At 58.2% G+C, this 115,343-nt stretch carries 99 protein-coding genes and 1 other RNA gene (2 of these 100 cut by a window edge); 47 read left to right on the top strand and 53 right to left on the bottom strand.

The window, feature by feature from the left end; all coding sequences use genetic code 11:
• Both AKL27_RS04170 and rnpB read right to left on the bottom strand, forming a co-directional pair.
• Nucleotides 1–683 carry the 5' portion of an enoyl-CoA hydratase/isomerase family protein gene (locus AKL27_RS04170; protein ID WP_050461535.1) on the bottom strand. 469 nt of this gene lie to the left of the window's left edge, so only the first 683 of its 1,152 coding nucleotides appear in the window; the start codon lies at nucleotides 681–683; its stop codon lies off the left edge, out of view.
• A gap of 63 nt (nucleotides 684–746) precedes the next feature.
• An RNA gene (gene rnpB / locus AKL27_RS05195) (RNase P RNA component class A) lies at nucleotides 747–1,095 on the bottom strand.
• Between the two features lie 220 nt (nucleotides 1,096–1,315).
• Here rnpB and AKL27_RS04175 point away from each other — a divergent pair.
• From AKL27_RS04175 to AKL27_RS04200, 6 genes are all read left to right on the top strand, one after another.
• Nucleotides 1,316–2,470: a branched-chain amino acid ABC transporter substrate-binding protein gene (locus tag AKL27_RS04175; protein WP_050461536.1), complete on the top strand. Its 1,155-nt coding sequence runs from the start codon at nucleotides 1,316–1,318 to the stop codon at nucleotides 2,468–2,470.
• A gap of 160 nt (nucleotides 2,471–2,630) precedes the next feature.
• Nucleotides 2,631–3,812, top strand: a complete 1,182-nt coding sequence (locus AKL27_RS04180; protein ID WP_050461537.1) for a branched-chain amino acid ABC transporter substrate-binding protein — start codon at nucleotides 2,631–2,633, stop codon at nucleotides 3,810–3,812.
• A 210-nt stretch (nucleotides 3,813–4,022) separates the two neighbouring features.
• On the top strand, nucleotides 4,023–5,291 hold the full coding sequence (locus tag AKL27_RS04185; RefSeq protein ID WP_050461538.1) for a D-amino acid dehydrogenase: 1,269 nt from the start codon (nucleotides 4,023–4,025) through the stop codon (nucleotides 5,289–5,291).
• A 60-nt stretch (nucleotides 5,292–5,351) separates the two neighbouring features.
• Entirely contained in the window at nucleotides 5,352–6,209 is an 858-nt protein-coding gene (locus tag AKL27_RS04190; protein ID WP_050461539.1) for a cysteine hydrolase family protein, read from the top strand.
• 120 nt (nucleotides 6,210–6,329) lie between these two features.
• Nucleotides 6,330–7,085 carry an HpcH/HpaI aldolase family protein gene (locus tag AKL27_RS04195; protein WP_050461540.1) on the top strand — a complete coding sequence of 252 codons (756 nt, stop codon included), beginning with the start codon at nucleotides 6,330–6,332 and terminating at the stop codon, nucleotides 7,083–7,085.
• Between the two features lie 217 nt (nucleotides 7,086–7,302).
• Entirely contained in the window at nucleotides 7,303–7,830 is a 528-nt protein-coding gene (locus AKL27_RS04200; RefSeq protein ID WP_050461541.1) for a hypothetical protein, read from the top strand.
• On the opposite strand, the gene AKL27_RS04205 is transcribed toward AKL27_RS04200, so the two are convergent.
• The 4 genes from AKL27_RS04205 to AKL27_RS27545 form a co-directional block, all read right to left on the bottom strand.
• Nucleotides 7,823–8,830, bottom strand: a complete 1,008-nt coding sequence (locus AKL27_RS04205) for an aldo/keto reductase (protein WP_050461542.1) — start codon at nucleotides 8,828–8,830, stop codon at nucleotides 7,823–7,825. The two genes, AKL27_RS04200 and AKL27_RS04205, sit on opposite strands and share 8 nt — an antisense overlap.
• A 77-nt stretch (nucleotides 8,831–8,907) precedes the next feature.
• Nucleotides 8,908–9,903, bottom strand: a complete 996-nt coding sequence (locus tag AKL27_RS04210; RefSeq protein ID WP_083438862.1) for an AraC family transcriptional regulator — start codon at nucleotides 9,901–9,903, stop codon at nucleotides 8,908–8,910.
• Nucleotides 9,904–10,655: 752 nt separating this feature from the next.
• Nucleotides 10,656–11,675 carry a LysR family transcriptional regulator gene (locus tag AKL27_RS04215; RefSeq protein ID WP_050461713.1) on the bottom strand — a complete coding sequence of 340 codons (1,020 nt, stop codon included), beginning with the start codon at nucleotides 11,673–11,675 and terminating at the stop codon, nucleotides 10,656–10,658.
• A gap of 28 nt (nucleotides 11,676–11,703) precedes the next feature.
• Entirely contained in the window at nucleotides 11,704–11,868 is a 165-nt protein-coding gene (locus AKL27_RS27545; protein WP_157056790.1) for a hypothetical protein, read from the bottom strand.
• 176 nt (nucleotides 11,869–12,044) lie between these two features.
• On the opposite strand from AKL27_RS27545, the gene AKL27_RS04220 reads away from it, so the two are divergent.
• The 4 genes from AKL27_RS04220 to AKL27_RS04235 are packed head-to-tail and all read left to right on the top strand — an operon-like array spanning nucleotide 12,045 to nucleotide 18,905.
• Complete coding sequence (locus AKL27_RS04220; protein WP_408609753.1) at nucleotides 12,045–12,878, top strand: alpha/beta hydrolase fold domain-containing protein; 834 nt, start codon at nucleotides 12,045–12,047, stop codon at nucleotides 12,876–12,878.
• Between the two features lie 11 nt (nucleotides 12,879–12,889).
• Nucleotides 12,890–14,083: an efflux RND transporter periplasmic adaptor subunit gene (locus AKL27_RS04225; RefSeq protein WP_050461544.1), complete on the top strand. Its 1,194-nt coding sequence runs from the start codon at nucleotides 12,890–12,892 to the stop codon at nucleotides 14,081–14,083.
• A gap of 43 nt (nucleotides 14,084–14,126) precedes the next feature.
• Complete coding sequence (locus tag AKL27_RS04230) at nucleotides 14,127–17,339, top strand: efflux RND transporter permease subunit (protein WP_050461545.1); 3,213 nt, start codon at nucleotides 14,127–14,129, stop codon at nucleotides 17,337–17,339.
• A gap of 18 nt (nucleotides 17,340–17,357) precedes the next feature.
• Complete coding sequence (locus tag AKL27_RS04235) at nucleotides 17,358–18,905, top strand: efflux transporter outer membrane subunit (protein WP_408609754.1); 1,548 nt, start codon at nucleotides 17,358–17,360, stop codon at nucleotides 18,903–18,905.
• Nucleotides 18,906–18,919: 14 nt separating this feature from the next.
• Here AKL27_RS04235 and AKL27_RS27550 read toward each other — a convergent pair whose 3' ends face one another.
• The 6 genes from AKL27_RS27550 to AKL27_RS04265 all read right to left on the bottom strand — a co-directional run bounded on the left by AKL27_RS27550 (nucleotide 18,920) and on the right by AKL27_RS04265 (nucleotide 23,336).
• Nucleotides 18,920–19,366, bottom strand: coding sequence for a hypothetical protein (locus tag AKL27_RS27550; RefSeq protein ID WP_157056791.1), 447 nt, complete (start codon nucleotides 19,364–19,366; stop codon nucleotides 18,920–18,922).
• Between the two features lie 104 nt (nucleotides 19,367–19,470).
• Complete coding sequence (locus AKL27_RS04245) at nucleotides 19,471–20,520, bottom strand: FliM/FliN family flagellar motor switch protein (protein ID WP_050461547.1); 1,050 nt, start codon at nucleotides 20,518–20,520, stop codon at nucleotides 19,471–19,473.
• Nucleotides 20,517–21,152 carry a FliH/SctL family protein gene (locus AKL27_RS04250; protein WP_050461548.1) on the bottom strand — a complete coding sequence of 212 codons (636 nt, stop codon included), beginning with the start codon at nucleotides 21,150–21,152 and terminating at the stop codon, nucleotides 20,517–20,519. The genes AKL27_RS04245 and AKL27_RS04250 overlap by 4 nt, the downstream gene beginning before the upstream one ends.
• The gene (locus AKL27_RS04255) at nucleotides 21,130–21,822 is read right to left on the bottom strand and encodes a hypothetical protein (RefSeq protein ID WP_050461549.1); all 693 of its coding nucleotides are present in this window, start codon (nucleotides 21,820–21,822) and stop codon (nucleotides 21,130–21,132) included. The genes AKL27_RS04250 and AKL27_RS04255 overlap by 23 nt, the downstream gene beginning before the upstream one ends.
• Nucleotides 21,806–22,624, bottom strand: a complete 819-nt coding sequence (locus tag AKL27_RS04260; protein ID WP_050461550.1) for a tetratricopeptide repeat protein — start codon at nucleotides 22,622–22,624, stop codon at nucleotides 21,806–21,808. The genes AKL27_RS04255 and AKL27_RS04260 overlap by 17 nt, the downstream gene beginning before the upstream one ends.
• A 10-nt stretch (nucleotides 22,625–22,634) precedes the next feature.
• Nucleotides 22,635–23,336: an FHA domain-containing protein gene (locus AKL27_RS04265; protein ID WP_157056792.1), complete on the bottom strand. Its 702-nt coding sequence runs from the start codon at nucleotides 23,334–23,336 to the stop codon at nucleotides 22,635–22,637.
• 573 nt (nucleotides 23,337–23,909) lie between these two features.
• Here AKL27_RS04265 and AKL27_RS04270 point away from each other — a divergent pair.
• Together AKL27_RS04270 and AKL27_RS04275 are read left to right on the top strand one after the other, a co-directional pair.
• Entirely contained in the window at nucleotides 23,910–24,257 is a 348-nt protein-coding gene (locus tag AKL27_RS04270; RefSeq protein ID WP_157056793.1) for a hypothetical protein, read from the top strand.
• Between the two features lie 522 nt (nucleotides 24,258–24,779).
• Nucleotides 24,780–25,751 carry a LysR family transcriptional regulator gene (locus AKL27_RS04275; protein ID WP_050461553.1) on the top strand — a complete coding sequence of 324 codons (972 nt, stop codon included), beginning with the start codon at nucleotides 24,780–24,782 and terminating at the stop codon, nucleotides 25,749–25,751.
• Nucleotides 25,752–25,763: 12 nt separating this feature from the next.
• Here AKL27_RS04275 and AKL27_RS04280 read toward each other — a convergent pair whose 3' ends face one another.
• The 6 genes from AKL27_RS04280 to AKL27_RS04305 all read right to left on the bottom strand — a co-directional run bounded on the left by AKL27_RS04280 (nucleotide 25,764) and on the right by AKL27_RS04305 (nucleotide 32,884).
• Entirely contained in the window at nucleotides 25,764–27,239 is a 1,476-nt protein-coding gene (locus tag AKL27_RS04280; protein ID WP_050461554.1) for a PepSY-associated TM helix domain-containing protein, read from the bottom strand.
• A 27-nt stretch (nucleotides 27,240–27,266) separates the two neighbouring features.
• Nucleotides 27,267–29,615: a TonB-dependent receptor gene (locus AKL27_RS04285; protein ID WP_083438863.1), complete on the bottom strand. Its 2,349-nt coding sequence runs from the start codon at nucleotides 29,613–29,615 to the stop codon at nucleotides 27,267–27,269.
• Between the two features lie 73 nt (nucleotides 29,616–29,688).
• Complete coding sequence (locus AKL27_RS04290; RefSeq protein ID WP_083438864.1) at nucleotides 29,689–30,075, bottom strand: DUF2946 domain-containing protein; 387 nt, start codon at nucleotides 30,073–30,075, stop codon at nucleotides 29,689–29,691.
• Nucleotides 30,076–30,199: 124 nt separating this feature from the next.
• A complete protein-coding gene (locus AKL27_RS04295) occupies nucleotides 30,200–31,450 on the bottom strand; it encodes an Hsp70 family protein (RefSeq protein ID WP_050461556.1) in 1,251 nt (416 codons plus the stop codon).
• Nucleotides 31,451–31,625: 175 nt separating this feature from the next.
• Nucleotides 31,626–32,381, bottom strand: coding sequence for a CDP-diacylglycerol diphosphatase (locus AKL27_RS04300; protein ID WP_232310895.1), 756 nt, complete (start codon nucleotides 32,379–32,381; stop codon nucleotides 31,626–31,628).
• A 140-nt stretch (nucleotides 32,382–32,521) separates the two neighbouring features.
• Nucleotides 32,522–32,884: a hypothetical protein gene (locus tag AKL27_RS04305; protein WP_050461557.1), complete on the bottom strand. Its 363-nt coding sequence runs from the start codon at nucleotides 32,882–32,884 to the stop codon at nucleotides 32,522–32,524.
• Here AKL27_RS04305 and AKL27_RS04310 point away from each other — a divergent pair.
• From AKL27_RS04310 to AKL27_RS04340, 7 genes are all read left to right on the top strand, one after another.
• Complete coding sequence (locus AKL27_RS04310; protein ID WP_232310896.1) at nucleotides 32,883–33,647, top strand: hypothetical protein; 765 nt, start codon at nucleotides 32,883–32,885, stop codon at nucleotides 33,645–33,647. The two genes, AKL27_RS04305 and AKL27_RS04310, sit on opposite strands and share 2 nt — an antisense overlap.
• Nucleotides 33,648–33,760: 113 nt before the next feature.
• Nucleotides 33,761–34,168, top strand: coding sequence for an ExbD/TolR family protein (locus AKL27_RS04315; protein ID WP_050461718.1), 408 nt, complete (start codon nucleotides 33,761–33,763; stop codon nucleotides 34,166–34,168).
• Nucleotides 34,169–34,170: 2 nt separating this feature from the next.
• Complete coding sequence (locus tag AKL27_RS04320; protein WP_232310897.1) at nucleotides 34,171–34,968, top strand: energy transducer TonB; 798 nt, start codon at nucleotides 34,171–34,173, stop codon at nucleotides 34,966–34,968.
• Between the two features lie 53 nt (nucleotides 34,969–35,021).
• Nucleotides 35,022–37,412: a TonB-dependent receptor gene (locus tag AKL27_RS04325; protein WP_050461558.1), complete on the top strand. Its 2,391-nt coding sequence runs from the start codon at nucleotides 35,022–35,024 to the stop codon at nucleotides 37,410–37,412.
• Between the two features lie 84 nt (nucleotides 37,413–37,496).
• Complete coding sequence (locus tag AKL27_RS04330) at nucleotides 37,497–38,147, top strand: MotA/TolQ/ExbB proton channel family protein (protein WP_050461559.1); 651 nt, start codon at nucleotides 37,497–37,499, stop codon at nucleotides 38,145–38,147.
• Nucleotides 38,148–38,181: 34 nt separating this feature from the next.
• Nucleotides 38,182–39,399 carry a phospholipase D-like domain-containing protein gene (locus AKL27_RS04335; protein WP_050461560.1) on the top strand — a complete coding sequence of 406 codons (1,218 nt, stop codon included), beginning with the start codon at nucleotides 38,182–38,184 and terminating at the stop codon, nucleotides 39,397–39,399.
• Nucleotides 39,400–39,468: 69 nt separating this feature from the next.
• A complete protein-coding gene (locus tag AKL27_RS04340) occupies nucleotides 39,469–40,311 on the top strand; it encodes an aldo/keto reductase (protein ID WP_050461561.1) in 843 nt (280 codons plus the stop codon).
• A 4-nt stretch (nucleotides 40,312–40,315) separates the two neighbouring features.
• Here the strand turns inward: AKL27_RS04340 and AKL27_RS04345 are convergent, their stop codons facing one another.
• The 10 genes from AKL27_RS04345 to AKL27_RS04390 all read right to left on the bottom strand — a co-directional run bounded on the left by AKL27_RS04345 (nucleotide 40,316) and on the right by AKL27_RS04390 (nucleotide 51,161).
• Nucleotides 40,316–41,896, bottom strand: coding sequence for a PepSY-associated TM helix domain-containing protein (locus AKL27_RS04345; protein WP_050461562.1), 1,581 nt, complete (start codon nucleotides 41,894–41,896; stop codon nucleotides 40,316–40,318).
• A gap of 13 nt (nucleotides 41,897–41,909) precedes the next feature.
• On the bottom strand, nucleotides 41,910–42,203 hold the full coding sequence (locus AKL27_RS04350) for a hypothetical protein (RefSeq protein WP_157056794.1): 294 nt from the start codon (nucleotides 42,201–42,203) through the stop codon (nucleotides 41,910–41,912).
• Nucleotides 42,204–42,207: 4 nt separating this feature from the next.
• Nucleotides 42,208–42,501, bottom strand: coding sequence for a hypothetical protein (locus tag AKL27_RS04355; RefSeq protein WP_050461564.1), 294 nt, complete (start codon nucleotides 42,499–42,501; stop codon nucleotides 42,208–42,210).
• Nucleotides 42,501–45,035 (bottom strand): TonB-dependent siderophore receptor, encoded by a 2,535-nt coding sequence (locus AKL27_RS04360; RefSeq protein WP_050461565.1) that lies wholly within the window; start codon nucleotides 45,033–45,035, stop codon nucleotides 42,501–42,503. The genes AKL27_RS04355 and AKL27_RS04360 overlap by 1 nt, the downstream gene beginning before the upstream one ends.
• A 93-nt stretch (nucleotides 45,036–45,128) precedes the next feature.
• Entirely contained in the window at nucleotides 45,129–46,130 is a 1,002-nt protein-coding gene (locus AKL27_RS04365) for a FecR domain-containing protein (protein WP_050461566.1), read from the bottom strand.
• A 1-nt stretch (nucleotide 46,131) separates the two neighbouring features.
• Nucleotides 46,132–46,647: a sigma-70 family RNA polymerase sigma factor gene (locus AKL27_RS04370; protein WP_050461567.1), complete on the bottom strand. Its 516-nt coding sequence runs from the start codon at nucleotides 46,645–46,647 to the stop codon at nucleotides 46,132–46,134.
• 190 nt (nucleotides 46,648–46,837) lie between these two features.
• Nucleotides 46,838–47,242, bottom strand: a complete 405-nt coding sequence (locus tag AKL27_RS04375; protein WP_050461568.1) for a hypothetical protein — start codon at nucleotides 47,240–47,242, stop codon at nucleotides 46,838–46,840.
• 141 nt (nucleotides 47,243–47,383) lie between these two features.
• Entirely contained in the window at nucleotides 47,384–48,322 is a 939-nt protein-coding gene (locus tag AKL27_RS04380; protein ID WP_050461569.1) for a LysR family transcriptional regulator, read from the bottom strand.
• A 240-nt stretch (nucleotides 48,323–48,562) separates the two neighbouring features.
• Nucleotides 48,563–50,683: a xanthine dehydrogenase family protein molybdopterin-binding subunit gene (locus AKL27_RS04385; protein ID WP_050461570.1), complete on the bottom strand. Its 2,121-nt coding sequence runs from the start codon at nucleotides 50,681–50,683 to the stop codon at nucleotides 48,563–48,565.
• Nucleotides 50,684–50,693: 10 nt separating this feature from the next.
• Complete coding sequence (locus AKL27_RS04390; RefSeq protein ID WP_050461571.1) at nucleotides 50,694–51,161, bottom strand: (2Fe-2S)-binding protein; 468 nt, start codon at nucleotides 51,159–51,161, stop codon at nucleotides 50,694–50,696.
• Between the two features lie 255 nt (nucleotides 51,162–51,416).
• On the opposite strand from AKL27_RS04390, the gene AKL27_RS04395 reads away from it, so the two are divergent.
• The gene (locus tag AKL27_RS04395; protein WP_050461572.1) at nucleotides 51,417–52,082 is read left to right on the top strand and encodes a thiopurine S-methyltransferase; all 666 of its coding nucleotides are present in this window, start codon (nucleotides 51,417–51,419) and stop codon (nucleotides 52,080–52,082) included.
• Between the two features lie 149 nt (nucleotides 52,083–52,231).
• On the opposite strand, the gene AKL27_RS04400 is transcribed toward AKL27_RS04395, so the two are convergent.
• The gene (locus tag AKL27_RS04400; RefSeq protein WP_050461573.1) at nucleotides 52,232–52,624 is read right to left on the bottom strand and encodes a c-type cytochrome; all 393 of its coding nucleotides are present in this window, start codon (nucleotides 52,622–52,624) and stop codon (nucleotides 52,232–52,234) included.
• A 540-nt stretch (nucleotides 52,625–53,164) separates the two neighbouring features.
• Here AKL27_RS04400 and AKL27_RS04405 point away from each other — a divergent pair.
• Nucleotides 53,165–54,850 carry a methyl-accepting chemotaxis protein gene (locus tag AKL27_RS04405; RefSeq protein ID WP_232310898.1) on the top strand — a complete coding sequence of 562 codons (1,686 nt, stop codon included), beginning with the start codon at nucleotides 53,165–53,167 and terminating at the stop codon, nucleotides 54,848–54,850.
• Nucleotides 54,851–54,883: 33 nt separating this feature from the next.
• Here the strand turns inward: AKL27_RS04405 and AKL27_RS04410 are convergent, their stop codons facing one another.
• The 4 genes from AKL27_RS04410 to AKL27_RS04430 all read right to left on the bottom strand — a co-directional run bounded on the left by AKL27_RS04410 (nucleotide 54,884) and on the right by AKL27_RS04430 (nucleotide 60,428).
• Nucleotides 54,884–55,942, bottom strand: coding sequence for a GGDEF domain-containing protein (locus AKL27_RS04410; RefSeq protein ID WP_198155883.1), 1,059 nt, complete (start codon nucleotides 55,940–55,942; stop codon nucleotides 54,884–54,886).
• Nucleotides 55,943–56,004: 62 nt separating this feature from the next.
• Nucleotides 56,005–57,045 carry a GGDEF domain-containing protein gene (locus AKL27_RS04415; RefSeq protein WP_050461575.1) on the bottom strand — a complete coding sequence of 347 codons (1,041 nt, stop codon included), beginning with the start codon at nucleotides 57,043–57,045 and terminating at the stop codon, nucleotides 56,005–56,007.
• Between the two features lie 88 nt (nucleotides 57,046–57,133).
• Entirely contained in the window at nucleotides 57,134–58,849 is a 1,716-nt protein-coding gene (locus AKL27_RS04420) for a diguanylate cyclase domain-containing protein (protein WP_198155884.1), read from the bottom strand.
• A 370-nt stretch (nucleotides 58,850–59,219) separates the two neighbouring features.
• Nucleotides 59,220–60,428 (bottom strand): serine hydrolase domain-containing protein, encoded by a 1,209-nt coding sequence (locus tag AKL27_RS04430; protein WP_408609756.1) that lies wholly within the window; start codon nucleotides 60,426–60,428, stop codon nucleotides 59,220–59,222.
• A gap of 462 nt (nucleotides 60,429–60,890) precedes the next feature.
• Between AKL27_RS04430 and AKL27_RS04435 the strand changes: the two genes are divergently transcribed.
• The 6 genes from AKL27_RS04435 to AKL27_RS04460 all read left to right on the top strand — a co-directional run bounded on the left by AKL27_RS04435 (nucleotide 60,891) and on the right by AKL27_RS04460 (nucleotide 66,197).
• A complete protein-coding gene (locus AKL27_RS04435) occupies nucleotides 60,891–61,394 on the top strand; it encodes a hypothetical protein (protein ID WP_050461578.1) in 504 nt (167 codons plus the stop codon).
• 106 nt (nucleotides 61,395–61,500) lie between these two features.
• Complete coding sequence (locus tag AKL27_RS04440; protein WP_050461579.1) at nucleotides 61,501–62,706, top strand: cytochrome c oxidase subunit II; 1,206 nt, start codon at nucleotides 61,501–61,503, stop codon at nucleotides 62,704–62,706.
• A 21-nt stretch (nucleotides 62,707–62,727) separates the two neighbouring features.
• A complete protein-coding gene (locus AKL27_RS04445) occupies nucleotides 62,728–64,512 on the top strand; it encodes a cytochrome c oxidase subunit I (RefSeq protein WP_050461580.1) in 1,785 nt (594 codons plus the stop codon).
• Nucleotides 64,509–65,168, top strand: coding sequence for a cytochrome c oxidase subunit 3 (locus AKL27_RS04450; RefSeq protein WP_083438870.1), 660 nt, complete (start codon nucleotides 64,509–64,511; stop codon nucleotides 65,166–65,168). The genes AKL27_RS04445 and AKL27_RS04450 overlap by 4 nt, the downstream gene beginning before the upstream one ends.
• 5 nt (nucleotides 65,169–65,173) lie before the next feature.
• Nucleotides 65,174–65,878, top strand: coding sequence for a heme-copper oxidase subunit III family protein (locus AKL27_RS04455; protein WP_050461581.1), 705 nt, complete (start codon nucleotides 65,174–65,176; stop codon nucleotides 65,876–65,878).
• Nucleotides 65,879–65,882: 4 nt separating this feature from the next.
• Nucleotides 65,883–66,197: a cytochrome C oxidase subunit IV family protein gene (locus tag AKL27_RS04460; RefSeq protein WP_050461582.1), complete on the top strand. Its 315-nt coding sequence runs from the start codon at nucleotides 65,883–65,885 to the stop codon at nucleotides 66,195–66,197.
• Nucleotides 66,198–66,218: 21 nt separating this feature from the next.
• On the opposite strand, the gene AKL27_RS04465 is transcribed toward AKL27_RS04460, so the two are convergent.
• Nucleotides 66,219–68,603 (bottom strand): DNA polymerase II, encoded by a 2,385-nt coding sequence (locus tag AKL27_RS04465; RefSeq protein ID WP_050461583.1) that lies wholly within the window; start codon nucleotides 68,601–68,603, stop codon nucleotides 66,219–66,221.
• Nucleotides 68,604–68,742: 139 nt separating this feature from the next.
• Between AKL27_RS04465 and AKL27_RS04470 the strand changes: the two genes are divergently transcribed.
• Together AKL27_RS04470 and blaOXA are read left to right on the top strand one after the other, a co-directional pair.
• Entirely contained in the window at nucleotides 68,743–69,564 is an 822-nt protein-coding gene (locus AKL27_RS04470) for an isocitrate lyase/PEP mutase family protein (protein WP_050461584.1), read from the top strand.
• A gap of 16 nt (nucleotides 69,565–69,580) precedes the next feature.
• Nucleotides 69,581–70,402: a class D beta-lactamase gene (blaOXA, locus tag AKL27_RS04475; RefSeq protein WP_050461585.1), complete on the top strand. Its 822-nt coding sequence runs from the start codon at nucleotides 69,581–69,583 to the stop codon at nucleotides 70,400–70,402.
• A 15-nt stretch (nucleotides 70,403–70,417) separates the two neighbouring features.
• On the opposite strand, the gene AKL27_RS04480 is transcribed toward blaOXA, so the two are convergent.
• Together AKL27_RS04480 and AKL27_RS04485 are read right to left on the bottom strand one after the other, a co-directional pair.
• Complete coding sequence (locus AKL27_RS04480; protein WP_050461586.1) at nucleotides 70,418–72,961, bottom strand: hypothetical protein; 2,544 nt, start codon at nucleotides 72,959–72,961, stop codon at nucleotides 70,418–70,420.
• Nucleotides 72,948–74,072, bottom strand: coding sequence for a DUF3142 domain-containing protein (locus AKL27_RS04485; RefSeq protein WP_232310899.1), 1,125 nt, complete (start codon nucleotides 74,070–74,072; stop codon nucleotides 72,948–72,950). The genes AKL27_RS04480 and AKL27_RS04485 overlap by 14 nt, the downstream gene beginning before the upstream one ends.
• Nucleotides 74,073–74,211: 139 nt before the next feature.
• Here AKL27_RS04485 and AKL27_RS04490 point away from each other — a divergent pair, with 139 nt between their 5' ends.
• Nucleotides 74,212–74,517, top strand: coding sequence for a DUF1120 domain-containing protein (locus AKL27_RS04490; protein WP_050461587.1), 306 nt, complete (start codon nucleotides 74,212–74,214; stop codon nucleotides 74,515–74,517).
• A 221-nt stretch (nucleotides 74,518–74,738) separates the two neighbouring features.
• Here AKL27_RS04490 and AKL27_RS04495 read toward each other — a convergent pair whose 3' ends face one another.
• From AKL27_RS04495 to AKL27_RS04520, 6 genes are all read right to left on the bottom strand, one after another.
• Entirely contained in the window at nucleotides 74,739–76,379 is a 1,641-nt protein-coding gene (locus AKL27_RS04495) for a ShlB/FhaC/HecB family hemolysin secretion/activation protein (RefSeq protein WP_050461588.1), read from the bottom strand.
• A 113-nt stretch (nucleotides 76,380–76,492) separates the two neighbouring features.
• Nucleotides 76,493–80,284 carry a two-partner secretion domain-containing protein gene (locus AKL27_RS04500; protein WP_050461589.1) on the bottom strand — a complete coding sequence of 1,264 codons (3,792 nt, stop codon included), beginning with the start codon at nucleotides 80,282–80,284 and terminating at the stop codon, nucleotides 76,493–76,495.
• A gap of 192 nt (nucleotides 80,285–80,476) precedes the next feature.
• Nucleotides 80,477–80,707, bottom strand: coding sequence for a hypothetical protein (locus AKL27_RS04505; RefSeq protein ID WP_050461590.1), 231 nt, complete (start codon nucleotides 80,705–80,707; stop codon nucleotides 80,477–80,479).
• Entirely contained in the window at nucleotides 80,694–81,344 is a 651-nt protein-coding gene (locus tag AKL27_RS04510; RefSeq protein ID WP_198155886.1) for an HAD family hydrolase, read from the bottom strand. The genes AKL27_RS04505 and AKL27_RS04510 overlap by 14 nt, the downstream gene beginning before the upstream one ends.
• A 4-nt stretch (nucleotides 81,345–81,348) precedes the next feature.
• Nucleotides 81,349–81,594, bottom strand: coding sequence for a hypothetical protein (locus AKL27_RS04515; RefSeq protein WP_050461591.1), 246 nt, complete (start codon nucleotides 81,592–81,594; stop codon nucleotides 81,349–81,351).
• Between the two features lie 459 nt (nucleotides 81,595–82,053).
• Nucleotides 82,054–82,938 carry a LysR family transcriptional regulator gene (locus tag AKL27_RS04520; RefSeq protein ID WP_050461592.1) on the bottom strand — a complete coding sequence of 295 codons (885 nt, stop codon included), beginning with the start codon at nucleotides 82,936–82,938 and terminating at the stop codon, nucleotides 82,054–82,056.
• A gap of 156 nt (nucleotides 82,939–83,094) precedes the next feature.
• On the opposite strand from AKL27_RS04520, the gene AKL27_RS04525 reads away from it, so the two are divergent.
• Entirely contained in the window at nucleotides 83,095–84,651 is a 1,557-nt protein-coding gene (locus tag AKL27_RS04525; RefSeq protein WP_050461593.1) for an MFS transporter, read from the top strand.
• 84 nt (nucleotides 84,652–84,735) lie between these two features.
• Here AKL27_RS04525 and fabV read toward each other — a convergent pair whose 3' ends face one another.
• Nucleotides 84,736–85,926, bottom strand: a complete 1,191-nt coding sequence (fabV, locus tag AKL27_RS04530) for an enoyl-ACP reductase FabV (RefSeq protein WP_050461724.1) — start codon at nucleotides 85,924–85,926, stop codon at nucleotides 84,736–84,738.
• A gap of 278 nt (nucleotides 85,927–86,204) precedes the next feature.
• Between fabV and AKL27_RS04535 the strand changes: the two genes are divergently transcribed.
• From AKL27_RS04535 to AKL27_RS04575, 8 genes are all read left to right on the top strand, one after another.
• Nucleotides 86,205–86,714 (top strand): sigma-70 family RNA polymerase sigma factor, encoded by a 510-nt coding sequence (locus AKL27_RS04535; protein WP_050461594.1) that lies wholly within the window; start codon nucleotides 86,205–86,207, stop codon nucleotides 86,712–86,714.
• A complete protein-coding gene (locus AKL27_RS04540) occupies nucleotides 86,711–87,706 on the top strand; it encodes a FecR domain-containing protein (protein ID WP_050461595.1) in 996 nt (331 codons plus the stop codon). Before AKL27_RS04535 ends, AKL27_RS04540 begins: the two co-directional genes overlap by 4 nt.
• A 119-nt stretch (nucleotides 87,707–87,825) precedes the next feature.
• Nucleotides 87,826–90,324: a TonB-dependent siderophore receptor gene (locus tag AKL27_RS04545; RefSeq protein ID WP_232310900.1), complete on the top strand. Its 2,499-nt coding sequence runs from the start codon at nucleotides 87,826–87,828 to the stop codon at nucleotides 90,322–90,324.
• An 836-nt stretch (nucleotides 90,325–91,160) separates the two neighbouring features.
• Nucleotides 91,161–91,514, top strand: a complete 354-nt coding sequence (locus AKL27_RS04555) for a hypothetical protein (RefSeq protein WP_157056796.1) — start codon at nucleotides 91,161–91,163, stop codon at nucleotides 91,512–91,514.
• A 121-nt stretch (nucleotides 91,515–91,635) separates the two neighbouring features.
• Nucleotides 91,636–92,769: an efflux RND transporter periplasmic adaptor subunit gene (locus AKL27_RS04560; protein ID WP_050461598.1), complete on the top strand. Its 1,134-nt coding sequence runs from the start codon at nucleotides 91,636–91,638 to the stop codon at nucleotides 92,767–92,769.
• Nucleotides 92,762–95,890, top strand: coding sequence for an efflux RND transporter permease subunit (locus tag AKL27_RS04565; RefSeq protein WP_050461599.1), 3,129 nt, complete (start codon nucleotides 92,762–92,764; stop codon nucleotides 95,888–95,890). The genes AKL27_RS04560 and AKL27_RS04565 overlap by 8 nt, the downstream gene beginning before the upstream one ends.
• Entirely contained in the window at nucleotides 95,887–97,185 is a 1,299-nt protein-coding gene (locus AKL27_RS04570; RefSeq protein WP_050461600.1) for a TolC family protein, read from the top strand. The genes AKL27_RS04565 and AKL27_RS04570 overlap by 4 nt, the downstream gene beginning before the upstream one ends.
• A gap of 26 nt (nucleotides 97,186–97,211) precedes the next feature.
• Nucleotides 97,212–97,595, top strand: coding sequence for a hypothetical protein (locus tag AKL27_RS04575; RefSeq protein ID WP_157056797.1), 384 nt, complete (start codon nucleotides 97,212–97,214; stop codon nucleotides 97,593–97,595).
• A gap of 114 nt (nucleotides 97,596–97,709) precedes the next feature.
• On the opposite strand, the gene AKL27_RS04580 is transcribed toward AKL27_RS04575, so the two are convergent.
• The 3 genes from AKL27_RS04580 to AKL27_RS04590 form a co-directional block, all read right to left on the bottom strand.
• Complete coding sequence (locus tag AKL27_RS04580) at nucleotides 97,710–97,922, bottom strand: hypothetical protein (protein ID WP_050461602.1); 213 nt, start codon at nucleotides 97,920–97,922, stop codon at nucleotides 97,710–97,712.
• A 57-nt stretch (nucleotides 97,923–97,979) separates the two neighbouring features.
• The gene (gene cfa, locus AKL27_RS04585) at nucleotides 97,980–99,149 is read right to left on the bottom strand and encodes a cyclopropane fatty acyl phospholipid synthase (protein WP_050461603.1); all 1,170 of its coding nucleotides are present in this window, start codon (nucleotides 99,147–99,149) and stop codon (nucleotides 97,980–97,982) included.
• Nucleotides 99,150–99,388: 239 nt separating this feature from the next.
• Entirely contained in the window at nucleotides 99,389–100,294 is a 906-nt protein-coding gene (locus tag AKL27_RS04590) for a LysR family transcriptional regulator (RefSeq protein WP_050461726.1), read from the bottom strand.
• A 386-nt stretch (nucleotides 100,295–100,680) separates the two neighbouring features.
• On the opposite strand from AKL27_RS04590, the gene AKL27_RS28595 reads away from it, so the two are divergent.
• The 8 genes from AKL27_RS28595 to AKL27_RS27025 all read left to right on the top strand — a co-directional run bounded on the left by AKL27_RS28595 (nucleotide 100,681) and on the right by AKL27_RS27025 (nucleotide 107,000).
• Complete coding sequence (locus AKL27_RS28595; RefSeq protein WP_269749187.1) at nucleotides 100,681–100,812, top strand: hypothetical protein; 132 nt, start codon at nucleotides 100,681–100,683, stop codon at nucleotides 100,810–100,812.
• Nucleotides 100,813–100,903: 91 nt separating this feature from the next.
• Nucleotides 100,904–102,193, top strand: coding sequence for an MFS transporter (locus AKL27_RS04595; RefSeq protein ID WP_050461604.1), 1,290 nt, complete (start codon nucleotides 100,904–100,906; stop codon nucleotides 102,191–102,193).
• Complete coding sequence (locus tag AKL27_RS04600; protein ID WP_050461605.1) at nucleotides 102,186–103,439, top strand: YcaO-like family protein; 1,254 nt, start codon at nucleotides 102,186–102,188, stop codon at nucleotides 103,437–103,439. The genes AKL27_RS04595 and AKL27_RS04600 overlap by 8 nt, the downstream gene beginning before the upstream one ends.
• Before the next feature lie 58 nt (nucleotides 103,440–103,497).
• The gene (locus tag AKL27_RS04605) at nucleotides 103,498–104,109 is read left to right on the top strand and encodes a TfuA-like protein (protein WP_198155887.1); all 612 of its coding nucleotides are present in this window, start codon (nucleotides 103,498–103,500) and stop codon (nucleotides 104,107–104,109) included.
• Complete coding sequence (locus AKL27_RS04610; protein ID WP_050461607.1) at nucleotides 104,106–104,846, top strand: hypothetical protein; 741 nt, start codon at nucleotides 104,106–104,108, stop codon at nucleotides 104,844–104,846. Before AKL27_RS04605 ends, AKL27_RS04610 begins: the two co-directional genes overlap by 4 nt.
• An 11-nt stretch (nucleotides 104,847–104,857) precedes the next feature.
• Nucleotides 104,858–105,130, top strand: a complete 273-nt coding sequence (locus tag AKL27_RS27555) for a MoaD/ThiS family protein (RefSeq protein WP_157056798.1) — start codon at nucleotides 104,858–104,860, stop codon at nucleotides 105,128–105,130.
• 5 nt (nucleotides 105,131–105,135) lie between these two features.
• Complete coding sequence (locus tag AKL27_RS04615) at nucleotides 105,136–106,212, top strand: HesA/MoeB/ThiF family protein (RefSeq protein ID WP_050461608.1); 1,077 nt, start codon at nucleotides 105,136–105,138, stop codon at nucleotides 106,210–106,212.
• The gene (locus tag AKL27_RS27025) at nucleotides 106,200–107,000 is read left to right on the top strand and encodes a class I SAM-dependent methyltransferase (RefSeq protein ID WP_083438874.1); all 801 of its coding nucleotides are present in this window, start codon (nucleotides 106,200–106,202) and stop codon (nucleotides 106,998–107,000) included. Before AKL27_RS04615 ends, AKL27_RS27025 begins: the two co-directional genes overlap by 13 nt.
• 98 nt (nucleotides 107,001–107,098) lie before the next feature.
• Here AKL27_RS27025 and AKL27_RS04620 read toward each other — a convergent pair whose 3' ends face one another.
• The 7 genes from AKL27_RS04620 to AKL27_RS04650 form a co-directional block, all read right to left on the bottom strand.
• Complete coding sequence (locus tag AKL27_RS04620) at nucleotides 107,099–107,863, bottom strand: enoyl-CoA hydratase (RefSeq protein ID WP_050461609.1); 765 nt, start codon at nucleotides 107,861–107,863, stop codon at nucleotides 107,099–107,101.
• Nucleotides 107,864–107,948: 85 nt separating this feature from the next.
• The gene (locus tag AKL27_RS04625) at nucleotides 107,949–109,145 is read right to left on the bottom strand and encodes an acetyl-CoA C-acyltransferase (protein ID WP_050461610.1); all 1,197 of its coding nucleotides are present in this window, start codon (nucleotides 109,143–109,145) and stop codon (nucleotides 107,949–107,951) included.
• Between the two features lie 102 nt (nucleotides 109,146–109,247).
• On the bottom strand, nucleotides 109,248–111,635 hold the full coding sequence (locus AKL27_RS04630) for a 3-hydroxyacyl-CoA dehydrogenase/enoyl-CoA hydratase family protein (protein WP_050461611.1): 2,388 nt from the start codon (nucleotides 111,633–111,635) through the stop codon (nucleotides 109,248–109,250).
• A 145-nt stretch (nucleotides 111,636–111,780) separates the two neighbouring features.
• Nucleotides 111,781–113,571 carry an acyl-CoA dehydrogenase C-terminal domain-containing protein gene (locus tag AKL27_RS04635; protein WP_050461612.1) on the bottom strand — a complete coding sequence of 597 codons (1,791 nt, stop codon included), beginning with the start codon at nucleotides 113,569–113,571 and terminating at the stop codon, nucleotides 111,781–111,783.
• A 25-nt stretch (nucleotides 113,572–113,596) separates the two neighbouring features.
• On the bottom strand, nucleotides 113,597–114,295 hold the full coding sequence (locus AKL27_RS04640; RefSeq protein ID WP_050461613.1) for a TetR/AcrR family transcriptional regulator: 699 nt from the start codon (nucleotides 114,293–114,295) through the stop codon (nucleotides 113,597–113,599).
• Between the two features lie 245 nt (nucleotides 114,296–114,540).
• Complete coding sequence (locus tag AKL27_RS04645; RefSeq protein WP_050461614.1) at nucleotides 114,541–114,927, bottom strand: RNA-binding S4 domain-containing protein; 387 nt, start codon at nucleotides 114,925–114,927, stop codon at nucleotides 114,541–114,543.
• 149 nt (nucleotides 114,928–115,076) lie between these two features.
• On the bottom strand, nucleotides 115,077–115,343 hold the final stretch of the coding sequence (locus AKL27_RS04650) for an acetyl-CoA C-acetyltransferase (protein ID WP_050461615.1). It continues 909 nt past the right edge of the window; only the last 267 of its 1,176 coding nucleotides appear in the window; the start codon falls outside the window, past its right edge; its stop codon occupies nucleotides 115,077–115,079.

A 115,343-nucleotide genomic window follows, 5' to 3' on the forward strand; every position in this document is an offset into this window, starting at 1 on the left:
AGCAATACTGCGTCGGCGTCATGCTGACCATCCCAGGCCTGCTGCAGCAGCGATTCGATCACGCTTTGCTTGGCAGCATGCGCGATGGCGTAGTCGGCCAGACCGGTAAATCTGGCGTCGGCGGCATTCATCGAGGCCCCGGTCAATGCCAGAAACAGGCCGACCTTGCCCGGCATGCGGCTGAGGAACCAGCTGCCGCCGACATCGGGATACAGGCCAATCGTGATTTCAGGCATCGCCAGACGTGAACGCTCGGTCACCACCCGGTGACTGCAACCGGCCATCAGACCGATGCCGCCGCCCATCACGATGCCATGCCCCCAGCACAAGACCGGCTTGGGGCAGGTATGGATCATGTAGTCGAGGCGGTATTCATGTTCGAAGAAATCGCAGGCATACCGGTTGCCGCGAATATCATCGCGGTCGTCAGCGGCATGATGCGCGCGCATGGCCTGATACAGATTCTGCAAATCGCCGCCGGCGCAAAAGGCTTTTTCGCCTTGCGCCTGCAACACCACCAGCACGATCGCCGGATCGCTGGCCCACTGCCGCAGTTGCCGGGTCAGCAAATGCGTCATTTCCAGTGAAATTGCATTGAGGGTTTTCTCTGCCGCCAGCGTGGCGACACCAATACGGTGGCCGCTGCGCGTGGCCAACTCTTCAAACAGCACCGGAAGGCTCATGAACTGATCCTGATCGTCTCTGGTTTTTTTGAATACCCCGCCGGGCGGCGGGGTGTCTGAATAAATTGAAGCAAGCCGATAGGCCGGATTCTGTTACGACGGTTACCCGTTATGACAGCCATTCCTCTAGGCGCTGAATTACTCCAGCGCTCAAGCTTCCTACCCGCACGCTCCGCGAGCAGCATCAATGCGTGCCTATTTGGAATTGCTCCGAGTGGAGGTTACCGCGTTTCACCGTAACTTAATACGCTCGTCTCTGTGGCCCTGTTCCTCGCCTTATACACAATCACACCAACTGCTTGTGATTGCGAGTTTCGGCGGACGGCCGTTAACCGTCACCCTGCTCTATGGAGTCCGGACCTTCCTCCCGCCGCCGCATTACACGGCAGCCAGCGGCTGTCTGGCTTGCTTCGGGGGCTATTGTAGCGTAGACCACACAAGTGCCATGAAAAATTACCGCAGATTTTATGCAAATCTGTTGTGCATTAATTCAAATGTCAGGTAAATTTTGCCCTTACCCGGAGCCAGCTTTATCGCTTGAGAGCCGCCACCAGCTTGCTGCATGGCAACTTCCGAGAAACGCTGACGATGCGCACGATCCGGCCGGATATTCTCACTAAAAAATCAATAATATGAACCTGCGCCACCGTCTCCGACATCTCTTGTTCGCCTTCGGCCTCGCCGCCTGCGGTATATTGGCATCGGCACAAGAAGCGCCCAGAACGGTACTGATCGGCTTCGCCGGCCCGCTGTCAGGCAGCGCCGCAGCCATGGGCAAAAGCATGGAGGTAGCGGCCCAGATCGCCATCAGCGACGCCAACGCCCAAAAACCGAAAATCGCCGGCCAACCGGTGTTGTTCAAGCTGCTGTCGCAAGATGATCGCGGCGATAACCGGACCGCGGCGCTGGTCGCCGATTACCTGGTGAAATCCAACGTCGTCGGCGTGGTCGGTCACTGGAATACCGGCGCCAGCATACCGGCATCCAAGATTTATCATGCCGCCGGCATCCCCGAAATCGCACCGGGGTCTACCGGCCACCAATATACCCAGTCCGGGTACACCAACACATTCCGGATCGTCGGTCACGATGACGATGGCGGCACCTACGCCGGGAACTACACGGCGGATCAACTGAAATTGAGCCGCGTCGCCGTCATCGACGACGGTACCGGCTTCGGCGTCAGCCTCGCGGACCGCTTCACCAAAACCGCGATTGAAGCCGGTGCGGCAGTCGTCGGCAGAGAGAGCGTCAACAACAAGACCGCCGATTTCAACGCGGCACTGGGAAGTCTGCAAACGAAGAAACCCGAGCTGATTTTCTTTGGCGGATTGGGGCCGCAGGCCGCGATACTGGCGCGCAGCATCAAACGTCTCAATTTGTCCGCAAAACTGTTGGCTGCTGATGGCACCGTCGGCCCGATGTTTTTGCAACTGGCCGGACCCGACGGCAATGGCACCCTGGGCATGGCCCCGGGTCAACCCCGAGAAAAAATGAACGGCTGGAAGATATTCGAAAAGAAATACCACGCCATTGACAGCAATGAAATTGAATTCTATGCCCCGTTTGCCTATGACGCGACGTTGACACTGGTAGCTGCCATCAGGCAAGCTAACTCACTGGAACCAGGAAAAGTGGTCAACGCCTTGCACAACATCCGCTACAACGGCCTGACCGGCAACATTGCTTTCGATCACGAAGGTAATCTGAGCAATGCTGCGTACACGATTTACGAAGTTCAACAACAGAAATGGGTCGCCATCAAGACCTTCAGCAATACCAGATAGGCAGGTTGCTGTCAGCGCCAATACTACTCAATCATTGCTGACAGACAGACCATAGAAAACATACGGAACGGCAATCTCTGACGGGGGCGAACAGGGATTGCGCATACGCTCCATCAACTCGTCCCTCACGTTGAGCACGTATATTCAGGGGGAAACCGAAATGCGTCTGCGCCACCACCACACGACCATCCGATTCTTTACCGCGCGTACCGTGGCGACCTTGTTCGCCTGGTTAACGTTGTTGCCGCTGCTGCCTGCAGCGTGGGCGCAAGAACAGGAGGTCCTGATCGGCTTTGCCGGTCCGATCAAAGAAGCCAACGCCCGCAGCGGACGCAATGCCGCGCAACTGGCGATTACCGAAGCCAACCGTCGTGATGTGCGCATTGGCGGCAAAAAAATCACATTCCGGCTGATCGATCAGGATGACAAGGCCGATCCGCAAACCGCCGTATTTGTCGCGAATTTCTTTGCCAAAGCAGTGCCACGGGTGACCGCTGTCATTGGTCATTCCAACAGCGGTGCCAGCATTGCCACCGCAAAAATCTACAACGATGCCGGGATCGCGCAGATATCGCCGACTGCGTGGAGCAATAAATTTACCGATCCCGGCCATGACACGGTATTTCAAATGCTGGGAGACGATGAAAACGGCATTTCCAACACTATCGACCATGCCATGAACATCATGCAGTTGCGTCGCTTTGCCGTGATTGACGACGGCGCCATCCTGGGCAACAGCATGGCCGACATTTTTGTCCGGCTCGCCACCGCCAAAGGCGCTGCCATTGTTTATCGCGACAGCATCAGCAACAAAACCTTTGATTTCAACGCCACATTGAATCGTGCAAAGAACAGCGGCGTCGACATGATTTTCTTCACTGGTCGCGATACCCAAAGTGATCAGTTGGTACGCAACATGGTGCGCCTCAAAGTACCCGCCAAATTACTGGTGACCGACAGCGTCATCACGCAAAAATTTCTGCAAAGCGCCGGCACCTTGCCGGATGACTATGTGTTTGCCATCATTCCCAGCGAGCCGCTGGGCAACGTCAGCGGCGCCCGCAACTTTGCAAAAGCCTACCAGGCAGCCTACGGCGAACCTTTCTCGCTGGACGCCATGCAAAGCTACGACAGCACCAATTTCCTGATCGCCGCCATCAGAAAAGCCAATTCACTGGAACCGCGCGCCATCATCGATGCCTTGCATGCACTGGAAATTCCGGGCGTGAGCGGCACGCTGGCCTTCGATGCCCGCGGCCGCCGGCGCAATCCTGTCTACACGCTGTACACGGTCCGGCAACAGCAATGGGAAGCCATCAAGTTTTTCAAAAATCCGCGCTGAACGGCCGCGCATGCAACTTGCCGGCCGGCGCTGTGCGTTCAGATAACGGCAATCAATGCAAAAAATGCATATGACAGGCAAGCTGCACCTGCGTATAGTTGAAAACTCAGCCGCAATTGCGCTGGATGCGCGGCTTTGCCATGCGAGTCCGGCACATGACGGCATTATCTTTATCGCCCTATTTTTCTTCGCATATCTCAGGATCGTGTAATGCATATCTGTGTACTTGGCGCCGGCATCATCGGTGTGACTTCTGCCTATCGTTTACTGGAAGAAGGTCACGAAGTCACACTCATCGATGCCCGTCCGGTGGCCGGCAACGGCACCAGTCTCGGCAACGGCGCTCAGTTAAGTTACTCCTACGTCGCGCCGTTGGCCGATCCATCGGTCTGGACGCATTGGCCGCATTACCTGTTCAGCGCCGATTCGCCGCTGACGCTGCGGCCCACCATGGATCCGGCGCAATGGCGCTGGCTGCTGAGTTTTCTCGGCGCCTGCAATGCCGCCAGCGTGCAACGCACTACCGTTGAATTGCTGCGCCTGGCATTCCTCAGCCGTGATCAGCTCAATCAGATTCGCACTGCGCTGCCGTTCGATTTTTCTTACAGTACTGCCGGCAAACTGGTGATGTACACCGACCCGTCCGGTCTCGACGGTGCCCGCAAGCAAGTCGCCTTCCAGTCGCAGTACGGCTGTCAGCAAGAAGTCATCAGCGCCGAGCGCTGTCTGCAGATTGAGCCGGCGCTGGCGGCGGCCAATCGTCAGTGGGCCGGCGGCGTCTACACCCCGAGTGAAGAAGCCGGCGATTGCGCCCAGTTCTGTCAGGGCCTGGTCAACGTCATGCATGCGAAATCCGGTTTCCGCTTTTTGCACTCCGCCAGCATTGGTGCGCCGACGCTGGAACGCGGTGCGCTGCGTTCGGTGCAGGCCGGCAATCAGACCGTCAGTGCCGACGCCTTTGTCCTGGCGTTGGGCGCCGACAGCGCCGCCTTTGCCCGGCAGGCCGGATTCCGTTTGCCGGTTTATCCGCTCAAGGGCTACAGCATCACGGTGCCGCTCGACGACGCCGTTGCGCAAACTGCGGCACCACAAGTGTCGATCACCGATCTGTCGAAGAAAATCGTCTATGCCCGTCTCGGCAATCGTTTGCGGGTCGCCGGCCGGGTCGAGATCGTCGGCATGGACACCAGCATTCCCGCGCGCGCCGTCAACGAACTCAAGCAAGGCGTACGCGAACTGTTCCCCGACAGCGCCCGCAACACCGACGATGCGCGTCTGTCGCCGTGGGCCGGGTTCCGTCCCGCCACCCCGAGCGGTATTCCGATCATCGGTGCGTCACCGGTCGCCAATCTGTTTCTGAATGTCGGCCAGGGCAGCCTCGGCTGGACGCTCGCCTGCGGCAGTGCGGAACTGCTGGCGGCGCAAATCGCCGGTCGTAAAACCGCGATCGATGACACCGCATTCCGGTTCGCGGCATAATCAGCGTTAACCGGGTCAGTCCCCGACTCACCATTTCGCTTAGCTTTGGCAGACGCCGACATGACGCTTCAATACCATCTGTTGCTGATCGATCCGCAAAATGATTTTTGCGATTTGCCGGCCGCTTATCTGCCGCCGGCAGCCGACGGCAACACCATGCAGCCGGCGTTGCCGGTACCCGGCGCCCATGCCGATATGTTGCGACTGGCAAACCTGATCCGCAGTGGCGCCGCCGGCATCGATGGCATCAGCATCACGCTCGATTCACACCACCGCCTCGATATCGCCCATCCGACCTTCTGGCGCCAGGGCGATGGTGCTGCCGTCGCGCCCTTTACCGAAATCAGCGCCGCTCAGGTGCGCGCCGGCCAGTATCTGCCGCGTCGCATTGAAGCGCTGCCGCGGGCGCTGGCGTATCTGGATCAACTGGAAAGTGCCGGCCGTTACCGCCTGATGGTGTGGCCGGTACATTGCGAGATCGGTTCCTGGGGCCACAATGTGCACCGCGATCTGCATGATGCCTGCAATTACTGGGAAGACAGCGGTGTACGCAGCGTCGAAAAAATCAGCAAAGGCAGCAATCCGTGGACCGAACATTATTCCGCCTTCATGGCCGAAGTCCCCGATCCCACCGACCCGGCGACGCAACTCAATCGCGCGCTGATCGCGCAACTGGCGCTTAATGACCGCGTTTACATCGCGGGCGAAGCGGGCAGCCATTGTGTGCGCGCCAGTACCGAACATATCGTCGACAACCTGCCACCCGATCAGGCTGGCAAACTAATACTGATCAGCGATTGCATCAGTCCGGTGAGCGGCTTCGAATCCCGCTATCAGGATTTCCTGAATGCCATGCAGGCACGTGGCGTGCGCCTTGCCGACAGCGCCGAAGTCTTGTCAGAACTGTTGACACGTTGAGCGCGCCACGGTGATACGCACAAGGTATTGCCGCCAAGCGTCAAAGCTATTGGACATCACCATGCACCTCACGTATGGTCAACCGCATACCAATAACATTACCAACCCGGAGCACACCCCATGCGAGAAAATCATCTGCGCACCCTGTTTGCGAAAAAAAAGCCGGCCCTCAACGGCTGGGCATCGATAGGTAACTCATTCGTGGCTGAATTGCTGGCCGACAGCGGCTTCGACTCGGTAACGGTCGATCTCCAGCATGGCCTGTTTTCAATTGAATCTGCAGTGCCGATGCTGCAAGCCATTTCCACGACCAACGCGGTGCCGCTGGTACGCTGCTCGGAAAACAGCCTTGGCGAAATCAACAAATTGCTCGACGCCGGTGCCTATGGCGTGATTTGCCCGCTGATCAACAGCCGCGAGGATGCCGAAAAGTTCGTCCGCGCCTGTCATTACTCGCCCCGTGGCGGTCGCAGCTACGGCCCGGCGCGCGGTGTCCTGTATGGCGGCAAGGATTATTTTGAGCATGCCAACCGCACGCTGCTGACGCTGGCCATGATTGAAACCCGTCAGGGTCTGGAAGCCGCACTAGAGATTCTGTCCGTGCCCGACCTGGACGGTATCTTCATCGGCCCCAGCGATCTGGCAATCGAACTCGGCCTGCGGCCGGATGCCTGGAACGATCCGCTGCTGACCAATGCCATCAGCACCCTGACTGCCCAGGCCCATGCGCTTGGCAAGTATGTCGGGATTTTCTGTGGCTCTATGGAAATGGCGACGCAAATGAAAGCACTCGGTATCGACATGATCACGCCCGGTACCGATGTCCAATTGTTGCGGGCCGAAACATCGCGACGTGTGGAAGCATTACGCGGCTGAAGCTTCCGGTAGCATCGCGCGCTTGGCGGAGATGGCGCAGAGAAGGATTTCTGCGCCTTTCAAGAAATATTTCATGCGGCACACCACAAAAATGCATTTTGAGAATAATCCTATTTAATCCTCAAGATGCAAATCCCATAATCGGTACCAGATAAAAAAATGCGCGGCCTGAGAGACAGGTGCGGCGTCGTCAGACTCTGGTAACGAAGGGGATTCCATGCAACGTCCGGCATTACGGTATCGCACTGCAGCCACACTCGCGCTCATGACCATCACGCTGCATGTGCTGGCCGGCGACGTCAGCACTGCCGCCAGCCATCCCGGCGCAACGGCCGCAATGCCGCGTCAGCAGACGGCACAGGACCATCCGCTTCACTGCCTCTCGCCCGCAGCGCGCACTTATCGGCATCTGACTTTTCAACCCATGCAACAAGATGGCCGCGCACTCGGTCATTTGCTTTACAACAATGCTGCCGGCAACGACGACCGGCAAGATGATGCGTCACAGAAACCGCGTTGCGACGGTGGCCTGCAGACCGTGGCCGATCCGGTGCCGCCACCGGCAATCTCGAAGCCGTGCACCATCCAGCGCGACGTCGCGCTGCAAAGTCATTTCATGATGTTGCGTTTGTGTGAAACCGAACCCGTCAGTGTGGTCCCGGAAACCAACAGCCAACAGGCCCGTCAGGCACCGCTGCGCAAAACCGAGAAAGTCACCCGGGTCCGGGTGATGCCGACTACCTGAACGCGACCCGGCCGAAAAACGGATAACCGGGATCGTTGTAGCCATGCGTCGACGCATGGCCGGGCGGCACCAGCGCATCGACCATGGCTTCTTCCTCGGCCGACACCGACAATTCCACGGCAGCGTAATAATCCTTCATCTGTTCCAGCGTGCGCGGTCCGGCGATGACACTGCTGATGACCGAGTTGGCCAATACCCAGGCAGTGGCAAACTGCCCCAACTGAATGCCGCGTGCCGTGCTGTGCTGCTTGAGCTGATCGGCAATCAGCAACGATTCTTCACGGAATTCGGTTTCCAGGATGCGCTTGTCGCCGCGTCCGGCGCGGGTATCTTCCGCCGGCTTTTGCCCCGGCGGATATTTGCCGGTCAGTACACCGCGTGCAATTGGACTGTAGGGCACCACGCCAATGCCATAGGCATGACAGGCTGGCAGGATTTCCACTTCCGGCATGCGATTGAGCAAGTTGTAATAAGGCTGGCAAACCAGCGGCAACGGCACCAGATTTTTCTCACACAAGCGCACAACTTCAGCGATGCGCCAGCCACGGAAGTTGGACAAGCCAAACCCGCGAATCTTGCCGCTGCGAATCAGATCACCCAATGCCTGTACTGCCTCTTCGAGATTTTCATCGTGAAAGTCGCGGTGCAGATACAGAATATCAAGATAGTCGGTACGCAAACGCTTCAGGCTATGCTCGACTTCCGCCATGATCCAGTGCCGCGAATAGTGCGAATGGTTCGGCGCCGGGCTCATGGCATTGCCCAATTTGGTCGCCAATATCCAATCGTGGCGCTGCCCTTGCAACAATTCACCGACGATTTCTTCCGAGCGGCCCTTGGTATAGACATCGGCGGTATCAATGAAATTGACCCCATGTTCACGCGCCGAAGCGACGATGCGGGACGCCTCGGCGGTATCGGTCTGATCACCGAACATCATGGTGCCCAGGCACAAGGCCGAGACGTTGAGATTGCTTTTGCCGAGGCGTCGGTATTGCATGGTGTATCTCCGTTGTAATGAATGAAGGCTGACCGCAGATTCTAGCGCCTTGTGTCACATCGCGCTGCCGGCGGCAATTACAGCAACGGTGCTTCTTCCTCTTGCCAGCGGCGCTTGTCACGCAGCGGCGGTGCGCCGAACATGCGGCTGTATTCGCGGCTGAACTGCGACGAACTTTCATAACCCACCGTCTGCGCCGCAATCGCGACACTGATGTCATCGGCCAGAATCAAACGACGTGCTTCCTGCAACCGCAGGTTCTTTTGATATTGCAGCGGGCTCATCGCCGTCACCACCTTGAAATGATGATGCAGCGACGACACGCTCATGTGCACATCGCGGGCAATCGCATCGACCCGCAACGGCTGCACGAAATTTTCCTTCATCAGCCGGATGGCCTTGGCAATGCGATTCATCTGACTGTCTTGCAGTGCGGTCTGGCGCAGCAGGGCGCCCTGCCCGTTCATCAGCAGGCGATACAAGATCTCGCGCTTGATCATCGGCGCCATGATCGGAATATCGCGCGGCGTTTCCAGCAAGCGCAACAACCGCAGCACGGCATCGAGCAGAGTGGCATTGAGACGGTTGACGAACAGGCCGCGCGAGGCATCCGAAGAAATGCCCTGCGGCAGACTTTCATCACCAATCAGTGCGCCGATCTCCTTGGTATCGAGATCCATGCGCAGGCCGAGATAAGGTTGCTCGGCGCAACTGGTCATCACCTTGCCGACCATCGGCAAATCCACTGACGACACCAGATAGTGCATGGGATCGTAATCATAGATGTCGTCGCCGACAAACAAGCGCTTGGAACCTTGCGCGATGACTGCAAAGGCCGGTTTCTGCACCGCATGCTTGGGACCGGAAGGATTGGCGATGCGATGCACCGCCACGCCTTCGATGCCGGTCTCCAGTGACCCTTCGATGCCTTCCGTCAGACGCGCTATCAAGGTCACCAGCTCGCGCTGCGCCATGACCAGGCGCGCATCGGCATCGTCCTGAGCGGGTGTGGCAGGCAAAGATGGCGGCGGCGTGTCGGCCGCAGCGTAGCGGGGAGTGTCATTCAGATCCATAATGATTCCGGATGGCGGGTGGAAGCCTGCAGCTTACTCCTGATTTGCTGCTTGCCTGAATCTCCAGCGCTCACTCGCGGAGAATCAGGCAATAAATCAAGAGAATCAGGTATCCCGACCGGGTCCAGCGGCGTGATTGCCGCTGATCCGGCATGCAACCAGAGCATCCGCACTCGCAGCCATTGCCGTTCGCAACGGTGCATGCACACCCTCTGCAAAGGCCCGATACTATTGCCGCACAACCGCTATCAGGATTCGGCTCGCGTTCCCGACAACCAATACCGGCAGAAAAAATTACCGTCGCGATCAAGTGCGACCGTACAGGTTCGATTCGTCACCCGCGGGAAGAAAAATGCCTGATTACCCGATGAATCGGAGAATCAGGCAAAAAATTGACAGCTTTCAGCAAGTGGAAATTGCTGCACTGCGCGCATAATCTCATCCAACCCATGACACACGAACTGCAGACTGTCCGTCGATCCCCGTAGCGATCCACAGCCAAAGACAGGGCATCACGACACCGCCGGCAACTGCTGCGACATTCGCATCGCGTAGCCACTGACTTTTCCAGATTTGATGACCGCCGGCCTCGCCGGCAGCCGCGTTCGTTGCGCTTATCCCGCAGCGGCGTGGCCGCCCCGACTTTGCACCGAACCCGAACAGGAAGCGCGCCCATGCAACCACACGCACAAATGAAAACAGCGACCCGCCCGCAACCGGGCGCGCCGCTGCATGTCGCAACGAACACGTATTCAGAATACGTTTTCGGCGATGTTGTGCTGTTCGATGACAGCGCGAATGGTATTGCTTTCGGCGGTAGTGGCGAAGCGGCATTCCTGGAGGTCGTCGCCGATATCCATCTGACAGCCTTTTTGCAACGGACAAGTAGCGAACAGTTCGGCCACCCAGTCGACAAACGCGCGCACCTTGGGCGACAAGTGGCGATTGTGCAGATACACCACCGAAATCGGCATCGGCACCGGTTTCCATTCCGACAGCACTTCGACCAGTTGGCCATCTTCCAGGTACGGCAGGATCATGTACATCGGCGCCTGCACCAGACCAAAACCTTGCAGCGCGCAGGCGACGTAGGCATCGCCATCGTTGACCGACAACTTGCCGGCCATCTTCACTTCGGTACTGACGCCATCCACCAGGAAATCCCAGTCGATGGTGCGGCCGGTACGGCTGGAAAAATAATGCACCGATTTGTGATCTTGCAGATCGGCGATGGTGTGCGGCATGCCGTGACGCTCGAAATACGTCGGCGAACCGCAGGTGACCGACTGAAAAGTGCCGATGCGGCGCGCCACCATGCTGGAATCCTGCAGATCGCCGACGCGGATCACGCAGTCGACCGCCTCTTGCACCATATCGACCGGGCGGTCGCTCATGCCCATGACCAGTTCGATGTCGGGGTACTTGGTATAGAAATCGCACAGGTGCGGCAGCAGCAACAGGCGTCCGATCGAAGCCGGCACGTCAATCCGCAGGCGTCCTTGCGGACCGCGCGTGACATTGCGAAACGAGGCTTCGGTTTCGTCCACTTCGGCCAGGATGCGCACGCAGCGCTCGTAATACGCGGCGCCGTCGGGCGTCAGACTGATGCGACGCGTGGTGCGGTTGAGCAGGCGTACCTGCAACAGACTTTCCAGCCCCTGCACGATCGTCGTCACCGTAGTGCGTGGCAAGTTGAGATTGTCGGCGGCGCGCGTAAAGCTGTTGGCGTCGACCACTGCGGTGAAAACCTGCATTGCCTGAAAACGATCCATTTGATTCTCCCTGTCCACGACCATCTGGTCATCGGATTGACGCAAATCGCCAGCGGCGATTGTTTTGCAACAGTGGCAAAAACGCATTTTTTTCTGCCAATTTGCCATCTTTTAGTGCCATCGGCAGGCTTTTCCCGGCTTCGGTCCGGCTATTTGAAAACCCGGGAAAGGCGCGATGGCCTTGCTCAGGCATCGATTTCACCCAAACTAATTCGGCTATTTTACGCCGATTGTTCGAGCAGGACGACTAGTGTTGTTGGTTTTGATGTCTTTATCCGGTCCCATGCTGTGCCGCACAATCCGCTTCAACTTAGCGAATCCGGCGTTGATCGCCGCCAGCACATCATGCAAGCCCATCAAGAAAAACCTGTGAACGAAGCCAGCAACGTCAGCAATTTTGCCGTTCCCGGCCCGCTCGGCGACATTCCCGTACGCCTCTATCAACCGGCCGGCACCAGCAAAGCCGGCGCCCTGCTGCCGCTGGTGCTGTACTTTCACGGCGGCGGTTTCGTGGCCGGCAATCTCGACGACGCCGAACTGCAAGCGCAATACATTTCGCGCCACAGCCACGCCGCAGTATTGTCGGTGGCCTACGCGCTGGCGCCCGCCAAGCCGTTTCCGGCAGCGCCGGAAGATGCTTATGCCGCCGCATGCTGGGCCGTGAAACATGCCGGCCACCTGCATATCGACCCGACCCGCATCGCGGTCGCGGGCGACGATGCCGGTGGCAATCTGGCCGCCAGCCTGACCATGATCACGCGTGACCGCTGCGCCATGCCGTTTGCGGCGCAAGTACTGATCAGCCCCATGCTGGACCCGAGCATGACGCTGCTGGGCGACGCCAAGCGCCTGAACTCGGACATGACCGCGCGCGAATGTGCCGACAGTTATCGCCAGTATTTGCCGCAAACCATGCAACGCCTGCATCCCTATGCGGCGCCAATGGAAGCCAGCCGGCTGGCGGGATTGCCATCGGCCTTCATCGCCACTGCCGGCTGCGATGTACTACATAACGAAGCCGAAAAATATGCCGCCTCGCTGATTCTGGCCGGCGTCCACACCCAGGTTGCGCGCTTTGCCGGCATTACCCACGGCGCCCTGCGTACCCATATTCCGCTGCTCAAAGAAATCGTCGAATTCCTGCGCCGCCGCTTCAGCGTCGCCAGTGCAGGCCCATCAAACCTTGTCTTCCAACCTTCTTAATGAGGTCCGTCATGTCCAATAAATTCACTTTCCGTAACCGCTATACCATCACCGCGGCAGTGTTCGCCGTTATCGCCATCGCGGTCGCCGGCACCTTGTCGGCCATCGGCGTCGACTCCACCGCCAATGCCCAGCAAGCACCGCAAGCCGCCAGCGTTGACGTGGCCGAAGTGGTCAGCAAGCAAATCATCGACTGGCAGCAATATTCCGGTCGCCTGGAAGCGGTGGACCGCGTCGAAATCCGGCCGCTGGTGTCCGGCACCATGACCGCCGTGCACTTCAAGGATGGCGCACTGGTCAAGAAAGGCGATGTGCTGTTTACCATCGATCCGCGTCCCTATGCGGCCGAAGTAGCGCGCACGCAGGCGCAACTGGCCGGCGCCGAAGCGCGGGCCGCCTATACCGCTTCGGATGTCGCCCGTGGTCAGCGTTTGCTGGCCGACAATGCCATCGCGCGGCGCGATTTTGAAGAAAAGCAAAACGCTTCGCGCGAAGCCGCCGCCAATGTACAGGCAGCACAAGCGGCGCTGCGCTCGGCCAAACTGAACCTGGAATACACGCAAATCACCGCGCCGGTATCCGGTCGTATTTCGCGCGCGGAAGTCACCGTCGGCAACATCGTCTCGGTCGGTTCCAGCACGCCGCCGCTGAGCACACTGGTATCGGTATCGAAGATTTACGCTTCGTTCGACGTCGATGAGCAAAGCTTCCTCAAGTTCGTCAATCCGGCCCGCGCCAAGGGTTCACAAGTGCCGGTCTACCTCGGCCTGGCCAACGAAGATGCTTACTCGCGTGAAGGCAAGGTCGGTTCGGTCGACAATCGTCTCGATTCCTCGTCCGGCACCATCCGCGTGCGCGCCGTGTTCGACAATGCCGATGGTCAACTGATCCCCGGTTTGTATGCGCGCATCCGTCTCGGTGGCGGCGCCCCGCGCGATGCCTTGCTGATCGATGAAAAAGCCATCGGCACCGATCAGGACAAGCGTTTCGTCCTGGTGCTCGACAAGACCAACCACGCTACCTATCGCGAAGTGCGCGTCGGTGCCAATCAGGATGGCTTGCGCGTCATTGAAAGCGGTCTCAAGAGCGGTGAACGCATCGTCGTCAACGGCCTGCAACGGATCCGTCCGGGTGACAGCGTCGCCCCGAACGTGGTGCCGATGACCAAGGTTGCCACTGCCAACCCGGCAGCAAAGAAGGCTTGATCAACTACCTCAAGCCATAAAAGATCATTAACGGGAAACTCCCATGAATATTTCAAAATTCTTTATCGACCGCCCGATTTTTGCCGGCGTGTTATCGATATTGCTGTTACTGGCCGGGGTGTTGGCCATGTTTCAGTTACCCATTTCCGAATATCCGGAAGTGGTGCCGCCATCGGTGGTAGTGCGCGCGCAGTATCCCGGCGCCAATCCCAAGGTCATCGCCGAAACCGTGGCCTCGCCACTGGAAGAGCAGATCAACGGCGTGGAAAACATGCTATACATGCAGTCGCAAGCCAACAGCGACGGCAATCTGACCATCACGGTCAACTTCCGTCTCGGCGTTGATCCGGACAAGGCCCAGCAACTGGTGCAAAACCGCGTCTCGCAAGCGTTGCCGCGTTTGCCGGAAGATGTGCAACGTCTCGGCGTGACCACCATCAAGAGTTCACCGACGCTGACCATGGTGGTGCATCTGATCTCGCCCGACGACCGCTACGACATGACGTACCTGCGCAACTACGCAGTGCTCAACATCAAGGACCGGCTGGCACGGATTCAGGGTGTGGGTGAAGTCGGCCTGTTCGGTTCGGGCAATTACGCCATGCGCGTCTGGCTCGATCCGCAAAAAGTGGCGCAGCGCGGCCTGACCGCCAGCGATGTCGTCAAAGCCATCCGTGAACAAAACGTGCAAGTCGCCGCCGGTGTGATCGGTGCATCGCCCAATTCGCCTGAAGTGCCGATGCAATTGTCGGTCAATGCTCAGGGCCGTCTGAAGACCGAAGGTGAATTCCGCGACATCATTCTGAAAAGTTCGCCGGATGGTGGCATCACCAAACTCGGTGACGTCGCCCGGGTAGAACTGGCGGCTTCCGAATATGGCTTGCGTTCACTGCTGGACAACAAGCAGGCAGTAGCGATTCCGATCTTCCAGGCGCCCGGCGCCAATGCGCTGGAAATTTCCGATCAGGTACGCGCGGCGATGAAGGACTTGTCGAAAGACTTCCCATCCTCGATTGAATACCGCATCGAATATGACCCGACCCAGTTCGTGCGCGCCAGTATCGAGGCCGTGATTCACACCTTGCTGGAAGCGATTGCGCTGGTGGTGATCGTGGTCATCATCTTCCTGCAAACCTGGCGTGCTTCCATCATTCCCTTGCTGGCAGTGCCAGTGTCGATTGTCGGTACCTTCTCGCTGTTGCTCGGCTTCGGCTATTCCATCAATGCCCTGTCGCTGTTCGGCATGGTGCTCGCTATCGGGATTGTGGTCGACGATGCCATTGTGGTGGTGGAGAACGTCGAACGCAATATTTCCGCCGGATTGACGCCGCGCGAGGCGACCTATCGCGCCATGCAAGAAGTCAGCGGGCCGATCATTGCGATCGCGCTGACGCTGGTGGCGGTGTTCGTTCCGCTGGCCTTCATGACGGGCCTGACCGGTCAGTTCTACAAACAGTTTGCGATGACGATTGCGATTTCCACCGTGATTTCGGCATTCAATTCGCTGACCTTGTCGCCGGCACTGGCTGCCTTGCTGCTCAAAGGCCATGATGCCAAACCGGATTGGCTGACACGCATGATGGACCGCTTCCTCGGTGGTTTCTTCGTCCGCTTCAACCGTTTCTTCAACCGCGCCTCGACTGCCTATGGCAAGGGTGTCACCGGCGTGATTTCGCGCAAGGCTTCGGTGATGGGCGTGTATGCCGTGCTGCTGGCGGCGACTGTCGGGATCGGCTATCTGGTGCCGGGCGGCTTCGTGCCAGGTCAGGACAAGCAATATCTGGTCAGCTTCACGCAATTGCCGAACGGTGCCTCGATTGACCGTACCGAAGACGTGATCCGCAAAATGACCGACATCGCCCTCAAGCAGCCTGGCGTACAAAGTGCGATTGCCTTCCCGGGTCTGTCGATCAATGGCTTCACCAACAGCTCCAGCGCCGGCATCGTCTTCGTCACGCTCAAACCGTTCGAAGAACGCCGCACCAAGGAATTGTCGGGTAATGCCATCGCCGGTGAACTCAACAAGAAATTCGCATCGATCAAGGAAGGCTTCATCGCCGTGTTCCCGCCGCCACCGGTGATGGGTCTCGGTACGCTCGGCGGTTTCAAGATGCAGATTGAAGATCACGGCGCCGTCGGCTATGCCGAACTGGATGCGGCCGCGCAAGCCTTCATGAAAGCGGCACAGAAAGAACCGGCGCTGGGCCCGATGTTCTCCAGCTATCAGATCAACGTGCCGCAACTGGATGTCGCCCTCGACCGTGTGAAAGCCAAGCAACTCGGCATTCCCGTGACCGACGTATTCAACACCATGCAAATCTATCTGGGTTCGCTGTACGTCAACGACTTCAACCGTTTCGGCCGTGTGTATCAGGTACGGGCTCAGGCTGATGCGCCATTCCGCGCCAAGGCCGATGACATCCTCCAACTGAAAACCCGCAATGCCGCCGGCGACATGGTGCCGTTGTCATCCGTGGTCAAGGTCAGCCAGACCTTCGGTCCGGAAATGGTGGTGCGCTATAACGGCTTCACCGCTGCCGACATCAACGGCGGCCCGGCTCCGGGTTACTCGTCGGATCAGGCAGAAAAAGCAGCGGAACGCGTCGCTGCAGCAACCTTGCCGCGCGGTGTGCGTTTCGAATGGACCGATCTGACCTATCAAAAGATTCTGGCGGGTAACGCCGGGGTCTGGGTATTCCCGATCAGCGTGTTGCTGGTGTTCCTGGTGCTGGCAGCGTTGTATGAAAGCCTGACCTTGCCGCTGGCGGTGATCCTGATCGTACCGATGAGCATCCTGGCGGCCCTGACCGGCGTCTGGCTGACCAAGGGCGATAACAACATCTTCACCCAGATTGGTCTGATGGTACTGGTGGGTCTGTCAGCGAAGAACGCGATCCTGATCGTCGAATTCGCCCGTGAACTGGAACTGCAAGGCAGCAGCATCGTCCGTGCCGCGATCGACGCCAGCCGTCTGCGTCTGCGCCCGATCTTGATGACCTCGATTGCTTTCATCATGGGCGTGGTGCCACTGGTGGTATCGAGCGGGGCCGGTTCCGAAATGCGGCAGGCAATGGGTATCGCCGTGTTCTTCGGCATGCTCGGCGTGACGCTGTTCGGCCTGTTCCTGACACCGGTGTTCTATGTGCTGCTGCGTAGCATCGGCGGCGGCAAGAAACTGCACACCGCGCACAAGCATGAAGCGCCGCTGACTGCAGGTACGCATGTCGCAGCCGCTGATGCGCATGACGGCCGCTAATGATCAAAGGAAAATGAAATGAACGCATTGACATTCAACAATCTCGGAGGGCTGCGCGGCAAGTTGCGCCGGCCCGCCCACACCGCCATGCTGGGCTCGGCCCTGCTGGTAGCCATGCTGGTGCTGGCCGGTTGCTCGGTCGCGCCGACCTACGAACGGCCGGCTGTCAGCACCCCGGCCACCTACAAGGAAGCGGCCGATGAAAAAGCCGCTTCCGACTGGAAGACGGCGCAACCGGCAGAAGACATGGCACGCGGCGAATGGTGGAAGATCTTCAACGATGAAGGCTTGAATGCGCTGGAAGTACAGGCGCTGGAAGCCAATCAGAACCTGAAGGCCGCCGCCGCACGTCTGAGCCAGTCGCGCGCCCTGCGCCAGGATGCCCGCTCCGGTCTGTTCCCGCAGATCGACGCCGGCTTCGGCGCCACCCGCCAGCGTCCGTCACCGGCCTCGCAAGGTTTGCCGGCCGATGCCAATACGTCACCCACCACCCTGTGGCGGGCGCAACTCGGCGTGTCCTATGAAGCCGATTTGTTCGGTCGCGTCGCTTCTACGGTTGATGCCGCCAGCGCCGACGCCGAACGCAGCGAAGCCCTGTTCCATTCAGTGCAACTGGCGCTGCAAGCCGACGTCGCGCAACAATATTTCCTGTTGCGCAAACTGGATGCCGAGCAAGAACTGTACAGCGGCACGGTCGAACTGCGTGCGCAATCACTGAAGCTGGTGCAGCGCCGCTTCGACGAAGGCGACATCAGCGAAGTCGATGTCGCCCGCGCCAAATCGGAACTGGCATCGGCGCAATCGGAATCGTTCGGCATCGCCCGTCAGCGCGCCAATGCAGAACATGCGCTGGCCATCCTGCTGGGCAAGACCCCGGCTGAACTGTCGTTCGCGCCGCAACCGCTGACGCGATTGTCGATCAGCATTCCCGCCGGCTTGCCGTCGGCCTTGCTGGAGCGGCGTCCCGACATCGCTGCTGCCGAACGCGCCATGGCGGCGGCCAATGCCCGCGTCGGCGTCGCCCGCGCCGCGTGGTTTCCACGTCTGGACCTGACCGGCGGCCTCGGTTATGAATCGGCCAAGCTCGGCGATCTGTTCAACTGGTCCAGCCGCACCTTCTTGCTCGGACCATTGGTCGGCACTGCATTGTCGCTGCCGATCTTCGACGGCGGCCGCCGCGAGGCCGGTGTCAATCGGGCCCGTGCAGTCTACGACGAAGATGTCGCCAACTATCGCCAGACCGTGCTGACGGCATTCCGCGAAGTCGAAGACAATCTCGCCAGCCTGCGCATTCTGGGCGACCAGACCAAAGCCCAGGACGACGCCGTGCAAGCATCCGGCCGTGCCGCCAAACTGTCGCATGTGCAATATCGGGAAGGATCGGTCAGCTTTCTCAACGTCATCGACGCCGACCGCACCGTGCTGCAACAGCAGCGCGCAGCGGTTCAACTCGATGGTGAACGGGCACGCTCCACGGTAGATCTGATTCGGGCGCTTGGCGGCGGCTGGCATCTGCCGGCCGGCAACATTGCCGCTACGCCGGTCGCCATGGCGCAGTCACGATGACTTGACAGCCTGCGCTACCGGTCGAGAACCTTAGCGTCTTCTGCATATCCCTCTCCAAGCCGTTTCAATTGATTCTCCACATCATCCAGCTGAGTCCGGATGGTGTGGAGTTTTTTTTGTGCATTCTCGAAGGTAATCCGGTGCAAGATCAAGGCTTCACGTTGTTGCTGCAGCAGTCGCAACAAGTTGCGGCGATGACGATGCTGTACGATGATGGCGTTGCGATGCTGTGCCATGGAGGCTGGTCGCAGCAGGTCGGAATCGCGCATGCACTGTTGCTCGCAACTGATGGCGCGGGCGCTCTTCTCAAGTTCTTCCTGCATGGCGGCAACCCGTTGTTCGGTCTGGCGCAACTGCGCTGCGGCCGTGGTCAGCACCAGATGCTGACGACGGTAACTCAACTCATACACCAGCCGTGATTGCTGCCATGGGGTTAAGCGTTTTCTCAGCCTCGCACTCATTTTTGTTCCTGCCCAATATTGCCGGTGTCAGCCAACGCTCGCATCAGAAGCACGCCGGCCGTCTTCCGTATCGGCCGCTGCAAGGCAGCCCGGGTGCCGCTTGATCAGTCGTCACGCCGGCGTCGTGGCGGCACTTCCGCGATCGCGCGCGGCGCTTCCGATGCCACGCCGAAATTGACTTTTTCCAACAGCAAAATGCCCAGACGCTGTCCTACCACTACAATCTCGCCGCGCGCAAAAGGCAGACTGCGACAATACAACGTCACGTTGCGACCGGTACTCAGTTGCGTCAGCGGCAGCACCGATCCACTGGCCAGCGTCGCCACCTGGGACAAGGGCATGACGACCCGCTCCAGCACGATATCAATTTCGGCGCTGAGATTTTCCAGCGCCACCAGTCCTTCGTCATCACTCTCCTGACAGGATTGCATGTCGATGATCTCCGTGGTGTGAACCGTGAACAGTTGGCCCTGCAAATGCCCCAGCAAATGCAGCGCGCCGGTCAGGGTGGTAAAAGAACAAACCAGCTTGCGGCTGTCCGGAAACACTACCGCGTGCGGTTGCAATGTCACCAGATCGGCCAGCCGCAAACCGGTAGCACCGATTTTCCATGTCGCGCTCAGCGGCAAGGTACTCAGGATCGTCAGGATCTGCCGGCGATTGGCGCTTTCATGACGTGCCAGTGCCGCGAACGGTGCGCCGCTGAACGCCACGCTCCCGGTGCGTCCGGCCGGGTCGCGCAACTGAATGGCAACGCTGTGCACCGGCGCGGGAGCGTCGAACAGCACCTGATTGATATGCATCGATACGCCCAGCGCGGCCTCCAGTGCATCCAGCCAGGGCGCAAACAGCCAATCCGCAATGCCGTCGATATCACCGCCATCCTTGACGGCGACAGCGCGCAATACCTGCGCCGACAGTTCCGGCGCCAGCATGCCTGCATCCAACGCCATCAGACAAGGGCCGGCAGCCGTATCGATAAACAATGTCAGAGGATAGGATGCCAGCGGCGCCGCCTCCGAAATGGCATAGGGCACGCCATCCAGCACCGGGGTTACCTGACGCAGGCCGGCAAATGCCAGGCTGTTGCGCATGCGTGCAATTTGTACCGGCATGACCGGCAATGCCGGCCACGCCAATGGCAGCGCATTCATGAAATGCTCCCCTGGAGATTAACGACGCAGTGTTTTTCACAGGCCGCGACAATCCCGAGACGAATCGCCTGCAACTGCACCGACAAACTGCCGTCAATGATGCCGCAGCTACTTTCGACCAGGCAGTCTTGCGCTCGCAGCGCGGCATTGGCTTGTACCTCGCAAATACTGCCCGGCAACTGCTGCGCGATTTCTGCCAGTAACGATTCGGCGTGGGGCAGTTGCCCGGGAGCGACATGAATACGCAACAGTCCCTCCTGACCCGCCGCTTGCAGGCTGCTGCGAATCTGCGCCTGCAACAAATCCGCAGAGGGGATCGCGTCCAGTACCTGCTGCAAACCGCGCATCACCGCTTCCAGCACATCTTGTTCAAAACGTTGCCAGATCAACATGCGGAAGGCAGCCAGTTGCGCCAGCTCCTGAGTCGCACCGGCTTTGCCGTCTTCATAGCCGCGCGCCACCGCAGCGACACGCTCGGCCTGCAATGTGGCTTCCAGTTCATGCCGTTTGTGGCGATACTCCCGCTCCAGTTGTTCTTGCAACCCCGCCAGCTCGCGCACGCCCTCCAGCACTTGCGCCGCCATGACGGGACCGTTGTGCAAACGCCAGTTACCGAATTGCAAAATGGTCATCTTGTCTCCCCTGCATGTCTGATCTGATCATGGCGATATCGGCGGCCACCTGGCACCACGGGCTATCGTTCAACTGCGCCTGAAGCACGCGGTATTGCGCACTTTGCCAGTCGCGCGGCAAGCGCAGCAGAAAGCGGCTGACCAGACCCGGATCCATCGCGCTCAGCGTGGCTGCCATCAAGGCCATGCCGGGCCAGGCTGCGGACTGGCGCTGACACCAGTCCGGCGGCGGCAAACCGATTTGCAGCAGCGTCCGGGATTGATCTGCACTGCCTGCATGCGACGCCACCGTTTGCATGCCATCCCAGCCGATGCGCTGTACCAGTGCATCGTGCTGCGGCCCGGCCACGTTCAGCAACACTTTCTCGCGCAGCAACAGTGCACTCAGCAGACAAAGACTGCGCTCGATTGCAGATTGCGGTTGCATCAGCCAGCGGATGACACTGGTATCCACCGGCAGCCATGGCAGACAAACTTTGTTTTCGCAAAACAAGGCCGCACTCGCCTGTCGCAGCATGCGCCTGCCGGCAGGCGGTTCGCCGTTCCGCAACCACGACGCATCGGCGTCGATTGCCGGCAAAAACAACCAGCGCCGGAGCGCGACGTCACCGGCTGCCCCCGGCGCCCAGAACCGCCGGCCATCGGCACTGAGATCAGGTGCAGAATTCATGGCGTCCTCGCGCTGATCGTCCGCCTGTGGTCGTGATACTGCCGCCAGCAGCGAGCCGGTGCGCCCGGCGCTGTCGCGAAAAGGGTGCCAGCACAGGTAAATCCAGCAAACTTTTTGCTACCAGCACTTCAGGTGTCAGGTGTTGCGCCTGTAACGCCCGACTGATCACTTCCGCTGCCTGCTGCGGCCGTTCCCGCATCAGCAGCACCAGACCCAGCCAGATATGCGCCATACCTTCATCCGGTGCCAGCCAGCAAGCTGTCTCAAACGATACCTGCGCCGCCGGATAAAGCCCCTGATCCAGACGCAACATGCCTGATCCCATGTGCGCCGGCACTGATTCCGGAAACATGCTGATCAGCATCTCAAAAATCTGTTCCGATGCAGGCAAAAAATTGCGTACCCGCGCCAGGTGCCCCAACTCGATCAATTCTTCCGGGCAAACCATGGCCCCGGCCGACAACGACTCTGCGACCTCGGTATCGGCTGCGCTATTGATCGCGCTATCGGTCACCTTGTCGGCCACGAAACGGGTTGCCGGCGTCTCAAGATGCGGATAAGCCTGTCGCATGACTTGCGCAGCGAGCTGGTAACACGCTTGCATCGCATGATGAAAACGCAGCGCCACGGCATCTTCTCCCGCGCCGTCGCACAAGCGGGCATGCGACAGATATCCGGTCCGCAGTTGTTGCGTCAGCCGCAGGCCGAACGCATGACCGCCGGCTCCCGCCAGCCGCCGCTCCAGCAACTGCCGGCCCAATATTTGTGCCAGGGCACTTCGGTTCATCCATGCAGTGGTCATTGGCTGTTCCCTATGTGGTGATCTGAAAAATACCGCTACCGACCTCGGGCCGGGAATCCGCGTTGCATCTGCCGGGACGTAACATGATGCCCGCCGCAAGCACCGCACCGGGTCCCGGCCGATGGCCGTCGTTGTGGTCCGGATAACGACTGGATGCCGGCATCTCCCACGGTGCTCCCGAACGAGGCAGGGCCAGCGTCAGCGCCGCAATCAGCAGCAACAGCGCCGTCGCCATGAGCGCAATCCACTTGCGCGGCGCAGATAAGCGATTCCATTCCAGCCGCAGCAGGCGCAGCGGTGCCCGGCGTAACAGATGAATCCGCTGCGCACGCAAGCTTTGCCGCTGTCGCACCGGTAATGTGCCGATGAAACACTCCACTCCCGCCAGCAACAACAACGTACCGTCCGGCAATCGGTAGCGTCGTCCTGTGCCGGCCACCACATCAAATATGTGTACTGCTCCGCTGAGCGCTGTCATGAGCACCACATCGGCCTGCCTCTTGAGCAAGACATGTTGGCTGCGGATACCATCGTCGAGTAAGGCGATATCAGCGTTGGCGCCATTGCCCAACACCAGCCACTGTGTTTCCGGTATCAGTACCCGGGCCCCGGCATGCAGTCCGTTGCGCACCACCAGATACATGTTGGCATCAGGCGTCTGCAGCGGCGCTGCGACTGAAAGACGATCACTGGCCGTCGTCTGCTTTCTCACGATCCGCGCTCCCCTGACATGATGAAAATCAGGCAGATGAAAAGCTACCGGTCACGCTGACCAGTTCCCTTCCCGCCCCCCGGCATCGCCACGTGCAATTCAGTTGACGCCAACAGCGCCGTCTCTGAATGTCGTATTTATTCGGTCCTCTCCTGCGATGAATAAATTCTACGGACTATGATTTTTTTCCTCCATATCAATTTTTAGAACAACACCTTGCCTGTTTTATCACTGGAAATTTTTTCCCTGCCGTGCGTTCCGCCCACACAAATTGACGAGATGATTTTCGTCTCCGGCAGCTTGAATTTCATGCGTCATCCCGCGATTTTTTTCAGCCCCGGCAGCAGAAAAAGATGTTGCGAATTACGGACGATGAAATATTTTCACAATATTTCATTTCACAACACCGCGTTGGTTCCATAAATGGATATGCTCATTACCGTGATTGCGCAGAAACGAAACACGGACATCACCCGTCCGCTGTTCGCTTTCATGGAAGCAAACAACACATCCTCAGATCGAAGGATGTTTGATGGTCATGTGATTCTGCCGGCATGATTTTTCTGACCAACCGTGGTGAAGGAGCAGGCCGTGAGGAGCAAGCCCGATGACGCATCACAGGTAACGACCGTCGGCAATGACCCGATACCGTCATTGACATCGCAAGCGGTGAACCGCAACACGCCCGCCGCGGTTGCCATGCTTTTTCTGAAATTGCGGCCGTTGCTTGAGCAAGCCGGTAAAAGTCTGGCATCCGAAATGAAAACCGTGCGCCGCAGTGGCACAGCCGGGAACGACAATATCGGAAAGAGGAAGAGTCAAGTTCCGGCGAGAAATTTCTTTGCCCCGAAAAATCTGATTTACAACATATTGAAGAGCCCGGGACAAACCAATATATCCGTGACGCGCAAGAAAAATTAATGCAATGCCGGCGTCCCTTGGATGTGCACAAGGCACCAGGCAGGTACGACGTACCGCGCGCCAAAAACAAAACGAGCCGCATCTCAAAACAAATTGAGACATCGCTTTTTTTTCTGAAATACTGACCAAAAGCAGCAATGCTAATAAATAATTGGCACCAGAACGGAGACATGTTTCGGACTACTACATCAGCGCAGCAATCCGATGGCAACACGAACTACGCAAGGCAGCCGACCGCTATGCAAACCACAGCTCATCAGCAAGCGCCCGCGGATTTCCCGCACGACGTCCGCGTCACTCTTTTCACGGCCGGCAGCAGCGTCTGCAGATAACAGCGCAGGCCGGATATTTCTGACACTGCATCTGCTCATCCAGGCCGCATCATTTCCATTTTCTGTATCGACAAAAATACGTTAACGCCGGCCGCGGCATCACGGCATGACAAGAAATCTGTTGTTGCCGGCGTTATCACTTCAGACAGAGACACCCCGATCATGATCGGGACAAGAATAACGGATCGATATGCAAAAGAAAATTTCCTCCTCCATACTGCGTTATTTCTTTGAAGTGGCGCGCACCGGCAGTCTGCGCGCGGCAGCATCGAGCCTGCATATCGCTACTTCGGCCATCAGCCGGCAGATATCCAATCTGGAAGAAATGCTCGGCGCCTCATTGTTCAATCGCGGACCGCAAGGCATGACCCTCAGCGAGCCCGGCAAGATACTGGCAGATTTCACTATCGATCTGTTTCAACGCGAGAGTGCCTTGATCGACCAGATCAACGCTGCCGTCGGTGCCGGCTCCGGCCTGATCAAAATTGCCAGCACCGAAGAATTTGCCTCGCATTTTCTGCCGCAGGCGATACGCACGTTCATGAACGCCAATCCGGACTCCAGATTTGATATCTGCATCGGCAAGGCAGTCCATGTTTCGCAAATGGTGGAAGACGGCAATGCCGACCTTGGCCTGAGCATTTCCTTGCCGGGCCCTGCCAGCAATCATATGGAATATAGTGAGCCGTCGACAGTCAGCGTAGTGATACCGGCCGGTCATGCCCTGACGGGACGACCTACGCTGAGCATCGCCGACTTGTACCTGCACCCGTTTGCCGTCGTCAACGGCGATGCCATGTTATCCGAACTGCTGCAACGCAGTTTCGCGCGCGAACGCATGATGTTCAACCCGCTGCTGGTCAGTGACTCGGTGCTGCCGGTCAAAGCCTTCATTCAGCATTGCGGCGCGATTGCCGTGCTGGATCATTTTTCGGCATACGATATGTTGTCGTCGATGGATGCCGTTGCCATCGAATTGCAAGCGCCCGAATTGCATGGATTCAGCATCGCGGTGCAATCCATGCATGCGCGAAAACTGCCGCAAACGGTGTGCCATTTCCGCGACCAGATGATCAGCGCCATCGCCACCCGACGCATTCGCGCCATCAGCCCGGTCGCCGCCGTCGACAATGAAACGGCGGTGCCCTGCACAGGAACCTGAAGCGGATGTCGCTCAGGTCCGCTTGCCGAAGAACAGGCGATCGCCGCCCCATACCAGCAGCATGGTCGCGCCCATCAACGGGAACAGGATTCCCAGCGCAGCCAGATACGCCTGCCAGCGACGCAACGACGGTGGCGCCTGAAGTACGCGTTGCGGCGCGCCGAGTGCGCCGCGCGGACGGCGCCACCACCACATGACGAAACCGGTCATGCACAGGCCCAGCAAGGACAGTGAAATCGCGGCACAAATCAACTGGTTGACCAGACCAAAATACTCGCCCATGTGCAAGGCGACGCCGAGCGTCACCATCTTGGAGACCGGATTGAAATCGGCGTAACGCAGATCCTTGCGAATGACGCCGCTGTAACGATCTATATGCAACGTGCGCTGCTGATCCAGATCGGAGCGCAAGAATTCAGACGTGCCGGGTGCATAGGATGCGGTATAGACATCTTTATCCTGACGCGGCACTACCAGTTGATAAGTGTGCATGCCCTGCGCCGCCGCAATCGCCACTGCCTGATCAATATTGAGCGACAACGGCGGTGCCGGCGTCGCCATATGCATCGCATGCATTTCGTGCATGGAATGCGGCACACTGGTCGCCGCCACGCCCCACGGAACTTCTGCCAGCGGCAAATCGCGTACCTTGCGGCCGGCTTCGGGCTTGTTCCCGGCGGCGGCTGCATGGCCGGCATGTTCATCGCTTTTGGCGGCCTGCTCCTTTTTGCCGGCGCCGAAGTTGGCGGTGATCAGGTTCTGAAAATTCTTGCCCCAGAAATTCGACCACGGCAATCCGCTCAGAATGAAAAACACGGCGCCAATTGCTACCCAGATCCCGATCACCAGATGCAATTCGCGCCACCAGGCGCGGCCGCGCAAGTGCCAGCGCGGCAGCAGGCTGCCCCATACGGAAAATGCCTTGCGCGGCCACCACAGGGCGATACCGGTGCCAATCATGACCAGCGTCCAGCAGGCCGCGAGTTCCATCAGCAATCCGCCGCCGGTACCCAGCATCAGATCGCGATGCAGTTGCCGCACTTGCTGCATGAAGCGGTGCTGCACACTCAGGCTGCCCAGCAAGGCCCCGTTATACGGATTGATATAGACGCTGACGCTGTCCGCCGTCGGCAGACGAAACACCGCTTCCGTACTGCGGCGCGGATCAGCCGATACCGACATCGAGGTCAGCACCGCCTGGTCACTGACCGCATCAGTGGCAATCCGCACTTGTTGCGCATAACTGAGTGGCGCGGTGCCAGTCGGTGTGACGAACAACAGGTCGCCATACATGACGCGGTCAAACTGCGGCTTGAATACATAGATGGTGCCGGTGACAGCCAGCGCCAGCAAAAACGGCATGACAAACAAGGCGGCATAAAAATGCCAGCGCCATAAGATGCGGTAGTTGCGCGCGCTCAGCGACGATGACGCCATGGCGTCATCGCTGGTTCCGGCAGCGGTAAATGCGACAGGAGAAGCAGACATGTCAGGTAGTCCTCACGAGCAAAATGTTCATAGACTGAATTTGGCTTCCAGATAGAAGGTGCGGCCCGGGTACGGGTAATAGACGTAATAGCGGCGATCCGTCAGGTTATCGATGCCGACGCCGATTTCGGTTTGTTTGGTCGGCTTGAAGGTGAACTTGGTGTCGAATACCAGAAACGCACTGGTGCCACCGAAGGTGTCGGGATTGATGTCGGTATTGGTCAGCGTGTTGTATTGGCGTCCGGAATAGCGTCCGCCCACCATCGCGGTCAACTGATCGCTGACGTGATAGGTCCCGACCAGATTGGCGCGCCACAAGGGAATACGGTAGAAATTCTTGCCGACCGTCGCCGGGTTCTTGCTGTTTTCCAGAATGATGGAACGGGTATAGGCAATGCTGGCATTCAGATCCAGTCCTTCCAGTCCGATATTCTCGCCGCTGTACACCACTTCGATGCCGCGCGATCTGACGCGGTCGATATTCTGGATATTCGTGACGTTGGGGAACACGGTGGTATTGGTCTGGCTGAACAAGGTGTTCTTGACATCGTCCTCGAACAGCGACGCGCGCACGATACCCTTTTGCAGTGCCCATTCGGCGCTGAGTTCCTTGGCCAGATCATTTTCCGGTTTCAGATTGGGATCGTTATTGACCAATGTGGAGCCGGTCAGACTGCCCTGAAACAATTCGCTGACGGTCGGGAAGCGATAGGCGCGGCCAATCGAAAAACGCAGATTCACATCCTGCGTGGCCTTGAACTGCAACGCCGCCTTCGGCGACCAGTACGACAGATTGCGATCCGCGTAGGACTGGCTTGAGCCGACAATCGCGCGCGCGCCATCGAATGCGCGCCAGTCTTCGTAGCGCAGGCCGGTCGTCAGTTTCCAGCGCTCGCTCAGTTGCCATACATCTTGTGCGAACAAGGCATGGGTCTCGGTCTTGCCGGTGAAGGCGTTATTGAAACCGCCGCTGTCGCTGTTGCGCCAGTCGCTGACGTTATACGTCTTGCTGTTGAGGAAATAGTTATCGTAGTGGTAGCCGAAGGTCGGCCAGTGGCTGCCGGCTTCCATTCGTTCCGGTTTGTAATCGAGCAGCAGGTCCAGCGTCTTCCAGCCGGTACCGTCGCCAAACGTGGCGCTGCCGCTGCGATTGCTGGCCAGACCGCTGTTGGCCGAGCGCGATACATTCTTGGCGACATCAAAGTAGGAAGCAATCGCCGAGTAATTCCAGCCGCTGCTGTGACGGCTCTTGAGCGAGACGCCGAACAATTGATTTTCGCTTTCGCTGGATGCCGGCGCGAAGAACGAGGCCGGCAGGTTGTACTGATAACCACCGACATTGACCAGGCCGGAATACACCGGGTTGCCGTTGGCATCGCGCAGGAACGTGAAGGTTTCGTTATCCACCCGTTGCCGCCAGTAGCCGAAGGTGGCCCCGGCCTGTAAGGTCGGCGTGATGTCATACACTGCCTTGAACTTGAACTGGTCTTGCACCACTTTTTCCTGACCTTCGGCATTGACGCCGAAGATGGTGGCCGGCGCGCCATTGGCATCGGTATATTGATAAGCACCGGTGACCGGAATCGCGGCACCGGTAGCCGGCGTGGTGGAGCGCGCCTGGCTGGCGAACACAAATGGCTGGCCGGCGTTGCTCAAGTGATCGACGCCGATCAGAAACGACAGATCGCCGATCTTGTTGCCAATCGATGCCGTGCTCTTGTTGCCGTTGAAGCTGCCGTCGACGCCGAACAAACCGAATTGCTGACTGAAGACTTGCGCCTTGACGGTGGCTTCCAGCGTGGTCGGCATCTTGGTGGTGATGGCCACGGTCGCGCCCATGGAATTGCCGGAATACAGCGCTGAAAACGGACCGTAAATCACATCCACCTGCGCGATATCTTCCGGAAACACCATCGACCAGCGCGGCGGGAAGCTGTGCGTATTGCCCAGAAAATTGCTCAGCAACAGGCCATCGGCATAGACCAGTCCGCGTGCCGTTTGCGAGGTGCCGTTGCCGCGCACCGAGATAGTCGAATTTTCATCGCCGATGAAACGCTTGCGAATCGCCATGTTGGGCATGTACTTCAAGGCATCTTCGGTATTGATGATGTTCAGGTTTTCCAGTTGCTGCGCCGTGATGCGTTCGCTGGTGGCGGGCAGATTCGGATCAATCGCCTGCCGCTCGCGTTTATCGTTCACGAAGACGGTCGGCACCCCTGCCGTATCCGCTGCGGCACTGATTTCCTCGGCCAGTGCCGACACCGGCAACAACGCCAGCAGCGCCAGCGATGGCCACGGCAACAGCATGCTTGCCAGACGCGGCAGAGGCAACGAACGGCGACGACGCGCAGCGCCGGTGACAGACTTCTTGAACATGTTTCCCCACTTGTTTTGATTGAATGATGCGAACCGGCACCGCAATGCAGCGCCGCAGACTTCAGGCGGTCAGTCAGGCAAACGGGGGAGGATCAAGCGGATGGGTGCGCCCATGAAACGGACGCGGAGGAAAATAGACATACTGCGGCAATGTCAGTACCGGTGCCGCGACCCGCAACATGGCAGGCAATGCCAACGCGGGCGTGGTCAGTAACGGAGTATGCGCGGCCAGGCTGCAATAACCGCACACATCCATGGCATTGCCCTGTTTGCTGCGATCCGTTCCGGCATTGGCGACACTGCCGGCGTCCATGCCGGTGACACTGCAAATTTCCTGCAATGCCGGCCACTGACCGCCACTCGCGGCACGTTGCAACGCCGATGCCGCAGGCATGCAGGCTCCCAGCCAGACGGCCAGGATGCATAACCAGATGAGCAGGGAATGGCGACGACGCGACATGAAATAACGGAGACCGGGCAGAGCGGAGAGATCCGTATTTTATGGACGTGACTATCGAATAACAAGGAAATCAGCCGTGTCCGGGTGCGACATATTGTCGCAGCCCGGCAGGCGTCAATTCAGATCAGGAAAATTTGCGGATGGCGTCGAGCGCCAGCCCGGTGCCGATGCTGCCGAACAGATCGCCTTCCACCTGGCGGGCATTCGGCACCAGGGCACCGATTTTTTGTCGCAACAAGTGGACGCCGCTGGAACCCCCGGTAAAGAACACGGTATCGATGGCATCGGCGCGGACGCCGGCGTCGCGCAGCAAATTGCCGACGGTCAGTTCTACTGTCGTCACCAGATGCTGAATGCTGGCATCGAAATCGCTGCGTTCCAGTTGCAGCGTTTGCGGTGGCGACAAACGATCCAGTTGCAATTCGACCGATTCATCCGCCGACAAGGCAATCTTGCCGGCTTCTACCTGCAAGGCCAGCCAGTGGCCGGCACGCTGTTCCACCAGATCCAGCAACCGGCCGAATTTCTCGCGTTCGCTGACTTCGCGGTAGACATCCTGCAATTGTTGCCACGCCTTGCGCGTATAAATCAGGTTGATCGTGTGCCAGGTCGCCAGGTTGAAGTAATACCCGGATGGCACTTCGCTGTTGCTGTTGAGCTTGCTGCCCAGACCCAGCAAAGGCATGACGCTGGACAGGCTCAGATATTTATCGAAATCGGTGCCGCCGATATGTACCCCGCCGGTGGCCAGGATATCGTCGCGCCGTTCGGCTTTGGCCGCCCGTTGCGGCGACAGACGCAGCAAGGAAAAGTCCGAGGTGCCGCCGCCGATATCGGCGATCAGGACCAGTTCTTCACGATCAATGCCGGACTCGTAGTCGAAAGCGGCGGCAATCGGTTCAAACTGAAAATCGATATGGCGGAAGCCGACCGCACGCGCGATATCGGTCAAGGTATCCTGCGCCAGTTGATCGGCCGCCGGATTGTCATCGACAAAATACACCGGCCGGCCCAGCACCACGCTGTCAAGCGCATGTCCGCAGGCACGCTCGGCGCGTTGCTTGAGTTCGCCGATGAATTGCACCAGCAATTCACGGAACGGCAAGGCGCGGCCACCGACTTCGGTCTGGCCATCGATCATGCCGGAACCGAGCAAGCTCTTGAGCGAGCGCATCAGGCGCCCTTCGTAGCCGGACAAATAAGTGTTCAGCGCCGCCCGGCCGTAGGTGAATTCATTTTCATCCGCATTGAAAAACACCACCGATGGTAGTGTCATTTTGCCGTCTTCCAGCGCCAGCAAGGTCGCCTGTCCCTGCCTGCTGCAACCAACCGTAGAGTTGGAGGTGCCGAAATCCATGCCGCAAGCATTCGCCATGCAATCTTCCTTCGTAGAAACCCCGGGTGCTACCGGGCAAAGGACGCGATGATATAGAAAAGCCGGGCATGTGTCTGTAACCATGGGTAGTTAACCGGCCCTGATTGCGGCGAAACAACTATATTCGCCCCAAGGCAGTGCAGATCAGCCCGGAATCAGGCCGGCCCCGTGGGGTTCAGCGACATTGATGATCAAGCAACACTTCGGCGCTGCCGCGCTCGCCCAGATTGAAATTGACCGGCATCGCCAGCAGGTAAAAGCCGTGGCTGCCGTCACTGAAGCGGGCGCCGGCCAGCAACAGCGATTGCGCGCCCATGGCAGTGGCGGCGAACGGGCTCATGGCAGCAGCCAGCTTGAACGGGTTGCGCGCACCGAGATCGGCGCCGGTCAGCCGCATCAACTGGTATTGATGGTCTTCCAGCATGAAGGGCACCCAGGTGTCGGGCACAACATGCTCATAGGTTTGCAACAGCGCCGGCAAGTCGCTGCGCAGGCAGTCGATGTGAATGTGTAATTGCAACTGGCTGCGGGCGGCGGCTGAATTGACCTCGAGGCCGATCTGCTCGTCCGCCAACGGTCGCCCCAGCGCGCGCTTGACGCGGAAACGCTGCTCCCATGCGTAAGCCCAGTAATTGGGTGCCGCCGGCAGCAGCAAATCGCGGCTTTCGATGCCGCTGATACGCACGGTCGGGATTAACAAATATTGCGCTACACCAACAATATCTTTCAAGATGATGAACTGGCGCTGCTGATCCACCAGACTGCATGGCAACGGATCGCGTCCGGCCTCGCTGGCCGGCACGCACTGTTGACTGGTGATTTGCCACAAGGCATCGGGATTGGCGGCGTGAACGACTGACCAGCCCGCGCCCGGCAACAGGGCCAGCCACAGGCACAACAGACGGCGCCAGGAATGATTCAGGGAAAACACGGAAGCCTGTCCAATCGGTGCAACGGAATTGACGCGCCAGCTTAAACCAGACATGTGTCGGCGGCATGACAGCAGCAAGCTGTTGGCCGCACGTCAATATGGCGAGCAACGTGAAGACGGCAACAACGACAAGTGACTCCTTACTTGCCGGATTCTTGCGTCGCCTCCACCAGGCACTTGGATAATTTGTCGAAATGCAGCCAGGCGGCCTGGCTCAATTCCACTTGCTTGCGACGCGGATCCTCCGTATCAGCCAGTACTACCCAGCCCTTTTCCCGCATCGACTTCAGGCGCGAATGCAACATCGCCGGCGAACCGAGTTCGCTCTGCGCCATCATGTCACGCACCGACAGGCGCTGCTGCGCTTGTCCGGCGCGCGCCACGAACGCGAGAATGCGGTCTTCCAGAGGATCCAGCGAGGCCAGTGACGGCAAGCCGCGCAAGGCATTCGCCAATTGCAAGAAACGCAGATAGATATCTGCCGGTCGTGTGTCTTTTCCCATGGCTACATTATTTGTATTGATTTATAGCTGCGAATTTTTTAACTATGTTCTTTATTTAATAACGAATAATATGCCAACTGCAATTTCCGTGGCAATCAATCCGCAGTGGTATCTGACGATACGGTTACATTTAACCACACAATTTCGTAAACGCCGGCATCCGGCAAAAAAAATGGGTAACATACGCGCCGCCATGTCTCCCTTTTTAGCCTTCATCTCCCGCTTCCGCCTGAGCCTGTTGACTGCCACAGGAACGGCACTCTGTTATCTGCTTTTCTACAGCGCCAATGCCTGGCTGTTCGAGCATATGGAGTTCACTCAGGGTATTGCTTGGGTCTACTTGCCGGCTGGCATCCGCCTCATCTGCACCCTGCTGTTTGCCGAGGCAGGCGTGCTCGGAATATTGTTTGGATCACTGCTGACAGCCAATATCTACGGGCTTTTTCCGCACGATCCGGTGACTACCGCCGGCTATGCCATCATCTCGGCGCTGGCCCCTTATCTGGCCTACCGTTTCACTCTGGAAGAAATGGATCTGCGCCGTTCCCTTGCCAATCTGACCTCGGCCAGATTGCTCACCTGCGTGCTGCTCTATGCACTCTCCAATCCGGTTCTGCAACTGATCTGGTTCGTCTTTCGCGGCGTCTCCTATCACTTCTGGTCCGGCCTGATCGTGATGTCCATCGGCGACCTCATGGGGTCTCTGATTGTGGTCTACATCATCAAACTTCTGCTGTCGTTTTTCCCAAAACCGCAACACTGATCGCGTTGTAATACGCCAGAAACAATTCCTCGTTAGTCTTCCGAACTGCTATAAAACTTATAGCGATAAAGCAGATTTGATCTGCCTCGGAATCATTTAACGGGAGTATGGACATGCGTAGTTGGGACGAACCCAAGAAGCGAAAAGCACGGGTCGAGATCATTCCGATGATCGACGTAATGATGTTTTTGCTGGTGTTTTTCGTTTTGATCAGCCTCAACGTGATTCCGGCGCTGGGCCTGAAAACGCATCTGCCCAGCTCGGCCAGTTCGCAGGAACTGAAGCCGAAAAGCAAGGCCGTCATCACCATCGGCCTGCACGACACGCTGCAGGTCGACGGCACCGATACGCCGCTCAATGGCCTGATTGCCAGCCTGCACAAGATCAAGAAAGACGGCGAACTCCTCAACGTGGTCGTCAACAGCGACCGCGGTGTCGAAGTACAACGCCTGGTTGATGTCATGGACGTGTTGAAACAAGGCGGCTTCGAATCAATCGCCATTGCTACCCGCAAGCCCTGATCATGTCTCAGCTCCCGCCACAATTCATGCCGCAGTTTGCGCCCCGGCACGCCGCGCAGACCGTTTCACAACCGTTGCTGTTTCGATTCCGTCAAACCGCCGCCGGCCTGCCGGCGCTGCTGATGCTGGCGGCATTGATCGTGGCCGGTATCCGCACCGTCGCCACGGTGCAGCAACATCATGATGACGCTCCGGTACAGATTTCATTGGTGAGCACTGCGCCGGAACCGGTGCCGGCGCCAATCACTCCGCCGCCACCGAAGCCGCTGCTGCCGGCCGTGATCAAACCGCTGACGCCGCCGCCGGTCACGCCGCCGACGCCGCGTCCGCCGACACCCGCCGTCAGTACCGTCACGCCAAGTGCGCGCAGCAATCCGGAATTCGCCGCTGCCGCGCCCGCTGCCAAAACACCGGAAGCACCCGTCGTCGCGGCGCCGGTGGCTGCCACCCCAACACCGGCTGCGGCCGCAGCAGCACCGGCAGCCGCCAGGCCGCATAACGCCGAAGCCGAATACGTAGCCCGCCTGCGTGCCCATCTGAACAGTATCAAACGCTATCCGACCGGTCGCGAAGCCAGTCTGCAACGACCACAAGGAAAAGTCCGCGTGTGGTTTGTCCTCAAACGCGACGGCGCGCTGGTTGATGCCGGCATCGAAGAGTCATCGAATTCGATGCTGCTCGATGACGCCGCCCGCAAGACCATCAATCGCTCCAATTTCTCCGGGTTTCCGGAATCGTCATGGGCCGGAGAAAACACCCATCGATTCACCGCCGAACTGGAATTCATTCCGGCCGGGTGAGTTCCGGCGGCCGCGCATTTTTTACAAAATCAAATCTTTCAGGGAGTAAGACCATGCAATACAAGCTATCCCGGATATCTTTACTGATATCCGGATTGTTCATCGCCGCCAGTCCGCTGACCTACGCGGCCGAAACCACCGAGATTGGCAAGGTCACGGTACAAGGCGATGCCACCGGCGGCACCAATACCGGCCTGATCCAGCAAGAAGAATCGGCCAAGGCGCGCAGCTCGGTCAACCGCGATTACATGGAAAAGCAGAGCGCTACCAGCAATCCGTACCAGATGATCAACCTGCTGCCGGGCGTCAACACCTACGACAATGACGGCACCGGCCTGTTCGGCGGCAACATCCGGGTACGCGGCTTCAACAGCGACCAGTTGGGCTTTACCGTCAATGGCGCACCGGTCAACGATTCAGGTAGTTTTGCCGTGTATCCGCAGCAATTCACCGATCCTGAAAACATGTGTGAAGTGTTTGTCACCCAAGGCTCGACCGATACCGAAGCACCGCACGTCGGCGCCACCGGCGGCAATATTGGCATGACCACCTGCACGCCGGAAGATGAACGACGCTTCCGCACCGCGTTCACCTACGGCTCCAACAATCTGCGCAAGGGTTATGTGCGTCTGGATTCCGGCAAGCTGTTCGATGGCCGCTTCAAGTTCTTCATTTCCTATTCGAAAACCGAGGCAGATAAATTCAAGGGCAGCGGCGGCGCCGACAAGCAGCATATCGATTTCAACAGCAAACTCGATCTGGGCGGCGGCAGCTTTGTTGATACTGGCTTCATGTACAACAAAGCGGTCAACAACAATTATCGCTCGCTGACCAAAGCGCAGATTGCCCAATACGGACGCGACTATGATTTCGGCACCACGGCGCCGGTGCATTTGCCCGGTGGCCCGGGGGCGCAGGATGAATCCGGCGGCCCCAATGCCAACATCATCGGCGGTCCCAAGGATGGCTACTATGGTTTCAGCCTGAATCCGTTCCAGAACTGGCTGGCGACCGTGAATGCCCACTTCCGGCTGAGCCCGACCTCCAGCGTCGATGTCAGCCCTTATTTCTGGTATGGCTTCGGCACCGGCGGCAATCAATTGCAAACGCTCAAGGAAACCAGCGGCGGCAATCAGCTTGGCGGAGGCACCGGCGATATCAATCGTGACGGCGACACCAGCGACACCATCCTCGCCTACGAAGGCAGCCGCACCCGTACCTTCCGCCCCGGCGTCACCTTGAAATTCAATCAGCAAATCGACAACCATCGCCTGATGTTCGGCTATTGGTACGAGCGCGCCCGCCACCAGCAAAGCGGCCCGTATTCAGCCATCGACAGCAACGGCAATCCGAGCGACATGTGGCAGGACAATCCCGATGTCTGGCTCAAAAATCGTGACGGTTCGTATATCCAGTACCGCGACACGCTGACGATCAGCACCGGCAAGTCGGCATTCATGCAAGACAGCATCAGCCTGATGCAAGACAAGTTGAATCTGCAACTCGGCGCGCGCTATTCCAGCATCGATCGCGACTTCACCAATTACCCGAGCCAAAGTGCCGGCGGCTACTATGCATTCAAGAAATCGTATTCCGACCTGTTGCCAAGTCTCGGCCTGCGCTATCAACTGACATCGGCGCAATCGGTATTCTTCAATGCCGCCAAAAACTTCAAGGCGCCGGGCAACTTCTCTTACTTCGGCCTGATCAGCGGCGGTACTTTTGTCAATGGCGTGTATACCGGCGGCAAGGTGCGCAGTGTTGCAGTGGACAAGGAAACGGCGTGGAACTACGACCTCGGCTATCGCTATGCAGCCGACAAGCTGACATTCTCCGGCTCGGTCTTCTTCACTGATTACAAGAACCGGATCGCTTCTGCCTTCAATCCGGACACCAACAGCCGTACCGATTACAACGTCGGCGATTCGACGTCCAAGGGCTTCGAACTAGAGTCCGGCTATGCACTGACGCGCAACCTGAGCCTGTATGGTTCGCTGTCGTACATCAAGACCAAGATGAAAACCGACATGCCTTGGAGCGGCACGTTCTCCTTGCCTACCGCCGGCAAGGAATTTCCGGACACCCCCAACTGGCTCAGCGGCCTGAGTGTCCAGTACGCCCGCGACAGCTGGTATGTCTTCGGTTCTGCCAAGTACACCGGTAAACGTTATTCGAGTCTGGTCAACGACGACAGTCTGGGTGGTTACACCGTCTTCAACACCGGCGCCGGGTACACCTTCCCGTCCTCGTCATGGTTGAAGAAGCCGACCATGCGTCTGAACGTCAACAACATCTTCAACAAGGAGTATCTGAACATGAACTCGGGCAGCGGTAGCCAGTTCACCACCAACGCCCAGGCAGTCGGGCCGGTGGCGGCTTCTGCACCGACCTTCTATGTCAGTGCGCCACGCTCTTTCAGTGTCACCGTTACCGCCGATTTCTGATCGCAACCGGCACTTCCCGGCGGCAGGTGCAAGCCTGCCGCCATCCAATCAGCAACGCGCATTCGTGCGCACAGAGAGGTCAGCATGAACATGCAAATACTCCACGAAGTGGCTTTTTATCTGATGTATGCCTGCGCCGCACTGGCGCTGTTCGTGATTGTCGAACGCGGCCTGTTTTTCGGCTACACGCTGCGCCAGGCGGTAGGCCTGGAACGCGCCATGACCCATGCCGTGCAGCATGTGTCCGAACTGCCGCCGGCACTGACCGCGCGTCAAAGCCTGCCGCTGACACTGGTCAGCGACATTCTGGCGGAAAAGCATCACTTCACCACCGACAAGGATCTGGAAGATTTCAGTGAATCGGTCTACATCGCCAATCGCGGCGAAGTACAGGAACGGCTCTGGATTCTCGATACCATCGTGACGGCTGCGCCGTTGCTGGGTCTGCTCGGAACCATTCTGGGCATCATCGATACCTTCAAGGCGCTGGCCGTATCCGGCGTATCCGATCCGGGCCAGGTATCGCAAGGTATCGGCACCGCCTTGTATGCCACGGCACTGGGCATCGGCATCGCCGTGATCGGCATGTTTTTCTTCAACATGTTTCAGGAACGTATCGAACGCATCAATGATCACTTGAAAGTACTGATGCTGCGTGCCTGCGTTGGCCGTATCGACATGCACGGCGACCATCCGGCACATGCCTCGGCCCACAGCAAGCTGCACATTGCCTGATCATCGCGACATCACTCTTATGCCTCTCCATCCCATGCGCAAATTTCTTTTACCGATGGCCGCACTGCTTGCATTGAGCAACGGTGCACAAGCCGAATTTTCCATCCCCGGTTTCGAACTGGTCTACACCACGCCGGTGGAGACCTCGCTCACCAACCCCGACCTGCGCGATCCGCTGACGGTCTGGAGCGACATGTTCGATGCCGCCCGACAAGAAATCGTGCTGGGCCAGTTTTATGTCGCCGGCAAAGCGAGGGAAGCGACTGATCGCCTGATCGAACGGCTGGATGCCGCCGGCCGGCGCGGCGTCAAGATTCGTTTTCTGATGGAAGAAAAAGGCCGCTTTGCCTCGGACATGCCGACCATCGAACAATTGCAGAAAATTCCCAATCTGGAGTTCCGTTTTATCGAGTTCGGCAAATTGGGCGGTAACGGCATCATTCACGCCAAGTACTTTGTAGTCGATGGCAACAGCGCCTACGTCGGCAGCCAGAATTTCGACTGGCGTTCCTTCAGCCAGATTCATGAAACCGGCCTACGCATCAGCGATGCCGGCATGGCGCACCAGTTGCAAGCCATTTTTGAACAAGACTGGCAAGCCCAGGCTTTGATCGCCGCCGGCGAACCGGTGCCGGTGCTGAATCAAAAAACGGTGGCGCCCGATCAGTCGCAGAGCGCCTATCTGGTCGCCAGCCCGAATGCCTATAACCCGGCCGGCGTTGGCGACTCCGAAACCACGCTGGTCAATTTGCTGGCCGCGGCCAAATCCGAAGTGCGGGTGCAATTGCTGGATTACGCGCCGTTGAGCTATGGGCCGAACCGCAGCCGTCCCTACTACGCCGTGATCGACAACGCCATCCGCGCCGCCGCTGCGCGCGGGGTCAAGATCAAACTGATGGTGTCCAACTGGAATACCGAACAACCGGCGATCCGTTATCTGCAAAGTCTGGCGTTGATACCGGGTGTCGACATCAAGGTCGTGACGTTACCGAAAGCCGCCTCCGGTTTCATTCCGTTTGCCCGCGTGATCCATACCAAAGCCATGTCGATTGATGGCCAGGTGGCCTGGATCGGCACCAGCAACTGGAGCGGCGGCTATCTGGATAATTCGCGCAATCTGGAAGTGGTGCTGCAAAACGCCGCGATGGCGCAACGCATCGCCAGGCTGCATGAGCAAACCTGGAATTCACCGTATGCGCACGGCATCGATGTGTTGAAAAATTATCCCAAACCGGTCAAAGGCAAGGAATAAGACAGCGCCGGGCAGTCTGGTGCGGACGACCATATAATGCTGACGTGACCATCGCAACGGAGATCGTTCATGCAAGATATCAGACGCATCGCACTGCCTGACGGCAAACTGGTTCCCATTCTCGGCCAAGGCACCTGGAATTTCGGTGAGTCTGCCGGCAGCGCCAAAGCGGAAGTGGCAGCGCTGCAACTGGGCATTGATCTCGGCATGACACTGATCGACACTGCCGAAATGTATGCCGATGGCGGCGCCGAAAAGATTGTCGGCAAAGCCATCGCCGGCCGCCGCGACGAGGTGTATCTGGTCAGCAAGGTGTTGCCCTCGAATGCATCACGGCGGGGCACGGCGCTGGCCTGCGAAGCCAGCCTGCGCCGCCTCGGCACCGACCATATCGATCTGTATCTGTTGCACTGGATGGGCTCTTGTCCGCTGGCGGAAACCGTGGCGGCACTGGAGACATTGGTGACTCAGGGCAAGATCGGCAGCTGGGGCGTCAGCAATCTGGATACCGATGAGATACAGGAATTGCTGACGCTGGAACATGGCGACGCGGTGCAAACCGATCAGGTGTTGTACAACCTGGCGCGGCGCGGCATCGAATATGATTTGTTGCCGTATTGCCGGCAACATGACATCCCGCTCATGGCTTACTCACCCATCGAACAAGGCCGCCTGTTGCAACATCCGGCACTTGCCGCAGTCAGCCGCCGTCATGCAGCCACGCCGGCGCAAATCGCACTGGCATGGGTGCTGCGCGAAGCGGGCGTGATTGCGATTCCCAAGGCCGGCAGCCTGGCACATGTCAAAGAAAATCGCGCTTGCGTCGATATCGCCTTGACCGCCATCGACCTGCAAGAACTCGACAGCGCCTTTCCGGCGCCGCGCAAAAAGCAATCGCTGGCGATGTTGTAGATCATCAGGCTGCCGCCCACACGCTGTCACGCGGCCCGTGTTTTACCCGGTGTGCGGTAGCGTGCGCCATGCCGGCAAAGCAGAAGGCCCCTGTCAATCCCAGCAGATCAACGCCGAGAGCGGCACTGTCGGCATGCGCCCACCATCCGAGCGCCGGCAAGCACCATCCCGCTGCGCTGCTCAGCGGTATCAGCAAGGTCGCACCGGCTGCCAGCCACAGTAAGCCGACTGCGGCACGCGGTGCACCACGCAACAAGGTCCAGCCGACACTACCCAGAAAGACGCTGTAATAGACATAGCGATGCCAGTTGTTGAGATCGGCGACATGCCCGTACAACACCTTGCCCGCTACCAGCGTCAGCGACAACCCGGCGACGCAACCGAGCGTAACGCCAACGGTCAGCGCTGCCAATACGCGGGTAGAACGACGCTGTGTCATTGTCGCGGCAGCGTTGCGTTGTGCCTTGCGGCGCGATTCTATCCACAACAGATTGCCGGAGTAAAACAGAAATGCCCCGGCCAGCCCGAGAAAGAAATAGGCCCAGCGTACCGGCGCGCCGCCATAAGAACCGAAGTGCAGCGCGAAGAAAGATGACACCGACGCCATCCAATTGGATTGCAGACCGCCCATGTATTCGCCGTGCAAGATCGCGCCATCAACCGCACTGACCAGTACCAGCGCGCCTTTGGCCGAGCGCTGCATGCAACATGGCTGATCGCCGGTAATCCAGACTGCGGCGCCGGCACTGCCGGCAGCACGGAAACGCAAGGTATGCGGAGCAAACCCCGCAAGCTGTTGTGACAGCCGCGTCGTCAGCACCGCCAGCGGCAATAGCGGCGCCGGTGCCGGATCCGGTTTGGCGGCAGCGAACGGACCGCTGTCACGCCACATTTGTTCAAAGCGTGGTTCGCCATAGACGACCGGCTTTTGCGTGTCATAGATAATGTCGTGCAACCCGAATACCACCGCACTCAATGCCATGACCAGGTGAAACGGCAAGCTCACGATGCCGATCACATTATGCGCATCGAGCCACATGCGTTTGAGATTGTGGCCCACCCGGAAGGCAAAAAAATCCTTGAACAAGGTCGGCCACAGGATGATGATGCCGGAGATCAGGGCCACGAAATACAAGGCACTGACCACCCCCATGATCCCCGCGCCCCACTCCGGTCCGAACGGCAAGCCGGCGGTACGGTGCACGATATCGATGAATTCCGCCAGATCGGATGGCTGGCGCTGATCGATGGTGAGACTGCCGTCCGGATTCTGCGTCGCCGTCCACCCTTGCGCCGCACCGCGCGGTTGCCAGGTAATGCGATGAGGCACCTGATTGCCATCGCCCAGATGCAGTGTGAAATCGGCCCGGGCATCGGGGCGCGCCGCCAGCGTTTGCGCCAGCAACGCATCGGCAGCGGCATAGGCTCCCGATGTGGTCGCTGCCGGCGGCGATGCCCAGCGTGTCAGCGGCGCCTTGAACATGGTCAGCGCACCGGCGTAAAAAGCGATGAACAACGCCAGCCCGGCGACGATGCCAGTCCAGGTATGGACGGTCTTGTAGGTACGAAGTGTTTCGGCGCGCATGGAAGAAGTCAGTTCAGGCCAGCCAGTAACGCAGCAGCCGCAGCACGGCAAAGGCCAGCAGGTTGACCAGTCCCAGCCAGAGCCATGCCTGCCGCGCGCGGCGAAACAGGAACACGCTGCACAGCACGGCCAGCCATAATGGCGGGACCAGCCACATGGTGAATTGGTATTTGTTGAGCGGCGTCAACCCGCCCGGACCGATCCAGGCGAACCAGCCCGACAGCGCCAGCGCCAGACCGTACCCGAGAATGACTCCGGCCAATGTTTTGAACAGCCAGCTCAACTGCGTTGTGTGGGCGGCCGCCATGCGCTCAGTCCTGCGCATGCCGGGAAACGCCGATACGTCGCGTCTGACGCCACGCCGCCAGATACGGCAGCGCGATCCAGATTGTCATGAGCAACGCCAGGGCGCTGAAAAACCCGGCTGCCGGATGCAGCGCCTGCATCCATAGCGCCACTCCGGCGAGCAGCGACAAGACGCCAATAACCCGTATCCGGAATCGGGCCAGCTGCGGTCTCAGCAACCGCTGGTGCGGTGCTGCCAGATATATCGCGACGGCGCCGACGGCGGTCAGCAAACCCGCCAGCGCATGCCCGAACATCATTACCAACCGTAAGACAGCGTCGCCGTGGCGGTACGCGCGGCGCCGTAGTTGCACGGCGAACCCATGACCGACAGGCAATGCGAAACATACGTCTTGTCCGACACGTTGGCCACCGTCAGACGCAGCCTGGCGCCCTTCCATGCCGCACCGAGTTCACCCAGATTGTAAGAGGCGCCGAGGTCCCACAGGAACAACGACGGGATACGCAACTGCGCCAGATAACTGTCGGAAGTATCGTATTCCGAGGTATAGCGACCGCCGATACCGGCCTGCAATCCCGGTACGCTTTCGAAGCGATAATCGACCCAGGCCGAAGCCTGATGGCGCGGCGTGCGCAACATGTTGCGGCCGATCGCTAACGGGTTGCTGCTTTGCCGCACTTCGGATGAAGTGTAAGAATACGCGGCCAGCAGACTCACGCGGTTGGAGATATCGGCCTTGACTTCCAGTTCCAGACCGCGCACCCGCTGTTCGCCCACTTGCAAAGAAAACTGGGTATTGAGCGGATCGGGAGTACGACCATTTTTCAAATCATTCTGATACAGCGACAAAGTGGCGAACCCCCAGCCATTGAGCGGTTCGTACTTGACGCCGACTTCAGCCTGCTTGCCCGTCTGCGGCCGGAAAATATTGCCCAGCCGGTCGACTCCCGGAGTCGGCAGGAATGAGGTCGAATAGCTGGCGTATGGCGCCAGTCCGTTGGCCATCAGATAGGTGAGGCCGACCCGGCCCGTGGTGGCGCTGTCGTCAGTCGTCTTGGTCACGGCAGTGATACGGTTGAGCGAATCGATTTTCGATTGATCACGACGCAAGCCGATGGTACCGATCAGGCTGCCATAGCGAATCTGATCTTGCAGGTACACACCGGTTTGTGTCAGTTCCTGATAGCTCGATGAACTGAACACGGTCGGCCGGGTAATTGCCTGCCCGTACACCGGATTGAAAATATCCAGCGTCGGCACGCCCACTGCACTGTTGGCGAAATTGTAGGACAGCTTGCCGCGGGTGTAGTCGAGCCCGGCCAGAATCGTATGGCTCAGCGGCCCGGTGCGCACGCGCGCTTCGAGCTGGTTATCCACCGAGAAGGAACGGACATCGTCATCCGAAATGGCAGAAACGCGGTTGAGCGTGCGGCCATTGGCCTGCAACGCCACAAACGGATGCGCCCGCACCAGGAACATATCCTGTTGCGCATGGCCGTAACGCAGATTCTGGCGCACCGACCAGGTATCGTCGAAGCGATGTTCAAATGCGTAACCGAGCGACAGGTATTCACGATGGAACGTATCGGTGGTTGGTTCGCCGAGATACAGGTTGCGTGGAATCTGTCCGGCCGGGTTCGGTTGCAGGGTACCCACCACCGGATAGAACCGCGCGCTCATCAAGGGATCATCTTTTTGGTAATACGCCTGCAAGGTCAGCGAGGTCGCCGCCGATGGCCGCCAGGTCAGACTGGGTGCCACCATGGTCTGACGGTCACGCTCCATGTCCACTTGCGTATGGGCATTGCGTTCCAGCGCCACCAGGCGGTACAGCCATTGGCCGTCCTGATCCAGCGGACCGGTGAGGTCGGCCGCGATCTGCGCGCCACCGAAATTGGTGGTCGAGATTTCCACTGCGCGCTGCGCTTCGGCCAGCGGTCGCTTGGTAACCTGATTGAGCATGCCGCCCGGCACCGCCTTGCCATACAGCACCGAGGCCGGGCCCTTGATCACCTCCACCCGTTCCAGCGCATAAGCGTTGATGCGCGGTACCGCGTAGTTGAGCGGATCGCCCGGCAATGCCAGGCCGTCTACCCATTGCGTGCCGAAGGTATCGTAGCCGCGAATGTAATTCCAGTCGTAACGCACATCGAAACCATTCGGTTCGGCCAGTACGCCGGCCGTATAGCGCAAGGCTTCAGCCACGGTGCGGGCGCCCTGATCATCCATCTGCACGCGCGTAATGACATTGACCAGTTGCGGATTTTCCAGCAGGGAAGTATCGGTCTTGCTGCCGCTGGTGCTGCGGCGGGCGACATAGCCGCTGGTCGGACCGAGCGGGTCTTCCTGCCGGTTGCTGGCGCCGACGATCACCGCCGGCAAGATGCCATTGCCGGCGCTGCTGCTGCCACCGGTCTGGCGTTTCAGCGTCAGGGTGCCGTTGCCGGTATCGACGATGGCCAGGTTGGTACCGGCCAACAGACGCGCCACGCCGTCACTGAAACCGTACTGCCCTTGCAGTCCGGGACTGCGCAAACCCTCGACCATGGCCGGCGGATAGACCAGCAAGATACCGGAAGTTTTGGCGAATGCCGTCAATGCTCCTTCCAGCGGGCCGGCCGGAATCGCATAGGATTTGCGCGCCGGTTCGGCCTGATTGCTTTCTGCCAGCGCCACCTGACTGACGCCGGCGCCGCCCACGCTCAACGTCGCCGCTGCCATGCTCAGCACGGCGCGCCGGATCGATGGCGCCAGCGGCGACAATCCGGTAACGGCGTTACGGAGAGCGGGAGAGCGGTGCGCGCTGCGGTGATTTTTTCTGGTCACGGACATGATTTCCTGATTCCTTGCTTCGATAGAGTTGAATGGCTTCACCTCTGATGTCGCGCAGGACTGGAAAAGGTACAGAAGATTTTTATATTTTTTTCACGCCGCCGGCGGCAGCGCAATGATGCGGGTCCAGTACCGGGCAAAGGTGCTGACCCGGATCGGCAATACTTCGGCCAGCGATACCAGTATGCGGTCGGTACTCCGCAACGGAAATACGCCGGATACCCGCAAATCGGCACTGGCCGGATCGCAAGACAGATAGCCCGGCCGGTAACGTCCGAGTTCGGCAATGAAGTCGCCGAGCCGCTGATTGGAAGCCACCAGCACGCCTTCGGTCCAGGCCGCTTCCGACCCGAGCGGCTGTGGCGGTGCCAATACCCGTTGTGCATCAAAACTGGCAGCCTGACCGGCGTCGATACGCACCACGTTGCCCGGCGCGGTGGCCGGGATCAATTCCACGGCGCCTTCCAGCACCGCCACATGGCTGACCCCGCCGTCCTGCCGGATCATGAATCTGGTGCCGAGCGCCCGCACGCGCCCGGCTGCGGTTTGCGCCATGAACGGACGCGCCGGGGTGGCAGTATCTTTGGCGGTGGTGATCATCAGCTCGCCGTGCACCAGATGCACCAGCCGCAGACTGTCGTCATAGCGGACATTGACGGCGGTGTTGGTATTGAGGTCGAGCCGGGTGCCGTCGGCCAGCCTGACATTGCGCCGCTCGCCGGTGGCGGTCCGCAATTGGCTGTTCCAGCTTTGCCACAGCATGGTTTCCGAAGTCAGCCAGGCAGCGGTGCCTGCCGTCAGCGCCAGCGACAACGTCTTGAGCGCCTTGCGCCGCTGTCGTGACGGCGGCGCTGCCAGCGTCGCAATCGCGGTATTGGCAGACAAGCCATCCATGCGACCGCGCAACTGCTGATTGACCTGTTCGATGTGGTGCCAGGCGCGTTCATGTTCAGGATCGGCGGCACGCCAGCGTTGCCACTCGGCCCGGCTGGCGCTGTCGGCGCTGCCGGACCACAAATGCACCAGCCACTCGACGGCCTTGTCGACCACTTGCGCATTGAGCGGCGGCGATGCAGTCGCGGAAGTATTTTTCATGTCAGAAAGGCCCGCCGCCGGCATCCGGGAAATAGCAGTGACGAATCGCCCGTGCCATGTATTGCTTGACCGAACTGAGCGACACATCGAGTCGCTCGGCAATTTCGGCATAGGGCATGCCGTCGATTTGCGCCCACAAAAAGGCAGTCCTGACCTTGGCCGGCAAGCCGTCCAGGATGCGATCGATTTCCAGCAAGGTTTCAATCAGGATGGCCTGTGTTTCTGGCGACGGCACTTCGGGTTCAGGCAAATGGGCAATCGTCGCCAGATAGGCGCGCTCCACTTCGAGATGACGGAAGTAGCTGGCCAGCACCCGTTTGGCGATGGTCACCAGAAATGCGCGCGGCGTTTCTATGGCAGCCGTATTGCGCGCTTCGATCACGCGCATGTAGGTGTCGTGCACCAGATCGGCGGCATTGTGCGGGCAGCCGGTTTTCTGACGCAACCAGCCCTGCAGCCAGCTGTGGTGGTCACTGTATAACTGGGAAACAGGATCGGACGAACTTGCGATGGGCACGACATGCTCCGGAAACGATGCGGCAAGAGTAGGTCAACACCCTGGCATCATCAAGCTGGCTGGCGGTCCGGAACGGTTGGCGCTGGCTTGCCTTAGTTGAGAATAGTTCTCATTGTTGCATCCGGCTGCAGCCAGCGTCAATCTCTTCATGCTGCATGTTGTGGCGGGAGAACAGCCTCCCTGCCCGAATTCAGCCCGCCGCGCTCAGCAGACGCTGACTGAGTTGTTGTGCTTCTGCCAATGATCCCACCGCCACATGCGCAATACCGAAGGCCTTGACGGCCACCTCGCCCATCGCCTGTATTCGCGCGCGCCGCTCCGCTTCCGGCTCGACGCTGATCAGCGACAGGCATACGCTGGCCAGCGCCACCTTGTTCTGCTTGAGCCACATGCCACGCTGCTTGCGGTCGGCCTGGCTTTCTTCTGTGCGCAACTGGTCATACACCACCACGAAGCGCTGACCGTGCTGCATCAGCGCCTCGATTTCCTGCTCCCAGCGAGCGGCGTAACCGTCCGTGGCCGCTGCTTGATTGAACATCACCAATGGAAACTGGCGGATGTCATAGATGCTGAAATTGTCTGAATCGAGATGCATGCTGAGTATCCTTAATGAAAAAACCGGTACGGGCGACCGTTCCTGAACAGGCGATCAGGATCAATATAGGCTTCTCGCCGGCATCCAAAAAGTGACATCGTTGCAGGTGATGCGTGCGTCTGCCGCACGCCTGCGCGCGGGCTAAGAAAGCAGCACCGGCGCCGGTTCCGAATCTGCATCCGGTTCATTACACAAACGCCAGACCGTGCGGCGCAGCCATTGATGGGCCGGATCGGCTTGAAAGCGCGGATGCCAGGCTTGTGTGACCAGCACGCTGTCGAGCATCACCGGTAATTTGAATGCCCGAATCTTGAGACCGGCGTTGATCGCACTGCGTGCCGTATGCTCCGGCGTGGTCATCAGCAGATCCGATGACTGCAATGCAAACAGCGCAGCGGACGGCGTCGGCATCACCAGCTTCACTTGACGCCGCAGCGCCAGCGCTGCCAGGGCGACATCGATCGGCCCGCTGGATTTGCCACGCCGCGACACGCTGATGTGACCCCAGCGACACATGCGCTCGGCGCTTATTTCCTCGTCGAACAGGGGATGTCCTGCGCGTGCCACGCCCACCGCGTTGGTGCTGAACAATGATTGCACCCGGATTTCCGGCCCCAACTGACGGGCGGCGCTGATGAACAGATCAATGCGTCCGGTACGCAAGGCTTCATCGTCGATATCGTCCTCTTCCGGCGCAAAGCGCAACACCGCGCGCGGCATGTCATGCGCCATCAGTTCCAGCAAACGGCCGCCATGGACACCGACAAAGATGTCATTGGCGCGAACGCTGAAACGCTTGCTCACGGTCTTCAGATCGACCTCGGTGCCGGGTAGCAGTACCTGCGTCGCCTGCTCCAGCGCGGCCCGCACCTGTTCGCGCAGGGCCAAAGCGCGCGGGGTCGGCACCAGCTTGCGGCCGGCCTGCACAAATACCGGGTCACCGACGGTAGCGCGAATCCGGGCCAGAGTACGACTCATCGCCGGCGCGCTCAGATGCATGCGACGGGCGGCACCGGCCACGCTGCCTTCTTCGAGCAACATGTCGAGTGCGATGAGCAAATTGAGATCGGGAGCGGACATGGCGGATTCCTGTGCGGGACGTGGTTTAGGGATAACGTCAGGCGCAATCATAATCCGGATCGGTTTGCTACACGCAGGCACGATCAATGCGCACGACGCACGCCTGAACTGCACGCCACGGCATTTACCAATGGCTGAATTTCGCTTTTTTTACCGCCATGCATGCTGCCGGCGCGGCGCGGCAGAACAAAAAAATGGCGCGGCTCTTGCGAACCGCGCCATCGCTACGACTGCATTGCATCAGGCCTGTTTGATGTGTTCCGCCGACAATGGCAACTTGCGCAAGCGCTTGCCGGTGGCGGCAAACAGGGCATTGGCCATCGCCGGGCCGATCAGCGCCGTGGCCGGTTCGCCGATACCGCCCGGCTTTTCCTTGCTGTCGACCAGGGTGATATCGATCTTCGGCATTTCCGACATGCGCAGCACCGGATAGTCATGGAAATTGGTTTGCTGCACGCGCCCCTTGTCGAGCGTGATTTCTGCGCCCAGCACTGCCGACAGCCCGAACACGATGCTTGATTCAAGCTGCGCGCGAACCGTATCCGGATTGACCATCATGCCCAGGTCGGCAGCGATCCAGACCTGATGCACGCGGATGCCATCGTCGCTCACTGAAATTTCAGCCACCTGCGCCATATAGGTATCGTAACCCTCCATCAGGGCGATGCCGCGACTGTGCCCGGCCGCCAGCGGCTTGCCCCAGCCGGCCTTGTCCGCCGCCAGTTTCAGCACACGCGCATAACGCGGTTGCTGACTCAGCAATGCCATGCGGAATGCATAAGGATCTTTGCCGGCCGCCGCTGCCATTTCATCGATGAACGATTCATTGGCAAATGCATTGAGCGCATGACTGACCGAGCGCCAGTAACCGACCCGCAAGCCACTGTCATGTTCGATCAGTTCCTGCGTCATGTTGGGAATCGCGTAACCGACCACGGCCGCCTCCGCCATGAACGGATCGAGCGTGCCCTTGGGCAGACCGAAGGCGCGTTGCGTCACCGATTGCGAAGTCAGCTGGAAGGTCAGCGCCACCGGTTGGCCATTGGCATCCAGGCCGCCGGTCATGCGGTGCAGCGCCATCGGCCGGTAAAAGTCGTGCGTGGTATCGTCTTCCCGGCTCCAGACCAGCTTCACCGGCTTGCCGACCGCCTTCGAAATCTCGGCCGCCTGCACCGCAAAATCGTATTCCAGACGACGACCGAAACCGCCGCCGAGGAAAGTGGTCTTGACCGTCACGTCTTCCGGCTTGAGTTTGAGTGCCGCCGCGACGCCGGCTTGCGTGCCTTGCTGAAACTGCACCGAACCGATCAGCAGACATTTGCCATCGTTGTAATCCGCCGTGAAATTCTGCGGCTCCATGGTGGCATGGGCCAGCAACGGCGACTGATATTCCGCGGTCAGGGTTTTGGCCGCCGTCTTCATCGCAGCGGCGGCGTCACCGGTTTTCTTGATCGGGATCGGCGTATCGGCAGCGGTGCGCAGGCCCAGCAACATCGAGGCGTTGTCGATACGCGCGCCGGCGCCTTCATCCCATTGCACGGTCAGGGCTTCACGCGCTTTTTTGGCACGCCAATAGGTATCGGCCACGACTGCCACGCCGTCGCCAATCTGCACCACGTCAATCACGCCCGGCATCGCGCGCGCCTTGGCGCCGTCGAAACTGAGCACCTTGCCGCCGATCACCGGGCATTGTTCCAGCGAGGCATACACCATGCCGGGCAGTTTGACGTCGATGCCGAATTCGGCAGTGCCATTGACCTTGCGTGGTGTATCGAGCCGACGCGTCGCTTTGCCGACGATCTTGAAATCCTTCGGCTGCTTGAGCACTACCTCTTTCGGCACCGGCAATTGCGCCGCCGCCTGCGCCAGTTCACCATAGCTGGCTTTCTTGCCACCCGGTCCGATCACCTTGCCATCGCTGACATGCAATCGTTCCGGCGTCACTTTCCATTTTTGGGCGGCTGCGGCGACCAGCATCATGCGCGTCTGCGCGCCGGCAATCCGCAATTTTTCCCAGCCGTCGCGCACGGAAGTGGAACCGCCGGTCAATTGACCGCCGAGCAAGGTGTTGGTATATACCGCAGCTACCGGTGCGATCTCTACCTTGATCTTGCGGATATCGACCCCGAGTTCTTCGGCAATCAGCATCGGCATCGAGGTATAGACGCCCTGCCCCATTTCGGAACGGGCGGAGATCAGCGTAATCGTGTTGTCGTCGGCAATGTGCACCCAGGCATTCGGCGTGCGCAGTGTGCCGGCGGCCAGGGTTTCCGTCACCAGGCCCGGCAACACCACGCCCAGCGTCAGGCCACCGCCGGCGACTACCGATACCTTGAGGAATTCACGTCTGGTTGTTGTCATGCTGTGCTCCTCAGGCTTTGCTGCGCATGTCGGCAGCGGCACTCTTGATCGCGGCGCGAATGCGGTTATAGGTACCGCAACGACAGATATTGCCGCTCATCGCATTGTCGATATCGGTATCGCTGGGATTTTTGTTGGTCTGCAACAAGGCCGAGGCGCTCATCAATTGTCCCGACTGGCAGTAGCCGCACTGCGGCACATCATGCGCAATCCAGGCTTTTTGCAAGGGGTGGGAATTGTCTTTGGAGAGTGATTCGATGGTCGCCACCTGCTTGCCGGACACGGCTGACACCGGCGTCTGGCAAGAGCGCACCGGCGCGCCATCGAGATGCACGGTACAGGCGCCACACAGCGCCACACCACAACCGAACTTGGTGCCGGTCAAGCCGATTTCATCGCGAATCACCCACAGCAGCGGCGTATCCGGCTCCGCAGTCACAGTCACCGGTTTGCCATTGAGATTGAAACTGGTCGTCATCTGATTGCTCCTTGTGGGTGGGTTGGATGGGGTCTGCCAGCGGCCATATGCGCCTGTGGCGATCCTTGCCTGCCGTCCCCGGTGCGGGGGCGCCGTTGATGCGTGAACAGATAATAGAGCGAGAAAAAGATTTGTGCCAGACCCGCCATATCGCTTGAAACATAGCGCCGGCGCGCCTTTGCGTTAGTCGCTACAATAGCGTTGCTATAGCAGAGCACATCAATTACCGACAATAAACAGGAGCAAGGACAACCCATGGATGCAGATTTCTGGCTGGAACGGTGGCGTGAAGGACGCACCCATTTTCATCAACAGCGCGTCACGCCGCTGTTGCAAAAATACTGGCCGTCGCTGGAACTGCCGGCAGGCAGTCAGGTGCTGGTGCCGCTGTGCGGAAAATCGCTGGATATGTTGTGGCTGGCGGCGCAAGGGTTGCGTGTGCTCGGCAGCGAATTGTCGCAACTGGCGGTGGAACAGTTTTTCAGCGAAAACGATTTGCAGCCGGCCATCCATCAATCGGCGCTCGGCTGTCATTACGTCGCCGGCGATATCGAAATCATTTGCGGAGACATTTTCCATCTCGATGCGGCGACCCTGAATGCCTGTAGCGGCGTCTATGACCGCGCGGCACTGGTGGCATTGCCGGCTGCCATGCGGGCGCACTATGTCGGCCGTGTCTACGGCCAGTTATCCGATCAGTATCGCGGGATTCTGATTACGCTCGATTATCCGCAGGCAGAAATGGATGGCCCGCCGTTTTCGGTGCAGGATGCGGAAGTGCAGACATTGTATGCGGCGCATTCCGCAGCGAAGATCATCGACCGTCGCGATATTCTCGACAAGGAACCGAAGTTTCTGGCGCAAGGCGTCAGCCGTCTCGATACCGTCGTCTATCGCTTGCAGCGGACATCATCCGACTGATCCGGTCTGGCGGCCGGCCCCGGTTCACGGGTGCCGGCTGCCGATAACCGGTAACCGGCGTTACCGCCATGCGCGCACAACGTCCGACATCAAAAAATCGGAGCGAGACCGGCATGCATACCTGCAGCGTTGCGCCGGAATGAATTTCCTCAACGCTGTTGATTGATCCCGTCAAAGGTCCGCAAATACGCCAGCAGATTGTCGAGCTGTTGCGCGTTGCCGATACCGAAAAACCGCATCCTGTTACCGGGCACGACATCGCCGGGTGCCTTGAGGAAGGCGCGCAATTTTTCTTCGCTCCAGACAAAGCCGGCATTTTTCATTGCCGCTGAATAGGGAAAGTCGTTGGCGGTGCCAGCCTTGCGCCCGACGATGCCGTTGAGTTGCGGCCCGAACGCGGCGCGTGCCGACGGCCCCACTTGATGACAACTGGCGCATTTCGCAAACGCGGCCTTGCCGGCCTGGACGTCGCCGGCGGCACTGGCATTCAACACAGGTGCCAGCACCAAGCAAGCCAGTATGGACAGAGTCAGATTTTTCATTTCTGTTTACATTTCTTCCGATGCCTTGCGGCAATATTGAAACCTGTTCGCGCCGGTTGCCTGAACCTCTCATGGCGAATTTCGTGCTGCCTTGCATTGCCTTGCGGCATCTGTGTTGCAGTCATGATAAAACACGCACGGAATACTTGCCGCGCTCAAAAAAATGAGCGATAAATCGTTCCGGTTTTATTGCAATGCGCCGACAGGAAAAAGTGATTTGCGGCGTCGCATATTCCGTTGCCGAGGGGCATCAGACGCATGTCGAAGTTCAGGAAATTTCGCATGAGAAACAGGAAGCATCCTATTTTTTCTTTCCAGAAATGCGTCAATACTGAGTTCGCCATCCGGCATGTTGCATGAACTCTGCAGGAAACATGGAACAGAAAAAAATCTTCAAACCGAACATATGGCTGTCATACAAGGATGCAACGCTCTTTGTTGCCGACCTCGCACGGCCTGTTTCAGTTTGCACGAAAAATAAATTACCGATTTGAATATCTGGCCATCTACAGGGGAAACAAAATGCGCGCAATCAACAAAATGAAAATTGGCACTCGTCTCAGTCTGGGCTTTGGTCTGCTGATCCTGTTGATGTCGTTGGTGGCATTATTCTCCTTGTTGCGACTGGACACCATTCTCAACACGGTACGCTATGTCGACAAGGTACAGGAAGAACAACTGGAGCCGTTGTATGTCGCGCGCGAAGCACTGGACCAGACCGGTCTGGCAGCGCGCAATGCGTACATCTTCACCAATGACAATGATGCGCAAAATGAACTGGGCATTGTCGATCAGCAAAAAAAGATTTATCTCGATGCCCTCGACAAGCTGACGCCTGCCTTCGCCGGCGATCCGGCATTTGAAAAAGTGAAGCGCGGATTACTGGCAATGGCCGAGGAACTGAAACGGCCGCGCCTGTATCGCGAAGCCGGCAAGATGCATGAGTTCGGACAGTTTCTGGTGGATGAATGCAGCCCGCTGCGACGTCAGATCGTACTCGATATCGATGCCTTGCTGACTGCGGCGCAGACCAAGATGGCATCGGCCAACAAAACGTCGTACGGCGTGTTCAATCAATCCATCATCTTCATCTTGTGCCTCACCGCGATTTCGATTTTGCTTGGCGCCCTGATCGCGGTCATCATCACGCGCGGATTGCTGAAGCAACTCGGCGGTGAACCGGACTATGCTTCCGACATCGCAGAACAGATCGCCGACGGCAATCTGGCGATTGATATTGCCACCGGGAAAAACGATAACGGCAGTCTGCTGTTGTCGATCAAATCGATGCGCGACAATCTGGCGCTGACCGTCGGCAACATTCGTAACGGTGCGGAAACCATCGCCACCGGGTCATCGCAGATTGCAGTCGGCAATCTCGATCTGTCGACACGCACCGAAGAGCAAGCCGGCGCGCTGGAAAAAACAGCGGCGGCCATGGAAGAGCTGACCTCGACCGTCAAACAGAATGCGCAGAATGCCGGCCAAGCCAATCAACTGGCACTGGCGGCATCAGCGATTGCGGTCAAGGGGGGCGCAGTAGTCGGTCAGGTCATCGACACCATGGGTTCGATCAACAGTTCGTCCAGAAAAATCGTCGACATCATCGGGGTCATTGACGGCATTGCTTTCCAAACCAATATCCTGGCCTTGAATGCGGCGGTGGAAGCGGCCCGCGCCGGCGAACAAGGACGCGGCTTTGCGGTCGTCGCCAGCGAGGTGCGCAGTCTGGCGCAACGCTCAGCGGCTGCTGCCAAGGAAATCAAGGTGCTGATCAGCGATTCGGTACAGCAGGTCGAAATCGGTACCGGGCTGGTGCAGCAAGCCGGCGGCACCATGGACGAGGTCGTCACCAGCGTCAGACACGTGACCGACATCGTCAGCGAAATCAGCGCCGCCAGTCAGGAACAAAGCAAGGGCATCACGCAGGTCAACGCATCGATTACGCAGATGGATGCAGCAACCCAGCAAAATGCCGCACTGGTCGAAGAAGCCGCCAGCGCCGCACAGTCATTGCAGGATCAGGCGGCCGAACTGGCACGTACGGTCAGTGCCTTTACCCTGGTCCAGACCGGCAGCCAACAAACCGGCGTCGCTGTGGCATCCGTCAGGCGGGTCAGCGATATCACGCCGCAGGCGGCTGCCTTGCCCGCCAGGAGCGTGCCGAAAATCGCTGCCGCCAAACCCGCAACAGCGGCGGCGAAGGATGACTGGGAACAGTTTTGAACCTGGTCCCGGGTAGTCTGCGGTAACCGCCTGTCACGCCAGCACGTAGCGGTTCTTGCCTTCGCTTTTGGCGCGATACAACGATGCATCGGCGCGTTTGTAACTGTAGGCCAGGTCGGCATTGCTGATCAGCTCAGCAATGCCGACACTGATGGAAACCGCGTGCTGCGGGTAAAAATTGCCGTGCACCGCACGCACCAGCGCTGCGGCAAACGCGCAGACGGCGTCGCTGTCACCTTCGAAAACCATGCCGAACTCTTCGCCGCCGAGACGGCCGCTGAGATGATGCCCCGCATGCTGGTGAATGATATCGGCCGTTTTTTTCAAGACCTGATCGCCGAAGTCGTGGCCGAATGCGTCATTGATTTTCTTGAAATTGTCGATATCAATCATCAGAAAATACAAAGACGGGGTATCTTTTCTTTGCTGCATCTGTTGCGCCCGTTCGGTAAAACTGCGCCGGTTATGCATGCCGGTCAGGGCATCCTGAAATGCCAGTCGCTCCAGATCACGCCGCACCCGGTGATTGCGCTGGCGCAATTGCCGAAAGCAGATATTGAGCGATAAACCCATTACCACGGCGCTGCCGATAATCAGTTCCGGCCAGTGTTCGCCGGGTATCTGCGGATTGAGCGGAAAATTGCCGTAACCGAAGATGACCCAAATGCCGGTGCTGACCAACAGATACAGGCTGGAGCTGCTGAACAGCGGCGCCATGGTCATGCCAATGATGGCGCCCATCGGCAATACCCAGAATGCCGGATTGCTGACACTGTCTGCCAGGCCGCGAAAGCCACTGGTAACGGACAGAATCAGCATCACACTGCCGACGTTGAGCATCGGCAAGGTGCGGCAAAAAATGGAAATGCCGAGACCGGCGGCAATACCGGACATGACCCATATGCCATGCGTGGCATTGAAGTGATTGTCGGCCGGCATCAGCCAGTAACCGCCGACATAGCCGGCAATGCCGACCCATTGCATGAAAATGGAAAGATGCCGGATCTCGGCAAAGAACTTCTGCTGTTCGTCGGCGTCAGCCGCCGTCAACAGACCGGTAAAGAAATTTTTCAGAAATTGAATAGCAGCCATGCCGGACATTCTTTTAATGAGCACATCAAATTCAACGCCGAAAACACATCTGCTGCATCCGGTCAGGCCAGCACGTAGCAATTCTTGCCGGCGTGCTTGGCACGGTACAGCGCCTCATCGGCACTCCGGTAACTCTCCGACAAATCACGGTCTTTGATCAATCCGGCGATGCCGACACTGATCGATACTGCATGCGGCGGGTGAAAGGCGGCATGCACCGCCGCTACCAGCATCGCAGCAAAGCCGCAGACGGCGGCCTGATCGCCGCTGAATACCACGCCGAATTCTTCGCCGCCGAGACGCCCGCACAAATGCTGGCCGGACTGTTGGGCAATGATATCGGCGGTCTTTTTCAAGATCTGATCGCCGGCATCATGACCAAGCGTATCGTTGATCTTTTTGAAATCGTCGATGTCGATCATCAGGAAGTAAAGCGTCGGATTTTCTGTGCCGGCCTGCAGCTTGCGCGCCCCTTCTATGAAGCTGCGGCGGTTATTGATGCCGGTCAGGCCATCCTGAAATGCCATTCTTTCGAGTTCTTTTTGCGCCTTGAAGTTTTTCCGGCGCAACAGGCGGAAGCAGACATTGAGCACCAGCCCGACCAGCAGGCTGCTGCCGATGATCAGTTTCGGCCACTGTTCATCCGGCAAACCGGGATTGAAGGGGAAATAGCCGTAGCCCAGAATTATCCAGACGCTGCAGATCAGGCCCAGATACATCCAGGTGCTGTTGAAGAGCGGCGCCAGCGTCAGAGTGATAATGATGGCGATGGGCAACACCCAGAAGCCGGGATTGCCGAGACCGTTCTCCAGCACCCGGAATCCGGTCGCCGCACATACCACGAACAACACACTGCTCAGATTGAGCGTGATCAGGGTCCGGCAGCGCAGTGACAAGGCCAGCGTCAGCGCCATGCCGAGCGCCACCAGCCAGCCCTGCGTATCATTGATATGGCTGCCGGGCGGCAACAACAGACAGGCGCCGATAAACGTCGTCACCCCGACCCATTGGGTAAACAGGGATACAAAACGCACATCGCGGAAGAAACTCTGCTGTTCTTCCTGATCCCCCGTCTCCATCAGACGGGCAAGGGTCTGTTTCATAGGTTGCCGGAAGACATGTCAATTGCGCAATAGTAAACCAATCAATCCGCCACCGCAGTACTGCCATCAGGCTGCGCGTAACGTCTTCTTAACGATCGCCGGCGCGGCGTCCGGTGGCCTTGTGTTCATACATGCCCTGATCGGCCAGCTTGATCAGGGTTTCGGCATCGCGGCCGTCCGCCGGATAAAAGGCGACGCCGATGGAAGTACCGACGGTCATGCCTGCGGCTTCCGGCACCCCGGCCAGACAATCCAGCGGCGGCCGCAACAGATCATCGAGCTTGGTCCGCAAGCGGTCGGCGAAAGCCGTGGTGGCCACACCCCAGCAGACAATCACGAATTCATCGCCACCATAGCGGGCCACGATATCGTTTTCCCGTACCGCCTGCCGCAGTCGTTGTCCGACTTCGATCAGCGTCTGATCGCCGTACTGATGCCCCAGCTTGTCGTTGATGGCCTTGAAGCGGTTCAGGTCGAGGAACAGTAATGTGAATACCTCAAATTCGCCGTCCGGCGACTTGCGGGTGCTTTGAATTGCGGCATCCAGATAACGCAACAATGCCGCCCGGCTGGTAACGCCGGTCAGCTTGTCGGTACTCAGCTCGGTTTGCATTTCCATGAAATTGCGCGCCAGCTGGCCAATTTCGTCACGCCGTTCGATACGCAGCTTGACGTTCATCTGGCCCTTGCCGATCCGGGTGGCGGCGCGTGACAGACGACGTACGTCGCGCACCACCCAATGCACGATGCTGAGTCCGGTCAGCAGCGCAATGATGATGGCGACACCGGCAATCACCACGGTCCAGCGTGCATTGTTGTCGAGCGTGCCCATGAAATCGCTGCGCGGTACTGCCACCACCGTGATCCAGCTCAGGCCGGCGTCATCGCGGATCCAGGAGTAGGCCGCATAGACCGGTTCGCCATCGCCGTCATCGAACGTAAAGGTGCGTTCAACCGCACCACTGTTTTCGACCGCGGCCAGACGCTGCTGCAAGGTGCCATAGGTATCCCGGAGAAAACGGCTGCGGCTGTCGGCGGCATTCAGACGACCGACCTCGCCGTCCTGATCGATGGCGACAATATCGCTTTCGGATGAAGCGATCAGATTACCGTCGGGTTCGATGATGAAGGCAATGCCATGCTGGCTGACGTGCAGGTTCTTCATGAAATCGCTCAACGCCGTGAGCGAAACGTCGGTTGCCACTACGCCCTGAAACTTGCCATCCTTCCCCGGTACCCGGCGCGCCCGCGTGGCCACCAGATCCTTTTCCCAGAAGTTGATGTAGATGCTGCTCCAGACATCGTGGCCGGCATCTTTTGCGGCCGCATACCAGGGCCGCTGACGCGGATCGAAATTGGTCTCTTCGTTTTTTGGCGCGCTCAGTTCGCCATCGATGCTGCTGAAACGATAAGCACTGCGAAATGTGGCCGGCCAATTCTTGACGCGCAATTCGCCGTCTGTCATCGAATGACGATACAAGCCAACGAACTGGCCGGCGCGGTTGCCGTAGTAGACATAGTTGTTGGGATCGAGATGCAGCGAGGTCGCAATCCAGAAGCGCGATCGCATCGCCGTCAGGTCTTGCTCGATATCGGCAGCGGCGGTGAGACCGGTCGGGAACGCGGTTTCCAGCACTGCGGCGGCGCCGAACACATGCCGGTCAACTGCCAGTCCGACCCGCTCCACGGTTTCAAGCAGCATGCGGTCAGCCACTGAAATGACCGCCTGTCGTCCGGCAAAGTAAGACAGGAATCCCACCAGTAATGACAACACCAGAATCAAAATGATGAACGGCAAAATCAAGACCTGCGCCAAAGAACGCGAAGATCGAAGGATATGTATCATGAACAAATACTTTATAAATTTTCTTGGATACGGCGCCTGGCCTCAGGCCGGCTTCATGATGTCCATATACGCTCCCCTGCACCGGTCTGCGGCAAACAATGACAATGATGATGAACTGACATCAGCGTCGTTTTGCGTAGGACCGATAGCCGCAAATATACCTGCTTTCGCGCGCTGCGCGGACAACTTTCCCGTGTTGTCACCAATTGGTGCCGGAATGGCCGCGTGAAATATCGCGGCAAAAAAAGGCGGCATTGCCTGTTCAGCAATGCCGCCTGATGACAGCGTCACCGCAGACCGGGCGTGACGCCGGATGCTGCCCGGCAGATCAGCGTGACAGCGACATCAAAAACTGTGCCAGTGCATCGAACGCCGGAATCGTGGTGGGATCGTTGGCGGCATTGCCGGCTACCGGATGCGATGCATAACGCACGATCACCATTTCCGCCTTGGGATCGACATAGATGCGCTGGCCGTGTACACCGCGCGCGCTATAGGCGCCATGCGGATTGTGCGACACCCACCACATATCACGATAACTCCAGCCCGGCAACAACCCGTAACCGGCTTTGGCAAATGCCGCCTTGTCACCGCCGCCGCGAATATCCGCGACCGCTGCTTGCGGGATGATTTGCTGACCGTTGAAACGACCGTCATTGCGCAACATTTCACCGAAGCGCGCCAGATCGCGCAAGCCGGTATTCAAGCCGCCGCCGGCAAACGGGGTACCGATGGAATCCACCGTCATGTAGGCATCCTGTTCCGCTCCGAGGCGACGCCAGATGCGCTCCGACAACAACTCGGCAACATTGCGGCCGGTGGCGCGGGCAATGATCCAGCCGAGCACATCGGTATTGACGGTCTTGTATGCAAAGCCGTCACCATGCTGACCTTGCGGCTGCACCGTTTGCAGAAATTCAAAATAGCTGCGCGGCCCGGTGTAATCCTTCGGCTTGGGCAACGGGCTGCCGGCCTGGGCGTGCTGCCAGACTTCCGCGTTGGGGTCGGCGTAATCCTCGCTGTACTTGAGTCCGGTAGTCATATCCAGCACCTGCCGCACGGTGGCGCTGCCGAATGCCGAGGACGCCAGTTCCGGCACATAGTCGGCCACGCGCTTGCCGGCGTCGATCTTGCCTTCTGCCACCAGCGTTGCGCCCAAGGTGCCGATGACCGACTTGGTCACCGACATCGCCGCATGCTGCCCGTCTTGTTGGAGCGACCCGAAATAGCGTTCATACACGACCCGGCCGCGATGCAAGACCACGATGCCATCGGTGTAATTGGCGGCCAGCGACTGTTCCCAGGTCATGGGTTCGGCAGCACCCAGCGGTACGAAACGCAAGGCGTCGATACGCTGGTTCAGAGCAACGCTGTCCTGACGCGGCAACGCCACCGGCGCACCGAGTCCGCGCGAGATATTGACGGTCGGCATCAATTGCCGGAAATGCGACACGCTCCAGCGCATGGCCGGAAATTGAAAATAACTGCCATCTTCAAAACGCAGTGTGCGGTCAGGTGGCGGCGGCGAACCGACCATCCAGCCCAATCGCGCCGGATCGCTGGCGGCAGCATCAGGTACTGCTGCCGATGGCGACGCCGCTGCAGCAGTGGCAACGTACAGCAGGCTGAGCGTGATCCCGGCAGTGATGCCGGATACGTTGCGGGCGATATTGCGGGGCGAACGGAATGCATTCAAGCGCATGATTTCCTTTCCTGAGAATCGATCAATCCGGAAGCGGCAGCCAGTCTCATGACGACGGCAATGGGCGGCCGAGATGCTGACTGCGGCGGCGCGCTCAAGGATGACAGACGACTTGCAGATTGACAATCACATTCACGGACGCGCGCCTGCATTCACGCCGCGAGTCCGGCGCAACACAAGTTGTATGTCTGCAAATCCGACCTACAATAAAAGTGCCATCGCCAAGTATTTTTCCTGGTTTGCCTGCCGGCAAAACATGCCCGCTTGCATTGGTCAATTCGCCTTACGGAGGTCGATATGGAACTGCACATGCATTCACATCACTGGGAACGTCGCCTACCCGACTGGCCGGCCGCCGCAGTATCCGGTTTTCTGGCCGGTGCGGTCCTGATGGTCCTCGAATTACTCTGGTCCACGCTGATTACCGGTGCCAGTCCATGGGAAACCTCACACATGGTGGCGGCCATTGTCATGGGTCCGGATGCCATGCAATCAGGCGTCTTCAGCCTCAGCGTGGTGGCCGTGGCACTGGCTACCCATTACGTGCTCGGTATCGTGTTCGCCCTGATACTGGCGGCGGTGATTGCGCCGTTCCATCTGGATTCCAGTATCGGCATGCTGTTGCTGACCGGCGTGGTGTTCGGCGCATTGCTGTATCTGTTCGACTTCTATGCCATGGTGCGTTTCTTTTCCTGGTTCACCGACATGCGCGGCTGGACCACCTTTGCCGCGCATCTGGTGTTTGGCGTGGTAGCGGCGCTGGCCTATTGGAAACTGGAAGGCCGCACTCTGAAGTCCTAGCGCGCAACGCTGTTCTGGTACTGCCTGCATCGGCCTGACCTGGCCCGCGAACGACAATCTTGCCGGGCGGGCAAGGCCAGGTGCATTATCGAAAAAGAAAGCCGATATGATCATGGCCGTGGTCCTTATCGTGATCGTTGCCGCCGCCCTGCTGTTTCATTTGATCAGTCCGTGGTGGACCACACCGCTTGCCTCCAACTGGGGACAGATGGATGACATGCTGACGGTCACGCTGGTGATCACCGGCATTTTTTTTGTCGGTATCAATCTGTTTCTGGCCTGGATGCTGGTACGTTTTCGCCATCGTGAACCGTTACCCGGCGCTGCGTTCCACGCCACCGGCCACACCGCTGCCTATCTGCCGGAAAACAAAAAACTGGAACGCTGGCTGATCATCGGCACCGGCGTCGCCATCATGATCTTGCTGGCGCCCGGTTTGCTGGTCTACGCCGCGTATGTCAGGCCGCCACCTGATGCACTGATACTGGAAGTGCTCGGACAGCAATGGCAATGGCGTTATCGTTTCGCCGGCGCCGATGGCAAGCTCGGCGCCAGCAGCATCGGTCTGGTCAGCCCGACCAATCCCTTCGGCCTGAGTCCGGTCGACCCGGCAGCACAGGGCAACATTCTGATCACCGGTGGCGAAGTCCATCTGCCGCTGGGGCGACCGGTCAAATTCCTGTTCCGCTCGAATGACGTGCTGCATGATTTTTATGTGCCGCAATTCCGCGCCCGCATGAATATGGTGCCCGGCATGGTGACCTCGTTCTGGCTGACGCCGACCCGCGCCGGCAAATATGAAGTGATGTGCGCGCAACTGTGCGGCCTCGGCCATGCCAACATGCGCAGCTATGTGGTGGTCGAGAGTGAAGCCGAATTCCAGCGCTGGCTGCACAGTCAACCCAGTTTCGGCGCCCTGCTGGCGAGCGCGAATGCCAGCAACACCCAGACTGCCAGCCCGGGTTCGCCGGCCGCGCAACTGATCGCCCGGGGCCAGGCACTGGCGCATTCCAAGGCGTGTGTCGCCTGTCACAGCGTGGATGGCAGCGCCAGTGTCGGTCCCACCTGGAAAGGCTTGTTCGGCAAAACCGAAACCATGGCTGACGGTTCTGCCGCCCACGTCGATGCCGCTTATCTGCAGGCGTTCATCCGCGATCCGCAATCGCGCGTGATCAAAGGCTTCACGCCCATCATGCCCAAGATTGAAATGAGCGATGCCGAACTGGCCGCGCTGATTGCCTATATCCAGTCGTATGGCGTGACGCCGGCGGATCCGGCAGCGCCTGCGACCACCGCCGCCGCGCAGAAGTAAGACAGCCCAAGGAGAGTGATCATGTATGCCGACAGCGGGAGGTCCGGAACTCAGGCCGGTGCCCATGATGACAGCCACGGACCGCAAAGCTTCTGGCTCCGATACGTCTGGAGCCAGGATCATAAAGTGATTGCGATCCAGTATGCATCGGTTGCCATCATCGCCGGCCTGGCCGGTTTGCTGCTGTCCAATCTGATGCGGCTGCAACTCGGCTTTCCCGGCCGCTTCGCCTTCATCGACGCCAGTCACTACTATCAGTTCGTCACCATGCACGGCATGATCATGGTGATTTATCTGCTGACCGCGCTGTTTCTCGGCGGCTTCGGCAATTACCTGATTCCGCTGATGACAGGCGCGCGCGACATGGCGTTTCCCTATCTGAACATGCTGAGTTTCTGGGTCTATCTGTTGTCGGTCATCGTGCTGATGGCCAGCTTCTTTGTTCCCGGCGGGCCGACCGGTGCCGGCTGGACCTTGTACCCGCCGCAGGCGGTGTTGCCCGGCACTCCCGGTTACAGTTGGGGCATCATCCTGATGCTGGTGTCGTTGCTGATCTTTATCGTCGCCGCCACCATGGGTGGTCTCAATTACGTCACCACGGTATTGCAATGTCGTACCGAAGGCATGACGCTGTTTCGCATGCCGCTTACCGTATGGGGCATCTTTGTCGCCACGGTGCTGGCCCTGCTGGCATTTCCGGCGCTGTTCGTGAGCGGCATCATGATGTTGCTGGACCGCACGCTGGGCACCAGCTTTTTCATGCCGGCGCTGATTTCGATGGGCCAGGTCAGCGACTACAAGGGCGGCAGCCCGCTGTTGTTTCAGCACCTGTTCTGGTTCTTTGGCCATCCGGAAGTCTATATCGTGGCCTTGCCGGCATTCGGCATCGTGTCCGATCTGCTGAGCGTGCATGCCCGCAAAAGCATCTTCGGCTACCGCACCATGGTGTGGGCGATTCTGGCCATCGGCGTGCTGTCGGTCGTGGTCTGGGCGCACCACATGTTCATCAGCGGCATGAACCCCTACTTCGGATTTTTCTTCGCCACCACCACCCTGATCATCGCCGTGCCGACCGCGATCAAGGTCTACAACTGGCTGCTGACCCTGTGGCGCGCCGACATCCACATGTCGGTGCCGATGCTGTTTGCGCTGGCCTTCATCAGCACCTTCGTGATCGGCGGCCTGACCGGTCTGTTCCTCGGCAATGTCAGTGTCGACATTCCGTTGTCGAATACCTACTTCGTGGTAGCGCATTTCCACATGGTGATGGGAGTGGCGCCGCTGCTGGTGGTGTTTGGCGGCATCTGCCACTGGTTCCCCAAGATCACCGGCCGCATGCTCAATGACCGCGTCGGCAAGCTGCATTTCTGGATCACCTTCATCGGTACCTATGCCATCTATTTTCCGATGCACTATCTCGGCATCCTCGGCATGCCGCGCCGTTACTACAACTTTGACAACTACCAGTTCATCCCGCCCTCGGCCTATGCGCTCAATACCTTCATTACCGTGGCAGCGCTGATTGTCGGCGCGGCGCAATTGCTGTTCATCGGCAATCTGCTATGGAGCGCCTGGCGCGGCAAACCGGCCGGCGCCAATCCGTGGCGCGCAGCCTCGCTGGAATGGCAAACCCCGCAGACACCACCCGCGCACGGCAACTGGGGGCCGCATTTGCCGGTGGTGCATCGCTGGGCGTATGCCTACAGCGTGCCCGGCGCGCCGCAAGATTTCATTGCCCAGAATGCACCGCTGCAAGATGGCGGTCAGGAACCTGAACCTTATTCTGCCAAAGGAGCCATGCCATGATCCCCGCGCTCTTGCTCAAGGCTGCCAGCGACAGCGACGATATGCCGCGCAGCCCCCGTTTCGATGTCGACCGCGCTTACCGCGACCGTCATCAGGCAGCGGCTGCCGTGGCCCTGTGGCTGTTCATGGCGGTGGCCGGGATGTTGTTCATGCTGTTCCTCGCCGCCTATGTGATGCGCATGAATGGCAGCGACTGGTCGGTGATCGCATTGCCATGGCAATTGCAACTGAGTACCGCGCTGCTGTTCGCCAGCGGCATGTCCATGCAACAGGCGGCACTGGCGGCGCGCTATGGCATGCGCCAGAACACGCGCCTGCTGATCGGTGCCGGGGCCTTGTTTGCGCTGGCCTTTCTGTTGGTCCAATGCTGGGCCTGGCATGCGCTGCTGGCCAACAATGTGCTGCCGGTCAACAATCCGGCCGGCAGTTTCTTTTATCTGCTGACTGCCATGCACGGCTTGCACGTCATCGGCGGCATGGCGGCGCTGGCATGGACTGCCCGCACCGTCTGGGCCGGACCGCAAGTCACGCGCAATGCCTGGCGCCTGAGTTTGTGCGCACGCTACTGGCATTTCCTGCTGGCGCTGTGGCTGGTGCTGTTTGCGACCTTGGGCTGGCTGACGCCGGACGTGGTCAATTTCATTTGCGGCAGGTGAACCTCATGCCCATCTCTCCCTCACCGGCAATTGTTGCCGCCGCACCGGCCGGCGGCTGGCAGGGCTTGCTGGCCGACTGGTCGGGCGACCGCCAGTCATTCCGCGTCTCGTGGGGCAAGGCCATGATGTGGATTTTCTTGCTCAGCGACACCTTCATTTTCAGTTGCTTCCTGACCGGCTACATGACCATGCGCATGGCGGCCACCATGCCGTGGCCGGATGCCAGCGTCGTGTTCGCCCTCAACATCCATGGCAGCGAAGTGCCCTTGCTGCTGATCGCCATCATGACTTTTGTGCTGATCAGCAGCAGCGGCACCATGGCCATGGCGGTCAATTGCGCCTATCGCGGCGACCGCGTCAATGCCGCCAGCCTGATGCTGGTGACCGCTGCGCTCGGTGAATTGTTCGTCGGCATGCAAGCCTTCGAATGGTCGCATCTGATCCTCGAAGGCGGCGTGCGGCCATGGGGCAATCCGTCGGGAGCGCCGCAATTCGGTTCCACTTTTTTCATGATTACCGGTTTCCACGGTTTGCACGTCACGGCTGGCGTGATTTATCTGTGGGTGGTAGCGATCCGTCTGCTGCGCGGGCGCTACGACAATACCGGTGGCGCCGGACCGAACTACCAGATTGTGGAAATCGCCGGCTTGTACTGGCACTTCGTCGATCTGGTCTGGGTCTTCATTTTTGCCTTGTTCTATTTATGGTGAACGCATGACTTCCGCACATGGGCAACAACATCCGATCAGCCTCTACCTGAAAATATGGGGACTGTTATTCGTGCTGAGCACGATGTCGTATCTGGTCGACTATTTCCAGTTCCACGGTTATCTGCGCTGGACCCTGATCGTGTTGTTCATGTTGCTCAAGGCCGGCCTGATCGTCTCGGTTTTCATGCACATGGCCTGGGAGCGGCTGGCACTGGTGTATGCAATTCTGGTGCCGCCGCTGTGCCTGCTGGTGCTGGTCGGCCTGATGGCGACCGAGGCTCATTACACTTTCCTGACGCGCTTGCTGTTCTTTCGCTGAGGCCGCTGCCGACAACAGTACTCAAAACAATTCCTGCTGTCCTGTCATCAGCGACGCGAAATCATCTTGCAGAAATGGCAGGATGGCATCCGCCAGCGGCTGCAACTGGCGATTGACGTAATGCTCGTAATCAATCGGCGAGCGGCGGTTTTCCATTGGTTCGGGACCGCCGGCAGTCATCACGTAGCTGATCCAGCCGCCGTTCTGATACTGCAATGGCCGCCCATGCTGGCGATTGAAGTCATCGGCGCTGCGCGCCGCACGCACATGCGGCGGCACATTGCGTTCGTAAGCATCGAGCGGCCGCCGCAAGCGTTTGCGGTAAACCAGCAAGTCATCGAACTCGCCACTGAGAGTACGGGCGACGTAACTCTTGATGAATGCCTGGTACGGTTCGCGCTTGAAAATGTGCAGATACAACTGGCGCTGGAATTGCTGCGCCAGCGGAGTCCAGTCGGTGCGTACCGTTTCCAGACCCTTGTACACCATCTCTTCACGGCCATCGGGCTTGATCACCAGTCCGGCATAGCGTTTCTTGCTGCCCAGTTCGGTACCGCGAATGGTCGGCATCAAGAAGCGCGCGTAATGGGTTTCGAATTGCAATTCCAGTTCGCACGCGAGCCCGAATTCTTGCCGCAGATGCTGCTGCCACCAGGCATTGACGTGCTGCACCAGGGCGTTGCCGATCTCCGTCGCCTGCGCATCGGTATGCGGGCGTTTGAGCCAGACAAAGGTGGAATCGGTATCGCCGTAAATCACCTGATAGCCTTGTGCCTCGATCAGCGCCCGCGTCTGATGCATGATTTCATGGCCGCGCATGGTGATCGACGAGGTCAGGCGCGGATCGAAAAAGCGGCAGCCGGGCGATCCCAGCACGCCGGCAAATGCATTCATGATGATCTTCAAGGCTTGTGACAAGGGCTTGTTCTGCTGCCGTTTGGCAGCTTCGCGACCTTGCCAGATCTGGCTGACGATGGCCGGCAGGCAATGTTTGGTACGCGAAAACCGGGCGCCGCGAAAACCCGGCACCGAGTCACTGTCGTCCGGGTGCTGCATGCCATCGACCAGCCCCACCGGATCAATCAGAAAGGTGCGGATGATCGAGGGATACAGACTTTTGTAATCCAGCACCAGTACCGAATCGTACAAACCCGACTGCGACTCCATGACAAAACCGCCGGGGCTGGACTCTTCCGGCAACTCGCCAAGATTGGGTGCGACATAACCTTGCCGGTGCATGTGCGGCAGATACAAATGGCTGAATGCAGCTACCGATCCGCCGCTGCGATCAGCCGGCAAACCGGTGACGGCTGCGCGTTCCAGCAAGAAACTCAGCAACTCGGTGTGGGCGAAGATGCGCGTCACCAGTTCGCAGTCCTTGAGGTTGTAGCGCGCCAGCGCCGGCTTGTCTTCAGCGAAGCGACGGTCGATTTCCGCCATGCGCTGATAGGGATTGCTGATCGACTTGCCTTCGCCGAGCAATTCCTGCGCTACGTATTCCAGACTGAACGAGGGAAAATTCCAGGTCGCCGAGCGCAGCGCTTCGATGCCGTCAATCAGCAGTCTGCCAGCGGCAGCAGCGAAATGATGGTTTTGCTTGAAGCCATGCTGGCGCCATTCCATTTCGGTGCCGCCGCGCCCCATGCGCAACGGCACCTTGTATTGCTCGGCATGTTGTTGCAACACGCGCAGATCGAACTGCACCAGATTCCAGCCGATGATGGCATCGGGGTCATGCCGTGCCAGCCACTGATTGAGCTTTTCCAGCATCAGGGCACGGGTGTCGCAATATTCCAGCGCAAAGTCGATATCGGAAGCATCGCCATTCGGCGGCCCCAGCATGTACACCTGGCGCTGACCGCAGCCCTCCAGCGCGATGGAATACAACTCGCCATGCGCCGTGGTTTCGATATCGAGCGATGCCAGCCGCAGTCGCGGCCGGTAATCGCCGCCGGCTTTCAGGTGACCGTTGAGCCAGGACCGGCTGCCATTCGGCTCGCCGCTGAACTGCAGCGACGCCGTGATGAAGCGTTCCATGAGATAGCGTTCCGGCGGCCGGATATCGGCTTCGTAGACATCGATGCCGTTTTCTTTCAACAACTTTTCGTATTTGAGCAGTTGCCGGTGATGCTGCACATACAAGCCGACTACCGGGCGCTGATGAAAATCCAGCAACGGCAAGGGCCGCAATTCAAATCCGCGGTCGCCGCGCTGCACATTGCAGAGCACCGCGATGACCCGTTCGCTCTGTTCAGCCGGAATGAACGCGACCGATGGTTGCAACGGCAGACGCACATGTTGCGGGCCATCGGCGGTCGCCAGCCAGAATTCGACCTCGGTCCCGGCAGCGGTATCGCGCCAGTGTCTGGTCAGAATGAAACCTTGTTGTTGTACCTGTTGTACCACCTTGCTGCCTTTGCTTGCATTTCCAGCGCGGTATTGTAACGAGCATTTGCGCCGCTGGCTGCGGCCGTCAGCGCTTTGGCGTTAATATCCGACTTCATCGTCAGATATTCACGTCGCATTCGCCAGGGATGAACTCGCCATGACCACTACCGTTACCGAAAAACGTGCTGCCTTCCGCGCCTTGCATCAACAAGGCTGTTTTGTCTTGCCCAATCCGTGGGACAGCGGCAGCGCCCGCATGCTGCAACATCTCGGCTTTGCCGCACTGGCCTCGACCAGCAGCGGTTTCGCCTGGACCACCGGACATGCCGACAACGCCGTGACCCGCGACGATGTATTGCAACATCTGCGTACACTGTGCGCCGCCGTTGACGTGCCGGTCAATGCCGATTTTGAATCCGGCTTTGCGGTGGCACCGGAAGCGGTTGCGGCCAATGTGCAACTGGCGATTGCCACCGGCGTCGCCGGACTGTCGATTGAAGACCTCAAGGAAGGATCGTCACCGGCGCTGTATGACACTGCGCTGGCAGTCGAACGTATCCGCGCCGCGCGCGCCGCCATTGATGCTTCCGGTGCCGACGTGATTCTGGTCGCGCGCACGGAGGGCTTGCTGTACGATGCCGGCGCTCTCGCCTCCTCCATCGCCCGGCTGGAAGCCTTCGCCGAAGCCGGCGCCGACTGTTTGTATGCGCCCGGCGTGCGGAGCAAGGCCGATATCGCCGCCATGGTCAAGGCCGTCGGCCCCAAGCCGCTCAATGTGCTCATGTCAAAGCCCGGTTTGAGCGTAGCCGGACTGGCTGACCTCGGCGTGCGTCGCATCAGCATCGGCGGTACGCTGGCACGCGTGGCATGGGGCGCGATGATGACTGCGGCCGAACAAATCAGGAACGGTTCTTTCGATGGTTTGGCAGCAGCGGCACCCGGCCAGCATTTGAATGACATTTTTGGCAACTGGAAATAAACCTCAGAGGAGATTCATGCAATTGACGTATTTACGCACTTTGGCGTTCGGCATGCTGACCGCCGTATCTGCGGCATCTGCCGTTCAGGCCCGCACCGTCTGCACCGCGCTGGCGGACGCCGACAGCGGCAAGATTTTGCTGCAGGAAGGTAACTGCCGCGACCGCGTGACGCCGGCGTCCACCTTCAAGATTGCGCTCAGCCTGATCGGCTTCGATTCCGGCTTTTTGCAAGATGCCCGCACGCCGAGCCTGCCGTACCGCGCCGGCGATGTCGACTGGGGCGGTGAAGCCTGGCGCCAACCCACCGATGCCACACGCTGGATGACATATTCGGTAGTCTGGTTTTCGCAACGCATCACGCATGCGCTGGGCGCGCCACGGGTGCAAAAGTATCTGCACAATTTCAATTACGGCAATGCCGACATCAGCGGCGATCCCGGCAAAAACAACGGCCTTGACCGTGCCTGGATAGGATCATCGCTGACAATTTCGCCGCTGGAGCAAATCGCCTTTCTGCAAAAACTGGTGCGACGAGAACTGCCGGTATCAGCGCATGCCTACGATATGACGCAACAGGTGGTGCAAGTGAATCAGCTCGATAACGGCTGGACCGTACATGGCAAAACCGGCACTGCGTTTCCCCATCACGCCGATGGCAGTAATGATGAAACACGCGCGCATGGCTGGTTCGTCGGCTGGATCACCAAGGGACCGCGCACGCTGGTCTTCGTGCGCCTGACCCAGCGTGAAAAGAAAGAAACCACATCGGCCGGCATCCAGACGCGCGATGTCTTGCTGTCCGAATTGCCGTCGCTGCTGGCAGCCAAGGCCAATTGAAAACGCCGGCGTGCGTTATGGCGCCGGTGTGCGCCGGCGCCGCCAGCGCCAGATACCAACGCCGGCCAGTGCCAATGCCAGCAACGCGGCTGCACTGACCGCATGGCGATGGACGCTGAGCCAGCGCCGCGTCTGCTTCCATGCCTGCACATACGGGAACCGCGCGGCAGCGCTGAAATCCGGATCGGCGCATTGCTGACCGAAATTGGCCGTGAACGGTACTGCCGCGCCCTGCTTCACATAACGACGATAAAGTGCGCTCATGGCGTCGGCGTCATACATCAGATAACCGGCGCCTTTGCACAATACTGCGGCAAAGGCTTGCGAACGGGGCGGCAACTGATCGGCGGCGGCCATGAAATGATCGAATGCGATGTCGCGGTAATGAAAGCGCCGGTTCGGCCGCGCTTCGCTGGCGGCATAACGTACGCGTTCATCGGCAGTCACCAGTGCTCCCGGCAACTCGGCCAGTGCGCGTGCCTGTGGGGTATCGGCCGGCTTGACGGGCGCAGCATTGGCATCCGTATCGGCCGCCGACAAGCGCTGGCTGCTGCGCCCGCTGCCATAACCGAGCATGCCGCCGTATTCAAAGAAGTCCGGCCCTTGCTGATAGCCCATGATTTCCATGCCATGCTCACGCGCCAGCACCGCCGCCTGATACATCGCTTGCGCGCGCGTGGCAGCACGCCAGGCATGCTGCCCGTCATGCAGCGCATCGCCGTAGTCTTTGGCCAATTGCCGCAAACGCCATGTCATCCAGGCAGTCTTGCCGCTGATATCGGTGATTTCCGCGTAGCGCAAGTCCTTGTCGTCAGGGAAGTAGGCGAGTGCATTTTTGATCCGCCCCTCCCGCACCAGACGGCGCGCCAGTAACTGGCGCAGCCGGTCGCCGGGTTCTGCCGCATACTTTTGCCGCCATGCCTCAGCAGTCTGTTGATCGACATCCGGAAATCCGGCCGGCAACGGCGGTGTCGCGCTGGCCGGTACGTGGCTGTCGATATAGGTTTTCAGTTCGTCGGTGGTCAGCACGCGTTCGGCGATGTAATACATGTCTCCCGAATAATCGCCATAGATATCGGATGCACCCTGCTGGTCGCGGCTGGCAGCGTTGGCTTTGTAAAGCTGATCGAAGGCATCGACGTACTGACCGCGCGACAGCATCAGCACGCCCTGCTCGGCCTTGAGCAAGGTCATGCCGGCCGGCTCCAGACTGGCATCGGTTTGCGGAAAGGCTTTGGATGCCGTGGCGTAGGCTTGCGCAGCGGCATTGACATCGCCCTTGCGCAACGCCAGCTTGGCGCGCACCCAATACGATAAGGCACTGTTCTGCTTATCGATCAGCGTCTGCGCCAGATCGTAACGACCGATGCGATAGGCCAGCGCCGCCACCCGGTCGCTGCCGCTGACATTGTTGAGGCCGCGCACCTGCAATGCCGTCACCAGCGTTTGCAACATCGGATTGATCTTGATGTTGCTGCCGCCACGCGCGGCGTCGGCATAACCTTTGGCGCCGTAATCGACGCTGGAATAATAATCTGCGGCAGTCGACGGATCATCATTGACGATATCGCCGACACGCGCCAGACCGTAGGCCACCAACAGTTGCTGCGCCACCGGATCATCGATCAGCCGCGCGGCGCGGGCCGGATTGCTTAAGGCCCACTCCGCCATCACGCGCAGCGATTGCATGCCGCTGTTGGAATGGTAGGCCGCCTGTTGCGCGTACAAATGAATGGCTTGCTTGAGATCGGCGCTGGCAATGCCATCGGCGCAGGTACTGGCAACAGTAGTTGCAGCAGCGGAGGTGTCAGGCGTGGTGAAATCGGCATACGCGCACAACTTGTCGCCGCTGACAAAATACAGTCGCGCCTGTTCACCGAGCGACGCCACCGCCAGACCGGCCGGATCGGATGCGCCGGCTGCCGCCCGCGTCCGTGCCAGTTGATAAAAACGTTCGGCCTTGGCACGTTCTGCCAGCGGCTGCATGCCGGCTGCCGACATCGCTTGCGCATGTACCTGCCCCAACATATAAGCCGCCCATACCGCACGCGCATTCCCCTCCTGTGGGGGCAAATCCAGCACTGCCTGGAAACGCTGCTGGGCGCGTTGTTCCTGCGCAATCTTGGCCGCAATTCTGGGATCGGCATCGGCAGTCCCGGCGCGCGAAGCAAGGTAATCGACAGCGCCCGCCGTATACAAGCGCACCGCCGCTGGCACCTCCGCGCCCAGCGCCCAGGCAGCATCGCCATCAGTGAGCGCACGCATGGTCTTGAGTTGCGCGGCCTGCGCCGCGGTCAATCCGGATTTTTCCGGAGCTTCAAGTCCGCCCGGCACTTCCGGATTTTCATAGAGGCCGGTTTCATTGGCGGTCAGCCCCTTGGGCACGCTGACCAGATTCGCCACTTCGAATGCAAAGGAATTATTCGGCGTGCTGTTAAGCGTGCCGGCGCGGTCATCCAGCAGTTGCATCGGAAAATCCGGGCCACACGCCATGACGGTGACGGCACCGACGGCAATCGACAGCGGGATTGCCGCTTTCAGATAGTTAATGTTCCACATGGAGAGCAGGAGCGGTTGAGTTATCAGGACAGCGTATCCAGCCGATAGTACGCTGACGTCCGGTGCGCAGCAAACCATCCTGCGCGCGTTTGAAATAGTTGCCGTTGGCGTCGCTGGCCAGGACATAGCCGTTGATGCCATCGGCCAGCGGGCACGCCTGATCCAGCCGCACTGCCAGCGGCAATGTGGCATCGGCGTTGCCGTTGTTGCTCAGTATGATGTCATGCAGCCCCGCAGCAGCGGCGCGCGCCTGTACCTGCAAATCCGGCCGCAGCGCCTGACGCGTCAGCACTGCACGCCAGGTGGATGCACTCCAGGCCCGCACATCATCCTCGGTCGGCAAGCGGAACCACACGATACCAGCGAGGCCGGCCGGGGCGTCGCGTTCCAGTTGCGCCGCGAAGTCGGCCATCACTTGCGGCTGCGCCATCAATTCCTGCGCCATATCCGATGTCGCCAGCGTCGCCTGCTCGCTTTCAATCGCCGTGACCATGCCGCGTGCATTCCAGGTCACGCGGGTGCTGTAGGTTGGCAAGGCCACGCGCCATGGATGGCGGGTACGTTGCGCAAATTCCTGCACCCAGCCGCTGGCGCGTTTGGGATCAAACAAACCCTGACGCGGATTCATCACGGCATGCACTTGCAACACCGCTTCATCAGCCGCCGCCAATAGCGCATCCAATGCCAGGCTCGTCAGCCAGGTCGGCAATGCCGTGATGGAGAGCACTTCCTTGCTCTCCATCTGCTGTCGCAGGGCATGCAGAAATGCGGCATATGCAGGCAAGCGCGCCGTCGCACAATCATGATCGATCTCGATGCCGGCCAGCGTCACCCCCGCTGCCTGCCACTGCGCACGCAGACGAACAATCTGTTGCAGCACTTGCGTTTGGGGGAAGTCCTTGAGTTGACCATTGATGCGCACCACCAGCACCATGGGCCGGACGGCGGTTTGTAATGCCGGCCAGTCCGGCGCCGCCATGTTCCAGCGTCCGCCGGCATCCAGTTCCGCCGCCAATACCCGCCATTGCGTGACGAAGCTGCTGCTGTCGTGCATGGCACGGGTGACTGCCGGCGTCCACTGGCGCTGCCAGATGTAAGCGTCTTGCGACAAGAACTGCGGCTGCCGCTGGCAGGCGGACAATGCCAGCGCGACAAGCACCAGCAGGAAAAAACTGATTGCTGCACGCCATCGACATGGTCGATAAAAACCGCGTGGAGGATCAGCACGGCAACAGGTCTGGCAAACGAACATGGCACAAATCGGAAATGACAGGGTGGAACGAAAGCGCCTCACTATACCGCATACGACGATGGTATCAAGCTGGCAACAGGCTCACCGTTGTGCACAGGATTTTCATGAAAAGCATATTTTCCAAGAGAAATGGATTTTTGATAACGCAATCGACTACGGCACCATCAAGGCAGCCGATTTGCCCAAGAATCAATTTTTCAAATGGGCTGACAAGCCGGTAGAGATGAAAGTCACCTGCGATAGCAAAACCAAAGTCGCATTCAAGGCTGTCGACTACGGCGGATGGTCTGCCGACAGCAGGTGAAACCTTCATTTACAAATTCAATCTGACGGCGTTCTTGAACAAGCCGGAAAATCCGGACCTGACGAACGACGTCCCGCAGGACGGCTCGGCGACGATTGAAGTTTCCTATCTGCAATCAGTTTCATGCCAGTCCGACAGCCCGACCTCGCGCAGTATGGGCGAGGCGGGCTGTCCGGCGTTTTGCAGCATGACATTTCAGCCACTGCGCCGTCGCGCCAGGCTTAAAACCCCAGGCTGGCCTGTACCCAGATGGTCGGCGTGCGTGTCGCCGAATCGGGAATCGAGGTCGGACGTTCGCTGCTGGTGCGCCAGGCCATCGACGCCCGCACGCGCACTGCAGATACATTCACGTTGAGGCCGATCCCGGCGCCGGACAAGGTGCGGTTATTATCGGCAGCAGCACCAAATGGGGTACGGTTGATGCGGACTGCACCGGTATCGTAGAACAGCGTGGCTTGCAGCATGTCGCTGAAGTTGTGACGCCATTCGATACTGGCCAGATAGCCTTCGTCGCCGATGCCCTCGCCTTGCGGATAAGCCCGCACGCCGCTCGATCCGCCCAGCGAAAATTTTTCCGAAGAGTCGAGATTGCTGTTGGCTTGCTGGCCAGACAGCGACAAGGCCAGGTAATTGCTATCGGTCAGCCGCTGCAAACGATGCAGACTGTAGCCGAACTTGACGTAATTGCCGTTGCTCCTGGCCGACGCCGCATCGATCAGCAATGCCGACGGCGACTGGATATCAAGTTCACCCAATGTGACGGTGAGACTGAAACTGTTGACGCCGCCGCCCGCCAATCCATCCTGACGGCTGCCGTTGATGCCGAACGCGATCAGTTTGACGCGCTTGTCGGTGCGCGTGGAGGTGGCATCGACACTATCGCTGAGAGTCTTCTGTTCCAGACTCACGGTGCCGTTCAGATTCGTCAACTGGCTGCGGATGAATGGATAGGAGGCAAACAGGCTGGCACTGGTAGCGCGGCCGTGCGCATCAAGACGTTCAAACTCCTGCCCCAACTGGTAATGCGTCAGCGAATAAGCCGCACCGACACGCACCCCCTGACTGCCGAGCGGCAACTGATAAGCGGCGCGACCGTAATTCAAACCGCTGCCGCTGGTCAGTACATTGAGTGACAGCACATCACCGATTTTCAGCGGACTGTTGATATTGAGCGAACCACCGAGACGATATTCGCCAACATAGCGATTGCCGAAATTGTCGAGATCGACGCTGCCGCTATACGCGGCGCCGGGCGTCAGTTCCACAATCAGGTCCGAGGTACCGACGCTGGCCCCCGGTTGCAAGGTGGCGCGCGCGGCACCCACACCCGGCGTGTCGTTGAGCAGCAGCAAACCGCGATCGACGTCGTCGGCACGAATCACTTCACCGCTGCGGGCAGCATCCAGATAAGCACCGGCCCGGGCATCCGACAAGCGCGACTGGTTGTTGATCTGATGCGCGCTGATGCGGCCTTCGACCACCGCAATGCTCACTTCGCCATCCTTGATTTCCTGCGCCGGCAGATACGCCCGTGTCACCGGGTAGCCATGCTCACGGTAATACGCCGTGATGCGCGCAACTGCCGCATTGAGATTGCGCAAGGTCTGCTTGCTGCCTTCGAGGTCGGCCACCAATGCATGCAAGACAGTAGTGGGCACCGACACATTGCCGCTGATGCGGATGTGGCTGACATCAAAACTGAGATCGCTGGCCAATGCAGGCGAGGCACGCTCCTCGGTCGGCAACAACGGCGCGCCCTTGGGTGGCATCGGATCGGGTTGCTGCTGCAATTCACGCAGCAATTGACCGGCATTGGGCGCATTCGGCACGATTTGCGCGGCAGCGCCGGCACTGTAGAGCATGGCAAGCAGCAGCGCAACGGCTGTCAGGCGAGGAGGAGTTTGGGGCACAGCGTCAGTCCGGTTGAATGTAAAAGCAAGAAATCTGCTATCGAGAGGTACCTGCATACCGTGCCTCACTGGATCAGACGCAAGCGCGGTGTCAGTTGTATGGCGCCATCACTGGCAATATCGCCGGCAACCTGTGGCAGCGCTGATGGCTGGCGTTCCTTTTCGCTATGCCAGGCGCGCTGCATGTCGAACGCACGCCGTGATGACGCCAAAGCCTGCTGCGCCCCGTCGTAGTACGCTGCCATGGCAGAACCGCCCAAGGCGGCAAAGGTCTGGTTGAGTGCCTTGATCACCAGCATCCCATCAACGAACACCAGCCGGTAATTCCTGACGAGATTCAAACCACCCGGCGTGATCCGGTAATTACCCGGGCCAATGGCACCTGATGCCGTACCACCGTAAATCAGCGTGCCTTGCAAATCGGCCTGAGTATCGCCCGCCACGAAGCCAGAAATCGTGACGCCGCCATTACCAGTCCAGGCTTGTCCGTCATAAAATCTGGTCACCGAATTAGCGACGACAGTCAATGCAGCAGGTGTGATATCAGCCGTGGCGGCAGCACTGGTGGATGCCAGTACGTAATTGTCGCGGTCCGCTCCGGACAGCGCGATATTGCTGACGTTGATGGTTTTTCCGGTCCCGGCATTCTTGTCGGCGTAGCTGGCGGTGCCGGTTACATTCAGGACATCGCTACCAATAACGCCATTGGCGGTATAAGTAACGCCAGCGTTGATCAAGCCGTCATACACCTTGTTGATACCACTGGCGGTGACCACAAGACTGGCCGGCGTGATCGTGCTGGTCGTATTGTCGGCATAGATCACGTTATAGTTATTGCCGCCGTTGCCATCGTTGACCGTGACGCCGCTGACACGCACTGTCTTGTTGCCATTACCGGCATTTTTATCAGCGAAGACAAACGCCCCGCCGGCCAGGTTGTCGCCGCCGTATAGCTGCGCCCCCCCAGCAGCAATGGCGGTACCGGCTGCCGCCGTGGTGCCGTCATACACCTTGCTGGTCTGCTGCGCGGTCACCGTCAGATTGGCCTTGCCGATGGTAAAGCTGTTACCGGCATAGCTGATGTCGTAACCATCCTGACCTGAATACAGCCCGGAGAAATTCAGCGTGCCATTGGCTGTACTGTAGCTGCCGGCATTTTTACTGCTGGCAGCTACCGCCAATGTGCCGTTCAATACCGCACCGGGTACGCTGATGCCGTAACCGGAAGTCACGCCGGTACCGCCATCGTATGTTTTACCGGTATCGTTGAGAGTGACGCTGACGGCTTTCAGGAAAGTGCGCAGCAAGGGGCCGGTCTGTCCGTCGTAGATGCGCCAGACAGTCGCGTCACCAGCCGATCCCGACATACTCCAACCGGGACCGGCAAAGGTCGACGCGCTGCGAAATTCGACATCGCTCAATCCGCGCACGCCGGTGGTGGTACCAAAAACAATGCCAATTCCGGGACTGTTATTGCCAAGCAGCCAGAAAGAATCCTTGATCGTGCCACCAGCTTGCCCCGCCAGCAATCCGACCTGACTGTTTCCGCTGACATTTCCCGTAGCGTACGTATTCGATATGACCCCCGACAGGTTGGAACCTATCAGGCCACCGACAGACGTCGTGCCGCTCACATTACCCGAGCTATAACTATTACTGATGCCGCCGTAGGAGAACCCCACCAGTCCTCCGGAATTCGCACCGGCTGTGACGTTACCGGTGGCATACGAACCGCTGATGATGGCGTTGGTCGCATTGTTGCCCACCAGCCCACCGGTACCTGAACCGCTGCTTGCACCATTGACACTACCGGTAGCATAAGAGGCTGTGATAGTCGCGTAATTGATACCCACAAGTCCACCTGCATTCCCGCGCGCATTGACTGTTCCGGTTGCATAGGAATGATCAATGACACCACCGTTGGCGCCGACCAGTCCGCCAACTTGCAGGGCGCTGCCGGTGACCGTCGCGCGCGAATGAGAATTGACGATATTGCCTGTTGCGTTTTGACCGATCATTCCACCTACGGCATTGCCGCTGGCACCCGTTACGCTGCCGGTAACGTAGACATTGCTGATCGCGGCCCCGGAATTCAGTCCGATCAAGGCCCCTACCATTGACGCTCCCGTAATATCCACATTCACCAACCCAAGATTGCGAATGGCCCCCCTCGAACTTACGGCGATCAGGCCAACGCTGGCCGTTCCGGGTTGATTGATGCGCAGATTCCGTATTTCGTGGCCCAAACCATCGATCACGCCAAAGAATTGCGACACCGGTGCAAAGCCGGCACCACCACTCCATGTCGCCGCCGCAGCAGCATCAATGTCCGCGCCCAGTACATAGTTGCCGCTTTGGTTACCATTGATGCCTTGCAAGTCAGTGCCAGTCATACTGCCCTCGCTGCCAAGCGCAGTAATGACCTTGTATTGGGTCACTGCACCATCACTGCCCAGCCGGGTGCTGAAGTTGTCACCGGCACGCAGGTTGACCGCAGCATTGACGTTGTACGTCGCGTTGTTGCCGGCACTCACTGCGCCTTGCCCGTATTCCAGCGCCAGCTTGCCATTGGCATTGCCGGCCGTGATGCTGCGGTTGATGCTGATATTGCGCTGCGCTGTCAGCGTCAGTCTGGTCGCCGCGTTCCAGCTCACGGCATCATTGATGTTGATGTCGCCATTACCGCTGGCGGCACCCGCCGTGCTTTGCAGTTGTACATTACCGTTATCGAGATTGCTGCTCAGCGTCGCACCACTGATGTCGCCACCACTGGCTGCGACCGTAAAATCATTGGGGTCGATCAGCCAGGTCCCATGCGCGCCTTGTGCCGATCTGGTCGTGACCTTGGTGCCGTCGGCGACCTTGACATGGGCCGCGCTGGTTTCAATGAAACCGCCATCGCCGCTCAGCGGTGCACTGGCGTCAAGCGTACCGCTCAGGTTGACGGTGCCGCTGTTCATGTCCGCCATCAGCATGATGCGGCCATTCTTGTTCTGTACCGTACGCGCTTCGACAATGCCGGTATTGTTGATCACTGCCGTGCTGAGCTGATCCAGCGCCCGGGCGGCCATCAGTACCTGACCGCCGTCGGCCTGGATCAGTTGTTTGTTTTCGACAAGGGCATGCAATGCGCCCTGATCGATGCTGTAGCCGAGCAGGCTGCCCTGATTGAAGTTCAGCGTGACCTTGTTGCCGGCGGCCAGCAAGCTCGTGCCCGATCTGGAACTGATCGTGCCTTCATTGCGTACCGTGCCGCTGATCAGGGCTACATACCCGCCATCGGCTGCTGTGATCTGGCCCTGATTGACGACGTTGCCGTTCCTGGCCGGATCACTGCTGAAACTGCTGCTGCCCTGCATGAAATCGGCAGCCGTCATGCCCAGCGTCGATGCCACGATGCCGCCGACATTGACTTGTGCACCGGCACCAAACAACACGCCATTCGGATTGAGAATGTAGACCTGACCATTGGCTGTCAGGCTGCCCAGCAAGGTGCTGGGGCTGGAGCCGGTGATGCGGTTGAGTGCTATCGCTTGGGCATTCGGCTGCACGAAATTGAGTTTCTCGCCTGCCACAGTCGACAGGCTGGTCCAGTCGATTGCCAGTCGCTGGCTGGCCTGATTGATCGTGGTCGTGGCCCCCGCTGTACTCACCGTGCCGGTACCGCCCACCACCGTTGCATTCGCGGCATCGGCTGCATATGCCAGGCCTGCCGGCAATATACTGCCGGCCAACGCAGTTGCTGCCACCAGCAGCTTGCATGCGGCAGCAGCAGTTCCATGCGCACGCGCATTTTCGGCCACGGCTACCCAGGCCTGATTGACCTGACTCCAGACCAGACGATATATGTGGTTCATCCCGTTTTTCCGTTTTGTTGGCCGACTGATTTGCGCCACATTATCAGGGTGAAAAACGGGAGGACTTGACCGCCTGTCTCACTTGCAGAAAACGAAGTGCGGAAACACCCGCAGATATTGGCAATTTGCCATCAGAAAACATAAGAGCAAACCCGAACGGGTCGCCAGCAGAAACCGCCGCCTTGTGCTGCGCTAATTGCGCTGCGCCAGTACCTGCTGCAACCACGCAATCCGGGCCGCCGCCGCAACCAGTGCCTGGGCCTGGTCGGGAAAAACCGTTTTCGAATAATCGGCAACCAGCGTCCACTTGCCTTCATCTTCCGGGTCTTTACGAAATACCTTGAAACACACCGCGCCATGTTCATCATCGATGAAATCGACGCAATGCATGCCGCTGTCGTCTTCGATGCTATGAATCGGCATGGGAATTTACCGGCAACCCGAGCTTTCGCAAATCGGTTCGCAATTGCTGCGCGCCGGAGAAATGAATGCCGTGCAATCCGGCTGCCTGTGCCGCGTCGATATTGCGCTGCAGGTCATCAATGAAAACGGCACGCTGCGGATCAATCTGGTAACGCGCATTCATCAGTGCAAAAATCGCCGGATCAGGTTTCTTCAACCCTTCGGTACCGGACACCAGCACTCCTTCGAACCACTGCAAAAACGGGAACCGTTCGACCGCAACCGGGAAGGTTTCATGCGACCAGTTGGTGAGCGCCAGAATCCTGATGCCTTTGGCACGCAGCTCATCGAGCACGGCCACCGTCTGATCCAGCGCACCGGCAATCATTTCATGCCAGCGCTCGTGATAGGCGCGAATCATCGTTGCTTCGGAGGGATGACGCGCGATGGCTTCCTGCACGGCGTCTTCCCAGGAGCGGCCGGCATCTTGCTGTTCGTTCCACTCGGTATTGCAGACTTCGCGCAGGAAGCGCTCCATCGCATCGACATCGTCGCCGAACAATTTGCGATACAGATGCCGTGGATTCCAGTCGATCAACACCCCGCCCAGATCAAAGATGACGGTGTCGATTATCGGGTGCGCTTGTGCTGTCGTCATACCTTTACGCTGCCAGACCTTTACCGAGAATCTCGGCCGTCACTTCATTGATATTGCGCCCCTGGGCTTGCGCCAGTGCTTGCAATTGCTGCACCAGTTCGCTGTTGAGCTTGACCGCAAATGGCACCAGGCCAAGGGCCTGATCACGCTTGCGCTGTTCGCGGCGGTCAATCGCCACGGCATCGCCGGCACCGAAGGCCGAGGCCCCGGGCGCCGCCATTTTGCCCATCAGTTTCTTGGCGTCGCTCATAGGGCCTGTGAACAATTAATTGTGAGTGCGAACGCGGTCGCAGGCGTTACGTGCCTAGGCGCAGCGAGGCGTCGTAGCGGTGCTACGGCAACGAGTTGCAACAACGGCATGTGACGCCTGCGGCCCGTTCCCGAAGGGTTCGAACCAAAACGTGCGTTGCCAGCGTTGCCTGGCTTGCAGGTGGGCCCGCCACCTGCTGCGCCACGCGCCTTGTCAACACACGTTTTGGTTTGAACGCATCTCACAATAAATTGTTGACAGGCCCTAACCATTCCGGTTTTTTTTCATTGTGCAGGGCCTGTTTGGTTTGAATCAGGGCATTTTACGCAGTATTTACCTGCGCATGAGGCTGATAAGAGCGATTCCCCGGATTGTCTGCCGATTTTCGCCACGCCCCTGAAAAAACATTGTCGGCAAGAATCAATCCGGCCGGTCTTGCGGACGCTACATGGCACGGTCTCAGGAAATCTTGCGCGCCGTGCGTTTGACGACTGCCGGCGGTTTCGACAATTCCATGATCAACTGACCGAATTGCAGTGCTGCCGGGGTCTTGCCGGCATCGCCCCAGAACAGGGAAAAATTGGCCTTGGGCAGCGGCGGCAAACCGTAGCAACCGTCAACCACCCGCATGCCCGGCAACAGATCTTCCTGCGGCAAGACCGAGATCGCCAGCCCCGACAAGACGGCGGCGCAGATTCCCTGTTGGCTGGAAGAGGTAAATACGATGTGCCAGTCGAGACCGGTACCGTCGAGTGCACTGATGCCGACATTGCGATTGATGCACGGTGCCGGGAAAAACGCGAACGGCAGGAAAGCGCCGGGCGCCAGTTCAAATGCTTCCGATGCCACCCACACCAGTTGGGTCTGGCGCATGACCGTGCCCTCTTTGCTGTCGCCCGGCGTCATGATCACCGCCAGATCCAGTTCGCCGTCCTTGACCAGCGTGCGCAAATCCAGATGCATGTTGACCCGCACATCCAGTCTGATGCCCGGAAAGCTGTGCGCGAACTGGCACAGCAAGGTTGGCAAACGGTCGCCGACGAAATTTTCCGGCGCGCCGAAGCGTACCTCACCGCAAATCGGCGAAGGTTGAAAGCGTCGGCTCAAGGCATCCATCGATTCCAGAATCTGTTCCGCATAGCGCAGCAGATCTTCACCGTGTTCCGTCAGGATCAGGCTGCGCGTGGTCCGATGCAACAGCGGTTGACCGAGCTGTTCTTCCAGCCGCCGGATCTGGTGGCTGATGGCCGACTGCGTCAGGTGCAAACGCTCGGCAGCGCGCGTAAAGCTGCCGGTTTCCTTTACCGCGACAAACGTGCGCAGCAGGGTGGGATCGAAGTCCATGGGATGGGATAAATGACGGTTATTAATAAGTGCTGCGAAATTAAATCATTTGTTTCATGAGTGAGCTTACCCCAGAATCACTCTCTCCCGCGTGCCGCCGCGATTCGCTCTGCGGCATGCTGTCTGATTGCCAACACTCTGTCCCGGAAACTCTTGATGCCACCGTTTCACTTCAAAAAAAATAATCTGGCATTGGCTGCCGTCTGTCTGGCCGCCCTGATGTTCGGTCTGGAAATCTCCAGCGTCCCGGTCATCCTGCCGACGCTGGAAAAAATCCTGCATGGCAATCTGCAAGACATGCAATGGATCATGAACGCCTACACCATTGCCTGCACTACCGTGTTGATGGCGGCCGGCACCCTGGCCGACCAATATGGCCGCAAGCGCATCTTTCTGATCAGCCTGATCTGTTTCGGCCTGACCTCGCTGATCTGCGGCCTGGCATCCACGGTCTCGGTATTGATCGTCAGCCGCTTCCTGCAAGGCATGAGCGGCGGCGCCATGACGATCTGCCTGCTGGCCATCCTGTCACACCAGTTTCAGGATCAGCGCGAGCGCAGCCGCGCGTTCGGTGCGTTTGGCATCGTGTTCGGCGCCGGTCTCGGATTCGGGCCATTGATCGGCGGCGGGATTGTGGCACTGCTGAACTGGAAATGGATATTCCTGATCCATGTGCCGCTGACCGTGGTGACAATACTGCTGACGCTCAACGGCGTGCAGGAATCGCGCGATGCGCAGGTCAAGAAACTCGATGTGTGGGGCATGCTCAGCTTGTCGCTGGCGGTGTTCGGACTGACTTACTTCATCACCCAAGGGGCCGATCTCGGCTTTGGCAGCACCTCGGCGTTGCTGGCCATCGCTGTCGCCGTCACCGGATTTGCGCTGTTCATCGCGATCGAAAAAAACGGGTCGCATCCGATGTTCGATTTTTCCGTGTTCAAGATCCGTAATTTTTCCGGTGCCATCATCGGCTCCATCGGCATGAACTTCAGCTTCTGGCCGTTCATGATTTATCTGCCGTTGTATTACCAGAGCGGCCTGGGCTACAACGCCGTCGACACCGGCCTGGCGCTGCTGGCCTACACCTTGCCGACCCTGATCGTGCCGCCGTTCGCCGAGCGCCTGTCCTTGCGTTTTCAACCACGCATCGTGATTCCAGCCGGCCTGTTTACGATTGGGCTCGGCTTCTTGCTGATGCGGTATGGCAGCAACGCAGCCGAGGCCGGCTGGTTGTCATTGTTGCCGGGATCACTGATCGCCGGCATCGGACTGGGCCTGACGAATACGCCGGTCACCAACACCACCACCGGTTCGGTACCGGGCAATCGCGCCGGCATGGCATCCGGCATCGACATGAGTGCGCGGCTGATTACGCTGGCGATCAATATTGCACTGATGGGTTTTATCTTGCTGGAAAGCGTGCGTGCCTCGCTGCAAAACAGCAACCTCGGCGATCTGGGCGCGGCGCAATTGCGGCGCGCATCCGAGCTGATCATCGCCGGCAATTTCGCCGGACTGCAACAACAGTTGCCGGCATTCTTTCAGCGCGATGCTTCCGGCTTGCTGGCGCATGCGGCAGTGACCCATGGCTTCGGCATGGTCATGCTGTATGGCGGTATAGGCGTGTGGATCCTGGCGGCACTGAGCTTCACCATCTTCGGTTCTGACCGCCACCGGCGTGAAGCCGGAGCGTCACTCGAAAACAGTCTGTAAAATTACCGGCAATGGCGGCCAGACAAAGCGTTCGCGCATAAAAAATGGCCGGATAATTCCGGCCATTTTTGCGTGCATTGCGACTTACACCAGATTCGGAATCTGCACATCGGTGTTGACGTCGGCCTGATAATCCACGCCTTCGATCTCGAAACCGAACAGACGCAGGAAGTCTTTCTTGTAACCGGCAAAGTCAGTCAGTTCATTGATGTTGTCATTGGTGACCTGATCCCACAATTCCAGTACCCGCGCCTGCACCGCCGGCGCCAGTTCCTTGTAGTCGGCGCGCAGACGACCATCGGCATCGAGGAACGGGGTGTTGCCATACAGGCTGTCTTTATACAAACCATACACCTGCTCGATACAACCTTCGTGCGTGCCGCTTTCCTTCATGACGCGGAACAGCAGCGACAGGTACAGCGGCATCATCGGAATCGCCGAACTGGCTTGCGTCACTACCGCCTTCAATACCGACACCCGGGCGTCGCCGCCGGTCACGGCCAGCTTCTCGCGGATGCTCAGTACCTTGCGGTCCAGATCCTGTTTGGCGGCGCCAATCGAACCATTCCAGTAAATATCGTGGGTGATCTTTTCGCCGAGATAGGTAAATGCCGTGGTCTTGGCGCCGTCGGCCAATACGCCGGCTTCCTGCAACGCGTCCATCCACATTTGCCAGTCTTCGCCGCCCATCACTGCCACGGTATTGTCGATCTCTTCTTGCGTTGCTGCTTCCAGCACGGTTTCCTTGACCACTTCGTTATCGGTATCGATACCGCGCACGCTGACGCTCTTGCCAATCGGCTTCAGTACCGAGTTGAAAACTTCGCCCGACTTCGGATGCGTACGGCGCGGCGATGCCAGGCTGTACACCACCAGATCGACCTGACCCAGATCCTGTTTGATGGTGGCGATGGTCTGTTGCTTGATGTCGTCGGAAAATGCATCGCCGTTGATCCCCTTGGCGTACAAACCTTCCTCAGCAGCAATTTTTTGAAATGCTGCCGTGTTGTACCAGCCGGCAGTGCCGGGCTTGGTGGCGCTGCCGGCGCGTTCGAAGAAGACGCCCAGTGTGCCGGCGCCGCTGCCGAATGCCGCACTGATGCGCGCTGCCAGACCATAGCCGGTCGAAGCGCCGATCACCAGCACGCGCTTGGGACCATCGGCAATCGGGCCTTGTGCCTTGACGTACGCAATCTGCTGCTTGACGTTGGCTTCGCAGCCGACAGGATGGCTGGTGATACAAATAAAGCCACGTACGCGCGGGGAGATGATCATGGAAGTCCTCTTGAATGAATGACGGATGGTGCCAGTGAAAAATGCCATGCATTGTAGCGGAAACGGCCCCGCTGGCGACCGTAATCCCGGCCCAGGTCCGCATCATCACATCACGGCGGTATCCCCGCGCGCCAGCCCGGCAACCACGGATCAGCCGCCTCCATGGCGGATATCGGCATTGGCGGCGAGATTTGCGACAAACAAAAAATCCTCTACAATGCAAATAATTCTCATTTAAATCTCCGCCCGTGTGCGGTCCATCCATTCCAGGAGGTAGTGTGCAGCCCGCCGAGCCAACTTTGCAGCAAGAAGTCTGCGGCCTGTATCGCGACCATCACCACTGGCTCAAAGGCTGGCTGCAGCACAAGCTGGACAATGCTTTCGACGCCGCCGATCTGGCTCAGGACGTGTTCGTGCGTCTGCTCACACGCCAGGAACTGGTGGCCGCCCGCGAACCGAAGGCGTTTCTGTCGACGATCGCCCGACGGCTGGTGGTGGAGCATTGGCGCCGCCGGGAACTGGAACTGGCGTGGCTGGAAACACTGGCCGCCTGGCCTGAAGCCGAAGTGCCCTCGCCCGAAAGCCGGGCCATTTTTCTGGAAGCGCTGGTGGCGATCGATGCCGTGCTTGATTCGCTCAAGCCTGCCGTGCGTACCGCTTTTCTGCTGGCGCAACTGGATGGCTTCACCTGCCCCCGCATCGCGCAAGAGTTGGGCGTGTCGCTGGCGACCGCCGAGCGGTATATCGCCAAAGCCTTGCGTGCCTGTTATGCGCAGCGCTTCGAATGACGCCGGCAAGTGAACTGCGCCTGCCGGATGACGTCATCGATGCCGCCATCATCTGGGGCGTCAAACTCGACTACAGCGATCCGACCCCGGAAACCCGCAGCGAATTCCAGCGCTGGCTGGAGGCCGATCCCCGTCACGCGATTGCGTGGACCCGCATCCGCTCCTTCAAGACCACTTTCAGTCAACTGCCGCCGGTGTTGGCGAGAAACACGCTCGACAGCGCCCAAAACAAACATCGGATGCGCGATCAGGGCCGGCGCGGCGCGCTCAAATTGTTGTCGCTGTCAGGGCTGGCAGCATTGCTGAGCTGGACGGGCTACGAGGAATTGCCGTGGCAACGACTGCTGGCGGATGCCAGCACCGGCACCGGCGAACAGAAAACGCTGCGACTCGATGACGGCACGATAGTGGTACTCAACACCGACAGCGCGATCAGTATCGATCTGTCCGGTAGCCGGCGCCGGATTGTGCTGCGGCGCGGTGAAATCCTGCTCACCACCGGCGCCGATCAGGGCGTCGCCGCCAAACGTCCGTTCTGGGTATATACCCCGTTCGGCAAGATGCAGGCGCTCGGGACCCGCTTCGTGGTGCGGCTGGATCAGGGCGCGGCGCGCATCAGCGTACAAGAAGGCGCCGTCGAATTGCATCCGGCCAGGGGCGGCGCCAGCGTCATCGTGCAACCGGGCCAAAGCCGCTGGCTGACCGATGAGCAGACCACCCCGGCGACCAATACCGGTTTGGCGGCGGACGGTTTCGCCGAGGGCGTGATGTCGGGCCAGAACATCCGGCTGGCCGATCTGTTGCACGAATTGTCTCGCTACCGCCATGGCCGCATCATGTGCGACAAGCGGGTGGCGGAACTGCGGGTCTCGGGACTGTTTCATGTCAGGGATACCGATCAGGTCTTGCAATTTCTGTTGCAGACACAACCAATCAGCGTCACTTATCGCACCCGTTTCTGGATCACGGTAGGTCCGGCAGACGTCAGTTGAACGACAGCCATCGACACCAACCAAAAAAATAAACGCCGCAGATGAGGGGATTTGCATTCTCGCTCGACCTCATTGATAGGAACCGAATACAACCTATCCCGTCGAGAATGAAAATGCCCTTGATCCGTTCACATGAAGTCACCGTCCCCACGTGCCGCCTGATGCGCCGGCACCCACACCCGACCACCCTTGCGCGCGCCATCTCGGGCGCCGTCTTCAGCCTCGGCATGAGCGCCGCGCTGTTGCCATTGCAAGCGGCAGCACAATCCCCGGCGGCCTTGCCCGCCAGCACTGCCGTCAAGAACTTCAACGTCGCGGCCGGTCCGCTCAATGTCGCACTGGATCAGTTCGGCCGCAGCGCCGGTATCAATCTTGCCTATGATCCGGAGCTGATTCAGGGCCTCACCACCCGCGGCGTGACCGGGACTTACAGCATTGGCACGGCATTGACTACCCTGCTCGGCAACACCGGCGTCGAAGCCATCGCGCAAGCCGGCGGTGGTTACTCGCTGAAAAAAAGTGCCGGCGTACACACTGGCAACACTGCGCAGGACAGCGCCGGTCTGCCCACCATCAGCGTCAATGCCGGGCGCAGTCTCAGCACCGAGGGCAGCGGTTCATATGCGACGCCAATCACGGCTGCGGCTACCGGCCTGATCCTGTCGCCACGCGACACGCCGCAATCGGTCAGCGTCATGACCCGGCAACGCATGGACGATCAGGAATTGCTGACCGTCAAAGATATCTTGCGCAATACTCCCGGGGTCACGGTCAACCAGTTCGATACCGAACGCAGCACGTTTTCGGCACGCGGCTTCGACGTCGACAACTTCCAGTATGACGGCGTGCCGACTGCCTACAAGGTGCAATATTCGGGAGGCGAATCGGAAATGGATTCGGTGATTTACGACCGGGTCGAAGTCGTGCGCGGCGCCACCGGTTTGCTCACCGGTGCCGGCTTTCCTTCGGCCTCGATCAATCTGGTGCGCAAGCATGCGGACAGTAAACAATTTTCCGGCCAGGTGTCATTGAGTGCCGGCTCATGGAATGACTATCGCGGCACCGTCGATCTGTCGACACCGCTCAATGCCGAAGGCTCGGTGCGCGCGCGCGTGGTCGCCGCCTATCAGGATCGCGAGTCGTTCACCAACTACTATTCCAACAAGCGGGAAATCTATTACGGCGTCATTGATGCCGATCTCAGCCCCGACACCACCATCAGCATCGGCGCCAGTTATCAGAAGAACAGTCCGCAAGGCAGCAACTGGGGCGGTTTTCCATTGTGGTACAGCGATGGCACACGTACCGACTGGGACCGCTCGGTCACCACGGCACCACGATGGGCGGCGTGGGCCACCGAGCAAACCAATGTCAACGGCACGCTGGTCCACAAGCTGGGACAAGGCTGGCAGGCACAACTGCAGGGCATGTACAGTTCGCATACCGAAGATACGCCGTTGGTATTTGCCGCCGACTGGCCCGACAAGGTCACCGGCCTCGGCATGACCGGCTACCCGAACCGCTATATCGGCAATCGCAAACAATACAGCGCCGACTTCAAATTGTCGGGACCGCTGGCGGTGGCCGGACGCACCCATGAACTGATCGTCGGCGGCAATTACACCCGCCAGAGCGCAACCTTCAGCGTCAAGGAAGCGCTCGATGCCCAACCGCTTGGCAATTTCCTCACGTGGGATGGCAATTATCCGCAACCGGCATGGGGTGAACCGGTGCTGTCGGAGCAATACGAAACAACGCAATATGGCGTGTATGGCGCGGCGCGACTGTCACTATCTGATCGCCTGAAATTCATTGCCGGCGGTCGCCTCAGTCGTTGGGACAAAGACCGCGTCGGTTTTGCCGGCGGTTCGGCATTTGCTTTTGCGCAAACCAAATTCATTCCCTATGCCGGCGTGGTCTTTGACCTTAGCGAAGTGTTGTCGCTGTATGCCAGCTACACCGATATCTTCCGTCCGCAAGAATCGCAGGACCGCAGCGGCAAGTGGCTCGCACCGTTAACCGGCAAGAGTATGGAAACCGGACTCAAAGCCGAGTTGTTTGATGGTCAGGTCAATGCATCCATCGGCGTGTTCGAAATCAGGCAAGACAATCTGGCTCAGCCCGATCCCGGCTCTCGCGTACCGGGCACTACCTCTCAGGCTTACTTCGCCACCAAGGGTGCCACCAGCACCGGCTTTGAAGGAGAAGTCTCGGGCCGCATCACACCCGACTGGAATCTCTCGGCCAGCTTCTCGCATTTTCAGGCCAAGGATTATTTGCAGCAGGACGTCAACACCCTGGCACCGCGCACCACTGCCCGCTTGTTCACCACCTGGCGTCTGTCGGGTTCGTGGTATCGCATGACGGTCGGTGGCGGTGTTAACTGGCAAAGTCTGTTCTACTACATCGGCAACAGTCCGAACGGCGATCAACGCATAACGCAAGGCGCATTCAGTATCGTCAGCCTGATGGCGTCCTACAAATTCTCTGACCATCTGACAGGACAGTTGAACATCGACAACCTGCTCGACAAAAAATACATCAACATCAATACCTATGCACAAGGTACCTATGGCACGCCACGCAATGCACGCGCAACACTGACCTATAAATTCTGAGTATCAGCCATCAATGCGCCATCAATGGCATCGGTCGCACCGATGCCATTTTCAGAACGCCTTCGCACTTCCCGTCAGCATGATTACCTGTCAGGCTGGTGTCATCTTTGCGGCCACCAGACGGTCTTTGCGGCACCAAAAAACGACGCCGCCGGAGATACTGAAAATGCCTGCCACTTTTTTCTTGACACCTCCGGAAGGCCCATCTATGATCCGCTCGTCAAGTCAAACAGGAGTCCATCTTGGACAGTTGCAGTAGTCATATACGCCGGTGGATCAACACCCCCGCATACATCGCTTAGTCACGGCAACCCTGTTGCTATGGCCGCGATCATGCCGGCTGTAGCATCGCAGTGATTATCCTGATCGCTGCCTGCACAATCCACTCAATATTTATCCGCATCCCGCTCACGTCATGTCGCGTGCGTACCGATGCATCGCATTTGTCTGTGCTGTTCAACAGTCAGCCAATGCGCAAGAATTGCCGAGGTATTTAGCAATGGATACTCGTGTCCGCCTTCTTCACGTCCGCCTGTCATCGGCGCGCGTGAGCATTACCGAGCTGCTGAGCCGCTGGCGCCAATGCGCCAGACTGGCCGTGCGCCTGCCCTGTCAGGAGCAGCAGCATGTCAACCGCAAGACACGCCTGACGCAACGCCGGCATCGCGTTCCCGCCTCTCTGCTTCCCGGGTAGTTCCCGCCCACAGAGCCGGCCCGCAAGGCACGCGCTCTTACTCTCGTCCGAACCAACGCAACGCTCAGTCATTCGCTGACTGAGGAGCGAATCGTTCGCGCGCATCTGATTGACATCTGAATCCTGAAATAAGGAGGCCATCGTGCGTCTCGCAAAATTCATGCAGCTTTTTCACGCTTCTCTCATGCCGATGGCACCGGCCAATCCGCCCAGGCCGGATCTGAGAATGCCCTATCAACTCGACGTCGTGTGCCATGCCGCCGACACCGACGAAATCAGCTGCTTGATCCGGCAACACCTGACCTTGTCACTGGCGGATGCGCAGGCCATGTTCGTGGCACCGCAACTGCGCGGTGATCTGACGCAACTGACGCTCCGCGTGCTGTGCTCGAAAGCCGGCCACGCCAGTCTGGTTCGCCTGGTGCACCGGCTCGGGCTCGAAAGAACAGTACGCAGTGTGCAATGGAGGCCCGTAACCAGCCAGCCACTTAACTAACACCACCAACCGATACCGCATCACCGGGATGGCGTCTGACGACGCCAGGGGGATGCTTGCGCCCAAAAAAAAGCACACAGCAATACCTCAGCAATCAAGTGATCTACCACAGGAGAAAAACATGAAAATGCATCAGATAACCGCCGCTGTCGCCTTGATCGGCATCGGCATCGGCGTCAGTGGTTGCGACATCAGCAACTCGGTGGCCGCCACCAATGCCGCCGATGCTGCACCAGCCGCAGTAGTACACGATGGCAAATTGGTCACGCTGCCCGCCACCTCGCCATTGCGCCACAGTGTGCGTTCGGAAGTGGCGGCAAGCATGGCACTGGAACATCCGTTCGGTGCGCCGGGCACCATCGAAGCCGCGCCCGAAAAACTGGTCAAGGTGACCTCACCGCTGACCGGGCGCCTGATCAAGATTCACCACACGCTCGGCGACCGCGTCAACGCCGGCGACCCTCTGTTCACGCTGGATTCTTCCGATCTCAGCACCGCCTTCGGCGATGCCTCGAAGGCACAGGCTGCCCTGCTGTCGGCGCAACAGAATCTGGAGCGGCAAAAAACCTTGTATGAAGCCGAGATCATTCCCAAAAAGGATTACGAAGCGGCACAAATGGGCTTCGCCCAATCGGCCAGCGATGCCCGCTCCAGCCAGTCACGCTTGCGGCAACTGGGCGTCGGTGCGTCGCAGGAAGGACATCGCAATTACGTCCTGCGTTCGCCGATCGCCGGCAATGTCATTGATGTCGCCGGTGCGCTCGGCAGTTACTGGAACGACATCAATGCGCCGGTAATGACCGTGGCCGATCTGTCGTCGGTATTTCTTTCGGCCGGTGTGGCCGAGAAAGATTTGCCATTCGTATTCACCGGACAGAAGGTCCGCATTTCCTTGAATGCCTATGCCGACCAGATGCTGGAAGGCACCGTCAAATATGTCGGCGAAATTCTCGATACCGATACCCGCACGACCAAGGTACGGGTATTGATCGACAACCGCCATGGCAAGCTGCGCCCCGGCATGTTTGCCAAAGTATTGTTCGCCGGCCCGCAACGGCAAGCCGTGATGGTGCCGGCGTCGGCCCTGGTGCAAAACGGTTTGTACACACGCGTATTCGTCGAGCAGGGCGCATACCGCTATGCACCGCGCAATGTCGTCACCGGCGTCACGGCGGGTGACAAGGTGGAAATCCTCAGTGGCATCAAGGCCGGCGAGCGCGTCGTCGTGAAGGAAGGAGTACTGCTCAATGATTGAACGTCTCGTCTCTATTTGCTTTCAGCGTCGCGGCATCGCCTGGATCGTCTTTGTCTTTGTGGCGCTGTATGGCTGGAACAGCTGGAAGCAACTGCCGATTGAAGCCTACCCCGACATTGCCGATGTCACCTCGCAAGTGGTGACGCAAGTACCCGGTCTGGCCGCCGAAGAAGTGGAACAGCAAATCACGGTACCGCTGGAACGTGCGCTGCTGAGCACCCCCGGACTCCATGTGTTGCGCTCGAAAAGCACCTTCGGCCTGTCGCTGATCACCGTGGTATTCAAGGATGGCGTCGAAGGTTACTGGTCGCGTCAGCGTCTGCAAGAACGCATCAGTGAAGTCACACTGCCGGCCGGCATCACGCCGGGGCTGGATTCCTATACCTCGCCCATCGGTGAAATCTATCGCTATACGCTGGAATCGAACACCAGAAACTTGCGCGAGCTGTCCGAACTGCAATTCTGGACCGTCATCCCGCGTCTCAAGAAAGTCAGCGGCGTGATCGACATTGCCAATTTCGGCGGGTTGACGACACAGTTCATGCTGGAAATCGATCCATCGAAACTGGTGCAATACGGCATCACCTTGCAACAGATCAAGGACGCGCTCAATGCCAACAACAGCAGCGCCGGCGGCAGTCTGATGAACCGGGGTGAACAGGCTTACGTGATTCGCGGCGTCGGCCTGATCCGCTCGCTCGACGATATGGGCAACGTCGTGGTCAATGCCAAGAACGGTACGCCGGTGCTGGTGAAAGATCTGGGCACGATTTCCTATGGCAATGTCGATCGCCGCGGCATCCTCGGCAAGGATAACAATCCCGATGCCATCGAGGGCATCGTCTTGCTGCTGAAAGATGCCAACGCATCTGAAGTGATTGGCGGCGTCCACGCAGCAGTCGATGATCTCAACAACAATCTGCTGCCGAAAGACGTCCGGCTGGTGCCGTACCTTGATCGCAGTTCGCTGATTGACGCCACTACCCACACGGTCGGCAAGACCTTGGCGGAAGGCATGTTGCTGGTGACACTGGTATTGCTGCTGGCGCTGGGCAGTTTGCGCGCGGCCCTGATCGTGGCGCTGACGATTCCGCTGTCGATGCTGATTGCCTTCACCTTCATGCATCATCTGCACATTCCCGCCAATCTGTTATCGCTGGGGGCCATCGATTTCGGGATTCTGGTGGACGGCGCGGTGGTACTGGTGGAAAACATCTTGCGCCGGCGTGAACAACAGGCCGATCAGCCGATTACCGCGACCGATGCGATCAGCGCTACCTTGCAAGTAGTGCGTCCGATTTTCTTCGGCATGCTGGTGATCATCGCTGCATATATTCCGCTGTTCGCTTTTGAACGCATTGAATACAAGCTGTTTTCACCGATGGCATTTGCGGTCGGCTCGGCGCTCATCGGCGCCTTGATCGTGGCCTTGTGTCTGATACCCGGTCTGGCGTATCTGGCGTTTCGCACACCGCGCAAGATTTTTCACAACCGTCCGCTGGAACGGCTGGTCGCGGCTTACCAGCGCTTTCTTGCGGCCGCGCTCGGCAAGACCCGCTGGATTGTCGCCACCTGCACGCTGACGCTGCTCGGCATTGGGTTGCTGGGTGCCAGCATAGGCCGGGATTTCTTGCCGTATCTGGATGAGGGTTCGCTCTGGTTGCAAGTCACCATGCCACCGGGCATTACCCTCGACAAGGCCGCCGCCATGGCGAACACCCTGCGTCATGCCACGCTGGAGTTTCCGGAGGTGTCCTACATCGTCACGCAAACCGGACGCAACGATGACGGCACCGATCCATGGACCGTGTCGCATATTGAAGCCAGCGTCGGCCTGCATCCCTACAACACCTGGAAATCCGGACTCAACAAACAAGAGTTGATCGCCAAATTGTCAGAGCGCTATAAAAAGCTGTCGGGCTTTTCGGTCGGCTTCATGCAACCAATGATCGACGGCGTGCAGGACAAGTTGTCCGGCGCGCACAGCGATCTGGTGGTGAAAATCTACGGCGAGAATTTCGATGAAATGCGCCGGATTGCGGCCGAGGTCAGCGCCACCCTGAACAACGTACCGGGTGCCGCCGATGTCGCCATCGATCAGGAACCGCCGCTGCCGAATCTGCGTATCGACGTCGACCGCGCTGCTGCGGCCCGCTATGGCATCAATATCGCCGACATCAGCGACCTGATCTCGACCGGCATCGGCGGCGCGGCGATTGGCCAGGTGTATGTCGGCGAACGCAATTACGACATGACGATCCGCTTTCCTTTATCGACACGCAATGATCCTGACGCCATCGCCGCTTTGTTGCTGACCGCACCAGGCGGCGCCAAGATTCCGCTGGGGCAAGTGGCACGCATCACCACCGTTTCCGGTGAAAGCACTATTACGCGTGAAGCAGCGCGGCGTCATCTGACGGTCAAGCTGAATGTGCGCAAGCGTGATCTGTCCAGCTTTCTCGGCGAGGCCCAGGCTGCCATCAGCAACGGCGTGAAGTATGACCATCAGCGCTACCAGATCGCCTGGGGCGGCCAGTTCGAAAATCTGGAACGCGCCGAAGCCCGGCTCATGGTGATCTTGCCGACTACGCTGGCCATCATGTTTTTGCTGCTGTTCGCGGAGTTTGGCAACTTGCGGCAGCCGGCCCTGATCCTGCTGGTGGTGCCGTTATCCGTGATCGGCGGTCTGGCAGCGCTGCATTTGCGCGGCATGACCTTGAACATGTCGAGCGCGGTCGGTTTCATTGCCTTGTTTGGGGTTGCCGTACTCAATGGCGTGCTGATGATTTCGCACATCAACCGGCTGCGCAAGGAAGATGGCAAGTCGCTGCGCACTGCAGTGATGGAAGGTGCCTGCAGCCGCATCCGGCCGGTGCTGGTCACCGCTACCGTGGCCATCTGCGGCCTGACACCGGCGATGCTGGCCAGCGGCCTTGGCAGCGATGTGCAGCGGCCGCTGGCTACCGTGGTGGTAGGCGGTTTGCTCAGTGCCACGGTGCTGACGCTGGTGTTGCTGCCGTCACTCTATTTCCTGATTGAAGACCGTCTTGCGGCCCGCGCCCAGCGCCGGGCCGGACAAGATCTCCCGCCACAAGATATCGCATCCGGAGGACAAGCATGACCTATCGTTTTTTCATTTTGCCGCTGGCGTTGCTGTGCAGCGGACTGGTTTGCGCACAAACCGCAGCACCGCTGCCATTCCAACGCTATCTGGAAGCGGTCGAACAACATAGCCTCGGTCTCGCCGCGCAGCGCGAAAACATTGCCTCCGCCAAAGCCGGCATCTCGATTGCCGGCTTGCGCCCGGACCCCAACCTGACACTCGGGTACGGCCCCAAGGAGTTCGGCAAAGAGGTCGATCCCAAGCCGCCGGTTTCCGCATCGGTAGGACTGGAATGGACCATCGAAACCGGCGGCAAGCGCCAAAAGCGTATCCAGGCCGCCAACAGCACTGTGCGTCTGGCCGAAGCCAACGTCGAAGGTTTCAAGCATCAGCTCTACAGCACGGCGGCCACCGCCTATGTGGAAGCCTGCCGTACCCGGCAAGTGCTGGTGCGCATGGAATCGTCACTGACGGCATTAAGCAGTGTGGTCCAGGCCAATGAGACCCGGCGCAAGGCGGGTGACGTCAGCGGACTGGAATTGTTGCAATCACGTACTGAGCGCGATCAGTTCCAGGCCGGCGTAGTAAAAGCCAGAGCCGATGCCAAGGCCGCATTCGTCAATCTGTCGGTACCGTTGGGACGGCGCTTCGAAGAGCAGTTCGGCAACGCCCAACTGGCCTGTGAGTTCGCACCGTTTGAAGCAGGAACCGACATCGATGTGCTGATCGCCGAAGCACAGAAAGAAAGCGACGATGTGCAAATTGCCCGCGCCACGCTGGACAACGCCCGCGACGGCGCCGAACTGGCACGCGCCAATCGCGCGGTCGACCCGACCGTGTCGCTGACGTATTCGCAAACACCGCGTGGTCGCAGCGCGCTCGATGGCAATGGCGACAATGTCGCCGGTGCGCCGCCATCAAGGACGTTGTCGGTCGGCCTGTCGATCCCGATTCCCTTCTCGCGCCTGCAAAAAGGGGAAATCATTCAGGCCGAATCGGCGGTCACCCAAGCACTGCTGGCACTGCGCTCGGTGGAACTGAAGACCGAAGCCGAGGTACGCACCAGCTATTCGCAATTTGTCGCCGCCAGCGAAAACCTGCGGCGCTACCGGGAGTCGGTGATTGAAGACGCTGCGAAAGTATTGGCCGGCATGCGTCTGTCGTATCGCAGCGGCGCGGCATCATTGCTCGAATTGCTGGCAGCACAACGCTCTGCCGATGATGCTTACGTCGCCTATCTGCAAGCGCAGGCTGACGCCGCGACCGCCACCGTTCAGCTGGAGCTGAGTATCGGCCGTCATCCTTCTTTGTAACGGAGAGAACCATGCACAATCTGTTTATGGCCGATCACGCCGGACGGCTACACTATCGCATCGCGCTGTTGGTGCACCCGAAACATCGCACGCTGGCCGAAGATGCATTGCGGTGCTGCGCCTACGATCTGCATCTCTGGTTGCGCGAAAGGCAGACGCGACCGGCGGACGGCAATCCCGCCCTGTTGTTGCTGGAAGCGAACTTTGACGCCCCGCCCGGGGCGGCAACGCAAATCATGCAAAAACTGCGCGCATACAGTGATGTATTTCCAATCACGCTGATCCGACTGGATTTGCTGGATGCGTCTCTTTCCAAGCTGCGGGCAGATGCAACCCACAACACGCCGGCAGAAAAAGAAGACACCTGCATCGAGATTGCGTGGCAACGCGGGGGGTATAGCCGCACGTGATGCAAACCGATCGGGATGCATGGCAATCAGAAGCAACGCTGGTTGCCATGCCTCTGTGCTCTGCAGCGTGAAGCACTGAGCTGCTGCATCACCGGAAAACCGTGACATTGATGCTCAATTCTGCAGCGATGTACACCAGTTGCAGTTGCTGCCAAACCAGTGCAACAACCGCACTATCTGTTCGTCCATGGCAGCGGTATTGAGTATGAGAATGCACACCAGCGTCAGCAAACTCATGAGCGCCAGACTCTGTTGCCAACCTTCAAGTCCGTTCAGACACGAGATGCAGTACTCACGTAATCGGAATTTCTTGTCACGTATATTCATGTCGTTCTCCCTGGAAATAACGCCCGTGTTGTTGCTCATGGCGGGTGACCGTACTGCTCAGGAAATACGCCGGTAGCCGTCCTCGACGCCTTCCCTGGAAAAAACCCATTGCCACAACTGAATGTCGCGTGCCCGGAACGCCCCGGCGCAGGACAGCAGGTAATAACGCCACATGCGGTAAAAACGTTCGCCAAGCCGGGCTGAGAAATCCGGCCAGGCGGCTTCGAAATTTCTGTGCCATGCCATCAATGTCTTGTCATAGTCGGCACCGAAGTTATGCACGTCTTCAGTCACGAACAAGCCATCGGCGGCGTCCCCGATCTGGCCTATCGATGGCAAGGCGCCGTTCGGGAAGATGTATTTGTCGATCCAGGGATCCGGTGCGGATCGGCGTTCATTCTTGCCAATCGTATGCAGCAGGAACAGACCATCGTTGCGCAGGCAACGGTGCGCCACTTCCATATAGGTACGATAGTTCTTGTGGCCGACATGTTCAAACATGCCGACGCTGACAATCCGGTCGAAGCGCTCGTCAACCTGGCGGTAATCCTGCAGGCGATATTCCAGCGGCAAGCCTTGCCGATGTTCATTGCCCCATTGCACCTGTTCACGCGAGATGGTTACGCCGACGCAACTCACGTGATAGTACTCGGCAGCAAAGCGCATGAAGCTGCCCCAGCCACAGCCGATGTCGAGCACTCTCATGCCGGGCTTGAGTTGCAGCTTGCGGCAGATCAGGTCCAGCTTGGCCTCTTGCGCGGCGGTCAGGGTCATTGCATCTTTCCAGTAGCCGCAGGTGTAGGTCATGCGGCTACCCAGCATCGCCGCATAGAAATCATTGCCAAGGTCGTAATGCACCTTGCCGACCTGCCACGCTCTGCGGTGATTTTGCAAATTCAGGAACCTGGCGCTGAGTGCGTGCAGCATCAATCTCACAGGTTTGATCTGATCATCGATTTTGGCTCTGAGCAGGTGATAAAAGAATTCATCAAGACGCTCCACTTCCCACGCACCATCCATATACGCTTCACCGAGCCCGACATTGCCGCGCGCAAAGACGCGCTCGATGACACCATCGTCGAGCAATTGCAAATCCCACGGGGCATTGCCGTTGATGCGTATTCCCGCTGCATTGAGCAAGGTCTGCGCTGCCGCATGAAGTCGGGTGTTGTTGCCAGGTCTGCTGCTGCCGGTTGGTACAAATGATTCGGTTGAAATCTGATTCATAACCCACACAATGAGATCGGTGCAGAACCCGGACCAGAACGGCCCGGCAATGCATCAAAGATATCGCGCCTGGTCTTCGGCGAAGAACGGCACGATGCGCTTGCCTGTCTGATAAACACTGGCTTTCAGAACGATGAGAAGAAGTATCCCATCTGCTTCGTGCGTTGGATAATGAAAAATACCGAGATTTGATATCAAAAAAATGTTTTTCAAATTCCAGCCTGGCGGAATCAGAAATATTATTTTGCGGTGAGCGGCGGTGTCGCGGGGCGCGCTGCAATGGTGTGATTGAGCCCGGGACGGTCGCTGCCAGAGGCGACCGCTTTGAGTCCGTGACGCACGCGATTCATGGTGCCATTGTCACGTTGCGTGGCATACACCACATAGGCAGAGTGCGAAAATTCGGGCGTGTCCTTGACGCGTTGCAGGCGACCATCTGCAATGAATGGCTGCGCCGTGCCGGCACGAAAATAACCGGCACCGCCAACACTCAACACATAAGTGAGCGCCAGCGGTCCGAGTGAAATCGACAATGCCGGGTTGCTCAGTTCAGGATGTGCGGCTTGATGATTGATCAGAAAGTGCGGTCCCCAGTCGACATAGACGTAGCGCTCGGGATCGACTTCGCCATCCGGATCGGTGGTGACCATGATGAGCTTTTCTTCCAGCAGCAACTCCGATACCAATCCGGCACGCGGCGGCGGGCTGTACAGTACTGCCAGATCGAGCGAGCCGTTCTGCACCCGGTCGAGCAAGCGGGCCGGAATATCCACTTCGGAACGTATTGCAATTTCGGGACAGGATTGGTTCATCCATATCAGCCAGTCGACCAGAAACGGATGCCACAGACTCAGTTCGCCGCCGAGACTGATGCCATCTTCGCGTCCCGCTGGCAACGCGATTTGCTGGCGCGCCCGCTCCCACACCTGCACCAGAGTGGTGGCGTGCCGGACGAAGCGCTCACCGGCAGCAGTCAGGCGGGCACCGGCCTTGTTGCGCACGAATAGCGGTCTTCCCAATTGTTCTTCCAACGTGCGAATGCGCGCACTCACCGCTGTTTGCGTCAGGTGCATGCGCTCCGCCGTCAGAATGAAACTGCCGTTGGCTGCGACTTCCAGGAAGGTCCGGGCGAGATTGATGTCCATCGTCGAATAGCGGTTCGCCTGCATAAACATGCGGCCTGAGCACACTGGTGTGCGTCGTCAGGGAATCAACGGCAAATATATCACGATGCGATTATTGAATCGTGGTGCGGTACTCAATAGCAATGGCTTTGGCAAGAACATCCATATTGTGGCAACACCTTCAGCAGACACAACGCAGTTAGGCCGAAGTCATATCTCATTGAAAATAGAATTCATTCGATATTCAAAATCATTTTTCTCGACTAACTTATATGAACCCTACTTCAAATTAAATAGGGAATAGGATCCGAAAAAGGATTCTTAACGTTGTAATTTTTCCGTGCCATCTGGTTTGTTTTGACGGCAATTCATAGTGTTTTTTTAAATGCAATTTAAGGAGAATATGAATGAATACGACACTAAATCTGGACGAAAAGGTGCTTGAACAATTTTCCGAATACTTGGAAAAAAATGCGTTAGACGCTCAGTCTTCCGCCACTTCTACGGTTTCACATAATTCCAATAATATCAGTGCCTGAGTAACACCCAGAAGGCGGCGGCAATTCATTGCATCCGCCTTTTCCATATTAAAGCGCCTCCATTTCTGACTGAGGAAAGAGAAGATAACGCATGAAAATGGGTACAAGCTTTCTGTTCTTTCTCACGAGTTCCGCACTCAATACTATTGCACTACATTGTGTCCGGTTCGGTATGTCATGGCTGGTGATGCGTGAAACAGATTCTGCCATTGCATTTGCTACGGTTTTCAGCACCTCCAGTTTAGTTGAAATTTATTCCAAGCCGATGCTGGCACCGATGGCGGACTATTTTGATCGCCTGAATATCTACCGTATCTGTGTTGGCTTGGCAGCGACGGTCATGTTGGTCTTGATGCTGGCAGTTTCATTCCTGCCATTCTCGATCGCCGTAGTCACCAGCTTGCTGATTGCTCTGAGTTTGATCGCAGGACTCCGAGACCCTGCCGCTGCCGGTTTACCTCCGGCATTGGTCGAGACGAAGCACTTAACGTCGGCGCTGTCCCTTGCCGCAAGTACCAGCTCTGTCGTTGGCCTGTGCGCCCCCATATCCGGGGCGTTGCTGCTGGCCATAGGCGGAGTGCCAGCCACACTCGGAGCAGCAGCCATCGCGTGTGCCACAGGTTTATTCACAAGTTTGGGTATTCGTATTTCAGGGTCGCAACCGACCACCACTCACAAACAATGGCGCGAATACTTGCGTACTTGGCACTTACGTATGATCGATGGCGTTCGCGCCGTTTTTCTCACCCGTTCGGAACGGATAATGGCTATCGTTGTAGCACTCACAAACGCCGGTTTGTTCCCATTTTTTTCCGTTGTTCTTCCTCTCTGGGTTACCCAAGGTCTTGGTGCCTCGGCTGGCACCATGGCAATAATAGAAATTGCATTCGGGATGGGCATTCTTTTCGGTAGCACTCTGCTTACAGCGCGGCTGAATATTTTCGTGGGACGCTTTATGGCGCTGGTGACGGGAAATGCCCTGCTTGGCGTCGGAATTTTTGTGGCTGCCTTTTGTTCCAATATGACCCTGTTGGTACTGTGTTTTGTCATCAGCGGTGCCGGTTTTGCGGTTTTCAATATCAACGCCAGTACCCTGCGATCAGCAGCAACGCCACCAGCGTTTCGCTCTCGCATGGCTGCCGGCGTAGCATTTCTGTCATCTTGCTTGAACCCCCTCGCATCACAAGGTATTGGATTCGTCATCGACGGCTTCAGCCTCGATATCAGTGTCGCGATATGTGGAATGTTGATACTCATATCGACAGCACTTTTGATGAAAAACGTTGATGCAAAATCGTTGTTGATACGACCCAACGAGGAAATTGTGGGAATTTATGCAAGTTTGTATCCCAGAGCCTTTAGCCGAGAAAAAAATGTCTGAACATCTGATTAATGAGCAATTCACGCGTTTGAGTTCCAGTCTTCGCTCGCGGAACGTTGAGGAGTCTCTAGCAATAGCAGAGTCACTGGCGATAAGCCGCGGCATCAGTCGCGTGGTCGATACGACTTGGCTCGACCGCATTGGGATTCCTGTCTATTCGTCGATTCGCCCCGATGGTGTGAAGGGAACTTTATGTGTACATGCGGGAAAGGGATTCACACACACAGAGGCCAAGATTGGTGCATATATGGAGGCAATCGAGTTCAGCTTTGCCACCCCTGGCCGTAATATCGTCAATTGGTTTTTGTGTAAGCCTGCCGATATCCTTGCGTCCTTTCAGCAACGCATTCACTTTTCAGATTTCTGCCCTCGCATAGGGCAACGCATTGAGCATGACGATGATATAGCAGTAGTGGCCGGTGAGGAAATAATGAGCAACCTCGGACGCGTTCTTGTTCCTGCTGAGTTAGTCTATATGCCATTTTTTGAAAATACGGGAGCCAAGCTGTATGGGACAAGCACCAATGGTTTGGCCTCGGGAAATACTTTGGAAGAAGCAACCGTACATGGTCTCGCCGAAGTAATGGAACGTCATGTACGATCATTTGATGTAATTAAAGACCGTTCTTCACTGGTGCATCTGGGCAACGCTCCACCAAAAATAAAAGCCATGGCCAAGCAAATCGAAAATGCCGGTTTGCACTGCTATTTGCGTTATAGCGAAAACCCATTTGGATTAGCGTACTTCACTGGCTATGTTCTAGAGCCCGATGAACATAATCCAATCGCGGTAGCATCTGGTTTTGGTTTTCATCCGATCGCGGAGATCGCTGCAGTACGTGCTTTGGCCGAAGCAGTCCAAGGACGATTGAGCCATATTCATGGTGGCCGGGATGACATAATCAAACGTGTAGAGACAGCTACTTCACTTGGTCGTGATCGCGAGTTGGATCTCATTCGACATTTACGTACCATAGCCGCAAACCCCTCTGATGAAATAGATTTCCTCTCGGTGCCAAACACGGAAATTTCCAGTGTCATACAAGCACGCGAATGCTTGTATGAAGGACTTTCGCGTGCGCAGTTCAACCATGTTGCGAGAGTAACCATGACTGATTCAGAATATCCTTTCCAAGTTGTCAAGATAGTGGTACCTGGCGCGGAAATGTACGAAGCGGAGTTACCGCGTATTGGCCCCCGATTGGCGAAAAATTTTCAACAATCTAAGAGGCACCAACATGCATGAGACGGCCTATATTTTCGCGGGCCCCTCTCTTTTTGGAACCAACTTGAGCCCTGCAATAATGGACAACATTACCTGGCGTCCTCCCGTTCGCCGTGGCGACATTGAACAACTTTTATTCCAGCATGATAAACCCGGTGTCATCGGATTGGCCGATGGGACATTTCATTCCTATCCATCGGTGGGGCATGTTGAATTAAGAGATGCACTTGAAACTGGTTGGGACATTTACGGCTTGTGCTCCATGGGAGCAATTCGCGCAAGCGAAATGTTTCACATGGGAATGATTCCGTGGGGAGAGGTGGCAGGAAGGTTCTGCCGCGATCGAAATTTTTCTGATGACGAGGTCGCATTAGTTCACAGTGCAGAAGCGCCATATGTACCACTCTCAGAGCCCATGTTGCATCTGCGGGAGTTCTGCACGCACGCACAGAAGAATGGATTGCTAACAGATACACAAGCAAATACTATTCTCTACTCACTCAAGCAAAGATGGTATGGAGATCGTACTATCGCCAATTTCTGCGTGGAACTCAAAGCAGTTTGCACAGATAAAAAACTCCTTGATGCTCTCCTTGCGGCCACACATGATTTCACTCCATATCGCTTGAAGCAGGCTGACCTGATATCTTTTGTGATCGAACACCCTTGGACCGAGGGAGCGCGAAAATGAGTTATTGTCTTGTGGCCGAATTAGGCGGGCTTCCGATGATCGACGACGAGGTAAAAATATCTACTTTAGCGACGCTCGCCTGTGCTATACGCCAACGTTTGGATAATGAAAAACAATCACTCGCAGCCTATCTTCAACCTGAATTGGCTCGGGCTTGCTATCACAATGCATATACGCAGCCGGTAACCGAGCTTGACTCGGTAGAGATGAATAAATCGGATATGGAAAAAATTCTTAGCACATGCAAGGAAGTTGTCTCGCTTGTGCCCAAGTGGCAGTCGATTTTCTCCATCCCACTATGCTGGCGTCGCCTCGTCGGTGACATATTCAGTTCAAGCAACCCGCTCATTCCTCAGCACATCTATTTAGGTAAAAATAGCCTGAATAGCCCTCGGCTCGCGGAATATATTATTCACGAGGTTTCGCATACTTGGATTGGAATGATCACCGAAATTGCACCACTTGCAGAACGTAGCGAACCGATCCACGTTCTGCCATCCGGGACATCAGGAAAAGAAATCACTCAAGTAATGTACGCCCTGACGTTTGCTGTTTCTGCTGTGCGTTATTACCGAGAAAAAGTAGCTTCAGGTTGCAATACTATTGAAGATAACATGCGCCTGATCTACCTTGAAAACTATGCCGACGGGTGCCTGAAGCTTATTGAGCCAAGCGGAAAATTAACATCAAACGGGATTTTCATTGCCACATCGTGTCATCGTTTTTTATCGTCCTGAAAGAGACCCACATGGCCCATATCGAATTACCTTCTCAGCTAAGTAGTTTAGTTCCGGCGCAAACATGTTTCGAAATCACTGCATCAAATCTAAAAGAGGTATTTGAACAAATTGATGAAATAGCCCCCATGGTGCGCTCGCAAATTTTTGATTCTACCGGGGCCATTCGCCAATTTGTCGGCTTATTTCTGGATGAACATCAGATCCATGAAATAGGTCATGGTATGCAACCGGTCCGAGAAAATAGTCGAGTGGTCATCATGATGGCTGTTGCCGGAGGCTAATCGTCATGAACATCCATCTCTCGGAATCTGTCTATTATGCTCGTCACTTTCGGCTGCCCGGATTCAACGAACAAACGCAACAAAAACTGCGCTCTGCCAAAGTATTAATCGCGGGAGTGGGTGGCCTCGGTTGTCCCGTTGCGCTCTACTTGGCTGGTGCCGGCATTGGTACGATCACGTTATGCGATGGGGATGAGGTATCCCCAACAAATCTGCATCGACAAGTGTTATTCGACACTTCGTGTATTGGGAGAAAGAAGGCCACTATTGCTGCTGAGCGATTACAAGCGATTAATCCATATATTCACATTGAGGCAATTTGCCAATATGTGAATACTCAATTACTACTGGAATTAGTGCCTCGCTTTGACGTAATCATCGACTGCACAGATAACTTTGACGCCAAATATGCCATCAACGATGCGGCAGATGTTGCTGGTGTTCCGCTAGTTTATGGCTCCATATTCCAGTTCGAAGGACGCGTATCGGTATTTCACTATCCGACTGCCAATTACGCACAAGGACTATCCTACAGAGATATCCATCCAGAAGCACCTCCGTCTGCACTAGCCCAAAACTGTGGCGACGCTGGCGTCATTGGTGTGTTGCCCGGCATCATTGGCACGCTTCAGGCCAACGAGGCCATTAAGGTAATAACTGGATTGGGCGAAACATTATCAGGCTTTCTGCTGATATTTGATGCGCTCAGTGCGACAACTCGAAAATTGACCCTTGTCAAACGTAATCATGCAAAGGTTATACAAGAGCAAACTGATGACATCATCTACAGTGAACTGCTTGAACGCATGGCATCTGCCGTACCGCCCACATTGATTGATGTACGCGAATTTCACGAACGAAAGGCCTCGTCTATTGGAGGCCAACATATTCCATTGGCGACGCTACATCAACATGTAATGAGTCTGCCTCGTGACCGCGATATTGTCATTTACTGCAAATCAGGTATGCGTTCGGCCAAGGCTGCTCTCTACCTGCGAAGCCGAATGGATGGGATAAGGGTACTTCATCTGACGGGCGGTATTGACGCCTGTATAGGTGGAGGTGTCACATGCAAACTGTAACAAGGAAAAAAACAGGGGCACTCCAGATTCAAGATAAAGCTCGAGCTCACGATGATGTCTACGATGCAATAGAACGATCTATATTGTTTCAACAGATACTTGCTCAAGCGATGGGAAATGATTACCCCCCCGATTCTACTCAGTATTCTTTCGTCGGAATGCAAGGTCTGCGCTGGCTTGCTAAAAGAATCGAGAGCGCACCCGACGGTACATGCATTGACCTTGGCTGTGGCGACGGATCTCTAAGCGTTTGGTTACATCGTCTATGTGGCCGCAAAATCACTGGCTGCGACATCTCAGAAAAAGCAATAAGTATTGCGAAAAAAAAGGCCCATATCGATTGTGATTTTGTTGTTTCTGACTTTTGTCAGCTCCCATTCGACAACGGCTCGGTAACCGCAATATCTGCGCTGGACTGCATACAACATGCCCAATCTCCATTGCTTCTTGCCAACGAACTTGCACGCATTTCAGTGCCGGGCACACGTTTTCTATTTACTCACTGGATGAGGCTTCTCGCCCCAAAAATATTGGCTCAATACGATCCACTATGCCTGGCACTACATACCGCTAAATTTAGAATCAAAGAAGTTTTCAACCTTGATCCAAGCTTGAACATGCAGTTTCGCGTATACGCATACGTACACGCGAATCAGGGTTTATTGGAAGAAAAATTAGGAAGCACTCTATTCCATTCTTTGATATCAGAGGCCCGTCATCTACATCCAGTCAGAAATGACGTGGGACACCTTGCAGTATCTGCCATTTGGAATCCAGATCTAGACTGAGAATCAAATCTTCATTGGAAAAACGCGCTGCCCCGCATCAGCAACACCAACGCAAAATTAGCGTTGAAGTAACAACAACGTACTCTTGAATATCACCTTCAGCCAAACTTGCTGAAATCCGGCTTCCGCTTTTCAAAGAAGGCCGTAAACGCTTCCTTGGCTTCCGGTGCCGTCAGCATGGCGGCGAAGTGTTGAATCTCCAGCGCCATTTGCGATTCCACTGCGGCCACGCGATTTTTCTTCATCAACTGTTTGGTGAGGCGCACGGATGCCGCAGGCAGGGCGGCCAGTTTGGCGGCCTGCTTTTGGGCGTAGGCCAGCAGTTCGTCGGCCGGCAATATCTTGTTGACCAAACCCATGTCGTGCGCTTCGTCGACGCCAAAGGCTTCGCCGAGCAACAGTTTTTCAGCGGCGCGCTGATAGCCGACGATGTTTGGCAGCAGCAGCGACGATGCGGCTTCGGGGCACAAACCCAGTTGCGTGAACGGCATCGAGAATTTGGCATTGTCGGCGGCGTATACCATTTCACAGTGCATCAGCATGGTGGTGCCGACACCGACTGCGGCGCCGGCAACCGCCGCGATCAGCGGCTTGCTGCAATGACTGATCTGCCACAGGAACTGGAATACCGGTGCTTCTTTGCCGCTTGGCGGATTCTTCAGAAAATCTTCAAGATCGTTACCGGCGGTAAAGATCTGCGGCTTGCCGACAAACAGGATGACGCGCACTTCGCTGTCGATATCGGCCTGTTTCAAGGCGTCTGCCATGGTCTGATACATGGCGGCGGTGAACGCGTTCTTCTTTTCTTCGCGGTTGAAGCCAATGGTCATGACGCCATTTTCTTTGGTGATCTGGATTTCCATATGTCCCTCTGTCCTCTATGTGAAAAAAGCCGCACGGCTGTCGCAGTGCGGCCTCCGGCCTGCTAACTGGCTGCGCAGTGCCGGCTTACATGCGTTCGAAAATACCGGCGGCACCCATTCCGGTACCGACGCACATGGTCACCATGCCGTACTTCAGATTCTTGCGACGCAGCGCGTGAATCGTGGTGGCGGCGCGAATCGCACCGGTCGCGCCAAGCGGATGACCCAGCGCAATCGCGCCGCCCATCGGATTGACCTTCGATGGATCCAGACCGAGATCCTGGATCACTGCCAGCGCCTGTGCTGCAAACGCTTCGTTGAGTTCGATCCAGTCCAGCTGATCTTGCGTGATGCCAGCTGCGCGCAAGGCAACCGGAATTGCTTCCTTGGGGCCAATGCCCATGATTTCCGGCGGCACACCGCGCACCGCAAACGAGGCAAAACGCGCCAATGGCACCAGATTGAATTGTTTCAGGATCTTTTCACTGACCAGAATCAAGACGCCAGCGCCATCCGAGGTTTGCGAGCTGTTGCCGGCGGTGACACTACCCTTGGCGGCGAACACCGGTTTCAGTTTGGTCAGCGCTTCAATCGAGCTGTCGGCGCGTGCACCTTCATCTTTATTGACCGTGCGGGTCTTCAGATCGATTTCGCCGGTAGCCAGATTCGGGAAGCGTTCAATGATATCGACCGAGGTGGTTTCCTCATTGAATTCGCCCGCCAGTTGCGCTGCGATTGCCTTTTGATGGGATGCCAGCGAGAACTGATCCTGTGCTTCGCGCGACACCTTCCATTGCTTGGCGACGTTCTCTGCCGTCAAGCCCATGCCGTAGGCCATGCCGATATTTTCATCCTTGAAGGCACCCATGTTGATCGATGGATGGAAACCCATCATCGGCACCATCGACATCGATTCGGCACCGCCGGCGATCATCACATCGGCCTGACCGACACGGATACGGTCGGCGGCCATGGCGACCGCAGTAATGCCGGAAGCGCAGTAACGGTTGATGGTGACGCCGCCAACGGTATTCGGCAAACCTGCCAGCAACACTGCATTGCGCGCCATGTTGAGACCTTGTGCGCCTTCCGGGAAGGAACAGCCGATGATCGCATCTTCGATCAGTTTCGGATCGAGACCAGGCACTTGCGCCAGCGCCGATTGCATTGCCCGCACCAGCAGATCGTCCGGCCGCACATTCTTGAACATGCCGCGCGGCGCCTTGCCAATCGGGGTGCGCGTCGCCGCAACGATGTAGGCGTCTTGAAGTTGTTTTGTCATTTCGTACTCCTGAATTAGGACTGATTTTTTTGCGTCGTATTCATTCAACACCGTCGGAAGGGTTGGCCAGGTGCGATGCACAGCAGCCTGGCCAGCTATTCCTCAATTACGGACGGGCTTGCCGGTTTGCATCATGCCCATGATGCGTTCCTGGGTTTTCGGATGGTTCAGCAATTCCATGAAGGCTTTGCGTTCCAGATCGAGCAACCATTGTTCGTTGACGACGCTGCCTTCTTCGACTTCGCCACCGCTGACGATCTCGGCGATCATCTGGCCGAGCTTGAAGTCATGCGCCGAGATGAAGCCGCCGTCGCGCATGTTGACCAGTTGCGCCATGATGGTGGCGACACCGTAACGGCCAACCACCGGTACTTGCGGCGCCAGTGGCGGACGATAGCCGGCGTCGAACATGGCGCGTGCTTCGACCTTGGCGACATGCAGCAATTCGTAAGGATTGAACACCACCACGTCGTCGGCTTTCAGGTAACCGAGCTTGCGTGCTTCCAGTGCTGACTTCGAGACGTTGGCGGTAGCCGCGGCCAGGAAGTAGTCTTTCAGGAATTGCAGAATGTCGTTGCCCTTGGCTTCCCTGGCAGCGCGCACTGCCGCTTCTTTCAGACCACCGCCGGCCGGGATTAGACCCACGCCGACTTCCACCAGACCGATATAGGATTCGATGGCCACCACCCGTTTGGCAGTGTGCAGCAACAATTCGCAACCACCGCCGAGCGCCAGACCGGCCACTGCGGCGACCACCGGCACATTGGCGTACTTGAGCGCCTGATGTGCCTGTTGCAGATGATGCACCACCGGTTCGATGGCCTTGACGCCGCCCGACATGAACAGCGGCAGCATCGATTGCAGATCGGCACCGGCCGAGAAGGCCCCGCCTTCGGCGGCGTCCGGATGCCAGATCACCAGCCCCTTGAAATTGCTTTCGGCTTCGGCCAGTGCCTTGTTGATGCCATCGATGACGCCTTGACCGATGACGTGCATCTTGGTCTTGAACGACAGAATCAGCACATCATCGTTTTGATGCCAGATACGCACCGAGTCATCTTCGAAGAAGGTAACGCCGGCCGTCTTGCCATCGGCCACGCCTTCACCGAACAACGGCGCGCGGAACGGCTGACGTTGATACACCGCCAGTTCAGAACGGGCGACATTGGTTTTCTTCTTCGGCGAGTACGAACCGGTGGCGCCATGCACGCCTTCGCGGCCGTCGAAGACCCAGGCTGGCAATGGTGCGGTGGACAATGCCTTGCCGGCATCGATATCTTCCTTGACCCAGGTGGCGATCTGTTGCCAGCCTGAGGCTTGCCATGTTTCAAACGGACCGACGTTCCAGCCGAAGCCCCAGCGCATCGCGAAATCCAGATCGCGGGCATTGTCGGCCACGGTCTCCAGATGCACGGCGATGTAGTGGAAGGCATCCCGGAAAATCGCCCACAGGAATTGTCCTTGCGGATTGGTCGAATCGTGCAGCGCTTTCATGCGCTTGACCGGATCCTTGTCTTTCAGGATGCGGGCAATGATGTCATCGGCCTTGCCGCCGCCGGCGACGTAGTCGCCCTTGGCCGCATCAATGCGCAGAATATCCTTGCCGACTTTCTTGTAGAAACCGGCGCCGGTCTTTTGTCCCAGCGCGCCCTGCTCGACCAGCTTGGCCAGCAGCGGCGGCGTGGCATAGCTGGAGAAGAACGGATCGTCCTTCAGGTTGTCTTGCATGGTCTTGATCACATGACCCATGGTGTCCAGACCGACAACGTCAGCGGTACGGAAGGTACCGGACTTGGCGCGGCCCAGCTTGGCACCGGTCAGATCATCGACGACATCGACCGACAAACCGTATTTTTCGGCTTCAATGATGGTGGCCAGAATGCCGAACACACCGACGCGGTTGGCGACGAAGTTGGGGGTGTCGAATGCGCGCACCACACCTTTGCCGAGCGTAGTGGTGAGGAAGGCTTCCAGGCGGTCGAGAATTTCCGGCTTGGTCGATACCGTCGGGATCAGTTCCACCAGATGCATGTAGCGTGGCGGGTTGAAAAAGTGCACGCCGCAGAAATGCGATTTCAGCGTGGCGTCAAAACCTTCCGACAACGCGGTGATCGACAGGCCGGAAGTATTCGAGGCGAAGATCGCATTCGGTGCGATGTGTGGCGCCACTTTCTTGTAGAGATCGTGTTTCCAGTCCATGCGCTCGGCAATGGCTTCGATGATCAGATCGCAACCGGCCAGCAGTTCGAGGTTGTCTTCGTAGTTGGCTACCTGGATCAGCGCGGCGTCGTCCTTGTTGGCCAGCGGCGCCGGGCTGAGTTTCTTCAGATTTTCGATGGCGCGCAGCACGATGCCGTTTTTCGGACCTTCCTTGGCGGGCAGATCGAACAGCACCACCGGCACTTTGGCGTTGATACAGTGGGCGGCAATCTGAGCCCCCATCACGCCCGCGCCGAGCACGGCTACTTTTTTGACGATGAAATTGGACACGCGTATCTCCTTCTATATGGCAAAGCAAAATCGGGGGAAGCGCGGCGCGAAGGTAATACCGTGTCACGGTACTGTCACCCTTCCCGCCCGCCTTTACAGCATGAGTGCAAACACCGGCGCAACGCGCCGGGTAGTGCGAATGCGATCAGAACAGATCGGCATCCAATGCCATCAGGTTAGCCGAGCCGGAACGGGCCTGACGGATCAGCATGGCGCTTTCCGGCAGCAGGCGGGCGAAGTAGAAGCGCGCTGTTGCCAGTTTGGCAGTATAAAAAGTGTCGCCGGAGTCTTGCTTGGCCAATGCGATCTTTGCCATTTGTGCAAAGAAGTAGGCATAGACCATGTGACCGACTACGCGCAAGTATGGCACAGCGGCAGCACCAACTTCATCCGGGTTCTGGAATGCCTTCATGCCGATTTCCATGGTCAGCTTGCTGACCTTGTCGCCGATGTCGGCCAGCGGCGTGATGAATTCGGACAAAGCTTCGTCGGTACCGTTCTCTTCGATGAAGGCCTGCACTTGCGCACCGAATTTCTTCAGCTTGGCGCCGTTGTCCATCAGGATCTTGCGGCCCAGCAGATCGAGCGACTGAATCGTGTTGGTGCCTTCATAGATCATGTTGATACGCGCATCGCGCACATATTGCTCCATGCCCCATTCCGCGATGTAGCCATGGCCGCCATATACCTGCAGGCATTCCGAGGTGGAAATCCAGGCATTGTCGGTGATGAAAGCCTTGACGATCGGCGTCAGCAAAGCAACCTGATCGGCGGCTTCCTTGCGCACTTCTTCATCCGGGTGATTCAGTTCCTTGTCGAGTTGCAGCGCCACATACGAACAGAAGGCACGGCCGCCTTCGGCATAGGCTTTGGCAGTCAGCAACATGCGGCGCACATCGGCGTGCACGATGATCGGATCGGCCGGCTTGTCCGGTGCCTTGATACCCGACAGGCTGCGCATCTGAATGCGGTCCTTGGCATACACCAGCGCATTTTGATACGCCACTTCCGTCAGCCCCAGTCCTTGCATGCCGACGCCGAGACGCGCCGCGTTCATGAACACGAACATCGCATTCAGGCCCTTGTGCGGTTCGCCGATCAGCCAACCGGTGGCGCCATCCAGATTCATCTGACAGGTGGCGTTGCCATGGATACCCATTTTCTCTTCAATTGCACCGCAAGCGATAGGATTGCGGGCACCGAGCGAACCGTCGGCATTGGGCAGGAATTTCGGCACGATGAACAACGAAATACCCTTGGAGCCTTGCGGCGCATCCGGCAGACGCGCCAGCACCAGATGCACGATATTGTCGGACATGTCATGTTCACCGGCCGAAATGAAAATCTTGCTGCCGGTGATCTTGCAGGAGCCGTCGGCTTGCGGCTCAGCCTTCGAGCGCAACAGGCCGAGATCAGTGCCGCAATGCGATTCGGTCAGGCACATGGTGCCGGTCCATGCGCCGGAAATCAGTTTCGGCAGATACAGTGCTTTTTGCACGTCCGAACCGTGTGCGTGGATACATTCGTAAGCGCCGTGCGACAAGCCCGGATACATGGTCCATGCCTGGTTCGACGAGTTCAGCATTTCGTAGAACGAATTGTTGACCACCAATGGCAAGCCCTGGCCGCCGAATTCCGGATCACAGGACAGTGCGGCCCAGCCAGCTTCCACATATTGCTTGTAGGCTTCCTTGTAGCCCTTCGGTGGCGTAACGGTTTTGGTTTCCTTGTCGTAGTGGCAGCCTTCGCGGTCGCCCGAATGATTCAGCGGAAACAATACCTGGGAAGTGAACTTGCCGCCCTCTTCCAGCACCTGATCGATCAGTTCGCGATTGGTGTCGGCATGCGCCGGCAAGGTCTTGAGCACGTCTTCGACTTGCAGCAATTCGTGCAGCACAAATTGCATGTCGCGTAAGGGGGCAATGTATTGAGGCATGGTTTGTCTCCGGCAGGATGGATAGTCAGGCTGCGTTATTGGCAGGGGATATGGAATGCTTGGCTGATGCGGTCTTCCCGGAGGAAGTTGAATCGGGATTGCGATAGCTGTCGATCAGGCGGTCGAAACTGGCTTGTGCGCGTTCCACGCTGCCGGGGATGCGCAAGAAGCGGGCATCGTGATGCAGCGCCAGAATCAGGCCGTAGATTTCGTACACCATTTGTTCAACATTGATGTCGTTGCGCAGATGGCCCATTTCCATGGCTTGCTGAATCGAGCGTTGCAGCGCATCGCGCCAGGCCTGCACCATCGCTACCAATTGTTCGCGGATGGCGCCCGGCCGGTCGTCATATTCAACCGCGCCGCTGATATAGATACAGCCGAGGGCAATTTCCACTGTCACCAGTTTGACCCAGCGCGCAAACATGCCTTGCAGACGCGGCAAGCCGCGCGGTTCCTTGATGCTGGGGTAGAACACGTCTTGTTCGAAACGGTTGTGATAGAGGCGCACGACCTCGATCTGCAAGTCTTCGCGCGAGCCGAAATGGGCAAACACACCCGACTTGCTCATTTTCATTTTTTCCGCGAGCAAGCCGATGGTCAAGCCTTCGAGGCCGTCGCGGCTGGATAATTCTAATGCGACATCGAGAATCGCCACGCGCGTCAGTTCGCCCTTGCGCATGAATTTCGGTCGCTTGCCTGTCACGGAGGATGTCTCAATCATCGCTGTCAATCTCAGAAGTTAGCGTATGTCCTGCGTCCGTTGCATGATGCGCTGTCGAAACAGCTGAAACGGCACAGAAATTTTTATTAGAACGGTCGTACTATTATTCATTGCCCGACAAATGTCAAACAAAAAAACGCAAGCCGGTCAAATTGCGGGAAAGCACCGTCAGGCGGGTGTCAGAAGTCGCCGCGCCGGTGGGTGAGGATCATTGCATAAAAGAAATTGCGCATCCCTGCGCTGCATCAAGAATCTGTGCCGGAGGCCTTGTCGAGCGAACGCCGGTCGCGCTTGGTGGGGCGGCCCTTGCGTCTGGCGGCCGGTTCCGGTGCCAGCCGGTTGCGCTCGGCGCTGAGGCGACGGCGTTCCAGACTGTCGGCGGTTTCCGCGTAGAGCTGCTGCGCCACTGCCGCCGCGCCGCGCTTGTCGCTGATGCCCCGCACTTCGACTTCCCATTCGGTGGCGCCGTTATCAATTTGCAAACTGTCGCCGCAACGCACGCTGTGCGCGGGCTTGGTCTTGTCGCCGTTGAGCCGGACCTTGCCGTGGTCGACAGCATCACTTGCCAGCGAGCGCGTCTTGAAGAAACGCGCGGCCCAGAGCCATTTATCGATGCGGGTGGTGTCAGTCATCACGCGTCATGCCATCACGGCCGCCAAGAGTCTGTATTCACCGGCAAAGCGCATTGCCGGAACATGAATACCGTTATCAAAGAAAAATGCCGGCTGTGACAGCCGGCATTGCAAATCGCTGACCGCCGGTGGCGGTCAGGATCAGGGTATCAGCGCTCAACCGCCAGCGCCACACCCATGCCGCCGCCGATACACAGGCTGGCCAGACCGCGCTTGGCATCACGCCGCGCCATCTCATGCAGCAGCGTCACCAGAATACGACAGCCGGATGCGCCAATCGGATGGCCGATGGCAATCGCGCCGCCATTGACGTTGATCTTGGACGTATCCCAGCCCATTTGCTTGTTGACGGCAATGGCTTGTGCGGCGAACGCTTCGTTGATTTCCATCAGGTCCAGGTCCTGTGCAGTCCAGCC

The sequence above is a fragment of the Herbaspirillum autotrophicum genome (assembly GCF_001189915.1).
GTDB lineage: Bacteria > Pseudomonadota > Gammaproteobacteria > Burkholderiales > Burkholderiaceae_D > Herbaspirillum > Herbaspirillum autotrophicum.

Excerpts from the sequence above, each read along its gene's own strand:
- AKL27_RS04175 (WP_050461536.1), top strand. The coding sequence starts at position 1,316 with ATGAACCTGCGCCACCGTCTCCGACATCTCTTGTTCGCCTTCGGCCTC.
- AKL27_RS04180 (WP_050461537.1), top strand. The coding sequence starts at position 2,631 with ATGCGTCTGCGCCACCACCACACGACCATCCGATTCTTTACCGCGCGT.
- AKL27_RS04185 (WP_050461538.1), top strand. The coding sequence starts at position 4,023 with ATGCATATCTGTGTACTTGGCGCCGGCATCATCGGTGTGACTTCTGCC.
- AKL27_RS04190 (WP_050461539.1), top strand. The coding sequence starts at position 5,352 with ATGACGCTTCAATACCATCTGTTGCTGATCGATCCGCAAAATGATTTT.
- AKL27_RS04195 (WP_050461540.1), top strand. The coding sequence starts at position 6,330 with ATGCGAGAAAATCATCTGCGCACCCTGTTTGCGAAAAAAAAGCCGGCC.
- AKL27_RS04200 (WP_050461541.1), top strand. The coding sequence starts at position 7,303 with ATGCAACGTCCGGCATTACGGTATCGCACTGCAGCCACACTCGCGCTC.
- AKL27_RS04205 (WP_050461542.1), bottom strand. The coding sequence starts at position 8,830 with ATGCAATACCGACGCCTCGGCAAAAGCAATCTCAACGTCTCGGCCTTG.
- AKL27_RS04210 (WP_083438862.1), bottom strand. The coding sequence starts at position 9,903 with ATGGATCTGAATGACACTCCCCGCTACGCTGCGGCCGACACGCCGCCG.
- AKL27_RS04215 (WP_050461713.1), bottom strand. The coding sequence starts at position 11,675 with ATGGATCGTTTTCAGGCAATGCAGGTTTTCACCGCAGTGGTCGACGCC.
- AKL27_RS27545 (WP_157056790.1), bottom strand. The coding sequence starts at position 11,868 with ATGCCTGAGCAAGGCCATCGCGCCTTTCCCGGGTTTTCAAATAGCCGG.
- AKL27_RS04225 (WP_050461544.1), top strand. The coding sequence starts at position 12,890 with ATGTCCAATAAATTCACTTTCCGTAACCGCTATACCATCACCGCGGCA.
- AKL27_RS04230 (WP_050461545.1), top strand. The coding sequence starts at position 14,127 with ATGAATATTTCAAAATTCTTTATCGACCGCCCGATTTTTGCCGGCGTG.
- AKL27_RS04235 (WP_408609754.1), top strand. The coding sequence starts at position 17,358 with ATGAACGCATTGACATTCAACAATCTCGGAGGGCTGCGCGGCAAGTTG.
- AKL27_RS27550 (WP_157056791.1), bottom strand. The coding sequence starts at position 19,366 with ATGAGTGCGAGGCTGAGAAAACGCTTAACCCCATGGCAGCAATCACGG.
- AKL27_RS04245 (WP_050461547.1), bottom strand. The coding sequence starts at position 20,520 with ATGAATGCGCTGCCATTGGCGTGGCCGGCATTGCCGGTCATGCCGGTA.
- AKL27_RS04250 (WP_050461548.1), bottom strand. The coding sequence starts at position 21,152 with ATGACCATTTTGCAATTCGGTAACTGGCGTTTGCACAACGGTCCCGTC.
- AKL27_RS04255 (WP_050461549.1), bottom strand. The coding sequence starts at position 21,822 with ATGAATTCTGCACCTGATCTCAGTGCCGATGGCCGGCGGTTCTGGGCG.
- AKL27_RS04260 (WP_050461550.1), bottom strand. The coding sequence starts at position 22,624 with ATGACCACTGCATGGATGAACCGAAGTGCCCTGGCACAAATATTGGGC.
- AKL27_RS04275 (WP_050461553.1), top strand. The coding sequence starts at position 24,780 with ATGCAAAAGAAAATTTCCTCCTCCATACTGCGTTATTTCTTTGAAGTG.
- AKL27_RS04280 (WP_050461554.1), bottom strand. The coding sequence starts at position 27,239 with ATGTCTGCTTCTCCTGTCGCATTTACCGCTGCCGGAACCAGCGATGAC.
- AKL27_RS04285 (WP_083438863.1), bottom strand. The coding sequence starts at position 29,615 with ATGTTCAAGAAGTCTGTCACCGGCGCTGCGCGTCGTCGCCGTTCGTTG.
- AKL27_RS04290 (WP_083438864.1), bottom strand. The coding sequence starts at position 30,075 with ATGTCGCGTCGTCGCCATTCCCTGCTCATCTGGTTATGCATCCTGGCC.
- AKL27_RS04295 (WP_050461556.1), bottom strand. The coding sequence starts at position 31,450 with ATGGCGAATGCTTGCGGCATGGATTTCGGCACCTCCAACTCTACGGTT.
- AKL27_RS04310 (WP_232310896.1), top strand. The coding sequence starts at position 32,883 with ATGGCTACATTATTTGTATTGATTTATAGCTGCGAATTTTTTAACTAT.
- AKL27_RS04305 (WP_050461557.1), bottom strand. The coding sequence starts at position 32,884 with ATGGGAAAAGACACACGACCGGCAGATATCTATCTGCGTTTCTTGCAA.
- AKL27_RS04315 (WP_050461718.1), top strand. The coding sequence starts at position 33,761 with ATGCGTAGTTGGGACGAACCCAAGAAGCGAAAAGCACGGGTCGAGATC.
- AKL27_RS04320 (WP_232310897.1), top strand. The coding sequence starts at position 34,171 with ATGTCTCAGCTCCCGCCACAATTCATGCCGCAGTTTGCGCCCCGGCAC.
- AKL27_RS04325 (WP_050461558.1), top strand. The coding sequence starts at position 35,022 with ATGCAATACAAGCTATCCCGGATATCTTTACTGATATCCGGATTGTTC.
- AKL27_RS04330 (WP_050461559.1), top strand. The coding sequence starts at position 37,497 with ATGAACATGCAAATACTCCACGAAGTGGCTTTTTATCTGATGTATGCC.
- AKL27_RS04335 (WP_050461560.1), top strand. The coding sequence starts at position 38,182 with ATGCGCAAATTTCTTTTACCGATGGCCGCACTGCTTGCATTGAGCAAC.
- AKL27_RS04340 (WP_050461561.1), top strand. The coding sequence starts at position 39,469 with ATGCAAGATATCAGACGCATCGCACTGCCTGACGGCAAACTGGTTCCC.
- AKL27_RS04345 (WP_050461562.1), bottom strand. The coding sequence starts at position 41,896 with ATGCGCGCCGAAACACTTCGTACCTACAAGACCGTCCATACCTGGACT.
- AKL27_RS04350 (WP_157056794.1), bottom strand. The coding sequence starts at position 42,203 with ATGGCGGCCGCCCACACAACGCAGTTGAGCTGGCTGTTCAAAACATTG.
- AKL27_RS04355 (WP_050461564.1), bottom strand. The coding sequence starts at position 42,501 with ATGATGTTCGGGCATGCGCTGGCGGGTTTGCTGACCGCCGTCGGCGCC.
- AKL27_RS04360 (WP_050461565.1), bottom strand. The coding sequence starts at position 45,035 with ATGTCCGTGACCAGAAAAAATCACCGCAGCGCGCACCGCTCTCCCGCT.
- AKL27_RS04365 (WP_050461566.1), bottom strand. The coding sequence starts at position 46,130 with ATGAAAAATACTTCCGCGACTGCATCGCCGCCGCTCAATGCGCAAGTG.
- AKL27_RS04375 (WP_050461568.1), bottom strand. The coding sequence starts at position 47,242 with ATGCATCTCGATTCAGACAATTTCAGCATCTATGACATCCGCCAGTTT.
- AKL27_RS04380 (WP_050461569.1), bottom strand. The coding sequence starts at position 48,322 with ATGTCCGCTCCCGATCTCAATTTGCTCATCGCACTCGACATGTTGCTC.
- AKL27_RS04385 (WP_050461570.1), bottom strand. The coding sequence starts at position 50,683 with ATGACAACAACCAGACGTGAATTCCTCAAGGTATCGGTAGTCGCCGGC.
- AKL27_RS04390 (WP_050461571.1), bottom strand. The coding sequence starts at position 51,161 with ATGACGACCAGTTTCAATCTCAATGGCAAACCGGTGACTGTGACTGCG.
- AKL27_RS04395 (WP_050461572.1), top strand. The coding sequence starts at position 51,417 with ATGGATGCAGATTTCTGGCTGGAACGGTGGCGTGAAGGACGCACCCAT.
- AKL27_RS04400 (WP_050461573.1), bottom strand. The coding sequence starts at position 52,624 with ATGAAAAATCTGACTCTGTCCATACTGGCTTGCTTGGTGCTGGCACCT.
- AKL27_RS04405 (WP_232310898.1), top strand. The coding sequence starts at position 53,165 with ATGAAAATTGGCACTCGTCTCAGTCTGGGCTTTGGTCTGCTGATCCTG.
- AKL27_RS04410 (WP_198155883.1), bottom strand. The coding sequence starts at position 55,942 with ATGGCTGCTATTCAATTTCTGAAAAATTTCTTTACCGGTCTGTTGACG.
- AKL27_RS04415 (WP_050461575.1), bottom strand. The coding sequence starts at position 57,045 with ATGAAACAGACCCTTGCCCGTCTGATGGAGACGGGGGATCAGGAAGAA.
- AKL27_RS04430 (WP_408609756.1), bottom strand. The coding sequence starts at position 60,428 with ATGGTCGGTTCGCCGCCGCCACCTGACCGCACACTGCGTTTTGAAGAT.
- AKL27_RS04435 (WP_050461578.1), top strand. The coding sequence starts at position 60,891 with ATGGAACTGCACATGCATTCACATCACTGGGAACGTCGCCTACCCGAC.
- AKL27_RS04440 (WP_050461579.1), top strand. The coding sequence starts at position 61,501 with ATGATCATGGCCGTGGTCCTTATCGTGATCGTTGCCGCCGCCCTGCTG.
- AKL27_RS04445 (WP_050461580.1), top strand. The coding sequence starts at position 62,728 with ATGTATGCCGACAGCGGGAGGTCCGGAACTCAGGCCGGTGCCCATGAT.
- AKL27_RS04450 (WP_083438870.1), top strand. The coding sequence starts at position 64,509 with ATGATCCCCGCGCTCTTGCTCAAGGCTGCCAGCGACAGCGACGATATG.
- AKL27_RS04455 (WP_050461581.1), top strand. The coding sequence starts at position 65,174 with ATGCCCATCTCTCCCTCACCGGCAATTGTTGCCGCCGCACCGGCCGGC.
- AKL27_RS04460 (WP_050461582.1), top strand. The coding sequence starts at position 65,883 with ATGACTTCCGCACATGGGCAACAACATCCGATCAGCCTCTACCTGAAA.
- AKL27_RS04470 (WP_050461584.1), top strand. The coding sequence starts at position 68,743 with ATGACCACTACCGTTACCGAAAAACGTGCTGCCTTCCGCGCCTTGCAT.
- blaOXA (WP_050461585.1), top strand. The coding sequence starts at position 69,581 with ATGCAATTGACGTATTTACGCACTTTGGCGTTCGGCATGCTGACCGCC.
- AKL27_RS04480 (WP_050461586.1), bottom strand. The coding sequence starts at position 72,961 with ATGTGGAACATTAACTATCTGAAAGCGGCAATCCCGCTGTCGATTGCC.
- AKL27_RS04490 (WP_050461587.1), top strand. The coding sequence starts at position 74,212 with ATGGCACAAATCGGAAATGACAGGGTGGAACGAAAGCGCCTCACTATA.
- AKL27_RS04495 (WP_050461588.1), bottom strand. The coding sequence starts at position 76,379 with ATGCTCTACAGTGCCGGCGCTGCCGCGCAAATCGTGCCGAATGCGCCC.
- AKL27_RS04500 (WP_050461589.1), bottom strand. The coding sequence starts at position 80,284 with ATGAACCACATATATCGTCTGGTCTGGAGTCAGGTCAATCAGGCCTGG.
- AKL27_RS04505 (WP_050461590.1), bottom strand. The coding sequence starts at position 80,707 with ATGCCGATTCATAGCATCGAAGACGACAGCGGCATGCATTGCGTCGAT.
- AKL27_RS04510 (WP_198155886.1), bottom strand. The coding sequence starts at position 81,344 with ATGACGACAGCACAAGCGCACCCGATAATCGACACCGTCATCTTTGAT.
- AKL27_RS04515 (WP_050461591.1), bottom strand. The coding sequence starts at position 81,594 with ATGAGCGACGCCAAGAAACTGATGGGCAAAATGGCGGCGCCCGGGGCC.
- AKL27_RS04520 (WP_050461592.1), bottom strand. The coding sequence starts at position 82,938 with ATGGACTTCGATCCCACCCTGCTGCGCACGTTTGTCGCGGTAAAGGAA.
- AKL27_RS04525 (WP_050461593.1), top strand. The coding sequence starts at position 83,095 with ATGCCACCGTTTCACTTCAAAAAAAATAATCTGGCATTGGCTGCCGTC.
- fabV (WP_050461724.1), bottom strand. The coding sequence starts at position 85,926 with ATGATCATCTCCCCGCGCGTACGTGGCTTTATTTGTATCACCAGCCAT.
- AKL27_RS04540 (WP_050461595.1), top strand. The coding sequence starts at position 86,711 with ATGACGCCGGCAAGTGAACTGCGCCTGCCGGATGACGTCATCGATGCC.
- AKL27_RS04560 (WP_050461598.1), top strand. The coding sequence starts at position 91,636 with ATGAAAATGCATCAGATAACCGCCGCTGTCGCCTTGATCGGCATCGGC.
- AKL27_RS04565 (WP_050461599.1), top strand. The coding sequence starts at position 92,762 with ATGATTGAACGTCTCGTCTCTATTTGCTTTCAGCGTCGCGGCATCGCC.
- AKL27_RS04570 (WP_050461600.1), top strand. The coding sequence starts at position 95,887 with ATGACCTATCGTTTTTTCATTTTGCCGCTGGCGTTGCTGTGCAGCGGA.
- AKL27_RS04575 (WP_157056797.1), top strand. The coding sequence starts at position 97,212 with ATGGCCGATCACGCCGGACGGCTACACTATCGCATCGCGCTGTTGGTG.
- AKL27_RS04580 (WP_050461602.1), bottom strand. The coding sequence starts at position 97,922 with ATGAATATACGTGACAAGAAATTCCGATTACGTGAGTACTGCATCTCG.
- cfa (WP_050461603.1), bottom strand. The coding sequence starts at position 99,149 with ATGAATCAGATTTCAACCGAATCATTTGTACCAACCGGCAGCAGCAGA.
- AKL27_RS04590 (WP_050461726.1), bottom strand. The coding sequence starts at position 100,294 with ATGGACATCAATCTCGCCCGGACCTTCCTGGAAGTCGCAGCCAACGGC.
- AKL27_RS28595 (WP_269749187.1), top strand. The coding sequence starts at position 100,681 with ATGAATACGACACTAAATCTGGACGAAAAGGTGCTTGAACAATTTTCC.
- AKL27_RS04595 (WP_050461604.1), top strand. The coding sequence starts at position 100,904 with ATGAAAATGGGTACAAGCTTTCTGTTCTTTCTCACGAGTTCCGCACTC.
- AKL27_RS04600 (WP_050461605.1), top strand. The coding sequence starts at position 102,186 with ATGTCTGAACATCTGATTAATGAGCAATTCACGCGTTTGAGTTCCAGT.
- AKL27_RS04605 (WP_198155887.1), top strand. The coding sequence starts at position 103,498 with ATGGACAACATTACCTGGCGTCCTCCCGTTCGCCGTGGCGACATTGAA.
- AKL27_RS04610 (WP_050461607.1), top strand. The coding sequence starts at position 104,106 with ATGAGTTATTGTCTTGTGGCCGAATTAGGCGGGCTTCCGATGATCGAC.
- AKL27_RS27555 (WP_157056798.1), top strand. The coding sequence starts at position 104,858 with ATGGCCCATATCGAATTACCTTCTCAGCTAAGTAGTTTAGTTCCGGCG.
- AKL27_RS04615 (WP_050461608.1), top strand. The coding sequence starts at position 105,136 with ATGAACATCCATCTCTCGGAATCTGTCTATTATGCTCGTCACTTTCGG.
- AKL27_RS27025 (WP_083438874.1), top strand. The coding sequence starts at position 106,200 with ATGCAAACTGTAACAAGGAAAAAAACAGGGGCACTCCAGATTCAAGAT.
- AKL27_RS04620 (WP_050461609.1), bottom strand. The coding sequence starts at position 107,863 with ATGGAAATCCAGATCACCAAAGAAAATGGCGTCATGACCATTGGCTTC.
- AKL27_RS04625 (WP_050461610.1), bottom strand. The coding sequence starts at position 109,145 with ATGACAAAACAACTTCAAGACGCCTACATCGTTGCGGCGACGCGCACC.
- AKL27_RS04635 (WP_050461612.1), bottom strand. The coding sequence starts at position 113,571 with ATGCCTCAATACATTGCCCCCTTACGCGACATGCAATTTGTGCTGCAC.
- AKL27_RS04640 (WP_050461613.1), bottom strand. The coding sequence starts at position 114,295 with ATGATTGAGACATCCTCCGTGACAGGCAAGCGACCGAAATTCATGCGC.
- AKL27_RS04645 (WP_050461614.1), bottom strand. The coding sequence starts at position 114,927 with ATGACTGACACCACCCGCATCGATAAATGGCTCTGGGCCGCGCGTTTC.